General features: G+C 71.1%; 116 protein-coding genes and 3 pseudogenes (2 of these 119 running past the window's edge). 45 read left to right on the forward strand and 74 right to left on the reverse strand.

What is annotated here, in order from left to right; all coding sequences use genetic code 11:
- On the reverse strand, positions 1-1,001 hold the 5' portion of the coding sequence (locus BM362_RS31675; protein ID WP_093575631.1) for a helix-turn-helix domain-containing protein. It extends 256 nt beyond the left edge of the window; the window shows 1,001 of its 1,257 coding nt (coding positions 1-1,001); its start codon is at positions 999-1,001; the stop codon falls past the left edge of the window.
- Positions 1,002-1,248: 247 nt separating this feature from the next.
- Between BM362_RS31675 and BM362_RS49455 the strand changes: the two genes are divergently transcribed.
- Positions 1,249-1,461 (forward strand): GNAT family N-acetyltransferase, encoded by a 213-nt coding sequence (locus BM362_RS49455; RefSeq protein WP_342029826.1) that lies wholly within the window; start codon positions 1,249-1,251, stop codon positions 1,459-1,461.
- A gap of 181 nt (positions 1,462-1,642) precedes the next feature.
- Here the strand turns inward: BM362_RS49455 and BM362_RS31685 are convergent, their stop codons facing one another.
- Together BM362_RS31685 and BM362_RS50085 are read right to left on the reverse strand one after the other, a co-directional pair.
- Positions 1,643-2,485, reverse strand: a complete 843-nt coding sequence (locus BM362_RS31685; protein WP_143132534.1) for a hypothetical protein — start codon at positions 2,483-2,485, stop codon at positions 1,643-1,645.
- Positions 2,482-2,613, reverse strand: coding sequence for a hypothetical protein (locus BM362_RS50085; RefSeq protein ID WP_280142757.1), 132 nt, complete (start codon positions 2,611-2,613; stop codon positions 2,482-2,484). Before BM362_RS50085 ends, BM362_RS31685 begins: the two co-directional genes overlap by 4 nt.
- Positions 2,614-3,331: 718 nt before the next feature.
- On the opposite strand from BM362_RS50085, the gene BM362_RS31690 reads away from it, so the two are divergent.
- The 3 genes from BM362_RS31690 to BM362_RS31700 all read left to right on the forward strand — a co-directional run bounded on the left by BM362_RS31690 (position 3,332) and on the right by BM362_RS31700 (position 5,368).
- Entirely contained in the window at positions 3,332-3,793 is a 462-nt protein-coding gene (locus BM362_RS31690) for a hypothetical protein (protein ID WP_143132535.1), read from the forward strand.
- Positions 3,794-4,004: 211 nt separating this feature from the next.
- Positions 4,005-4,451 carry a hypothetical protein gene (locus tag BM362_RS31695; protein WP_093575635.1) on the forward strand — a complete coding sequence of 149 codons (447 nt, stop codon included), beginning with the start codon at positions 4,005-4,007 and terminating at the stop codon, positions 4,449-4,451.
- Positions 4,451-5,368, forward strand: a complete 918-nt coding sequence (locus tag BM362_RS31700; RefSeq protein ID WP_093575636.1) for a hypothetical protein — start codon at positions 4,451-4,453, stop codon at positions 5,366-5,368. The genes BM362_RS31695 and BM362_RS31700 overlap by 1 nt, the downstream gene beginning before the upstream one ends.
- A gap of 11 nt (positions 5,369-5,379) precedes the next feature.
- On the opposite strand, the gene BM362_RS31705 is transcribed toward BM362_RS31700, so the two are convergent.
- Positions 5,380-5,961 (reverse strand): AAA family ATPase, encoded by a 582-nt coding sequence (locus tag BM362_RS31705; RefSeq protein WP_167545522.1) that lies wholly within the window; start codon positions 5,959-5,961, stop codon positions 5,380-5,382.
- A gap of 79 nt (positions 5,962-6,040) precedes the next feature.
- Between BM362_RS31705 and BM362_RS47785 the strand changes: the two genes are divergently transcribed.
- Positions 6,041-6,298, forward strand: a complete 258-nt coding sequence (locus tag BM362_RS47785; protein ID WP_167545523.1) for a hypothetical protein — start codon at positions 6,041-6,043, stop codon at positions 6,296-6,298.
- Between the two features lie 127 nt (positions 6,299-6,425).
- Here the strand turns inward: BM362_RS47785 and BM362_RS31710 are convergent, their stop codons facing one another.
- Positions 6,426-7,646 carry a methyltransferase domain-containing protein gene (locus BM362_RS31710; protein ID WP_093575638.1) on the reverse strand — a complete coding sequence of 407 codons (1,221 nt, stop codon included), beginning with the start codon at positions 7,644-7,646 and terminating at the stop codon, positions 6,426-6,428.
- A gap of 315 nt (positions 7,647-7,961) precedes the next feature.
- Positions 7,962-8,105: a hypothetical protein gene (locus tag BM362_RS47790; RefSeq protein ID WP_167545524.1), complete on the reverse strand. Its 144-nt coding sequence runs from the start codon at positions 8,103-8,105 to the stop codon at positions 7,962-7,964.
- Between the two features lie 6 nt (positions 8,106-8,111).
- On the opposite strand from BM362_RS47790, the gene BM362_RS31715 reads away from it, so the two are divergent.
- Positions 8,112-8,492 (forward strand): cupin domain-containing protein, encoded by a 381-nt coding sequence (locus BM362_RS31715; protein ID WP_093575639.1) that lies wholly within the window; start codon positions 8,112-8,114, stop codon positions 8,490-8,492.
- A gap of 1,098 nt (positions 8,493-9,590) precedes the next feature.
- Here the strand turns inward: BM362_RS31715 and BM362_RS31720 are convergent.
- Positions 9,591-10,754: a methyltransferase domain-containing protein gene (locus BM362_RS31720; protein ID WP_093575640.1), complete on the reverse strand. Its 1,164-nt coding sequence runs from the start codon at positions 10,752-10,754 to the stop codon at positions 9,591-9,593.
- 4 nt (positions 10,755-10,758) lie between these two features.
- Complete coding sequence (locus tag BM362_RS31725; protein ID WP_244287353.1) at positions 10,759-11,400, reverse strand: MvdC/MvdD family ATP grasp protein; 642 nt, start codon at positions 11,398-11,400, stop codon at positions 10,759-10,761.
- Here BM362_RS31725 and BM362_RS47025 point away from each other — a divergent pair.
- Positions 11,345-11,758 carry a hypothetical protein gene (locus tag BM362_RS47025; RefSeq protein WP_143132536.1) on the forward strand — a complete coding sequence of 138 codons (414 nt, stop codon included), beginning with the start codon at positions 11,345-11,347 and terminating at the stop codon, positions 11,756-11,758. The two genes, BM362_RS31725 and BM362_RS47025, sit on opposite strands and share 56 nt — an antisense overlap.
- A gap of 15 nt (positions 11,759-11,773) precedes the next feature.
- Positions 11,774-12,124 carry a hypothetical protein gene (locus BM362_RS31735; protein ID WP_093575642.1) on the forward strand — a complete coding sequence of 117 codons (351 nt, stop codon included), beginning with the start codon at positions 11,774-11,776 and terminating at the stop codon, positions 12,122-12,124.
- An 85-nt stretch (positions 12,125-12,209) separates the two neighbouring features.
- On the opposite strand, the gene BM362_RS31740 is transcribed toward BM362_RS31735, so the two are convergent.
- From BM362_RS31740 to BM362_RS47030, 4 genes are all read right to left on the reverse strand, one after another.
- Positions 12,210-12,554, reverse strand: coding sequence for a hypothetical protein (locus BM362_RS31740; RefSeq protein ID WP_093575643.1), 345 nt, complete (start codon positions 12,552-12,554; stop codon positions 12,210-12,212).
- A gap of 68 nt (positions 12,555-12,622) precedes the next feature.
- On the reverse strand, positions 12,623-12,862 hold the full coding sequence (locus BM362_RS31745) for a hypothetical protein (RefSeq protein WP_093575644.1): 240 nt from the start codon (positions 12,860-12,862) through the stop codon (positions 12,623-12,625).
- Complete coding sequence (locus BM362_RS31750) at positions 12,855-13,424, reverse strand: bifunctional DNA primase/polymerase (protein WP_167545525.1); 570 nt, start codon at positions 13,422-13,424, stop codon at positions 12,855-12,857. The genes BM362_RS31745 and BM362_RS31750 overlap by 8 nt, the downstream gene beginning before the upstream one ends.
- Complete coding sequence (locus BM362_RS47030; protein WP_143132537.1) at positions 13,403-13,696, reverse strand: hypothetical protein; 294 nt, start codon at positions 13,694-13,696, stop codon at positions 13,403-13,405. Before BM362_RS47030 ends, BM362_RS31750 begins: the two co-directional genes overlap by 22 nt.
- Before the next feature lie 291 nt (positions 13,697-13,987).
- Here BM362_RS47030 and BM362_RS31755 point away from each other — a divergent pair, with 291 nt between their 5' ends.
- Complete coding sequence (locus BM362_RS31755) at positions 13,988-15,430, forward strand: hypothetical protein (RefSeq protein WP_143132538.1); 1,443 nt, start codon at positions 13,988-13,990, stop codon at positions 15,428-15,430.
- Positions 15,431-15,496: 66 nt separating this feature from the next.
- On the opposite strand, the gene BM362_RS50375 is transcribed toward BM362_RS31755, so the two are convergent.
- From BM362_RS50375 to BM362_RS31780, 5 genes are all read right to left on the reverse strand, one after another.
- Positions 15,497-16,729, reverse strand: a complete 1,233-nt coding sequence (locus BM362_RS50375; RefSeq protein ID WP_093575647.1) for a helix-turn-helix domain-containing protein — start codon at positions 16,727-16,729, stop codon at positions 15,497-15,499.
- A gap of 394 nt (positions 16,730-17,123) precedes the next feature.
- Positions 17,124-17,594 (reverse strand): NUDIX domain-containing protein, encoded by a 471-nt coding sequence (locus tag BM362_RS31765; protein ID WP_093575648.1) that lies wholly within the window; start codon positions 17,592-17,594, stop codon positions 17,124-17,126.
- Positions 17,595-17,602: 8 nt separating this feature from the next.
- Positions 17,603-17,974: a hypothetical protein gene (locus BM362_RS31770; RefSeq protein WP_093575649.1), complete on the reverse strand. Its 372-nt coding sequence runs from the start codon at positions 17,972-17,974 to the stop codon at positions 17,603-17,605.
- 59 nt (positions 17,975-18,033) lie between these two features.
- Positions 18,034-18,585 (reverse strand): hypothetical protein, encoded by a 552-nt coding sequence (locus BM362_RS31775; protein WP_093575650.1) that lies wholly within the window; start codon positions 18,583-18,585, stop codon positions 18,034-18,036.
- Positions 18,586-18,623: 38 nt separating this feature from the next.
- Positions 18,624-19,280, reverse strand: coding sequence for a hypothetical protein (locus BM362_RS31780; RefSeq protein WP_143132539.1), 657 nt, complete (start codon positions 19,278-19,280; stop codon positions 18,624-18,626).
- Between the two features lie 117 nt (positions 19,281-19,397).
- Here BM362_RS31780 and BM362_RS31785 point away from each other — a divergent pair, with 117 nt between their 5' ends.
- Positions 19,398-20,711 (forward strand): helix-turn-helix transcriptional regulator, encoded by a 1,314-nt coding sequence (locus BM362_RS31785; protein WP_093575652.1) that lies wholly within the window; start codon positions 19,398-19,400, stop codon positions 20,709-20,711.
- A 739-nt stretch (positions 20,712-21,450) separates the two neighbouring features.
- A complete protein-coding gene (locus BM362_RS31790) occupies positions 21,451-22,218 on the forward strand; it encodes a hypothetical protein (RefSeq protein ID WP_093575653.1) in 768 nt (255 codons plus the stop codon).
- A 249-nt stretch (positions 22,219-22,467) separates the two neighbouring features.
- On the opposite strand, the gene BM362_RS31795 is transcribed toward BM362_RS31790, so the two are convergent.
- Positions 22,468-23,151 carry a hypothetical protein gene (locus tag BM362_RS31795; RefSeq protein WP_093575654.1) on the reverse strand — a complete coding sequence of 228 codons (684 nt, stop codon included), beginning with the start codon at positions 23,149-23,151 and terminating at the stop codon, positions 22,468-22,470.
- A 131-nt stretch (positions 23,152-23,282) separates the two neighbouring features.
- On the opposite strand from BM362_RS31795, the gene BM362_RS31800 reads away from it, so the two are divergent.
- Entirely contained in the window at positions 23,283-24,392 is a 1,110-nt protein-coding gene (locus BM362_RS31800) for a hypothetical protein (RefSeq protein ID WP_143132540.1), read from the forward strand.
- 245 nt (positions 24,393-24,637) lie between these two features.
- On the opposite strand, the gene BM362_RS31805 is transcribed toward BM362_RS31800, so the two are convergent.
- The 6 genes from BM362_RS31805 to BM362_RS31830 all read right to left on the reverse strand — a co-directional run bounded on the left by BM362_RS31805 (position 24,638) and on the right by BM362_RS31830 (position 30,472).
- Positions 24,638-25,066 carry a hypothetical protein gene (locus tag BM362_RS31805; RefSeq protein WP_093575656.1) on the reverse strand — a complete coding sequence of 143 codons (429 nt, stop codon included), beginning with the start codon at positions 25,064-25,066 and terminating at the stop codon, positions 24,638-24,640.
- A 112-nt stretch (positions 25,067-25,178) separates the two neighbouring features.
- Entirely contained in the window at positions 25,179-26,207 is a 1,029-nt protein-coding gene (locus BM362_RS31810) for a hypothetical protein (RefSeq protein ID WP_093575657.1), read from the reverse strand.
- Positions 26,208-26,511: 304 nt separating this feature from the next.
- Positions 26,512-27,339 (reverse strand): DUF6551 family protein, encoded by an 828-nt coding sequence (locus BM362_RS31815; RefSeq protein WP_093575658.1) that lies wholly within the window; start codon positions 27,337-27,339, stop codon positions 26,512-26,514.
- Between the two features lie 4 nt (positions 27,340-27,343).
- Complete coding sequence (locus BM362_RS31820; RefSeq protein ID WP_093575659.1) at positions 27,344-27,865, reverse strand: hypothetical protein; 522 nt, start codon at positions 27,863-27,865, stop codon at positions 27,344-27,346.
- Between the two features lie 494 nt (positions 27,866-28,359).
- Positions 28,360-29,532 (reverse strand): hypothetical protein, encoded by a 1,173-nt coding sequence (locus tag BM362_RS31825; RefSeq protein ID WP_093575660.1) that lies wholly within the window; start codon positions 29,530-29,532, stop codon positions 28,360-28,362.
- Between the two features lie 235 nt (positions 29,533-29,767).
- Entirely contained in the window at positions 29,768-30,472 is a 705-nt protein-coding gene (locus BM362_RS31830; protein WP_093575661.1) for a hypothetical protein, read from the reverse strand.
- A 251-nt stretch (positions 30,473-30,723) separates the two neighbouring features.
- Between BM362_RS31830 and BM362_RS31835 the strand changes: the two genes are divergently transcribed.
- Positions 30,724-31,284, forward strand: a complete 561-nt coding sequence (locus tag BM362_RS31835; protein WP_143132541.1) for a hypothetical protein — start codon at positions 30,724-30,726, stop codon at positions 31,282-31,284.
- An 82-nt stretch (positions 31,285-31,366) separates the two neighbouring features.
- Here the strand turns inward: BM362_RS31835 and BM362_RS31840 are convergent, their stop codons facing one another.
- Together BM362_RS31840 and BM362_RS31845 are read right to left on the reverse strand one after the other, a co-directional pair.
- Positions 31,367-31,723, reverse strand: a complete 357-nt coding sequence (locus BM362_RS31840) for a hypothetical protein (RefSeq protein WP_093575663.1) — start codon at positions 31,721-31,723, stop codon at positions 31,367-31,369.
- Positions 31,720-32,112 (reverse strand): hypothetical protein, encoded by a 393-nt coding sequence (locus BM362_RS31845; RefSeq protein WP_093575664.1) that lies wholly within the window; start codon positions 32,110-32,112, stop codon positions 31,720-31,722. Before BM362_RS31845 ends, BM362_RS31840 begins: the two co-directional genes overlap by 4 nt.
- 369 nt (positions 32,113-32,481) lie before the next feature.
- Between BM362_RS31845 and BM362_RS31850 the strand changes: the two genes are divergently transcribed.
- Together BM362_RS31850 and BM362_RS31855 are read left to right on the forward strand one after the other, a co-directional pair.
- Complete coding sequence (locus tag BM362_RS31850; protein ID WP_244287354.1) at positions 32,482-33,195, forward strand: hypothetical protein; 714 nt, start codon at positions 32,482-32,484, stop codon at positions 33,193-33,195.
- Between the two features lie 54 nt (positions 33,196-33,249).
- Positions 33,250-34,851, forward strand: coding sequence for a DNA polymerase Y family protein (locus BM362_RS31855; protein WP_093575810.1), 1,602 nt, complete (start codon positions 33,250-33,252; stop codon positions 34,849-34,851).
- A 256-nt stretch (positions 34,852-35,107) separates the two neighbouring features.
- Here the strand turns inward: BM362_RS31855 and BM362_RS31860 are convergent, their stop codons facing one another.
- Both BM362_RS31860 and BM362_RS31865 read right to left on the reverse strand, forming a co-directional pair.
- Positions 35,108-36,361 carry a helix-turn-helix domain-containing protein gene (locus tag BM362_RS31860; protein WP_208865401.1) on the reverse strand — a complete coding sequence of 418 codons (1,254 nt, stop codon included), beginning with the start codon at positions 36,359-36,361 and terminating at the stop codon, positions 35,108-35,110.
- A gap of 7 nt (positions 36,362-36,368) precedes the next feature.
- Positions 36,369-36,785 carry an NUDIX hydrolase gene (locus tag BM362_RS31865; protein WP_093575665.1) on the reverse strand — a complete coding sequence of 139 codons (417 nt, stop codon included), beginning with the start codon at positions 36,783-36,785 and terminating at the stop codon, positions 36,369-36,371.
- Between the two features lie 169 nt (positions 36,786-36,954).
- Here BM362_RS31865 and BM362_RS31870 point away from each other — a divergent pair, with 169 nt between their 5' ends.
- Together BM362_RS31870 and BM362_RS31875 are read left to right on the forward strand one after the other, a co-directional pair.
- On the forward strand, positions 36,955-37,725 hold the full coding sequence (locus BM362_RS31870; RefSeq protein WP_093575666.1) for a TauD/TfdA family dioxygenase: 771 nt from the start codon (positions 36,955-36,957) through the stop codon (positions 37,723-37,725).
- A 193-nt stretch (positions 37,726-37,918) separates the two neighbouring features.
- Positions 37,919-38,533: a hypothetical protein gene (locus tag BM362_RS31875; protein ID WP_093575667.1), complete on the forward strand. Its 615-nt coding sequence runs from the start codon at positions 37,919-37,921 to the stop codon at positions 38,531-38,533.
- A 317-nt stretch (positions 38,534-38,850) separates the two neighbouring features.
- Here BM362_RS31875 and BM362_RS47795 read toward each other — a convergent pair whose 3' ends face one another.
- Positions 38,851-39,318 carry an NUDIX domain-containing protein gene (locus tag BM362_RS47795; protein WP_167545526.1) on the reverse strand — a complete coding sequence of 156 codons (468 nt, stop codon included), beginning with the start codon at positions 39,316-39,318 and terminating at the stop codon, positions 38,851-38,853.
- 1,776 nt (positions 39,319-41,094) lie between these two features.
- On the opposite strand from BM362_RS47795, the gene BM362_RS31885 reads away from it, so the two are divergent.
- The 6 genes from BM362_RS31885 to BM362_RS31905 all read left to right on the forward strand — a co-directional run bounded on the left by BM362_RS31885 (position 41,095) and on the right by BM362_RS31905 (position 46,549).
- The gene (locus BM362_RS31885; protein ID WP_093575669.1) at positions 41,095-41,940 is read left to right on the forward strand and encodes an SAM-dependent methyltransferase; all 846 of its coding nucleotides are present in this window, start codon (positions 41,095-41,097) and stop codon (positions 41,938-41,940) included.
- A 420-nt stretch (positions 41,941-42,360) separates the two neighbouring features.
- Positions 42,361-42,561: a hypothetical protein gene (locus tag BM362_RS31890; RefSeq protein WP_143132542.1), complete on the forward strand. Its 201-nt coding sequence runs from the start codon at positions 42,361-42,363 to the stop codon at positions 42,559-42,561.
- Positions 42,558-43,754, forward strand: a complete 1,197-nt coding sequence (locus BM362_RS31895; RefSeq protein ID WP_143132543.1) for a helix-turn-helix domain-containing protein — start codon at positions 42,558-42,560, stop codon at positions 43,752-43,754. Before BM362_RS31890 ends, BM362_RS31895 begins: the two co-directional genes overlap by 4 nt.
- Positions 43,755-44,206: 452 nt before the next feature.
- Complete coding sequence (locus tag BM362_RS47800; RefSeq protein WP_167545527.1) at positions 44,207-44,821, forward strand: hypothetical protein; 615 nt, start codon at positions 44,207-44,209, stop codon at positions 44,819-44,821.
- Positions 44,818-45,453, forward strand: coding sequence for a GPP34 family phosphoprotein (locus tag BM362_RS47805; RefSeq protein WP_093575672.1), 636 nt, complete (start codon positions 44,818-44,820; stop codon positions 45,451-45,453). The genes BM362_RS47800 and BM362_RS47805 overlap by 4 nt, the downstream gene beginning before the upstream one ends.
- A 256-nt stretch (positions 45,454-45,709) precedes the next feature.
- Entirely contained in the window at positions 45,710-46,549 is an 840-nt protein-coding gene (locus tag BM362_RS31905) for an ABC transporter substrate-binding protein (protein WP_167545528.1), read from the forward strand.
- A gap of 71 nt (positions 46,550-46,620) precedes the next feature.
- Here the strand turns inward: BM362_RS31905 and BM362_RS31910 are convergent, their stop codons facing one another.
- Positions 46,621-47,721: a neutral zinc metallopeptidase gene (locus BM362_RS31910; RefSeq protein WP_244287355.1), complete on the reverse strand. Its 1,101-nt coding sequence runs from the start codon at positions 47,719-47,721 to the stop codon at positions 46,621-46,623.
- Between the two features lie 263 nt (positions 47,722-47,984).
- On the opposite strand from BM362_RS31910, the gene BM362_RS31915 reads away from it, so the two are divergent.
- The gene (locus tag BM362_RS31915) at positions 47,985-49,637 is read left to right on the forward strand and encodes a DUF2207 domain-containing protein (RefSeq protein ID WP_093575674.1); all 1,653 of its coding nucleotides are present in this window, start codon (positions 47,985-47,987) and stop codon (positions 49,635-49,637) included.
- A 195-nt stretch (positions 49,638-49,832) separates the two neighbouring features.
- Here BM362_RS31915 and BM362_RS47810 read toward each other — a convergent pair whose 3' ends face one another.
- The 19 genes from BM362_RS47810 to BM362_RS31995 all read right to left on the reverse strand — a co-directional run bounded on the left by BM362_RS47810 (position 49,833) and on the right by BM362_RS31995 (position 67,692).
- Positions 49,833-49,994 carry a hypothetical protein gene (locus BM362_RS47810; protein ID WP_167545529.1) on the reverse strand — a complete coding sequence of 54 codons (162 nt, stop codon included), beginning with the start codon at positions 49,992-49,994 and terminating at the stop codon, positions 49,833-49,835.
- 60 nt (positions 49,995-50,054) lie between these two features.
- Positions 50,055-50,366, reverse strand: coding sequence for a hypothetical protein (locus BM362_RS31920; RefSeq protein ID WP_093575675.1), 312 nt, complete (start codon positions 50,364-50,366; stop codon positions 50,055-50,057).
- A gap of 78 nt (positions 50,367-50,444) precedes the next feature.
- Positions 50,445-51,173, reverse strand: coding sequence for an HAD family hydrolase (locus BM362_RS31925; protein WP_093575676.1), 729 nt, complete (start codon positions 51,171-51,173; stop codon positions 50,445-50,447).
- A complete protein-coding gene (locus BM362_RS31930) occupies positions 51,170-51,628 on the reverse strand; it encodes a hypothetical protein (RefSeq protein ID WP_093575677.1) in 459 nt (152 codons plus the stop codon). Before BM362_RS31930 ends, BM362_RS31925 begins: the two co-directional genes overlap by 4 nt.
- 388 nt (positions 51,629-52,016) lie before the next feature.
- Positions 52,017-53,777 (reverse strand): hypothetical protein, encoded by a 1,761-nt coding sequence (locus BM362_RS31935; protein WP_093575678.1) that lies wholly within the window; start codon positions 53,775-53,777, stop codon positions 52,017-52,019.
- Positions 53,774-54,397, reverse strand: coding sequence for a hypothetical protein (locus BM362_RS31940; protein WP_093575679.1), 624 nt, complete (start codon positions 54,395-54,397; stop codon positions 53,774-53,776). The genes BM362_RS31935 and BM362_RS31940 overlap by 4 nt, the downstream gene beginning before the upstream one ends.
- Positions 54,398-54,458: 61 nt before the next feature.
- Entirely contained in the window at positions 54,459-55,103 is a 645-nt protein-coding gene (locus tag BM362_RS31945) for a DUF3558 domain-containing protein (protein ID WP_093575680.1), read from the reverse strand.
- Between the two features lie 390 nt (positions 55,104-55,493).
- The gene (locus tag BM362_RS31950; RefSeq protein WP_208865402.1) at positions 55,494-56,369 is read right to left on the reverse strand and encodes a trypsin-like serine protease; all 876 of its coding nucleotides are present in this window, start codon (positions 56,367-56,369) and stop codon (positions 55,494-55,496) included.
- Positions 56,370-56,958: 589 nt separating this feature from the next.
- The gene (locus BM362_RS50090; protein WP_280142758.1) at positions 56,959-57,084 is read right to left on the reverse strand and encodes a hypothetical protein; all 126 of its coding nucleotides are present in this window, start codon (positions 57,082-57,084) and stop codon (positions 56,959-56,961) included.
- Positions 57,085-57,465: 381 nt separating this feature from the next.
- Entirely contained in the window at positions 57,466-57,984 is a 519-nt protein-coding gene (locus BM362_RS31955) for a hypothetical protein (protein WP_143132545.1), read from the reverse strand.
- A 226-nt stretch (positions 57,985-58,210) separates the two neighbouring features.
- On the reverse strand, positions 58,211-59,473 hold the full coding sequence (locus tag BM362_RS49465; protein WP_244287356.1) for a helix-turn-helix domain-containing protein: 1,263 nt from the start codon (positions 59,471-59,473) through the stop codon (positions 58,211-58,213).
- Positions 59,474-59,554: 81 nt separating this feature from the next.
- The gene (locus BM362_RS31965) at positions 59,555-60,607 is read right to left on the reverse strand and encodes a trypsin-like serine protease (protein ID WP_143132546.1); all 1,053 of its coding nucleotides are present in this window, start codon (positions 60,605-60,607) and stop codon (positions 59,555-59,557) included.
- Positions 60,608-60,698: 91 nt separating this feature from the next.
- Complete coding sequence (locus BM362_RS31970) at positions 60,699-61,226, reverse strand: hypothetical protein (protein WP_093575684.1); 528 nt, start codon at positions 61,224-61,226, stop codon at positions 60,699-60,701.
- Complete coding sequence (locus BM362_RS31975) at positions 61,223-61,516, reverse strand: hypothetical protein (RefSeq protein ID WP_143132547.1); 294 nt, start codon at positions 61,514-61,516, stop codon at positions 61,223-61,225. The genes BM362_RS31970 and BM362_RS31975 overlap by 4 nt, the downstream gene beginning before the upstream one ends.
- Positions 61,517-61,717: 201 nt before the next feature.
- Positions 61,718-62,035 (reverse strand): hypothetical protein, encoded by a 318-nt coding sequence (locus BM362_RS47035; RefSeq protein ID WP_143132548.1) that lies wholly within the window; start codon positions 62,033-62,035, stop codon positions 61,718-61,720.
- A 505-nt stretch (positions 62,036-62,540) separates the two neighbouring features.
- The gene (locus BM362_RS31980) at positions 62,541-63,443 is read right to left on the reverse strand and encodes a phosphotransferase (RefSeq protein WP_167545530.1); all 903 of its coding nucleotides are present in this window, start codon (positions 63,441-63,443) and stop codon (positions 62,541-62,543) included.
- Between the two features lie 85 nt (positions 63,444-63,528).
- A complete protein-coding gene (locus BM362_RS31985) occupies positions 63,529-63,906 on the reverse strand; it encodes a hypothetical protein (RefSeq protein WP_093575687.1) in 378 nt (125 codons plus the stop codon).
- An 85-nt stretch (positions 63,907-63,991) separates the two neighbouring features.
- The gene (locus BM362_RS31990) at positions 63,992-65,188 is read right to left on the reverse strand and encodes a helix-turn-helix transcriptional regulator (RefSeq protein ID WP_093575688.1); all 1,197 of its coding nucleotides are present in this window, start codon (positions 65,186-65,188) and stop codon (positions 63,992-63,994) included.
- Positions 65,189-66,216: 1,028 nt separating this feature from the next.
- Complete coding sequence (locus BM362_RS31995) at positions 66,217-67,692, reverse strand: helix-turn-helix domain-containing protein (protein ID WP_208865405.1); 1,476 nt, start codon at positions 67,690-67,692, stop codon at positions 66,217-66,219.
- 608 nt (positions 67,693-68,300) lie between these two features.
- On the opposite strand from BM362_RS31995, the gene BM362_RS32000 reads away from it, so the two are divergent.
- From BM362_RS32000 to BM362_RS32025, 8 genes are all read left to right on the forward strand, one after another.
- Positions 68,301-68,621, forward strand: coding sequence for a hypothetical protein (locus tag BM362_RS32000; protein WP_093575690.1), 321 nt, complete (start codon positions 68,301-68,303; stop codon positions 68,619-68,621).
- On the forward strand, positions 68,614-68,940 hold the full coding sequence (locus BM362_RS32005) for a hypothetical protein (protein WP_093575691.1): 327 nt from the start codon (positions 68,614-68,616) through the stop codon (positions 68,938-68,940). Before BM362_RS32000 ends, BM362_RS32005 begins: the two co-directional genes overlap by 8 nt.
- Positions 68,941-69,060: 120 nt before the next feature.
- Positions 69,061-69,213: an albusnodin family lasso peptide gene (locus tag BM362_RS46535; protein ID WP_107309583.1), complete on the forward strand. Its 153-nt coding sequence runs from the start codon at positions 69,061-69,063 to the stop codon at positions 69,211-69,213.
- A gap of 284 nt (positions 69,214-69,497) precedes the next feature.
- A complete protein-coding gene (locus BM362_RS32010; protein WP_244287357.1) occupies positions 69,498-70,244 on the forward strand; it encodes an asparagine synthase-related protein in 747 nt (248 codons plus the stop codon).
- Positions 70,244-70,438: a hypothetical protein gene (locus tag BM362_RS32015; protein ID WP_093575692.1), complete on the forward strand. Its 195-nt coding sequence runs from the start codon at positions 70,244-70,246 to the stop codon at positions 70,436-70,438. The genes BM362_RS32010 and BM362_RS32015 overlap by 1 nt, the downstream gene beginning before the upstream one ends.
- Before the next feature lie 150 nt (positions 70,439-70,588).
- Complete coding sequence (locus tag BM362_RS47815; RefSeq protein ID WP_167545531.1) at positions 70,589-70,747, forward strand: hypothetical protein; 159 nt, start codon at positions 70,589-70,591, stop codon at positions 70,745-70,747.
- Between the two features lie 14 nt (positions 70,748-70,761).
- A complete protein-coding gene (locus BM362_RS32020) occupies positions 70,762-71,973 on the forward strand; it encodes a JmjC domain-containing protein (RefSeq protein WP_093575693.1) in 1,212 nt (403 codons plus the stop codon).
- Entirely contained in the window at positions 71,910-72,764 is an 855-nt protein-coding gene (locus tag BM362_RS32025) for an aldo/keto reductase (protein ID WP_093575694.1), read from the forward strand. The genes BM362_RS32020 and BM362_RS32025 overlap by 64 nt, the downstream gene beginning before the upstream one ends.
- Before the next feature lie 4 nt (positions 72,765-72,768).
- On the opposite strand, the gene BM362_RS32030 is transcribed toward BM362_RS32025, so the two are convergent.
- Together BM362_RS32030 and BM362_RS32035 are read right to left on the reverse strand one after the other, a co-directional pair.
- Positions 72,769-73,638, reverse strand: a complete 870-nt coding sequence (locus tag BM362_RS32030) for a protein kinase family protein (protein ID WP_093575695.1) — start codon at positions 73,636-73,638, stop codon at positions 72,769-72,771.
- A gap of 290 nt (positions 73,639-73,928) precedes the next feature.
- On the reverse strand, positions 73,929-74,756 hold the full coding sequence (locus tag BM362_RS32035) for a sugar phosphate isomerase/epimerase family protein (protein ID WP_093575696.1): 828 nt from the start codon (positions 74,754-74,756) through the stop codon (positions 73,929-73,931).
- A gap of 517 nt (positions 74,757-75,273) precedes the next feature.
- On the opposite strand from BM362_RS32035, the gene BM362_RS32040 reads away from it, so the two are divergent.
- Positions 75,274-77,601 carry a helix-turn-helix transcriptional regulator gene (locus tag BM362_RS32040; RefSeq protein WP_093575697.1) on the forward strand — a complete coding sequence of 776 codons (2,328 nt, stop codon included), beginning with the start codon at positions 75,274-75,276 and terminating at the stop codon, positions 77,599-77,601.
- Positions 77,602-77,663: 62 nt separating this feature from the next.
- Here the strand turns inward: BM362_RS32040 and BM362_RS32045 are convergent, their stop codons facing one another.
- From BM362_RS32045 to BM362_RS32090, 13 genes and pseudogenes are all read right to left on the reverse strand, one after another.
- The gene (locus BM362_RS32045; protein ID WP_093575698.1) at positions 77,664-78,881 is read right to left on the reverse strand and encodes a cytochrome P450; all 1,218 of its coding nucleotides are present in this window, start codon (positions 78,879-78,881) and stop codon (positions 77,664-77,666) included.
- A gap of 308 nt (positions 78,882-79,189) precedes the next feature.
- Entirely contained in the window at positions 79,190-79,612 is a 423-nt protein-coding gene (locus BM362_RS32050) for a hypothetical protein (RefSeq protein ID WP_093575699.1), read from the reverse strand.
- A gap of 330 nt (positions 79,613-79,942) precedes the next feature.
- On the reverse strand, positions 79,943-80,539 hold the full coding sequence (locus tag BM362_RS50760) for a DNA cytosine methyltransferase (RefSeq protein WP_425285739.1): 597 nt from the start codon (positions 80,537-80,539) through the stop codon (positions 79,943-79,945).
- Positions 80,461-80,781, reverse strand: a pseudogene (locus tag BM362_RS50765) (DNA cytosine methyltransferase); the annotation flags it as partial. The pseudogene BM362_RS50765 and the gene BM362_RS50760, both read right to left, overlap by 79 nt.
- 40 nt (positions 80,782-80,821) lie before the next feature.
- Positions 80,822-81,004, reverse strand: a pseudogene (locus tag BM362_RS50770) (DNA cytosine methyltransferase); the annotation flags it as partial.
- A gap of 18 nt (positions 81,005-81,022) precedes the next feature.
- Entirely contained in the window at positions 81,023-82,117 is a 1,095-nt protein-coding gene (locus BM362_RS32060) for a hypothetical protein (RefSeq protein ID WP_093575700.1), read from the reverse strand.
- A gap of 141 nt (positions 82,118-82,258) precedes the next feature.
- On the reverse strand, positions 82,259-83,341 hold the full coding sequence (locus tag BM362_RS32065; protein ID WP_093575701.1) for an alpha/beta hydrolase: 1,083 nt from the start codon (positions 83,339-83,341) through the stop codon (positions 82,259-82,261).
- Positions 83,342-83,585: 244 nt separating this feature from the next.
- Positions 83,586-84,140, reverse strand: a complete 555-nt coding sequence (locus BM362_RS46540; RefSeq protein ID WP_107309584.1) for a hypothetical protein — start codon at positions 84,138-84,140, stop codon at positions 83,586-83,588.
- Positions 84,137-85,234 carry an alpha/beta hydrolase gene (locus tag BM362_RS46545; RefSeq protein ID WP_107309585.1) on the reverse strand — a complete coding sequence of 366 codons (1,098 nt, stop codon included), beginning with the start codon at positions 85,232-85,234 and terminating at the stop codon, positions 84,137-84,139. Before BM362_RS46545 ends, BM362_RS46540 begins: the two co-directional genes overlap by 4 nt.
- Before the next feature lie 53 nt (positions 85,235-85,287).
- A complete protein-coding gene (locus BM362_RS46550; RefSeq protein ID WP_107309586.1) occupies positions 85,288-86,028 on the reverse strand; it encodes a YczE/YyaS/YitT family protein in 741 nt (246 codons plus the stop codon).
- Positions 86,025-87,101 carry an aminotransferase class I/II-fold pyridoxal phosphate-dependent enzyme gene (locus BM362_RS32080; protein WP_093575703.1) on the reverse strand — a complete coding sequence of 359 codons (1,077 nt, stop codon included), beginning with the start codon at positions 87,099-87,101 and terminating at the stop codon, positions 86,025-86,027. Before BM362_RS32080 ends, BM362_RS46550 begins: the two co-directional genes overlap by 4 nt.
- A complete protein-coding gene (locus BM362_RS32085) occupies positions 87,098-87,646 on the reverse strand; it encodes a cupin domain-containing protein (protein ID WP_093575704.1) in 549 nt (182 codons plus the stop codon). Before BM362_RS32085 ends, BM362_RS32080 begins: the two co-directional genes overlap by 4 nt.
- Entirely contained in the window at positions 87,643-87,930 is a 288-nt protein-coding gene (locus tag BM362_RS32090) for a hypothetical protein (protein ID WP_093575705.1), read from the reverse strand. Before BM362_RS32090 ends, BM362_RS32085 begins: the two co-directional genes overlap by 4 nt.
- A gap of 634 nt (positions 87,931-88,564) precedes the next feature.
- Here BM362_RS32090 and BM362_RS32095 point away from each other — a divergent pair.
- Positions 88,565-89,227, forward strand: a complete 663-nt coding sequence (locus BM362_RS32095; RefSeq protein WP_093575706.1) for a hypothetical protein — start codon at positions 88,565-88,567, stop codon at positions 89,225-89,227.
- Between the two features lie 92 nt (positions 89,228-89,319).
- Positions 89,320-89,790 carry a hypothetical protein gene (locus BM362_RS32100; protein ID WP_093575707.1) on the forward strand — a complete coding sequence of 157 codons (471 nt, stop codon included), beginning with the start codon at positions 89,320-89,322 and terminating at the stop codon, positions 89,788-89,790.
- A 159-nt stretch (positions 89,791-89,949) separates the two neighbouring features.
- On the opposite strand, the gene BM362_RS32105 is transcribed toward BM362_RS32100, so the two are convergent.
- From BM362_RS32105 to BM362_RS32120, 4 genes are read right to left on the reverse strand one after another with little or no spacing between them, the layout of a single operon-like run.
- Entirely contained in the window at positions 89,950-90,576 is a 627-nt protein-coding gene (locus tag BM362_RS32105) for a phosphatase PAP2 family protein (protein WP_093575708.1), read from the reverse strand.
- Complete coding sequence (locus tag BM362_RS32110) at positions 90,573-91,760, reverse strand: MAB_1171c family putative transporter (RefSeq protein ID WP_093575709.1); 1,188 nt, start codon at positions 91,758-91,760, stop codon at positions 90,573-90,575. The genes BM362_RS32105 and BM362_RS32110 overlap by 4 nt, the downstream gene beginning before the upstream one ends.
- Positions 91,750-92,406, reverse strand: coding sequence for a hypothetical protein (locus BM362_RS32115; protein WP_093575710.1), 657 nt, complete (start codon positions 92,404-92,406; stop codon positions 91,750-91,752). The genes BM362_RS32110 and BM362_RS32115 overlap by 11 nt, the downstream gene beginning before the upstream one ends.
- Complete coding sequence (locus BM362_RS32120) at positions 92,403-92,867, reverse strand: hypothetical protein (RefSeq protein WP_093575711.1); 465 nt, start codon at positions 92,865-92,867, stop codon at positions 92,403-92,405. Before BM362_RS32120 ends, BM362_RS32115 begins: the two co-directional genes overlap by 4 nt.
- A 913-nt stretch (positions 92,868-93,780) precedes the next feature.
- Here BM362_RS32120 and BM362_RS47825 point away from each other — a divergent pair.
- Complete coding sequence (locus tag BM362_RS47825; RefSeq protein ID WP_167545533.1) at positions 93,781-93,936, forward strand: hypothetical protein; 156 nt, start codon at positions 93,781-93,783, stop codon at positions 93,934-93,936.
- Between the two features lie 420 nt (positions 93,937-94,356).
- On the forward strand, positions 94,357-95,931 hold the full coding sequence (locus BM362_RS47045; protein WP_143132550.1) for a hypothetical protein: 1,575 nt from the start codon (positions 94,357-94,359) through the stop codon (positions 95,929-95,931).
- A gap of 124 nt (positions 95,932-96,055) precedes the next feature.
- Here the strand turns inward: BM362_RS47045 and BM362_RS32135 are convergent, their stop codons facing one another.
- Together BM362_RS32135 and BM362_RS32140 are read right to left on the reverse strand one after the other, a co-directional pair.
- The gene (locus BM362_RS32135) at positions 96,056-96,805 is read right to left on the reverse strand and encodes a hypothetical protein (RefSeq protein WP_143132551.1); all 750 of its coding nucleotides are present in this window, start codon (positions 96,803-96,805) and stop codon (positions 96,056-96,058) included.
- Positions 96,802-97,839 carry a ParA family protein gene (locus BM362_RS32140; RefSeq protein ID WP_167545534.1) on the reverse strand — a complete coding sequence of 346 codons (1,038 nt, stop codon included), beginning with the start codon at positions 97,837-97,839 and terminating at the stop codon, positions 96,802-96,804. Before BM362_RS32140 ends, BM362_RS32135 begins: the two co-directional genes overlap by 4 nt.
- 1,972 nt (positions 97,840-99,811) lie before the next feature.
- Between BM362_RS32140 and BM362_RS32145 the strand changes: the two genes are divergently transcribed.
- From BM362_RS32145 to BM362_RS32160, 4 genes are all read left to right on the forward strand, one after another.
- The gene (locus BM362_RS32145) at positions 99,812-100,750 is read left to right on the forward strand and encodes a ParA family protein (RefSeq protein ID WP_093575716.1); all 939 of its coding nucleotides are present in this window, start codon (positions 99,812-99,814) and stop codon (positions 100,748-100,750) included.
- 16 nt (positions 100,751-100,766) lie between these two features.
- Positions 100,767-101,042, forward strand: coding sequence for a hypothetical protein (locus BM362_RS32150; protein ID WP_093575717.1), 276 nt, complete (start codon positions 100,767-100,769; stop codon positions 101,040-101,042).
- 169 nt (positions 101,043-101,211) lie between these two features.
- Positions 101,212-101,721 carry a hypothetical protein gene (locus tag BM362_RS32155; RefSeq protein WP_093575718.1) on the forward strand — a complete coding sequence of 170 codons (510 nt, stop codon included), beginning with the start codon at positions 101,212-101,214 and terminating at the stop codon, positions 101,719-101,721.
- 227 nt (positions 101,722-101,948) lie between these two features.
- Positions 101,949-102,188, forward strand: a complete 240-nt coding sequence (locus BM362_RS32160; protein ID WP_093575719.1) for a hypothetical protein — start codon at positions 101,949-101,951, stop codon at positions 102,186-102,188.
- Between the two features lie 823 nt (positions 102,189-103,011).
- Here BM362_RS32160 and BM362_RS47830 read toward each other — a convergent pair.
- The 4 genes and pseudogenes from BM362_RS47830 to BM362_RS32175 form a co-directional block, all read right to left on the reverse strand.
- Positions 103,012-103,161 (reverse strand): hypothetical protein, encoded by a 150-nt coding sequence (locus BM362_RS47830; RefSeq protein ID WP_167545535.1) that lies wholly within the window; start codon positions 103,159-103,161, stop codon positions 103,012-103,014.
- Between the two features lie 320 nt (positions 103,162-103,481).
- A pseudogene (locus BM362_RS50775) lies at positions 103,482-103,673 on the reverse strand (Tn3 family transposase); the annotation flags it as partial.
- Positions 103,674-103,960: 287 nt separating this feature from the next.
- Entirely contained in the window at positions 103,961-105,889 is a 1,929-nt protein-coding gene (locus BM362_RS32170) for a hypothetical protein (protein ID WP_093575720.1), read from the reverse strand.
- A 530-nt stretch (positions 105,890-106,419) separates the two neighbouring features.
- Entirely contained in the window at positions 106,420-107,247 is an 828-nt protein-coding gene (locus BM362_RS32175; RefSeq protein ID WP_093575721.1) for a hypothetical protein, read from the reverse strand.
- 531 nt (positions 107,248-107,778) lie between these two features.
- Between BM362_RS32175 and BM362_RS32180 the strand changes: the two genes are divergently transcribed.
- From BM362_RS32180 to BM362_RS32195, 4 genes are all read left to right on the forward strand, one after another.
- Positions 107,779-108,462, forward strand: a complete 684-nt coding sequence (locus tag BM362_RS32180) for a hypothetical protein (protein WP_093575722.1) — start codon at positions 107,779-107,781, stop codon at positions 108,460-108,462.
- A 479-nt stretch (positions 108,463-108,941) separates the two neighbouring features.
- Positions 108,942-109,358 carry a hypothetical protein gene (locus BM362_RS32185; RefSeq protein WP_143132553.1) on the forward strand — a complete coding sequence of 139 codons (417 nt, stop codon included), beginning with the start codon at positions 108,942-108,944 and terminating at the stop codon, positions 109,356-109,358.
- 369 nt (positions 109,359-109,727) lie between these two features.
- Positions 109,728-111,614, forward strand: coding sequence for a S53 family peptidase (locus BM362_RS32190; protein WP_244287358.1), 1,887 nt, complete (start codon positions 109,728-109,730; stop codon positions 111,612-111,614).
- Positions 111,615-111,703: 89 nt separating this feature from the next.
- A protein-coding gene (locus tag BM362_RS32195; protein WP_244287359.1) for a L,D-transpeptidase crosses the window boundary here: on the forward strand, positions 111,704-111,975 show its beginning. It continues 691 nt past the right edge of the window; 272 of the gene's 963 nt are visible here — the first part of the coding sequence; its start codon is at positions 111,704-111,706; its stop codon lies off the right edge, out of view.

Consider the following 111,975-nt stretch of genomic DNA (forward strand, 5'->3'; position numbering starts at 1 on the left):
GCCCAGAATTCCGCTCTGCGGCTCGGCGAGGGGATCAAGTCTGCACGGACCGTGCGCGCGATCTCGGCGACTTTCGGGCCGTCGCCGAATTCGGCGCCGAGGCTCGCCCGCCAGATGCCCACGTTGGGACGGCCGAACCAGAGGTGCGCGAAGCGTCCCACCTCGACGTCCAGCCGGTCGGCCGCAGCCTGTGCTTCGTCGAGATGAGTCTCGGCATCGGTTCGCGACTCCTGCGCCGCTTTGGCCAACGCGGCCGACAGGTGGAGCATCCCGTAGATCTGGAGCGCGTCCTGGTCGTCGAGGTGGCCGACAAGGGCATCGGCGGCCTCGACGCTTTTGTCGTACTGCTTCGGTCGGCTCAACTGCCCGGTAGCGTCCCCCCGCAGCCACGCCGCGAATCCGGTCCATGCCGGTTCGCCGAGCTTCTCGGCCACGTCCTGGGCGTGCCCGGCCGCGATGGCCGGCAGGCCCCGGCCGTTGAGGCGTTTCGTCGTCCAGGTCGCCGACGTGTAGGCGCGGATCAGCGCGCGCAGGATCTCGGCTCGGTGACCGGAATCGCGGCAGTGCGCGGCGTGCAGTTCGGCCAGCAGATCCGGCAGCATCGTCGCCTGGCCGAGGTAGTCGGACTGGACGTGCATCAGATCGAGCAGCTTCCGCACGTCCTCGGCTATCTCCGGCCACGGCCGAACGGCGACGCCGGGATCGTGGCCGAGTTCGTGCTCTTCAAGCGCTATCTCGACCTTGAGCAGCGCCGTGCGCGCCTCGTTGCTGATGGGGTCCGCGGGTTCCCACGGCTGGTCCGTCAAATCCGCTGGCGAGACCCACAGCGCTCTTGCGAACCGTTCGAGCAGATGCCGCGAGTTGACTGGCTTGTCGCCGCGTTCGATCTGCCCGAGGTAGCCGAAGGAAATCCCGGCAAGATCCGCAGTGGTGCGAAGGTCCAGTTCACGCCACTCGCGCAGTTTCCGGAGCCGTTCGCCGAGAAGGTTGGACTCAGGCATGCGGCATCCCTCCGAAAACCAAGCCCCATGGATCCCCTCTGCTTCGCGGAGGCGTTCTGGCGGGCTCCCTGCGATTGTACCGACATCCCGGTCCACGAGCCGCGAGGCAACCCGGTGCCGCCAGGGGACGGCGGGATCGGTGCGCTGCCCGCGTTCGCGCCCGGCGCACGCTCGGAAGTCCTTTGCGCCGCACAGGGCAGCCGCGCTTCCGCTACCGAACCGCCGTCCTGCGACAGAAGCCGTGCCAATGATCGGCAGCTGGGGCAAGGGCTACGCGACCGACGCGGTGCGGACCGCACTCGCGTTCGGGCCGTTGGGCCTCCACCGGGTCACCGCGGCCATCGACCGGGTCACCGCGGCCATCGACCCCGACATCTCGGCGTCGCAGAAGATCGTCGAGCGCCTGGGGTTCGCCCGGGAAGGCGTTCTGCGGGATCACGTGTTCACGAACGGCGATTGACGCGATTCCGTCCCGGACTCGGCGCTTTCCGACGGGTGGTCTCGACCATCGCATCGCTGAGCCTGTCCGTTCGGCCGGTGACGAGGCTCCGGCCGCCGCCGACCGCATCGCCGGCACCGTCGGCGGGGACGACCCCGGTCGCGAGATCATCAGCCGGGCCGGATCGCTGGTGCGGTTGGAGTCAGAAGGTGTCGTTGGGGTCTGGGCGGGGGGCGGTCAGGTCGCAGTAGGGGTAGAGGGTGGTGCGGGGGTCCGCTGTTTCCGGCGGGATGTGTTGCAGCGGGACTATCCAGGTGGTGCGGGTTCCGGGGGAGCAGGAGGCGCTGCCCGGGGGTTGTTGCGGGGTGCCGGGCGGGTTGCCTTTTCCGTCTGGGGGGACCAGGTCGCCGCCGGTGATGGCACCGGTTGCGTCGCGGAAGATTACTGCGGTGCGGCGATTGGCCAGGGCTCGGCAGTTGGGTGAGGTTTCCTTGTAGCGGACGGCGTCTGCTGGCGGTGAGACGGAGGCTCGGTCGGTGGACTCGTAGGTTGCTGCTGGCGGGGCGAAGGAACCCAGGGCTCCGGGCGGCAGCCAGGTCGTGGTTTGGATGTCGACGTCGGCTGAGGCGATCTTGTCGTTGGCGTTAAGAGCCATGAGCGGTCTGCCTAGGCCTACCTGCTGGCCGGGCAGGATCGCGGGAATTTCCATCGTCAGCTGGGGGCCGTCGAATCCCTGCTCGACGCCGTCCAGGACCAGGGAGACGTCGAGTCTCGCCTTTGTCCGGTAGGCGATCTGGTTGCTGGTGTTGCGCAAGATCGCGCCCATGCTGGCCAAACCTGTCGACGAGATGCCTTTTTCCGCTACCTCGATTCCGCCGCCACCTGGTGCGGTCTTCGCGGATACCGGGTGCTCCTGCACAGAATTGGGGATGTCGCAGGGTTTCGCTGGCTGGGTGTCCGGAGAGGACAACGCCGCCGCGGTGATTCCCGCGGCGGCGGCTATGGCTACTACGGCGGCCAGCACCAGCAACTTGGGCTTTGTCATTCGTAGTACCGCTTCTTCACTTCGTCCACCTTGCTTTGGGAATGCCGGACCGACGCCTCGCCGATGCCGGAAGTGGCGGTCACGGCCAGGAGCGTACCGGCCCCGGACAGATTCACGGACGCAACCACGCCACCCCACGTGATGCGCGGGAACTGCGCAAATGCGACGCGAACAACGGACTGGCAACCGCGCAGGAGTGCGTCGCGGCCACGACGCGTTTTCGCCGTGCGAGCCGAGCAGCGGACTGACGATGCCGGCACACGCTGTCCAACCGCTGTGCCGAGAGGTGCCGAGCAGAACCGGCGGCCGGAACGGCCCCCGCAGGCGAAGACCGTGTAGGACGACCACAGCCACCGAGAGTCGCCGAGGCGCTCAGGCGGAAGCCCGCCGGGCTGCGGCCGCCTCGCCGCCAGCCGCAGCGGTTCTCAGCGCAGCACGCAGCTGTTCCTCAAGGACCGAGGCCTCATGATCCGGTTGCCGGGGCACTCCGCTCCGCACTCGCGAGTTTCTCCCGATCGCAAGCTGACGGGCTCTCCTGACCATCGTGCCGGCCCGGGAGCGACATCCGCGAGGCAGGCCCGGACAGGCCGCTAGGGCAACGGCCGCGCCTGCTTTTCGCGACCCAGGCGAGGGCCTGCAGGGTGCCCGTCTGCGGCTGGCTCGCCGACTGCGGCGGGCTGCGCGCGGCATGGGGCGTCGCGGGCTGAGCCGCTAGCCGGAGGACGGCGGCGTCGCGTGAACACCCGCAGCCCCCGGGCCCGGATCGCCGCCGACGGTGCCTGACCGGGCTTTCCGGCTGGCCGGGGGCGGTAACGGGCCGTTACCGGCACCGGGCAGAATGCCGGGGTGTCTGTCGTAGACGATATGCGGGCGTTGACGGCGGGGTTGGCCGAGGCGGACCCCGCCGACACCGAGCAAGCGCTGGCCCTGCTCGCGGACGGCCTGGTCGCCGCACGGGTCTGCGGACTCGCTGCGGCGGCCGACCGGCGGTGGAAACCCCGCCAGGTCAACGCGTCCGCCGTGGAGCACAACCTCGCCTGGCACCTCGCGGCCGCGGCCGACCGGACGCAGCGGATCGCGCTGCCCGGACGAGACGAGAACACCCCCGCGTTCTCCGGGACGGCCGCCGACGCCGCGGTCGAGACGATCGCCGCGCACTGCCGCGCCGCAGCCCCGTTCGCCCTCGCCGCGGGGCAGTCCTGCCCGCACTGGCCGGCCCGCGGCAACCTGCTGCACAGCAGCAAGCTCTGGCGCGTTCTCGCCGAAGCCTGGGCCGGACGGCGTCCTACCTTCGGCAAGCGCCCCTGACCCGGCGGGCGCGCGCCGTGGCGCGCACGCCTGGCGAGCACTCTTCTTGATTACAGTGAGTCACCAGCTTGATGAACTCGGGCAGTTGAATATGCGATCTGCCCGGCTGAAACGCCGGATGGGGCTGCTGGCTGAGTGACGAGATCGTCGGGCGTCGCACGTAGCCGATCGCCCCGCGCTGCTGTTGCGCGGCCTGGAAGAATCCGGGGTCATGAACGTGCTTTCGCCGGAAAAGACCGCCGCGGCCGCGAAGCAGCGGGTTCAGCGTGCGCGGGCCGACTACGACCGCGCGCAGCGGGAGTTCGCCCAGCTTGGCGATTCGGCCGACCTCACCGACGTCGGCTGGCTCGACGGCCGGCGGCAGGCCTGGGTCGAGGCGGTCGAGGCCTGGCATGCCTGCGCGCCTGGCGAACCCGCCGGCTGGTGGCCGGGCGGGTGGCGGGTCCGGCGGCGGTACGACGGGCGGATCGAAACCGGCGTCCCCCGGCGGCCCTGGGCCAGCCGGGACGAGGCCGCCGCAAGGATCGCCGCCGCCACGGCCGACGAGCCGCTGCTGCGCGACGCGGCGCCGGTGTGGATCGCGATCGACCAGGCCGATTACGCGCCGGTCGCCCTCGACGCCGACTACTGGGCATCGCAGCAGGCCAGTACGCGCTGATGGGCACGGACGCGGCGGCGGAGCGGGGCGAGGCGGCGATCCGCCGGCTGCGCGAGCTGATGGCGGTCAGCCGGCAGTGGCGGGCCGAGCATCCGGAGCAGGTGCCGGCGCGGCCGGGCGGGTTCCCGAGCAGGGAGAAGCGGCGGGCCGAACGGGAACGGCTGGAGCGGCACGAGACCGCGATGCTGGTGTACGGGGCGGCAGGCCCGGACTTCCCGGTCCCGCCGGAGTCGACCGCGCGGTACGTGGTGACGGGCGAGCTGCGCGAGGATCTGCTGGACTGGCTGCCGCTGGTCACGTCGTTCTGGTCGGCGGACGGCGAGCTGGCCGAGTTGGGCGACGTGACCTCGGGTCGAGCGGCGCGGCTGGCCGAGGTGCTCGCGGCCGAGGGGTTCGGGCTCGTCCAGGATGCGCCGCTGGACGAACGGCACCGCATGCAGCTGTGGGTGCACCCTGAGGACGGCCTGCTGGCCGAGGTCAACGCGACGACGCTGTGGCAGCCGGGCGGGTCGTGGGTCGCCGAGAGCGTCCGCGTGCACGGCTGCGTCGAAGCGCTCGACTACGAGCTGCTGGTCACCGGGGCGGGCTCGGCGCATCTCGTGCACATTCCCGGCATGGCCGAGACGACCCGGTTCGCCCAGGTCTGCATCCGTTCGTACCTGTCCCGTCCGGAGCGGAGCCTGCGCGTGTCCCTGGCCGTGCTGCGGGCCGCCGCCCGGCCCGCGCTGCCGTGGCCGGCCCCGGGGATCTCCGGCTGGCTCGGCCCCGCGTTCCTGACCTACGACGACGCCGGCGAATGCGCCGGGAGGTTCCGCTCGCCGGCGTCGGAGGTCGCGAGCTTCGCGGCCCTGGCCGAGCTGCCCGCGGTCGTCCACGACTTGTTCGGCCCGAACCTGATGTCCCGGTCGCGCGGCTAGGGTTCGCGCGGCTATCCGCGCGTGGTGGCGGTCGGGGCGAGGACGAGCACGCGGAACCCCTCGTCCGCGAGGCCGGGCACAGCATCCTGGAGCTCGGCGTGCACGTGCCGGACCTCCTGGTCCGGGACCCGGAGGCCGTGCTGGCGCCCTGGCGGGGGCGGGGGCCGGTCGAGCTGGCGGTCGAGGCAGGTCAGCAGGGGGGTGGACAGCACGACGGCGACCGCGGGCAGCCCGGCGGCGGCGGCGATGTCGAGCACCCGGCGGCGGGTGCGGCCGATGTGGTGGGTGCCGTCCAGGATGGTCGTCCGCCCGGCGGCGCACCGGTCGGCCAGCCGCGCCCGCAACAGCGCCCCGGCCGGCGGGTTCGCGGCCGGGTCGGCGGGATCGCCCGACACCTCCTCGCGGTGGGCGGCGTAGGACAGCACCGCGGCGTCATCGAGCCGGTGCGCGAGCGCGGCCGCGAGCGTCGACTTCCCGGAGCCGGGGGCCCCGACCGTCATCACCACGCACGGGCCGTGCGCGATGATGTCGCGGACCAGCGTTTCCGGAACCTCTCCGCGCGGACCGGAACGGGGCGCGGATCGATCAACCATGGCGTGGACCGTACTGCCCGGGCCCGGCACGGCACGAACATGCCCGGCGAACCGGGCGACGAACAGGGGAGAGGGCGCAGTGGGACACGGAACCGCGGCGATCGACTGCGGCCCGCGGCGCGAGACCGCGGACCGGCGGACGACGCTGGCGGAGCGCGGGCTCCGGGCGCGGGACTGGCGGCCGGAGACGATCGACCGCGACATCGCCTGGGATCTGGGCTACCGAGACTGGCGTCGTGCACGCCTCCTCCCGCCCGCGGTGGCCGGACCCTGCGCGGCCTGCTCGGCGATCGTCTGCGCCGCACGACGCTCTTCCCGCTGCGTCCCAGCGACGTAGTCCGCGAACGAGCTCCGACAGCCGGACGAGGTTCGGGACGCCGCCGCGTCGGCTGCGGCGACGCACCGAGTACGCGTGCGGCATGACGTCCTCGCCCGCCTGCCACCCGCGTCAACGATAGAAACCCTTACCTGTGAAGGAAAGTCGTGCCTGCGCTCGAAGTCATTCCTGGTCTCCGTGCACGGCCGCCAACTCGCGGCCACGTCCCGATCCTTCGCCTCACGCCGCAACCCGTCCAGCACCGGACCGGGTGGCCCGAGCAGTGATCCGGGGCAATGGCCAGGCCGAGCCGGTCGGGGCCGGGCTGGCCGTGCTCGTACCACCAGTCGTAGGCGGCTTCGGCCTCGTCCCACAGCCGACGGGGTCCGAGCTGGGAGACGGTGAACGGCTCGGCACTGCCGGTCGGCCAGTCGAGGCGGGCGAAGGACTTCGTGGCGAGGTCGTCCAGCTCGACCAGATGGTGGCCGGGGCCGCGGGCATCGCGGTCGAACACCAGGGACACCTCGCGCAGCCGGGCGCCGATCACGAGGTTGCCGCGAGCGGGGCCGAGCATCCGGTCCAGGTCGACGTCGCGGCACTCGGTGGTGGTGACCGCGGCGTCGGCGAGCGCGTCCTGGTCGGGTTCCCAGCCGAACAGCCCGCGCCGGTGCGAGCGCAGCCGCATGAACGACAGGCAGGTGGAGAACCGGCCGGTCGCGACACCGTTCTCGCCGAGGTCGAGGGTGAGCAGGGCGCCCTTGGCGTAGTCGGTGCTCCACGGGGTCGCCAGCCGCCCGCCGGGGCGCAGCTGGGCCAGCCAGGCGGGCGGCACGGTCTCCCGCACCGAGGCAGTCGACATCATCCCGTCGTACGGCGCGGCGGCCGGCCACCCGGCTTCGCTGTCTCCGGTGACCACGTGGGCGGCGAACCCGGCCGCGGCCAGCGCCGCGCGTGCGGTGTCGGCGATCCCGGGGTCGACCTCGATCGTGGTGACCCGCCCGGCCGGGCCGACCCGATGTTCCAGCAGGGCAGCGTTCCAGCCGGTGCCGGTGCCGACCTCCAGCACCGCGTCGCCGGGTCGCGGGCCCAGCGCGGTGAGCATGTCCGCGACGATGCTGGGCTGGCGGGAGGAGGACGTGGGAAAGTTGTCCCCGCCGGGGCGGTGCGGCTCGCCGAGGTTGATCTGCGTGACGACGGGCGCGTTCGCCGCGACCGCCGCGTCCCACGCCGCGCGGTCGCGCCGCCTGGACACCTCGCGGTAGCCGGGATCGTCCGGGATGTCGACCCAGATGGCGTCCGGGATGAACGCGGCCAGGTCGACCTCGGCGAACAGCGCCCGCCGCGCCGGCGTCGCGGCCTCAACCGTCATTTAGTCGTCGCCCTTGTCGTCCTTGTCGTGCTTACCGCCGCCGGACTCCTCCGCGCCGACTTCGTCGACGTCGGGTCGTAGGTGCCCTGCCCATCATCCTGCGACTTGTTCTCGTGCTTGCCCGCGCCGCCGCCCCTCCTGGTCTGCTTTCGCGTTGCCATCCCCTCCGCCCTGCGCACCGCGGGCCGCAGAGCACAAGATCCAACCGAGCTATCCTGCCCCGGTGCTTGCACTACACCTGTAGCCGCGAGCGGCGGCTGTGCCGTCGGCATGCGACGGCGTGTCGGGCACGCTTGAGGCGGTATGCCAGCGGCATCATGGACACGCCTTGCGCGCGTCGTGCAGCACCCGGGCGAAAACCGGGCCGGGCACCCACGCGCTCCCGGCCCGGGCTTTCGACAGGGAACCGCCGACCAGGCCGTTCCGGAGCACTCTCGCGGCGACGCCGAAGGAGACCATCGACGAATGAGCAATTCCGATTCCGCTGCCGGCACCGGGCCCGCCGTGTGGTCCGCGGTGCCCGGCGAAATGGAGTGGACGGCCTACGAGGACCCGCATCTGCCCAGCGGCGAGAACGCGGCGCAGGTCAAGATTCTCGCCGCGAACGTGTTCCTTGCCCGGTTTCCCCCGGGATTCAGCGCACCGGCCCACGCCCACCCGCACGACACCGTCTACCACGTCACGAAGGGCAGGATCCGGTTCGGCGACGAGGGCTGGTTCGCGGCCGGCAGCGTCCGCGGCGTCTCCGCAGGACACGAGTACGGGCCCGAGGAAGCCGACGCCGACGTCGGCGCCGAGTTCCTGCTGGTGTCCTCCGGGCCGATCGACATCCTCTGGGCCGAATAGCCGGGCCCGGCGCCGCCGACCTTGCTCGCCGCCTCGCCCGGCCCGGGGCGGGCGCGCATGCCGCTCTCCGCTGCGCACACAGCCGGTTCCGCGTGGTTGCCCTCGCAGGACCACGGTGCTCGCCCTCCGCGCGCTGCCCCGCCCCGAGCCGGAGAACCAGTCGCCCCGGACCGGGAGGTCCGCAGGTCCGGTGCCGCGGTCACCCTCGTCGTGCACGAGCGTCGGCCAGCGCGCGGGCGGGATCCGGTACTCGTTTGCGGACGAGGCCGCCGACATTTCCGCGCGTCGCCGTCCTCCGCGCCGGAACCGCCTGCCCGGGGCCCGAACGCGGCCGGGCCAGGGATGTGTTGATCTGCTTCGACTGCGAGTGCGCGGAGGAGTCCCGGATGCTGCGCGACCGCAGGCTGCCGCCGCCGGCCGAGTGGCCGGTCCCGCGAGGGCGCTGACCCGAGCCGGGGAACGGCGGCTGACTGCTGGCCCGGCGGGGTGCTCGCTCCACGGTTGCGGTCGTGCGCCGTGAGCGGTCGTCGGAAGATCTGGTCGGGGGCAAATGGTCATTCCCCGAGGCAGGAAGAAAGGCGAACACCCCTCCACCGTGCTGCGCATGCGACCACGACCAACCCACGGCGACCGTTGGGCAACACGCCCTCGCCGACGAACGGAGTCCCGCGACGTGAACGAGCAGAACTTGCCGACCTGGAACGACATCCTGGCCCGCACCCGCGCGAGTCTGACCACGGCCCGAACGTCGCTGGGCGACGCGCGGGATCACCTCAACTCCGACTGGCGCCCGGTCGGCACCGAACTCTCTCGGCACGAAGTCGATGCGGCTGACCGGGCTATCCGCGCGGGCGGCCGGTCAGTACTGGTGCGGGTTGAGCTGGCGGAGCTTGGCCTTGAAGTCCGGGTCCGGCGAGGTCGGCGTGTGCAGGCCGGTCAAGGTATTTATGCGGGCAAACGCCGTGTCCGGTTCCAAGATGTCGCTGATCGCTGTGATCGGACACGGGCAAGCTCGCACCGTCGCGTGTCTCGCATCCGATAGAGCGCTGTGTGTGGCATAGGTCACCTTTGGGCGGTGGTGGCCCGCAGGCCGCAGCTTTAACAAACGGCGGTGAGCGGCCAGCAGTGGTCACTGTCGGGATCGTCGAGCCAGACGTACTGCTTGCCGACGACGTTCAGCGCTGAGACGCCCAGGCGGGATGCGCCCGGCCGGTCGAGCGCGTTGAACGCGGTGACGGCGTGCTCGATGGTGTCCCACAGGCGATAGGGGCCGTGCTGCCGTACGGCCCAGGTGCCGTCGGCTAGCGGCGTGAGGTCGGCTTCGGCGCGGGCTGCGCCCCGCTCGGCGACAACGACACCGTGCTTGGCGCCGCCGCCGAGTTGCAGGCCGGGGGCGTGCAGCCAGAGGAACAGTTCCAGCTCGGGCCGGGCCAGCAGCCCTGCGGGGTCCAGGGCGGTGGTGCCGTAGTGCGGCATCCCGACGGCCGCGGCCCCCGGTTCCTGCCCGGGACCGTAGGGGCTGTCGACGGTGGCGCGCATCGGCATGAACAGCACCGGGAAGGGGTCGATGATGCCGGTGACCTCGTCGGGCGCGGTCTTGTCGAGCACGAGCAGCGGCCCGGCGCTGCCGGCGTCCAGCGGGGCGACGATCCGCCCGCCCTCGGCGAGCTGGTCGATCCAGGCCGGCGGGATGGCGGTGACGGCACAGGTGGCGATGATCCGATCGAAGGGGCCACCTGCGGGCCAGCCCGCCGCGCCATCCCCGGCCGCCAGCTGCGGGTGCAGGCCGATCTCGGCCAGGTGCTCACGGGCGGCGCCGACCAGCGCGGGGTCGAGGTCGATCGAGCAGACGGCCGTCTCGCCGAGCCGGTGCGCGAGCAGCGCGGCGTTGTAGCCGGTGCCGGTGCCGATCTCCAGCGCCCGATGCCCCGGCTGGACCGCGAGCCGCTCCAGCATCCTCGCCATGACCGTCGGCTTGCTCGACGACGAAGTGGGAACAGGACGCCCGGAGGCGTCCGAGATCCGGGTCTGGGTGGCCAGCGACTCGTTGGCGTAGACCGCGTCCAGCCAGCCCGGGTCCCCCTGCCCGAGCACCGTGCCACCGTCGAGGATCTGCGGGACGAACTGGTGGCGCGGCGTCGCGGCGAACGCGTCTCGCCACGCCGGATCCAGGACCACACCGCCGGCGGCCAGCTCGGTGTCGAGTTCGGTCGCGAGCGCGGACGCCCTGACTTCCCAGGGGGCGGTGTCCAGGACGTCCACGCTGCTACTCCTTGGTCAGTTCTTCCGCGATCGCCGCGGCGATCGGCAGTCCGCATTCTTCTGCGATCCAGCCCCACGCCCCGATGGCGTTCGCCTCAAGGCAGGCCCACGCCCCATCATCCGGGCTGATGACGAAGTCGAACGCGCTGAACGCCAGCCCGGCCAGCTCCAGGTACCGGGCGATCCCGGCCCGGACCCGGTCGGGGATGTCGATGACCTCGTACCGGAGGGAATCGTAGTCGGTGCGCCAGTCTACCTGCGCTTTTTCACTGCCGGCGTGGATCGCGACCGGGAACAGCCGGTCCCCGACCGCGGTGACGCGGGCCTCGAACTGCTTGGGCCAGACAAATTGCTGGAACAGGTGTGCGGTCAGCTCGACACCGTCGAGGGATTCCAGCTCGTTCGGGGCGACTCGGCGGGTGTAGACCAGGGCTTCGCCGCCGGACTCGTACACGACCGACTCGGCCAGCGGCTTCACGATCAAGTCCCCGAACGTGGCAGCGAAGCCACGCACGGCGTCCGGGTCGTTGGTGACCAGGGTCGGCGGCACCGCCAGGCCAGCCCGCTTGAGCAGGGTGAGCTGCCACGGCTTGTACGCGGCGTCCGCCAGCGCCGACGGATGCGAGACCCAGCGGACCACAACCACCGATGCCGCCGCACTGTCCACTGAGGAACTGGAGACCGCGCTGCGCCGCTACGCGCTCCGTGCCGACCGCTCCGAGTCGGCCGCGATCAACCTCCTCATCGACGACAAGGGATGGTTGCGCCGCAAGGACTTCCTCGGCCACGCCGTCGGCTACGAGCCCGAGAGCAAAGCCGCGACCGTGCTCTGGCAGCGGGCCGCCGATTTCCTGGACCACGTCGACGCCACCCCCGCCGCACGGGCGATCCTGCGGGTTGCGGTCGCGCTCGGCCGCGATGACCTCGGAATCCTCAGCCTCGGGCCGCAGACGGGTTCCCCGGTCATCAGGGCGGTATCGCGGGCCATCGGCCACAACGCCTGAAAGCGGGCTGCTGGCATGGACAACACGGCCCCGCCGAACCACCCGCTCGGGCACGTCGACCACGTCATGTCGCCCGCCGGCCTCAGCACGGTGTGCGACTTCTGCGAACGCGACCGCAAGATCGCGCCGGCCCGCTGGTACTACCCGCTCGGCGACACCGCCACGGTCGAGATCGGCGGCATCCCGGTCGCGATGGACGTCTCGCTCCTCAACGGCGGGGGCGGGTACGTCACCTGCGACACCTGCCACGGCTTCATCGAGAGCGGCGACTACGAGCGCCTGGCCAAGGTCGCGGGCTACGCCGAGCTGCCGGAGCCGTTCGTCTGGTTCCGCAAACGCCGAGTCGGGCCAGCGCAACCGCTGTAGGCCCAAGGACTCCCGAAGCCGGCGCGAGGCCGCGAAGGCAGGGGCTTGTCCGCCCTGACCGCCCCCGGGAACGGGTCGCGCCGGGTCAGGAGACAGAAGCCTCGGCAGCCGGGAAGATCCCGAGCCGCACCATCTCAGTCTCGACCCACCGGCGCAGCCGGCTGGCGGGGCCGTCCCCGTCCGGGCCTTCCCTGTCGAGCCGCTGGAGGATCGGGTGCCGGTCCTCCCAGGTCGCTTTCGCCATCGGGTCTTTGATCATGACGATGACGTCGGCGTACCGCAGCGGCGGCTGGCGGTGTTCTTTTCCGGGGACGATGCGGCGCGTGCTGCATCCGGCCACCACCGATCGCAACACGTCCTCGCGCGGCACCTCGATCGTCATCCGCAGGACTTCGCCGTACGGGGTGTCGCGGAGCGTCAGCTTTCCCATGACGGCGATCCCACACGGAATCTCTCCGGTTGTCTGTGCACAGCTGTGCACAGACAGCCGGAGGGATTTCAGGTCCGCGGCGGCCGCGGCCGGTCGGGTCCGTCGTCTCCGAAGGACGTCGTCCGGTCGAGGTCTTCGAGCGAGGGCACCTGCAGTTCGGCGTAGGCGCGGACGCCGTTGCCGTAGCGGGTGGGCCGCACGCCCTCGTCCCAGGACACGTTCACGACCCAGCCGATGCGCTCCAAAGCCGTGCGGATCTCGGCTTCGTCGCCTATCAGGCGGCATTCGATCAGCTTCAGCTCAGCCACGGTTCTCCTTCGCGGTAGCACGGTTTGCGGTGATGACGTCCGCCAGCCACCGGGGGAGTACGGCGATCGGTCGGGGGTCGACGATCTCGTAGCGACCGCCCGCACGCAGGGAACCGGGGCCGACGAGATACCCGCCCCTGCCTCCTCGGCCGGGGCCGCGCACGTCGATACCGGGGCCGAGCGGGGAATGCCGGCCTGAACTGGACAGCACGATGCGGCCCGGCGGGCACCGGTAGTAGAGGTGCCGGTGCTGGCCTCCGGAAGGGGTGGCGACGGCGAGGGTTTTGGGCCAGGGCTGGCCATGCGTCGCGCACAGTGCGGCCAGGGAGTCCACGCCGTTGTCGTCGAGGTCCAGGCCGACGACGCCGGAGCGCCAGCAGCCGACGCCGATGTTGTCGCCCGGCCGCCAGATCCGCCGCAGCACTGCGGGATCGGACGTGGCGCGCTGCTGCCAACCGGGCTCGGCCGGACGGTTGCCGCCAGGCGGGATCGCGAACACCGCCAGGCCGCGAGCCGCGGCGTCGAACGGATCGGGAATGCTCATCGTCGAGGATTCGGGCATTCGCACTCGTCGTACGGGGCCGCCCCCGCGCCGCATTCCCGGCACCAGATGAGGCGATCAGGATCGGGGTCGTCCCAGTCGGGCTCGTCGGCCCCCGTCGACAGAGGCCCGGGCGTGTCGTAGAAGTACTCGGCGTCGCTCCAGGAAAGGCCTTCGCTTTCCATCAGCCCGTGGATCTGGATCGCGTCGTCTCGGGCGTCTTGGTACGGGATCTTCTTCTCCGCGGAGCGCTTGCGCGCGGCTCGCGTGAGGGCCCTGGCGTCACGTGGCATGACTGTCGCTTCCCCGGTGAGGCACGCCCACGCCGTCCCCACCGCAGACAGAACTCAAGCCACGGCAAAGGAAAAATGCACCGCGCCGAGTCTGAGACTTCTTCGTCCGCGGAACACCCACCCCAGCGTGGGCGGGGTGGCGCGGAGGGGCTGGCGCACAGCCGTCACCGACCATACCGCTTGACGGCGACAGTTTCCACGAGACACGGCCGTGCGGCTGCACGCCGGATTCAACGTCAGAGGGACCGGCGGACGGACCGGAGCGCAAGGGGCCTCGGACTTGCCGCAGGGGTGGCCTCGATCAGCCGGACCGCCCGCGCCGGCATGACGGAGGCGGGGCTGTGCCCAGTGCGCGAGGGCGGCCTCCGTCATGAGGCGAAGGCCGCCCTCCCGAGCGGTCGCGTCGGTTGCCGCGGAAGTGGTTGGCTAGTCGTTCGAGGGTGTTCTGAAGACCGTGAGCCGGTTGCAGGGGAGGGCGCGCTAGGCAAGCAACGGCGTGTCGGCGGGCGAGGACTCGCTGGGGAAGGTTGCTGGCTGGTGAGCGATGGCGTCCGGTCGTCGTCGGGCCGAGATCCCGACGACGACCTTTTGCTGAGCGCTTTCGTCGTGTGCGGGGTGGAGCAATTGCCTCACGATGTGCTCGCCGCGGCGAGCGGGGAGCACGGTACGACTTTGCGGGCACGCCTTCAGCGTCTGATTGAGCACGGCCTCGTCGCTGAGCTGGAACCGGCTGCGGCAGGCGGTGAAAGCCTGGTGGCCAGCGTCGGGCGGACTCCGGCCGATCTTCCGCTCGCGCGGGAGAAGGCGCTCGCTTCACGGATCGGGCGTCGTCTTCGCGCTGTTGCCCAAGAGACTGCGGCTGCGGCTGATCACACTGTGGACGTGGCTCGGTTGCGGTCGCTGTGCTGGTCTGTCGTGGGTTTGATGCGGTGGGAGCTCGAACACGGGTTGGGGGAGGACGCGGTGCGCCTGGCGCGCGCGTGGTGGCCAGTGGCCGCATTGGCGACTGATTCGGCGTGGGTGAACGAGTTCGCTGAGACAGGCGAGCGCGCGGCGATCGAGATTCGCGACCCGGCGGCGCTGATCGACCTGCTGAGGATTGCGGCGGAGTGCGCGGACGAGGCCGGCGACTGGCTGATGGCTGAGGCCCGATGGGTTCGGGTGCTCAGTCTCGCCCGGGCACGGAAGAACTACGACGTCGTGTGCTCGACCTTGACCACGTTAGGCGGGTTCTACCGTCGCGGGGGTCGCTTGCACCGCGCCATGGACGTCCTTTCTGACCTGATCGCGACGTGCGATCGGGTCCACGACAACCGCGGTGCGTTGCGGGCGCTGCGGGACTTGGCTTCGGTGCTCCTTGCCGCTGGGCGCGCTGCCGCGGCCGTGCCGCACCTTGTTCGTGCCGTCACGCTCGCCGCCGAGGACGACGCGGTCGATGCTGGTACGCACGCTGAATTGCTGATCATGCTTGGTCGTGCGCAATGGATGAGCGAGAAGATCCGCGCTGGCAGGGAGGCTTTCAGCGGCGCGCTGGCGCTTCTGGTGGACGTGGATGCCGAAGGCGCCGACTATGTGCGGTCGCTGCTGGCTACCCCGGATGACGGATCGCTGCCGGCGAAGCCTTCCGATGCCGGGGCGGCGTGGGGTTCGCCGTGCTGCTGCCCGGGGTCGACGGCCGCGGGCTCGGCGCGATCGCCGAGCGGATCCGCCGCCGCGTCCCGACGGTGGTCGTGACCGTCGCCGGGCGCCCGCCCCGGCCGCTGCCCGCGCCGGCTCCGCCGGACCGGTGGGCTCGTTCAGTCAGGTTTCGGGCGGGCCGGCGGGCTTGCGACGCCTGCGTGTCGCGCGCGGCTGATCCTCGTATTGGTCCAGCGCAGGGTGTCGGGCATCGCGCCACGCCACGAGTTTCGCCAGCTGCTCGTCGATACGGGCAGTCACCTCGTCGTCGGTCGCGTAGTCGGGCGGCACGCCGAAGAACGTCGTCAGGGCGTTCGCGACCTCCGGGGAGGGACAGCGTTCGCCGGCGGCGAGCTGGCGGAGATCCGTCGCGGAGACCGTGACGCCGGTGCGTGCGGCGACGCCGGCCGAGATCTCGCGGGGCGAGTAGGGGGCGCGGTCGGGGGGATGGACGGTGGCGATCAGGTGCGCGAGTTTCGCCGCGAACGACCGGCCCGCACGCGCCTGCGGGTCGGGACGGGTCGCGACGGCCCATTCGTCTTCGGTTTCCTCCTCCCGGACGCACCGGCGGAACGGGCTCGCCGTTTCTCGGCAGACGGCCGCCGCGTCGGGGGTGAGCCGGCGGCCGGTCAGGAGGCACGCCCCCCGGAGAGAGCCGCGGTCCGCGGCGGCGACGCGGTCGGTGCCCTCGCGCAGGGCAGCGGGGTTCTGCAGCAGTCCGGTCGCCTCGCTGCACAACTGCCGGAGGACGGCACCGACATCGCGGTCGCCGGGCGCGGTGGCGGCGACCGCCCACAGCAGGCGGTGGGCGGCGTCGGCGGTTTCGGTGTCGGCGGGGTCGCAGGTGCTCAGCAGCCGCACCAGTTCCCAGGTCTCGCCGTCCAGTTCGGTGTGAACGCGGAGACGCCGGTCGAGGTGTCGGCGTCGCCGGCGGACCGCGATCCAGGACGTGTTGACGGCGGTGCACGCGGCAAGCCACCCGGTGGCGAGCGCGATCAGCGTTCTCGCGTCGGGGCTGAACCGGTGCACGGCGTCCAGAAGCCAGGCGAGCACGCACACCCCGTTCAGGCACACGAGGGCGAGGCTGACCCGCGACCAGTCCGGACTGCGTTCGAGGGTGCGGTGCACGCGGGCTGAGCGGCGGAGCAGCGCGCCTGTATCGGCGCGGGCCGCGTCCGGGTCGATCACGACCATCGTCCACGACGGCCGGGCTCCGGCGGCCAGGGGGCGGCGGGCGGCACGACCGCGGCGGGGCACGGCGCCGCAGAAGACGCCGCCCCACCAGGCCCGGATCCCCGGCGGGCTCGACTCCGGCGGGTTCCGGTCCGGCCGGGTCGGCTCGCTCGCGTGCTCCATGACTCCCCCCTGTTCCCTTTCTTCGCATGGTAGGTCGAAGATCAGGCGGCCTGCTGCTGTTCGATGAGTCCGGCGGTGGCCGGTCCGTGGTGCATGTCCAGGGCCGGGCGGGGACCGCGCTCTCGGCCCGAGACCGTGCGGGTCGTTGTGCATTGTGATGGCCGTCGCCGCGATGCCGGGTCGGGAGCCGGGCGCGGTCGTCGCCGCGCCGGGCGGACGGCCGCGTCGATCACCGCGGCCGGCTCCCCGAAGTTCCGGGAATGACAGAGCGTCCGGCAGTGACGCGTGCACCGCCGGGGGAACGAACCGGGCCCCGGGACCGGTCGGTCCCGGGGCCCGGAGGCGGCCAGCCGTCGTGTGCCCGCGCGTGTCGCGACACGCTCCGGCGGATCCTCTACGCGGAGACGGACGCGAAACCGAACTCCCGCAACGGGATCCCGTGCTGTGCGTCGTGCCATGCCTGCCCGATGAAGTCGAGCGCGTCGTCGGGCAGCCGCTGCGGGTCGGCCCAGACGAGCTGGGTGCATTTGCGCGGCTCGCGGATCTCCGGGGTGCCGTCCCACGAACGGGCGGTGAAGAAGACGTCGACGCGCGGTTCCTGGGAGTTGCGGAGCATCGTGCCGCCCGGCCGCAGCCGCGCCGGGTCGAGGGCGATGCCGAGTTCCTCGGCGATTTCGCGGACCGCGCATTCGGTCGGGGTTTCGCCGAGGTCGACGTGCCCGGCGGGAAGGCCGAGCAGCCCGTCCCCGTAGCCGCTCCCGGCCCGCCTCATCAGAAGGCACTCCTTTTCCTTCACCAGAAAAACGTGCGCGGCCACGGGAAATCGGTGGTGTTTGGTGTCGAACCGGTACTGCGGGGCGGGCATGGGTCTCCTCAGCTGGCGGCGGTCGCGGTGGCGAGGGCTTGGGGCTGGACGTCGCGTGATCCGTCGACGTAGACGGTAATGCCCTTGCAGCCCAGCTCGAACGCGGCGGCGTAGGTGTCGTACACGTCGGCCGCCCGCGCCGAGGCGGGCAGGTTGACGGTCTTGGACACCGCCTCGTCGACGCAGGCCTGCACCGCGGCCGCCATCGCCAGGTGCCCGGCCGGGCTGATCTGCGTCGCGGTCGCCAGCACGGCCCGCAGCCGCTCGGGCAGCGCCGGGTCGTGCGGGAGCCGGCCGTGCGCGGCCGCGAAGCCGAGCACGTCGCCCCGCCCGGCGGTCTCGAGCGCCGCGACGACCGCGGCCCATTGGCGGGGCCGCAAGGCCGGAGAACCGGCAGTGCCGCCTCACGACTGCGGCACCGGGGGGCGGGGGCGTTGGGCTACGGCCGGTCGAGCCATTCGCCGACGGTGGCCTCGCTGACCCGGAAGAGCTCGGCGGCGTAGGGGGCGGGCACGGGGTCTGTTTCGGCGACTGCCCGCAGCGTCGCGGCGGCGTGTTCTCGGGCCAGCCGCACGCGCTGGCGTGCCCGCGCCAGGTTTTCGGCGGCGGTGTCGAGTTGGGCGGACAGCGCGTGCGCTGTCCGCTTCTCGGGAGCGGAGAAATCGAGGTCGCCGGCGTCGAGCCAGTTGTCGCGCCATGCCCGGTACCAGGCTTGCAGTGCCTGCGTCGCGGGGCTCGGCCGGACGGGCTCGGCGGACAGGACGTCTCCCTCGGGGTCGTGCTCGGCCCGCAGCGCCAGTCGGATCGCGAAGTGCAGGCCGCGGGCGGCGGGGAAGCGGTCGAGCAGTTCGGTTTCGGGCGTCCGCTCGTCCTCGTCGCCATGCCAGGGCGAGTTCCAGCCGTACTCGCGGACGACTCGCCGCAGCTGCTCGTCGGTCAGGGCGGTCAGGTCGTCGCCGGGCGAAGCGGGGTTGTCGGAGGTCTCGGTCACGGCTCTTCCCTTCGGCGGCAGGCGCGCTGGGCTGGGGTTCAGCCGCGTTCGGCGCGTTCGGCGGCCAGCAGCGCTGATTCCTGGTTGTGGAAGCCAAGGAAGAACAGCCTCTGCTGTTCCAGCGTGGGGCGGCCGCTCAGGTGCTCTACCTTTGGCAGCAGTTCGTCGATCACCTGCCGGGCGAGCCGGTCCAATGCTGGGCGCGACGGCGGGGCCTTGGACGTCGTCGCCAGGTCGTGCGCGATGTCCTGCAGGGAGATCAGCGTGAGCTGTCCGCCGGTCTCCTGGATCTTGTCGGCGGCGGTTTTCCCGCGATAGCGAGCAGGGTCGCAGGCCGGGTGGTGGCGGCAGATCAGGTCGAGTGCCCCGACCGCGCGCCCCAGCAGGTAGTGGGGGCGGGTTTCGCGGGCGAGGTTGTTGTCCCGGATGTCGGTGCGGGAGCCCTGTCCCGTCAGGGAGCCTCGCGCCGCGACAACGTCCTCGGCACGGTAGGTCGCCTGCCCGGTCTCGTCGTCGCGGCCGATGCGCTTGACGCCGTAGCGGGTGGCGATCGAGGGCACCGACGCGGGCGAGCACGGCCAGAACGCTGCGAAGTCGTCCCGTTTCCACATCGCCCCGGCGATCCGGTCGGGGCTCGGTCGGGGCGGGCGTGCCCCCCGTGCGAGGTCGTCGGGCCGAACAGTGGGGTCGTCCATGAGCACAACCTTGCCACAGTCTCTAACGAAGTTGAACGACTTCGTTAGAGACTGTCGACCGCGCACCGCGAGGTCGTCGCGGCCCTGACGCGCCGGCGCCGCGAGCCCGGCGAGGTCGTGCGGATCGCGCGGACCGCCCTCGGCTGGAAACAGGCCGAGCTCGCGCAGCGGTGCGGGTACTCCCGCAGCCAGGTCTCCCGCTGGGAAACGGGCAGCTGCCCGCTGCGGGACGTCGACACGCTGCGCGCCCTGGCCCGGGTGCTGCTCCTGCCGGTGCAGGCGTTCGGGCTGGGGCCCGGGGACTCCGCCGGGGTGTCCGCCCTGCCCGCGGCCGGGTCAGACCATAGGGTGAGCGGCGATCCGATGCCGGTGGGGGAGGAGCAGGACCCGATGCGCCGTCGCACGATGCTCGCGGGGATGGGAGCCCTCGCCGGCAGCGCGGTCCTCGGCGCCGCCGGCCCGGCCGCCGCCGCGGCCGATCCGATCTCCGCGCTGGAGAAGGCGCTGCTCGCCCCGTCGCTGACCGCGCGCCCCCCGGCGGAGGCGGCGCGGCTGCGGCAGTACGTGGCCGCCGCCCGGTCCGTGTTCGCCCAGGGCCATTACGCCGAGGTCGCCGCGCGGATCCCCGGCCTGATCGCCGTCGCGACCGCCACCCGCGCCGATCCGCTCCCCGGCGACACCGCGGCCGCGGCGCACGCCCAGCTCGCCGAGCTCTACACCCTGACCGCCGACCTCGCCGTCAAAGCCGGCCGCGACCGGCTCGCCTGGACCGCCGCCGACCGCGCCTGGCAGGCCGCCGACGCCAGCGGCGACCTGCTCACCCAGGCGACCGCCCGCCGGGTCTGGGCCATCGTGCTGCGCCGCGCCGGCCACGGCGACACCGCCCAGCAGCTGGTGACCGACGCCGCGCTCGCCCTGCAACCCGACCTGTGGCGGGGCCCCGAGCAGCTGTCGGTGTTCGGGTCGCTGATGGAGACCGCCGCCTACACCGCCGCCGCGGACGGCGACCGCGACACCGCCCGCACCTACATCGCCGAGGCCGTCGACGCCGCGACGCGGCTCGGCGCCGACGGCAACTACCGCTACACGAGCTTCGGCCCCACCGGGGTCGGGCTGTACCAGCTCAGCATGGCCCGCGTCATGGGCGACTGCGGCACCGCGATCGAGCACGCCCGCCGCATCGACCCGACCGGCATCCCCAGCACCGAGCGCCGGGCCCGGTACTGGGTCGACGTCGCCCGCGTCTTCCATCTGTGGGGCAAGCCCGAGCACTGCTACCGCGCGCTGCTCGCCGCCGAACACGCGTCCCCGGACGAGGTCCGCTACCGGAAACCGACCGCCGAGATGACTGCCGGGCTGCTGCAGCATCCCGCCGCGACCCGGCTGCCGGGCCTGAGCAAGTTCGCCCGGCGCACCGGCTCGCCCGTCTGAGGGCGGCACGGGAGGAAGCCGATGTCCGGCTGGACATTCCGGACCTGGCCGCGGGAGCCGACGTTCCCCCTGGCCGTCGCCGGGCACGGCCGGGTCCGCACCCGCAGCCTGCCCGAGCAGGCCCGCGAGCACGTCGACGCCCTGCGTCCCGGCCGCCCGGAATGGGGCGTGCTGTTCGTCCTCGACAGCGACGAGAGGCCCTGGACGATCTGCTCTCCGGACCCTGGCTTACACCGCGATGTTCGCGCCCGCCGCCCGCGAGGTCACGCTGTCCTTCGAGCTGTTCGCCGAGAAGTTCCCCAGCTGGAACAAGCACTGGCGCCTAGGCCGTCCCGCGCGGGCGACCGGTGCGGCAGGAGTGCCGTCCCGGCTCGCGCCTGCGGCTGCCGGTCCACGTCCTCGCCGTGCCAGGGGGTGCCGAACCGGGCAGTGCGCCAGGACCTGCGGCACGGCCGGCCCCCGGGCGCGATCAGATTGCCGGAACGCCGCGACCGCGAGGACACACCGTTCATTGTGGACAGTACGAACTGGACAACCTCGTTGCCGCACCGAGGAAACCCGGCAATCTCCGAACAGTCGCGAGGCTGATCAGATCGGCCGAACGCCGAGGCCCCGCCGGGCGCCGTCGCGCCGGGGGGAGCCCGGGCCGCAGGGGCTCCGCACGAGTGCCGTCGCAGTGTTTCCGCCGCGGCGGCAGGCCATACTGGGCGCCGTGGCCCCCTGGACCGAAGGAGCGCTCGTGCCGATCAGGATCGACACCGGATGCGTCACCGACATCGGCGGCCGGACGGCGAACGCGGACAGCGTGGCCGTGGAAACCACCCCGCTCGGCACCGGAGCGGCGGTCGTGGACGGCATCGGCTCGTCGGAGGCAGTCTGCCGGGCCGCCCGGCGGGCTGCCGACACCGCCGCCGCGGTCGCGTCCCACCGCGACGCGCAGGCCGGGCTGCTGGCCGCAGCCGACACCATGCCGGGCTACCCGGGCTCGCCGAACGCCGTGGCAGCGGTGGTCAGCGTCGATCCGGACGGCCGGATCGAGATCGCGCACTGCGGCGACGCCACCGTCCACACCTGGTCTCCCGAGCACGGACTGGTGCGCTGGACTGCCGACCAGACCCTCGCCGCCTGGATCTCCCACGCGCTGCGCCGCACGTCGCCGGCGACGCCCGCAGGACGGGCGGCCATCGAGGCGTTCGCCGCAGCCGAGCCCCCTCTGGACTCGTTCGTGCTGTCCGGCCTGAACTACGTCACGGTGTCCACGATCGGCTGGACTCCGCTGCGCGCCCCGCACCACCGCCCGTCCGTGGTTCTCCTCAGCAGCGACGGCGTCCACAAGCGCCTCGGCGACCACGAGATCGGCCGGCTGCTCGGCGAGCACCAGGACGCCAAGGCCCAGGTGCTCGCCGAGGTTTTGCTGGCCGCGGCTGTCGCGACCCCCGGCGCCGATCCGGACGAGCAGACGGACAACGCCAGCGCGGCGGTCCTGTCGATCGCGTGGGCAGAGTGACGTCCGGACCAGACGAGCGGTTGCCCGCCTAGCGGAGCTCGCTGCATCCCGCACACCACCAGGACGGCAACCAGGGTTGCGCCGCACCGGAAATCCGACCGGATGAGCCGGACCCCGCCGACTGGTTCGGTCCGGAGGCACCGGGGGAGAGGGCGTCGCCTGACGCCGGGGCAACCGACGCCGGCCGGGCCGGCGAGATGCGCGCTCGCGTCCGTGGCTCGGCAGGCTCACGACCGCCGCCGGGCGCGGTCAGCCGCCAGTTGTGCTGCCGCGGCCTTCTGTGATGCCGGCGAGCAGGTAGGCGTACTGCGGGGTCATCGCGGACGCGCGGGCGAAGCCGGGCCGGTCGTGCCGGTACCGCCCGTACACGGTCAGTCCCGGCGGCGCGCCGTCGAGGCGTTCGGCGGAGCCGTCGTCGAGGATCCGCCGGGCGGGTTCGGCGGATTCGGGGTCGAGGATCGAGCAGAGGCCGCCCTCGCGGTCGTCGGCGGCGTCGCGGTACCAGGTGATCTGGCGGCCGTCGAGGATCGTAGTCTGGAAGCCGACGGGGTTGGCGGCGCGTTGCCGCGCTCTGCGGGTCTCGGCCGCGGCGTCCTCCGCTTCCGCCTGCTCCGCGAAGTCCGGGCCGGGCACGGTCGCGACCCGGTCGGCGTCCGGGGCGAGCAGGAGCACCTCGTCGGGCCACTGCCGGTTGCGGCGGGCGACGGCGGGCTCGGCGGGGTTCTCGTGCCACAGCCACAGCTGGGAGTGTTCCGCCACGAAGTCGAGCCGGTAGCGCGGCGGTGTGCGGGGATCGCGGTCCAGGACGGTGATCCCCACGAGAGTCCGCGACGTCCATCGCCGGCGGGCGCGGAGCAGCACGGCGAAGTTCCCGCGCGCCGCGGCCTCCGCGACGGCGCGGTTCCGGAAAAGCCAGAGCTGCCAGCGAAGCACGTTCAGGCTAGGGCGCCATCGCGTTGCGGGGCAACCGCACTCCACGCGCGCGCGGCCGGGTCCGCCGCGCGCCGTCCGCTCGCAGCGGAGGCCGCCGCGGGCGGTGCGCGGCTGGGGGGAGAATGCTGGTCGTGTCCCTGACCACGCAGCTGCACCGCGGCGATCTCGGCCGCTGGTGCGACGCCAACCTGCCGGGGACCGCCGTCCTGATCCGCGACGTCCGCCGCGGGCTCGCCGCGGCCGGGAATCCCGCTCCGCACGTGCCCGGCGGGCGGGTCCCGGAGGAGCACTGGGGGACGGTGGCCGCCGCGTTCCGGCACCGGCTCGGATTCCTCGTCGAGGGCAGCGCCCCTGCTGCGGCCCTGCTGGGCGCGGTCCGCGCCGGGCTGGCCGGCCGCGAATGGGCCGTCCGGACGCAGCGGGCGTTCCCTGCGTCCGCAGGCACCGCCGACAACCAGTGGTCCCCGTTTCGCGCGGGCAGCCGGGGCTGGCTCGACGCCGCCCGGTCAGATCCCGTCCCCGCCGCGACGCACGAGCCGGTGCTGGAGGAGTTCGTGCGCCGCACCGGGCAGTATCTGCGGGAGCACGCCCCGGCCGGGACGCTGGGCGTCCCCGGCGCCGAGGCCGGGATCGCCCGCTCCTGCTGGGTGTTCGCGGTGTGGGAGACCGGCTCGCGCGACCGGTTCCCCGCCGACGTCGCCGCGGCGCTGGAGGGCCCGGGCCGCGCCCCGGAAGACCTCCGCCGCTGCGTCCCCGACGCCGCGATCGCCGACCTGGTCGGCCTGGCACGGCTGCTGCACACCGGCACGGCGCTGCGGGACTGGCGCGGCGGCATGCCCGGCGGACCCGCGCGCGAGCCTGGACCTTTCGGGACCGCCCGGCCGGTGATCGTCCCGCACTGGGCGGAGGCGGACCTCCTCGTCGACGGCGCCCTGATCGAGGCGAAAGCCGCCGTCCGGCTCGACGACGCCGCCCTGGCCCGCTGGCTGTGGGAACTGCTGGCCTGTACGTGGCTGGACACGCAGGACCGGCACGGCATCCGGTCGGTCGGGCTGTACCTCGCACGACACGGCGTCGCCTCGAACTGGGACGCGGCGGCCTTCGCCGACACGCTGCTCGGCGGCGCCGGCCTGGCCGACCGCGGCGCTCGCGAGGAGTTCCTGCGGCTGGCCCGCCGCGCGATCGCCGCCGAGGGCGCCCAGCCGCCGGCCGAACGGACGCCTCGCGCACGCACGTCGTGAGTCCTGCCCGCCGTGCTGCGGACCCGGCATCGTCTGACCGGGCCGAGCTGGACGTTCGGGCCCACGAAGCCCCGAACGAGACGGCAGGCGGAGGAGAGGCATCCCGAGCGCCGACGCGTTCACGAACCGGTGTTCGGTTCCGGGGTCGACCGCGAATTCGACGCGGTCGACCGCGTGTTCTCGTCTGGAAGGAGGACCGGCGTCGTACCGACGGGAGACGGCCCGACCGGTCGGCTGGCGCGAATTCAGGAGCCTGACGTTCGCTTGTTGTTCTTCGCCTTGTTCTTCAGCCTGATTCGCCGTTCCAGGCGGGTCAGCGAGGCTTTCGACAGCACCACTTCGAGGGGCCGGTGTGCCGGCAGGTGCGCGAGCTTGTCAGGGTAGGTCGACAGCACCATCTCGATGCGCTCGCCGTTCTCGTCGTCCCAGATTTCGGCCGACTCGATGTCGCCGGAGACCACACCCGAGTGGCCGACGAGATTGAACCCTATCGAACCTTTTTCCTTTTCCAGCGCCGCGAGCAGGTCGTCCGGCCAGCCCTCTGCACTGTGCATCACCACCTCGACCCTGGCGCTGCGGCGGCTGGCGTCCTGGGCGCGGATCGCGGCGACGGCCACACTCCGACATTCCCCCGTGGCCTCCATTCGATCGAGCACGCGCTTGTCCCGCGCCATGAACGCTCCTCTCGGCAGTCGGTGTCAGAACCGTAGGCGATGCGGTGCTGCTTTGACGTCGACGATGGACCGCCGTACGTGATCGAACCTCGGTTCGAGGCCGTCCCGGCAGTTACGCCTGTCCCGGATGCCTCTCGGTCAGTCCGGCCTCGGCGTCCATGTCGTCGGCCTGGGCGCGCAGGTCTGCGGCGATGGCGGCTAACTGTTCGGCGAGCAGCCGCTCGCCGGCGCTGCCGATCTCGTGCGGCTGGGTGCCCAAGCGGCTGAGCGGGCGCGCGGTTTCCTCGATGCGCAGGACGGCGGCGCGGGCCTCGAGGATGCGCCGTTGCAGCGGTTCGGCGAGATCCGGGGGCGGCGGGTGCCCGTCGGCGGCGAGGCGTGCGAGGGCTGCCTGGGTGTCGCTCAGCTCGTGTTGTTTGCGGTCGATCTCCCTGCGGGCGTCCGCGCTCGGCACGGCCCAGCCTGTCACGAGGTCCTCGATCCGATCGGCCTCGGCGCGGACCTCACGGGTGGCGGCCGCCCAGGCGTTTCGCCCGACCCGGCGCGCTCCCTTGACGTGCTGCGCGTGATGGGCAGAGCTGACCAGGCGGTGCTCGGCCGCAGCCACCAGGGTTCCGAGGTCTCCGATCCGGTGGAACGTTTCCCTGTCCCGCTCACTGTGCCACTGCTTGTACGCGCTCTCGACCGCGCAGCGGAGGTCGCGGAGGGCGGGCAGCGCGCGCCGGCTCACGAGCCGGGCCCGTGCGCGCGCGGTCGCCAGTCCGGGACCGTCGAACACGTCCTCTCCCACGTTTGACGACGGTTCCTTCGGCGGCACACGCACTTCCGGCCGGGAGTCGCCGCCCTCCGGCGGGATGGTTCCCAGAGCGAGGTACAGCGCCTCGGCGATCGGGCCGTAGAGCGGGTGCGCGGCGTTGGCGGCCACCATGCGGGACCGGCCGACCCGGGTCTCGGTCAGAATCCCGGAGTCCTGCAGCCGGTTCGCCTCGCGCAGGACTTTCGCCTCTGACTGCCCGGTCGCGCGGGCCAGCCCCGCCAGCGACTGCGGCACGCCTCCGCAGATCAATTCGTGCAGAAGCCGCCCGGCGCCCGCGTCGCCCCCGCGGCCGAGCCCCGCGATCCACCCCGCAACATTCTCCATATTCCGAATCTTATCATGCACAAAGTGAAGCTTTACGTGGTCGGCGGGACCAGGGCATCAGGCGACGAGCCAGCCGGGCCGACGGCGTCCGCGACGGGGGAGAGCCCGCCGAGTGCGGCGAGGCGGTACTCGGCGCGACGCCATGCGGGACGGGTGAAGCGAGCCGGCGGCCTCCCCGAGTACGGGGCGCTGGCGGTCTTTCCTGCTCTCCTCCAGGCCGGCACCCTCGTCGACGGGAACGGCCGGGGACAGGCCGACCGGCCGGTAGCGCCTGTCCGCGAGCAGAGTCCCGAGAGCCAGCGGGTTACAGGGGCCGGAGAATTTTGGGCAGCTTGCGTCCGCCTTTGCCTTTGTTGTACATGTCGAAAAGCTCGCCCATGAGGACTTTCCGGAGGGTCTTGGACGTGCCGTCGGCGATACCGCGGCATCCCGCCAGCCATCCGCCGGGGCCGTTTTTCGTGTACGACGCCAGGTTTTTCGCCAGCCGGTCCACGTCGAACTGGAGATCGACGTTGTTCTTGGCTTCGTACTTGTCGAGATCCGCGAAGAACTGGCCGACCGCGCTGAGGATGTTCTTGTCCACGGTCTTCGGTTCGTCGTGGCCCCATGCTTTCGTGACGAGGTAGATGGTGTTGTGGAGAAGCGCGGGGCCGTACTCGGGTTCGGCTCCCGCTCCGTGTTTGAGGATCGTCTCCAGCGCGTCGACGGCGGCGATCTCACCTTTGGCCGTTCCGATCGTCCACCCGTTCTCGTTCGCGATGGTCATGACGGCCAGCGCGACGGGGTCCTGCTGGGTGACGCGGACGTAGAACAGGTCGATCTTGTTGGCGGGCTTTTGCTTGTTGAGCTGCCGGAACAGCGCCGCTTCCTGGGCGAGGCTGAGGCCGGTGTGAACTTGGCAGTCGAGCGGATAGTCTTCCGCCTCTTTCTCCGTCACGACCTTCCAGCGGTGCCATCCGTCCAGGATCGCCAGCGTGCCGTCGGGGCGTTCGGAGACCTGGAGCGTCTGCAGCGCTCCGCGGTTGTAGTTCTCGCGGATCTCGGCCAGGGTGCTCTCGTTGAGCTGGTGCCGTTGGACCCGGTTGTCGACCGTGAGCTGGTCGGCCGGGATGCGCTTGCGACGGACTGCCATCGAACTACGTGCCTCCTTGCGAGCGGGAAAGCCGATCGGCCAATTCCTTCATGTTTCTGCCCGCAGCGCGCAACTGGACGATGCAGTCGGCCACGTCGTCGGGCTCCATTCCGGACGTGTTGACCGGGACATCCAGTCGCACTGCCCTGGCCGTGGTCTCTGCGAATCCATTGCTGCGCAGAGCGACGTCGTACACGGCGCGCAGCCGGACCGTCTTCGGCAGGTTCTGCCGATCGGTCTCGGCTTGGAGATTGCGGTGGAGCTGGCCGTAGGCTGCCGACACCGTGGTCTGCTTGGCGTCGATTTCCCTGACGAATTCCGCCGCGTCCTCGTCGCCTGCTTGTGCGGCCTCGTACACGACCTTGAGGCGGGTCCATTCCCACGGTTCGATCCCGAACCGCTTCTTCAACAATTCGCCGACGGATGTTCCGCCGCGGCGTCGAGCCGCCTTGGCCTGCATGATCGCCAGGTATTCGTTGTAAATTTCGCTGGCGGATGCTGTGAATGCGTGCAGACCGTCCTCCAACCCCCGTTAGGTCTCGGCAGGACAGCGAGCCTAGCGGACACGCTGGCGAGCGCAGTTGCGGACACAGTCACCGGCGGAGAGGACCCGCGGAACGGCGACACGGCGGGCCGGCCGGTCGTGCGATTCGCCGCGACCGGCGAGCCCGTCCGCCGTGCCGAGGTCTGCACGCTGACGCGCGACGGCAGGCACCACGCCACCGAGCGCACGAAGTACGTGTTCATACCCCCGGATCACCTCTGGCGTGCGGACTGGCTGCCCGAAGCGGCCGGAACCGTGAAGCTCGTGCGCGACGACGAAACCGGCATGGCGTGGCATCCGGCGTGGTCGACCACGGCGGGACTGCCGGAGGTGTGCACGTGCCCCGTCCACGGCGAGCGGCGCTTCGTCGGGACGCACGGCGTGGTACTCGGCGGGCGGCGGCCATGGCTGGTCGGTCATGTGCGGCGACGCTACCTCGACGCGTCCGCCGCCGGCTGTCGCAGGTTCTCGGCCGTTCAGACCGGCGCGTGGACGCGGGCGGCGAGGTCGTGGATGTCGGGCAGGGTGGCTCGGTTCTGGGCGAGCAGGTCGGTGACGATGGTGCGGGCGGCGGCGCGGGTGCGGACTTCGCCGGGCGCCCGGCGCTCCGCTTCGAGCAGGGCGTTGTAGGCGGCGCCGTGGCGGCCGAGCTTCAGGTGCGCGGCGGAGAGGTCGACCAGCAGGCGGCCCTCCCGTTCGACGCTGGGGAACGCGATCTGCCCGGCGGTGCGGGCGTGGTGCAGCGCGGCGCCGGGTTCGTCCAGCAGGTGCTCGACCGAGACGCGGTGGCTGAGCAGGTCCGCGCGGGCGAAGGTCGCGTCGGCTCCGGTCAGCCTGGCGGTGGTGACGGCGGCGTCGGCGAGGAGGTCGCGGGCGCGGGCGCCGTCGCCGGCGCGGGCGGCGGAGTACCCGCCGGTGCACAGCAGGCGGGCGTGCAGCCTCAGGTGCCGCGGATCGGCTCCGCCGAGCGCGAGCCGGTCGGCGGCGCCGAGGACGAGGTCTTTCGCGCGCTCGTGGTCTCCGGCTCGCCGGAACACGCTCGACATCATCCGCTCGGCTTCGGCCAGCAGCAGCATGTGGTCGGCGGAGCGGGCGTTGCGCACCGCCCGCTCGGCGCCGAGCCATTCCAGGCCGCCGGGCCGGAGCTTCACCAGCGCGCGGGTGGCGAGGATGTAGACCCGCGCCAGGGTCGCGGGGTCGCCGAGGGCTGCGGCCCCGCGGACCAGGCGCGGGAGGGCGTCGGCGAGCGCCAGGTAGTCGCAACGGTCGAATGCCGCCCGGGCCGCGGCGATGCCGCGGGCCAAGCGGGCAGGTGGTGTCGCGGGGCCGGGCGCGGAGGCGACCAGCACGTCGGCCAGGCGTGCGGCCAGGACCGCCGCGGGATCCGGGAGGCGGGCAGGCGCGGCCGCCGCGGCAGGCGACGCCGCGCTCCCGGCGACCGCGGCCCCCACGACCATGCCTCCGGCCTTCAGGAAATCGCGTCGGCGCACTTTGTCCTGGCCGCGCTCGGCGAGGACCTTCTTGCGTTCGAACTCGTGCTGGCGCTCCTGGCTCTTGCGTGACTGCCGTCCGCCGAGCCAGCCGCCGAAGCCGGCGGTGATGCTCGCGCCGAGGACCGTCCCCACCGGGGCAACCCATTCCCAGACCATCTTCGCTCCTGATCCTTCATGCCGACCGATGTCGGAGCCGAGGCGAGGTGAGGCGGGAGTTCGTGCTGAGCGCGAACTCGCCGTGCCGACGAGCCTCGGGCTTGTCGTCCTCAACGGACGGAAGAGCGCGGCGCGGGCAGGACCCGTTCACCGCTTTCGCCCGCCGCACCGGGAAAGCGCCGCTGCCGACGTCTGCGGACATCGGTTGGTCAGGTCCCGCCGGCGCGGAAATGGCTCAGCGGCGCCCTCCGGAGCCGGGTGCGCCGCCGCGGACGATCGTGACCGGGGGCAGCGGGCGCGGCGGGCCGCCGTCGTCCTGGGCGTAGCCCTTGGTGGGAACGAAATGGCGGGCGCCGTCGCGGCGTTTGAGGTAGCCCCGGACCGCGGCGCGGGCGGTGTCGATCGTGGCGAACCCGGTCAGGTCCAGGACGGTGTCGCGCAGCGTGTCGACCCGGCGCTGCTGGCCCGCGGTGAGCTTCCGGCGGCTGCGGTGCCAGGAGTCGAACTCGGCGAGCAGCTCCTCGGCCCGGGACGCGGTCTCGTCGTCCAGCCGCGGCACGACCCCCGACGGCTCGGGCTGCCGTCGCCGCCCCGAGATCGTCGGATGGTCGTCCTCGCGCGGCTCCGGAGCGCGCCGGTGCCGTCCGGGAGAGCGGGACTGCCTCGGCGGGCTCTCCCCGCGCTGCGCAGGAACGACCGGGAGCCGACAGCCCGGCGGCGGAGGCAGCTGGACCGGGGCGATGAACGACACCTGGTGCCGGGTGAGGCGCCGCGCGGCGTCCGCCGCGGCGCTGAGGCTGTTCATGCCCGTCACCCGGCACAGCCACCGCTGCACCTGCGCCAGGTCCTCGTCCCGCTCGGCCGATTCCGGCTGCCCGGCCAGAACGTCGTAGGTGGCCACCAGCCACATCACGTCGTCACGGCGGCTGTCGTCCAGCATTGGCCCCCCACGCGTTTCGAGGAATCCGGCGCAGTCCGCTCCGTCACGGAACCGCACACCCACCATAGCCCCGGCCGCGGGCCGCGACCGGCAAGCGCAGACGAGGCCGGCGATCTCGGCGGGGCAACGCCGCCCGGGTCGAACGCCGCCCGCGATCCTCGCGACGGGCGGCACGGCGGCCGCGCAGATCCGCGCACGGACACGTGCCCGCGTCCTAGACTCGGGGAGAGGCAACCCCGGGGGGAGTACTGGTGGAAAAGCGCATGTGGCGGGCCGTCGTGAGCGGCATCAAGGCCGGGCACGTCGAGACGATGCGACAGGGATTCGTGCTCAAGCCGCAACTACACGCGTTCGTCGGCGGCAGGCTGCTCGGCTACATCCAGCTGCGTCCCGTCCGCCGGGGCGAGGACGCCCGCACCGGCATCGTGGAGATGTCGGGCTTCGCCGCGGCCGCTGGCGCGGACGAGGTCGTCGTCGCCTGGGAAACCCAGGACATCGCCGTGGCGTGCGAACTCCCGGCCCGGCACGAGAGCGCGGGGCTCAACATCGTCCGGGCAACCGCAGACGAGAGCACGCTCTACCCGTTCGCCTACCGGGAGCAGCAGATCGGGCTGACCGACGCCGGACTCGCCTCGATCGCGCCGCAATGGACCTCCACGGGTGCCGCACAACCGGCGACGAACCTCGAACCCGCGATCAGCGCGCTGCTCGAGTTCAGCTTCCGCCCCTACGAGAACGGCTCCCACGACCTGTTCCAGCAGTCGGCGGCGCTGCTGGAATCGCAGGGGCACCGGATCAGGCTGACCGCGTAGGACACGACGTGTGCCGTCGGCGTAGAAGCCGAGCCGCCTCAGCTCGGCGGGGTCCACTTCGGACACGGCCGGGCCGGTCGTGCTAGCGGAGGTCGACCGGTCGCCATGCGGCGGGGTCGTCGCCGGTGATGTTCTGCAGGGCCCGGTACGCCTCGGCGGCGGTGACATGGTCGCGGGGGAGGGGCATGGGGTTGCCGTCGGCGTAGAACTCGAGCAAAGCGGCGGCGGAGAGCACGCCGTCGAAGAACGCCGGCGCCATGTTGATGCCGCGGCCGTTGGTCGCCATGGAGCCGTAGCGGCTGTGCTCGGCCTGCTGGTCGGGGTGGGTCGCGACAGCCCATTCGTCTTCGGTCTCCTCCTCCCGGACGCACCAGCGGAACAGGTTCGCCGCTTCTCGGAAGACGGCCGCCTCAGCGGGAGTGAGCCGGCGGTCGGTCACGAGGCACGCACCTGGAGAGAGCCGCTGCCCGCGGCGGCGACGCGGTCGGCGCCCGCGCGCAGGGCGTCAGGGTTCTGCGCTCCGGCCGCCTCGATCTCGCTGCGCAACCGCCGGGCGACAGCGGCGACGTCGCGGGCGCCGGGTGCGGTGGCGGCGACCGCCCAGAGCAGGCGGTGGGCGGCGTCGGCGGTTTCGATGCCGGCGCGGGCCGCGTCAGGATCGGTCACGGCCAACGCCCCGGACCGCCGGGGTCCGGCGGTCCTGGGTGCGGCGCGGCCGAGCCGGGGCACGGCACCGCAGAAGACGCTCCCCCACCAGGCCCGGATCTCCGACAGGCTCGACTCCGGCGGATCCCAGTCCGGCCGGCGCGGCTGGCTCGCGTGCTCCATGACTCCTCCTTGTGCGTCCCTCTCAGCATGGCAAACCGAAGATCAGCCGGCCCGCTTTTTTCGATGAGCCCGGCCCGTGGCCGGTCCGTTTCGGCTTGCGATGAGGACGACGCTCGCGGCGATTCCCGCGCCGCCGTATAGGTCGTTATACACTTAAGGATCCGCGCCCTCGCCGATGACATATCGAACAGGTGTTCGACAAGCCGCTGGTGATGTTTTACATTCCTGTCGTGCGCCGGGCCGGAAACGGCAGTGGCGGAGCCGTCCGGCTGCGGGATCCGCGCCCGGACGGCGCACGAGGGATCTGCCGGGCCTTCCCCGCCCGACAGATCGCGCAACGGCACGTCGAGGAACAGCGGGAGGCGAGGCGTGGTGGCAGCAGCCGCGGCGGACGCGCTGGCCCGTCTGGCGTCGATTCCCGGCGTCCGCACCGCGAGCGCGCTGGCGGGGGAGCGCGCGTCGGGGGCGGCCGACGGGAGCGAGCTGCCCGTCGCCGGGCCGCTCGCCGCACTGGGCGGACTCCGGCGCGGCACGACGGTGTCCGTGGCCGGGTCGACGTCGCTGCTGCTGAGCTTGCTGGCCGCACCCACGACAAACGGGGCGTGGGCGGCGCTCGTCGGGATGCCGTCGGCGGGGATCGCGGCGGCGGCGGAGCTGGGGGTGGCGCTGCGGCGGCTGGTGCTGGTGCCGCGACCGGGCGCCGACGCGGCCGCCGTAGCGGGCGCGCTGCTCGACGGGCTCGACATCGTCGTGCTCGGGGGGCCGTTGTGCCGCACCGTGTCCGCTGCCGCCGCGGCGCGGTTCTCCCGCCGCGCCCGCAACCGGGGCGCGGTCCTGATCGCGGCCGGTCCCTGGCCTGGCGCGGACGTCGCCCTGCGCTGCGAACCGGGCCGGTGGCACGGCGCCGCGACCGACGGGCACGGACGGCTGGTGCACCGCGACGCGGTGGTCCGCCGGGACGGCCGCCGCGCGGCCGAGGCGGCGGTGGCCGTCCGCCTTCCCGGCCCGGACGGGACGGTCGCGGCCGCGGCGCCGTCACCGGCGGAAACCGCCCGCCCGGCCATGACGGTGGTCGCGCCGTGAACCCTGCGGCCGCTGGACCCGGTACGCGCCGCAGCGAAACCGGTGTTGCATCTGATGAATAGTCCACCCTCGCCGCGCCTTCTGGCTTTGTGGTGCCCGGACTGGCCGGTGGTGGCCGCGATCGCGGCCGCGGGGCTTCCGGTCGCCGCCGCGGCGGCGGTGGTCCACGGCAGCCGGGTCGTCGCCTGCTCGGCTGCCGCCCGGGCCGCGGGCGTGCGGCGCGGGATGCGCAAGCGCGAAGCCCAGTCGATCTGCCCGGAACTGACGATGTTCGCGCACGACCCGGATCGCGACGGGCGCATGTTCGAGCCGGTCGCGGCCGCGGTCGAGACCGTGGCCGCGGGCCTGGAAATCGTCCGGCCCGGGCTGATCGCGCTCCCGGTCGCGGGCCCCGCCCGGCACGCGGGCTCGGAAGCGGCGCTGGCCGAGCAGCTCGTCGACCAGGTCGCCGCGCTCGCCGGGGTCGAGTCCCAGGTCGGGATCTGCGAAGGGGTGTTCGCCGCGGGCCTCGCCGCGAAACTCGGCCGCATCGTCGAGCCCGGCGGCGCCCGCGAGTTCCTCGCGCCCGTGCCGCTGACGGAGCTGAGCCAGCCCGGAGCGGACCGCTCCGACCTGGTCGGCCGGCTGCACCGGCTCGGTCTGCACACGCTGGGCGATTTCGCCGCGCTGGCCGAACGCGACGTGGTCGGCCGGTTCGACCGGGACGTCGTGGTCGCGCACCGGCTCGCGCGCGGCCTGTCGGAACGCCCGCCGTCGCGGCGGACCCCGCCCAAGGACCTGACGGTCCGGCAGACGTTCGAGGACGACCCGCTGGACCGGATCGATTCCGTCGCGTTCGCAGCGCGGACGCTCGGCAGCCGGCTGCACGTGCGCCTGGCCGACGGCGGCCTGGCCGTCACCCAGCTCGCCATCCACGCCGTGACCGAGAGCGGCGAGGAGCACAGCCGCACCTGGCGCGCGGCCGAGCCCCTCAGCGCTTCGGGGATCACGGACCGGGTGAGGTGGCAGTGCGAGGGCTGGCTCCGAAGACGCGAGGAGCACCGGCCCTCCTCCGGCATCGTCCGGCTGACGCTCGAGCCGGCCGAGACCGTGTCCGGGGGCGCGCTGCAGCTGAGCCTGCCCGCCGCGGGCGCGGTGCCGGACGCCGACGACCGCGCCGCGCGCGCGGTCGGCCGCGTGCAGGGCCTGCTCGGCCCGGACGCGGTGTTCACCGCGGTGCTGGGCGGCGGCCGCGGTCCGGCCGAGCAGGTCCGGCTGGTTCCCTGGGGCGATCTCCCCGACGACGACGGGGACGGCGACGCGCCGTGGCCGGGACGGCTGCCCGCGCCCTCGCCCGCGACCGTGCCGCCCGAGCCCTGGCCCGCGCAGGTCCTGGGCCCCAGCGGCGCCGCCGTGGCCTGGACCGCGCGCCACCGGCTCACCGAGCACCCGGACGCCGTCGTCGTCGGCACCGGCCCACCGCGCCAGGTGCTGAGCTGGGCCGGACCGTGGCCTGCCGTCGTCACGCGGATCGGCCCCGGCGGCTCCCGGCGCGTCGTCCGGATCCAGGCGGTCCTCGCCCGGCAGCGCGCCGACGACGACGGCGACGCGGTCCTCCTGACGGGAAACATCGGCCGCGACGGCGTGTCGTGGACGGTGGAAGGGATCTACGACTGACGGGTCCGCAGGACCAGGCGGAGGTCGAGGTCGATCCGGGACGTCGACCGTCCCGCCGACCGCCCGTTTCGCCGCGTACGGCGTCCGCCGGGCCTGCCCGGTGCGGTCGTTCGCCGGCGGCTGTTGCAGCCCGCGGACCCGTTGCACCACAGGACTTCCGGGTTCAGGAACGGGCACTCGCCTCCGGTTGGCGCAGGGGAACAGGTCCCCTGACATCCGGCACGAACAACCGGGTGTCGGCGGAGGCGGCGCCGGTTCAGGCGGCGGGGGCGAGCAGGCCGCGCAGTCGCCGCAGCGCGGCGAAGCCGTCGTCGGCGACGGATGCCAGGCCGCCCCGGCGGGCGGCACGGATCGCCCGCTGCAACTGGTGGGGCAGCCGCCGCTGCTCGGCGGTGGCGATGGCCGCGCGGAGCGCTTCGGCGGAGCCGTCGCGATCGCCGGTGGCGGCGAGGACCTCGCCGGTGGTGACCGCTTCGATGACCCGCCATTGCGGCGCGGCCGGCTCTCCGGCACTGCCGGTGTGCAAGGCGCGGAGCGCGTCGACCGGACGGCCGAGGGCGAGCAGGCCGCGGGCGTGGATCTCGCGCAGGCTGTACGGGTTGAGCAGCATCCCGTGCTCGGCCCCGGAATCGAGTGCTCGCCGGCAGCCGTCGACGGCGGCGCCGAACGTGTCGGCCATCCCGGCGTCGCCGGAGGTGCGGGCCAGCAGCGCGAGCGCGGAGCCGCGCCCGGCCGGGTCGGAGGAGACGGCGGCGGCGTGTTCGAGGCGCGCCACGGCGGCCGGGAGCCGCCCTGCTTTGCGCAGTTCGTTGCCGTGCATCCTCAACGCGTGCGCCAGGAACGGGGAATCGTCGAGCCGGCGGGCGAGGAGGAGAGCCTTGCCGGTCCAGACCGCGGCGCCGGTCAGCCGTTCCTCGGGCAGCACGGTGCCCAGGGACACCCCGAGCGCCAATCGCGCCGAGGCGAGCAGCAGCAGGGTGTCGCGTTCGAGTCGGCCCTCGGCGGCGCGGGCCTCCAGCCGGGCGGCCACCGGCCAGAGCTCGTTGACCGCCTCCACGGCCCGGCCTGACTGGCGGGCGATCTCGGCGAGCCGGATGACGCTGTCCCCGAAGTGAACGAGCGCGGCGAAGTCGGCGTCGTCGGGGTCGGTGACGCCGAGCAAATGGAAGGGGAGGCCGAGGGCGCGGGCGATGTGGCGGCGCCCGGAGACGTCGGCGGGGGTGCGGCGGCGGCTTTCGATGAGCGCCACGTAGGACTTGCTGTAACCCAGCAGCGCGGCGAGCGCTTCTTGGGACAGGCCGTTCGCGGCGCGGTAGGCGCGCAGGATGACCGCGAGGTCCCGGCTCGACAGAGCGGCGGCCGCAGCCGGGTCGGACCACAGCCACACCGCGGGCGCCAGCCTCGGCCCGGGCGCGGCCGGCACCGTGCCGCCGGCGCGGCAGGCCGGGCACGCCCCGGGCGGGACGTAGCGGCCCAGGGCGGTTCCGCAGCGTTCGCACCGATCGGCCACGGGCGTGCTACCCGGTCGCCTGGAGGGTGCGGAGGCGGTCGAACCACGCGGCGATCGACCGTTTGTAGCCCTCGGGCATCGTCAGGCCGGCCACCTCGTCTTCGGCGAACTCGGCGAGCCGGTTGTGCTCGCCGGAGAGCACCGGGGCCTCGGCCGCGGCGCTGGTGCAGCCGTAGGTCACGATGAACACGGTCTTGTCCGCGACCTCGATGCGGTAGACCCACGAGTCCAGGATCTCCGCGACGTCGGCCCGCAGGCCGGTCTCCTCCGCGATCTCCCGGGCCACGCACTCCTCGGGGGTCTCTCCGGGCTCGATCCGGCCGCCGGGCAGCTCCCACTCGGCGCGTTCGTTGCGCAGCAGCAGCACCCGCCCGTCCCGGACGAGCACGCCCTTGATCGACACCGGGTACACAGGTTCGGCCATCGGACGGGTCTCCCACCGTGAACGGATGCGGGGCGTGGCTGCACCGTAGCAGCGCAACAGGATTCTGCCAGGCACGCGGGGTTGACAGATTGTAAGTGGACGACGGCCGGTCGCGTCGGGTCTGCTGAATGCACCGATTCGCCCCGACGACGGCTCAGGAGGTTCCGCGATGCTTGCCGCGCCCACGGACGACCCGCTTTCCGCGTGCCGCGTCGACGTCGCCGCCGCGGGCGGCGTCGACGAGCTGGCCGGGGTGCTGGCGCGCGGCGGCGTCGCGCTGTTCGACGGCGTGCGCGGTCCCCGGGCGCTGCTGGAGCTCGCGGACCGGCTGGGCGCCGTCGCGCCGCACCGCGACAGCGGCCCGACCGGCCTCACCGTCCTCACAGACCGAGAGGAGCAACCCGGTGCGGGCCGCACCGGGTTCACCAACCAGGCCCTCGCCCCGCACACCGACTGCTCCGACAAGCCCCGCCCGCCGCAGCTGGTCGTGATGGCCTGCGCGGTCCCCGCCGCGAGCGGCGGGGCCTGCGTTCTCGTCGACGGCCAGGCCGTGCACGCCGATCTCGCGACCACCGCGCCCGAGGCGCTGGCCGACCTGAGCGGACCCAGCGGCATGTTTTTCGGCGGAGGCGCCGGGATCGTCGGCAACCTCTTCGAACCGCAGCCCGGCGGGATTGTCGGCGTGCGGCTGCGGCTGGACGACCAGGCCAGATTCTCCCCGAAGACCTCTGAATGGGAGCGCGTTTTGCGCGCCGCCATCGACCGGCACACGATCACGTTCAACCTCGCGGCCGGGGCCGGATACGCGGTGAACAACCGCCGGTGGCTGCACGGCCGCCACGGGTTCTCCGGGCTGCGCTTGATGTACCGGGTGCTGGTCGAACCCCGCCCCGAATGGCGCATCCCCGCCGGTTTCGCTCCCGCCGGGACGCTGCGGTGACCGCGTCGTCCGGGCATGTGCCCGCGAGGCAGGCGGGGAATCCGCCGTCGACTCGTCGTGCCTGCCGAATCTCGTGCGTCCGTGCCGTTGTCCGCGAACGGTCTTCGGCGGCCGCCCGCTGCGCGCACGGGGTGGTCCACGGCGGCCGCGGCACGTCGCGGCGGCCGCCGCCCGACCTCGTCGGGGTCGGTTCATGAGCACCGGCGAGGTCGCCGTGCTCATGGCGGCCGCCGCTGTCGCCGGTGCGGCGGCGGTCGCTGTCCTGGTTCCGTACTTGCGCCGCGTCCGCCCAGGCCGTGCGCACTGCGCGGGTGCGCAGCAGCCGGAAACGCCGCGCAACGGACGGAAGCCGGACGGCGTCGCCGGCATCCGCCTCGAATTCGCGGCGGATGCGGGGAGCGGGCCCTTCGGCCCCTCGCATCCGCCGCGTTCCAGCGCCGCGGCCGCTCGCCGAAAGACTGCCGTGACCGGCGAGTTCTACGCTCGCACGGCGTCGAGGATTCCTGAACGGGTCCGGGTGGCCGTGTGGCGCGAACTCGCCGCTGGGGAGCGGGCCGTTTCGGGTCGCCTACCGGTGGGCGACGCGTTCGGAACGCTCTTCGTACTCGGCGTCCTGTTCTTCGCGGCTTCGGTTGTCGCGCTGCTCGGCGACTATTCGCGGATTTTCTTGGCGGCAACTCTGCTGTTCAGCGCGGGCCTCGTCGGACTTCCCGCTCTGAAGCTGCATCGCATTGCCTGGCAGGCGCCCAATCTGTCGGCCGGTTTTTACGTGGCCGCGCTCGAGGGAGAAACCCGTGTGGACGAGTGAAGACGCGCTGAAAGAGCTCACCGCCCGCGACTACCGCGCCGTTCCGGTTGCGGTTCCGCCTGGGCAGCCCGCATTCATGCTGTTCGCGCGAGTGTGGAAAGAGCCAGGAAACCCAACCCCCCTGGCCCCGCGCCCGGCCGTGCACCGATCCGTCCCGAGGAGTCCGCAGCGCTTCCTCACCGGACCCCGGAAGCTGGAGCACGACGCCGCCGCGACTGCGCACTGCCGACGGCGGTGCTGGAGCGCGGCGCGAGGGCCCCGGGGTATTGATTCGACACGCCTCGCCTGGCCGGATTTCGGATCGCGGCGCGCGGCGGTCACTCGACAGTCAGGCCCAGCGCCCGGAACGCCTCGCGGAGGATGGCCGCGTGGTCCCACGGCATCGGCCGGGCCAGTGCCTCGGCGACCGGCACGAACGCGACCTCCCGGACGGCGTCGCCGACCTCCACCGGCAGAGGCGCGTCCACCAGCACCGCGTAGGACACGGTGCAGAAGCGGCGGGACGCGTCGCGGCCCTCGTCGCGTGACGACACGGGCACGAGCGGCGTCCCGGTCATGTCGACGCCGGTTTTCTCCCGGCACCGGCCGACCGCGACGCGGTCGGTGGCCTCGCCCATGTCGCACGTCCCGCCCGGCAGGCCCCAGAGCCCGACGAACGGCGCACGGTCGCGCACCGCCAGAAGCACCCGCCGGTCGCGAGTCACCACGACCAGATTCGCCGCGTGGTCAACGGGATCGCCCGTCGGCTGCTCGACGAGCGAACTGTCCACAGTGGTGTCATTCATGACGAATCTCCTTGTTCTGCAACGGTTACCGGTGAATCCGGGCTGACTCCAAGCGTCGCCGCCGGGCGGCGTCGCGCCTAGATGTTTCCCGTTTCTTCTGAAACGGGCGACAGAGGGAAACCATGCCTGAACTGGTCTTTTCCGGACGTCCGCGAATCGGAGCACGTACGTCGCGCCGGTGCTGCGGGCCCGGATGCCCTCGCCCTCGATGACACGCCGAGCCGCCGTGGCCGCCGGGAAGGTGTTCGTCCCGGAAGGCTCCGGGCGGGTGGGCGCAACGCTGAACCTCCCGGGGCTGGCCCGGTGCGGCGCGGGATGCCGCGCGCCCTGCCCGAAGCAGAGCCGCGGGCGTTCGGCGCGTGCCGGAAAGGACGGGAGATCTTCTCGATGTTCGGGGCCGAAGCCGTGTGCCCGCGAGCTCCCGGGCGCGATCGGAATGCCGCCGTGCACCGATGCGAGAACAAGGGCCGAGCCCGGCAATAGCGCTTCGCGTCCGCCAGAAGACGACAGCTGAAATGCGCATCGTCGACAGAACCCACGCGCATTGCACTGCCGCCTAGTGAAACAGTTCGACAACCTGGATCCAGGGCGGAATTCCCGCATTTCCCGTTTTCCTGCCGCGGTCGTGCACCGCGGACGGACGGATCCGCGTGCAGCACAGGACCCCCGTGGCGCGAACCCGCATGGGAATGCGCGGACTCGACACGATCTCGAAGAACGGCGCCCGTTCCCCGGCCGCTGGAGAACGAACACGGCCGCCGAGGACTGCCGATGAGCTCTTCGCCCCGGCGGCTCCGGAACGTCCTCCGCCCCGCTCATGCCCGGAGCCCGGATAGGGCTGCGTCCGGCTGAACTCCGGCAGAGGCACGGCCTGCCGCCCGCGACCATCACGGAATTCAGCGAATTGCGCGACCACGGGGTTCGGGATCCGTACGACGGCGGCGAACTCCCGGGCAACCGGGCGGTCTCCGACCTGCACGCGTTCGAGGACGCGGGGGACGAGCTGCTGGGCAGCGACGACATGAAACAGGGCCCAGGCCCGCCGGGGAGCGGGAGGCGGCGCGCCTCGACGGCCGCGCGGCGACCGTCGGGCGGGGCGTCAGGGCCCGGGCGGGCTCGCGCGGTTCGCGGTCCTGACGTCCCGCGCGGTCGCGCGCGCCGCCGTGGCACGGTCCTCCAGGTCCGCGATCAAGCGGTTCAGCCGCTCGACCGCTGCGGGGTCCGGGAACTCGACCGGGGGTCGGCGCCGGGGAGTTCCGGTCCGCCGGCCCCGGCTCGCGCGCGGAATACAGCGGGTTTCAGGGCAGCCGCTCGGGCATCGAGGCCCCGGTGCGAGCGCTGGAGCGCGAGGGCGGCGGACCGGACTCGCCTACCGGCCGGCTGCCCGGTGCCGGTCGGTCGGCGTCGCAGGTCGTCGATCCGCAGGCGTGGACGAAGGCGAGCATCGCGGGCCAGCTGGGCGTCCCGGGCGGGGTTTCAGACCGTGTCCGGTCTTCCGCAACTGCCGGAAGGTCTGGGAGGACCGAGATCCTGCCCGCGCTGTCCAGGCTCGAGACGAGGCCGGACACGGCGGTTTTCTGCCGCGCCGGCGACGCGGGCGCGGGAACGAATGTCGGCCGCAGCCAGATTCGCTGCCCCCGCGCTCGCCGTCCGCAACGGCGCACCGCGCTGCCCGGGGCGGATTCTTGTTGGCGGGCTGTTTCGCGTCGGTGCCGCCGGAGCGCTACTCTCGGTACGGTTTGGATCACAGTGTCAGAGCGCGGGGAGGTCAGCGTCGTGTCCGACGCGAAATACGCGCCGCCGGGGGTCGACCCGAACAAGTCGAGCATCGCGCGGGTCTACGACTACTTCCTCGGCGGAAACTGCTGGTACCAGGAAGACCTGGACACCGCCAACAGAATCCTGCAAGCGCTGCCGGACGCGAAGGATCTCGCGCTCGTGAACCGGCGCCTGCTCACCCGAGTCTGCCGGTTCCTCAGCCACGCCGGCATCCGGCAGTTCCTCGACATCGGCTCGGGCCTGCCGACCGCGGAGAACGTGCACCAGATCGTGCAGCGCGCGGATCCGACCGCGAGGGTGCTCTACGTCGACTACGACCCTGTGGTGGCCGCCCACGGGCGCGCCATCCTCGCCGACAACGAGAACACCGAACTCATCCAGGCCGACGCCTTCGATCCGCAGAGCATCCTGCAAGACGTCAAGGTGCAGGACCACCTCAACTGGGACGAGCCGATCGCGCTGCTGTACATGGCGGTCCTGCACCACCACTACAGCGACGACCGCTCGATCGCGGCCGCGGCGACGCAGCCGCTCATCGAGCAGCTCCCGCCCGGGTCCTACGTCGCCATCTCCCATCTGCTCGATCCCCACGACGGGAGCGAGGACGACGAGACGGTGAAGGACGTGCTCGACGTCGTCCACAGCAGCACCATGAAGGACGTCACGGCACGGACCATCGACGAGATCACGGAACTGTTCCACGGCACGGAGCTCATCCCGCCGGGGCCGGACACGCCCGCAGAGGTCGTGCTGGCGGCGCGCTGGTGGCCGGACGGCCCGCCAGGAGACCTCTCGGTCGCGCAACGGATCCTGGCGGCCGGCGTGGCGAAGAAACCCTCTTAGGGCTCGCCACGGTCCTCGCCGTCGGTGAACGGTGCCGCTGACGCACCTCAAGAAACGAACTCGCCGAATTCGGGTCGGGACAGCCCCGCGGGTCAACGCCGAGCGCATAGGCCTCGGCGGTGGAGCGCTGTGCTGCACCGTCGGAACAGAGCCCTGGCGCCGCAACGCCCGGCTGGGGGAGACGAACGGCTCGCGGGGGCCGGAAAGACCGTTCGCCGGCGACGGCCTGCGGGTTCTGCACGTCCCTCGAACGTGGCGGTCGGAGCGAATCCTCCGGCCGCACCCGGGACGACGGAGGATCATCGCCCCGGTGATTGTCGAACCGCCACGACGGCGCGATCCCGGAGGGCCGTCGCTGCTGTCGAGTCGGAGTTCGACCAGCAGCCAGTGCCCGGCCGCCCGAATCCGTACGGGGAGGAGGTGCGGAGGCTGCCGCTGGACCGCTGCGCCGAGGCCTACGCGGGCACGGAGCACGCGATCCCGGTGAAAGTCGGCGAACGCGTCTGGAAGCGGCTGCAGCCGTTCGTCCAGCGCCATTGCCGGTGCGCCGGCTTGGTCGCTCGGCTGTCGCACCCGGGCGGTGGCGTCCTGGTCGGCAGGGCTTCTACGCTGGCGGGGTGAGCGAAACCGCGGAGATCGGGGCCCGGGTACGGGAAGCCCGGGAAGAACGCGGGATGTCCCAGCAAGAGCTCGCGGACGAGGCCGGGATCAGCCAGAGTTTTGTGTCCAGGCTCGAGTCCGGCGCCCGTTTCCTTTCCGAACGCGGCCTGCTGGAGACGCTCGCGTCCGCGCTGGGGCGCTCGGCCGCCGAGCTGACCGGCCGTCCGGATCCGATCCCCGGCGCCCTGGTGCTGTCCCCGCTCTCGGCCGCGCTGTCGGCCGCGACGTGGGACGAGGTGCCCGACGTCCCGGCCCGCCCGGTCGACGAGCTGGCCCGCCTGGCCGCGGAGGCGAACCGCGCGTCGGCGGACGCCCGCTACGTCGTCGCGGGCGGCTCCCTGGGAGCGCTGCTGGTCGAGTTGCACGTGCAGGCGGTCGCGGGCCCGGCGCGGGACCGCCGCGCGGCGCTGGCCGCGTTGTGCGAGGCGTGCATCGTGGCGGTGGGCATCGCCCGCAGCCTGGGCGACTATCCCGTCGCGCTCGTGGCGGGGGAGCGCGCGCGGGCTGCCGCCGCCCGGTTGGAGGACCCCGTCCGCGCCGGGTTCGCGTCGATGTCGACGGCGATCGTGCAGGCCCGCATCGTCGACCGCCCCGCCGCCCTGGCCACCGCCACCACCGCGCTCGCGGCGCTCGACCGCGCCGACCCCGACGCGGACAACCCCGCCGAAGCCGAGGCCGCGGGCATGCTGCACCTGGCTCTCGCGCAAGTGCACGCGAAGGCGCGCGACCGGGACACCGCGTTCGCCCACCTCGCCGAGGCCGCGGCCCTGGCGTCCCGGACCGGCGAGCGCCGCACGCTGTGCTACGACTTCGGCCCGGCCAACACCGTGGCCTGGGATCTGTCCGCCCACGCCGAACTCGGCCTCGGACCGCAGCGGGCCGAGCAGGTCGTGCGCCGCCGCGGCTACCGGGCGGGCCTGGTCAGCCTGGACCGCTGCGGCGCGCTGGAATTCGACCTGTGCAGATGCTTCGCCCAGGACCCGGAAGGCTCCCGCGACGATCGCGCCCTCGATCATCTGAACCGCGCCTACCTGGCCGCTCCGGAACGGGTCGGCGCCGACCCGCTGTTCGGTCCCCTGGTCGAGGGGCTGGAGCGACGCGGCCGCCACCAGGACGACGAACTGCTGGATGCGCTCAAAACCCGGGTCCCCTGACGCGACCCGGCCGGCCGCGCCGTGCACCGGGCGCGGTCTGCGGCGCGTTCCCGGCGCAGACCGCGCAGGACTGCAGCCTTGCCTCGGGAATCGTCCTGCGGCAGCGCACCCCCGATCCCCGAGCATGGCCGTGGTTCTGCGCGGGGATGTCCGCCTCGTCCCGGACTGCGGCCGCACGCCGTGACGACCGTGGGCAGGGAATGGACCCGGGCGCGCGGGCGGCATTTGTCGACCGGAGCAAGAATCGTTATCCCGCAGTTATTCGCGCGAGCCGTGCCGCATTCATGTTCTGGCCGGCCGTGCGCCAGGTATTCGCGGCGCCGACCACGATCCGGGACGGGTTCAGCGTGATGCCGGCCAGAGGCATGCGGAATCCGCACGCGGCAGTTTTTTCGTCGCGTTATGCCAGTTTGGCATAGGTTTTCGCGGGACTGCGGTTTTATCGTCGTCCCATGATCGGCGAGGGGGCGGCGGGCCGCAGGCGGGTGGTGATCCGCCGTTACCGCGGTGACGGCCGGCGGCACGTCTACCCGGCCCGGGCCGTGCTCGTCCGGAGGCCGCCGCCGCAGGTGCAGGCGATGTGCCACGAGCAGCTCGGATCGGGATGGACGCATCCGACGGACATGCTCGCCCGCGAGCCGTTGCCCTCTCTGGGCAGCCCGTTCGAGCGCTGCGAGAATTGCTGGGAATGGATGCAGCGGCATCCCGGCGCGCGGGTGGTCGCGGGCGGCGCGGCGCGCGATCCCCGCGCGCCGGGCGCGTTCCCGTCGCCGCCTTCCCGCGCGCCGGGCCCCGGCGCGGCCCGAACAGAGACTGCTTCCCTCGCCTCACCCCCGGGCAAGGGAGGGCAGGTGCGGCGCGACCTGGGGCGGGCGTGCCGCATCGTCCCGGCGCTGGAGCGGACCCCCCCTGTCCGCCAGGGCCCGGAAGGAGGCAGCTCCGGCGGCGACACACGCCGGGGCTGCCCTCCTGCCCGCCGTCTGCGGCAGTCCCGGGCGGTCCGCCCCGTCCGCGTCGCGCCGCGTGGCGCCCCGGCCTCCCGCTGGAGTCCGGAGGCGCCGCGATGACACGCGCCCACGCCGCGGGCCCGGCCTACCGCGGGTCGCGGCAGCTGGCCGATCTCGTGCTCGCCGCCGTCCATCTCGACGATCCGGACCCGCCCGCGATCCGCGACCGCGATGCCCTCGCGGCCGTTCTGGCGGTGAGCCTGCTGGCCGAGCAGGTCCTCGACGGGACGATCGCCGCGACCCGCGACAAGCTCGTGTGGCTGCAGGAACCGGTGGCCGGCCCGCCTCGCGACGCCGTGCTGCGCGCCCTGCTCCGGCACGGGCTGCCCGCTCCGATCGCCGCCGTCGTCGACGAACTGGCACGGGATTCGGCCGAGACGGTGTGGCAACGGCTGGTCGCGCAGGGCGTCGCACAGCGAGCACGGTCGCGGCTGCGACACGGTCCCGGGTACGCGTTCACCGTCCTCGCAGCCCGCCAGTGGCCGCGTGCACTGCTCAGCAGCGCTCCCCACCGGCCCGGTATTCCCGCCCACAGCGCGGCCCCGCTCGCCGTCGCGCTCTGGCGCGTCCTGCGTGCCCTCGGCCTCGCCACGTTCAGCCTCCCGGCCGGGAGCCGGGCGTGGCTGGAGGCCGCTGATCCGCCCCCCGGGATCGAGCCGCTCCTGCGGTCCCTCCCCGCACCACGAGCCTGACCGGCCCGCGCCCGCACTTCGCTTCCACCCTCTCGAAGGGCACGTCGCCGTGTCCCTGTGTTTGCCCTGTTTCCGTTCGATCGCAGGAGGTTTCACGCATGCGCAGGTCTTCGTTTCCGCGTCGCCGCCGCCGCACGGCGGCGATCGCGGTGGTCGGCACCGCGATGCTGGCCGGCACCGGGGGGGGTGCGGCCTGCTCGGCGGCTCCGAACCGACCCGCGGGCCGGACGGGCGCGACCCCGTCGTCGTGGCAGAAATGCCGTTGCTGGACGTCGCGCCCCTGCACCTGGGCATCGAGCGCGGCATTTTCGCCGACGCCGGAGCGAGCGTGTCGAGCACGACCGCGTCCAGCGGACAGGCCGCGATCGCGAAGCTCGCGTCCAAAGAAGTCGCCATCGCCTACGCCAGCGACGTCGCCGCGGTGCTCGCGGCCACCCGCGGGGTCGGTGATCTCGCGATCATCGCCGAGGCATCCTCGGCGGCGCCCAAAACCATCGAGCTCGTGGTGCCGAAAAACGGGTCGGTCAAGACAGTGAACGACCTGCCCGGCAAGCGGATCGCGATCAACGCGTCGAAAGGGCTCAGCGACACCCTGGTCATGGCCGCCCTCAACGTGCGCAACGTTGCTTACCAAGACATTCGTTGGGTCGAGATGCCGTTTCCCAACATGGCGGGCGCGCTGCGCCGCGGCGATGTCGACGCCGCGTCGACGGTCGAGCCGTTCGTCACCGAAGCCGCCAAGGACGGCGACGAGGAGTTGCTCGACCTCGCCTCCGGAGACACCAGAAATCTCCCGGTCGCCTGCTACCTCACGACGAAAACGTGGGCCCGCAGCCATCCGTCCGACGTCGCGGCGTTCAGGAACGGTCTGCGCCGCGCCGCCGACCTCGCCAACAGCGACCGCGCGACTGTCGAGAAGTCCGTCGCCCGCTACGCGCAGATCAAAGAGGGCGACGCCAAACTGGTGACGTTCCCGTATTTCCGGGCCGACGTCGCACCGGTTCCGCTGCAGCGCGTCCCCGATCTGCTCGCGCGCTACGGCGTGATCGGTTCCCGGTTCGACATCAACAGCCTGCTCTTGCCCGCGAAGCCGTGACCGAAGGGGCGAATACGCTGCGGTGAAGTCCTCCCCGCCGCGGTGCGGGGAGGGCTTCACCGCGGCGGCGGTCAGGACACGTCCGACGAGTTCGACGCCCAGGTGTTGCATTGCTTGACCCGGTTTTTGGTCGCGCCCTGCTGCCACCAGGCGATGGCGTGCCGGTCGCTGCCGTGGTCGCGGGGGCCGCCGTTGTGGTCGCCGCGGTCCTCGCTGTTCCAGGCTTCGGTGTAGATGTTGCGGTCGACGTCCCCGCCTCCCGCGGCGTGGGCGGAGCCCAGGAACATCCCGCTGAAGCACTGCGCCTGCAGCTCCAGCCGCCGCGACAGTTCCAGCCCGGCGGCGGAATCGGCGCCCGCGTCGTATCGGGCGTCGTCCATCGCATCGGACACCCCGGACAGTTGCTGCACGTGGTGCCCGTACTCGTGGGCCAGCACCGGGAGATAAATGCCGGGATGCGCGCCGTACTGCTCGATTTGGAGTTTGTCGAGCGGCATGTAGATGGTGCGGTTGGTCGGGCAGTAGTAGGCGGCGAAACTGTCGCCGGCCGATCCGCACGGGCTCTGCATCTGCCCGGACGAGGCGACCACGAGGTGCGGGCTCTCGAACGGCAGTCCGGCGGCGGCCAGCACCTGGGACCACACGGCGTCCAGGCACCGGACTCCGGATTCGAAGAACTGTGCGGCCCGGTCGCGGTCGGGTCCCCAGCGGCTGAGCGTGCATTGCCGGTTCGGCAATCCGATGTCCGCGCGCTCGAACAACGGGTTGTCCGCCAATGCTTTGACCGGACGCGGCCCCGCGGGTGTCGGCTCCGCGCGGGTCGTGGCGGCGGGTTCGCTGCTGGTGGCGCGGGTGCCGGGGGCGTCCGAGGCGCTCGGCGCGCTGCCGGCGGTGTAGCGGGTGGGCGCGGGCGGGCTGTATGCGGTGGGGTAGGTCGGCGCGGGCGTGCTCGCCGCGGTGGTGCGCTCGCGCGGGCGGACCGCATCGCCGATCGCTCCGATGGCGACGAACAGCAGCAGGACTCCGAAGACCCCGCCCAGTCCGATGAGGACCGCGCGCCGCTTCTTGCGCGGCGGCCCGGCGGGAACCGCACGGGTCCCGTATCCGCGCGCGCCGGGATACGGCGGCCTGACCGGGGCGGCGGGCGCCGGGACGGAATACCCTGTGGGCACAGGGTAACAAGTCGGTCCGTTGTGGACTGTCGGCGTCGGGGCAGGAGGCTGCCAGGCGGGAAGGTGTTGCCCTGGATGCATTCCCGGCCCGGGCGGCAGCGGGTACGGCGGCGGGAGCGGCGGCGCTGCGGGCGGAACCGGGTACGGCGCGCCCTGCGGTGGCCAGGTCATCGGCATTCCCCCTGCGATTGCTTTTTCCGCGCGGTCGGCTTTGTTCGTTGCCGCCCCGCCCAGCCTAGCGGTATTGCTCTAAGGTTTCGGCCGTGGCGAGGAAATGGGTTTCCGCGGCGGCTGTCGCCGTCTTGACCGTGCTGACCGGAATAGCGCCGGCAGCGGCGTATCCCGGTCAGGGAACGCATTCCGCCGGCGGCGCTTCCCCGGTTTCCGACGCCGTCGCCGACATCGGGCTGAAATTGCTGCGCGACGGCGGCCTGCAGGTGACGGAGAAGATCACCGTCCCCGACGGAGGACGGCTGGCGGCCGATCTGCCGCTGCGCGTCCCCGGCGACGGCGGGCCGGACCGCGTCTACACGGTGCGGTCGGCCGTCCTCACCCGGGCGTCCGCGTCGGCCTGGACCGACGACCGGCTCGGCCTGACGTTCCCCTCCGGCGAGTCCACCGTGGTGTTCACCGCGGACGGCGCGCTGTCGGATGTCGGCGGCGGCCAGCTGTTGCGGTGGCCGGCGCTGGGCGGGTTCGATCAGCCGGTTCGGGAGGTGCGGGTGTCGCTGCTCGCGCCGGAACGCCCGGGCGAGCCGGTGGCGTGCGTGGTCGGCGGCCGGCAGGCGTGCACGCACGCCGAGATCGACGGAACCGGCGTGCTGCGCGCGCAGCAGCGCGGTCTGCGCGCCGGGGACCTGATGGAGGTGTCGGCGACCCTGCCGCCGGGCACCGCACCGGCGAACGCGCAGGCCGCGCCGAGGCTCGCGGCGGAGGAGGCGACGGCCGGCCCGTTCTCCTTCGGGCCCGCGGAGGACGCCGCGCTCGTCGCCCTCGTGACGCTGGTGACCACGGCCAATGTCGTCGTGTGGCTGCGGAGACGGGCCGCGGCGGCCGCCGGCGCCGATGTCGCCGTGCACGTTCTGGCGCACCGCGACGGGCGGACGGTGTTCGCCTCGCCCGACGGGGTGCTGCCCGGGCAGGTCGGCACCGTGGCGGACGGGTCGGCCGATCCGGAGGACATCGCCGCGACCGTGCTCGACCTCGCGGTGCGGAACTACCTCTGGCTTGCCGAGCTGCCGGGTCCGGACTGGCAGATCTCCCGCGGCAGCCCGCCCGGCGGCGACTTGCGCGAGTACGAGCGTCTGGTGCTCGAGGCACTGCTGCCGGAAGGCACAGACACGGTCCTGCTGTCGCGGGCGCACGGTGCCGGCACCGCCGCGATCCGGGACGCGATGTACCGGGATGTCGTGGCCAGCGGCTGGTTCTCCCGCCGCCCGGACCTGCCTGCGGGCAGGCTCGCGCTGCCCGGCATGCTGCTGTGCGCGCTGGGTGCGGCGGCGACTGCGGTGCTGGCGGTCACGGTCGGCCACGCGCTGCTGGGCGTCGCGGTCGCGATCGCCGGGTTGGGCCTGGGCGCGGCCCGCGCGCTGCTGCCTGCCCGCACCGCCCGCGGCGACGCGGTCGCCGCGCGGATCACCGGCCTGCACCGTTACCTGAGCGCAGTGCGCGCCGAGGACATCGAGTCCCCGGCGGACCGGGAGACGGTGTTCTCGCGGTCGCTGCCCTACGCGGTGGCGCTGGGCGAGACCGAGCGGTGGCTGGCGGCATTCGCCGGCCTGGACCCGGCAGATGACCGCACGCCGGGGCTGTCGTGGTTCGGCGGCCTCGAGGCAGACCGCGACCTGGCGCGGTTGCGGCGGCAGGTGCCGAAGTTCCTGTCCGCGCTGAACGAGGTGCTGGCTCGCAACGATTAGTGATGCCCGTAGATCCCCGGTCGCGGCCAGGCTGCGAGGCGAGATGAATCCCGCAGTGCGTCCGCCGAGCCGGACCGTCGCCGCGGCACCCCGTCCCGGATGCCGCGATGGGCACGGCGAGGGCCGGGCTCGCGGGTGCGGCGCGACGATTCCGGCGGGCAGCGACAGGCGCGGATCGGCGCGGCGAATCAGGGTTCAGCCCGGGTTTGGCGGAATCCGGGGTATCTCCACCGTGGCGTCGGGATCCCAGTCCGGCGGCGGGCGGTTGTCCCGCCGCGTGTAGAGCCACAGCACCAGGGCCAGCGTCCCGAGCGTGATCGCGATCCCGGTCACGACCCCGGCCAGGTACACGATCATCCGGACCTCCGAGGCCGCAGCGCGCCGTCGGCGATGACCCGCTCGTGCCGCTTGATGTGCTCATTGCTCGTGACCTGGTTTGCGCTTCCATTCGGCGTGCAGCGCCGTGAGTTTCGGGTTCCTGTGCACTTCCGGCGTGTACCGGGTCCGTTCCACGAGGACGCCCTTCACGCGCCTGTGGGACCAGCCGGTCGGCCGCGCGGTCAGTTTGACGCTCCGGTTCTGCCGGTACAGGTCGATCATGCGCGCGATCTCGTCGGCGCTCGGCTCCGGGAACCACGGTTCGTAAAGATTCCGCTCCACAAGGATGTTCAGCACGGTGTTGCAGGACCGGCCGGTCGTCTGTGCGGTCTGCCGGACGTGTCGGGTCATGGCGTAGACGGCGATGATCTCGTCGATCCGCGCGTCGGCGATGAGACGGTGGAAGGGCCCGGCGGGGGGTGTTGCCGGTCATGCCGTTGGGCCGCCGCGCGTCATCTCCCGCACACAGGCCCGCGCTTCGTGGAGGGTGTCTGCGACGAACACCCGCGCTCGGGGGTTGAGCCGAGCGCGGTCCTCGGGGGGGTTGGGCTCGGGCCGGGTCCCGGCGAGGAAGACCGCGTGCGCGCCCGCGCGGGTCGCTCCGAGCACGTCGCATTTCCACAGGTCGCCGAAGTGCATCAGCTGGTGGGTTTCCACGCCGTAGTCGGCGGCGATCCGTTCCCACAGCCTCCGGTCCGGTTTGCGCTTCCCCAGGTCGTAGCTGGCATAGACCGCGTCGAGCATCGGGAATTGCCGGTGCAGGGCGGCCAGTTGCATCGGGCCGGTGGTGGAGGGGATGTTGGAGAGCACGACGGCGGGCGCGCCGCCGGTCATCTCGATCATGTCTGCGACCGCGGACGGCGCGTAGTCGTAGCCAGCGAATCCGGACCAGTGCGGGTGGTCCTGCGGCAGGTCGGGGACGGTGCCGGTGAACCAGTGCGGCGGAAGGTCGGCCGGGTCGACGCACGCCTCCTCGCAGAAGCTCTCCATGGCCTCGCCGTCGGGCATCGGGGTGCGGTGGGCGAACGTGCGGCACGCTTCGTCGACGTCGGCGGCCGGCAGCGGGCTGAGCCGCTGCACGAACTCGTGCATCCGCACGCCGGTCGTCACGCCGAGCGTGCGGACCGCGTCGAACACCAGCAACTTGATCGCGCTCATGCCCGCCCGCTTCCGTGGGAGCGGGGCTTCGGGGACACGAGAGCCGGCGGTCCGGCGGCGAACCGGATGGTGTTGTCGGGACGCAGGCGTGCGCCGGACGCGCGGTCGCTGTTGGCGAGGTCGGCGGCGTTGTCGGGCAAGGGGTTCATCCTTCGGTTGTGGACGGGCCCTGTGGTGCTGGGCGCGGCGGCGTTGTCGGGCAAGGGGTTCACGGTCGTCCGCGCGCTGCGGGTGTCGTGCTCGCCGGGGCTGGCCAGGGCGGGGCTGCACGCCCGGATCGCCCGTGGCGGTGCGGTGGCCGCGCGGATCATCGGCCTGCGCCGCTGCCTGCGCGACGTGCGCGCCGAAGACCCCCGGGTCCCCGGGACCGGGAGACGGTGTTGTCGCTGTCGTGTGCGGTGGTGCTGGGCGAGACCGATCCGTGGGTCGCGGCGTTCGTCGGCGTCGTCGCTCATCGGCGAGGATTTTCCTTTGCTGTCAGGGGTTCTGTGCGGGTTCCGTTTGTGCCCGTATCGCGGAAACGCCCGCCCGCGGGCGGTTCCGGCAGAGGTCGCCGCCGCCTGCGACGCGCGCGGCGAGGAACAGCCGGGGCAGCCTGTCGTCAAGAAGGCTGCCGCGGCGGCTACGCCGCGTGCTCCGCGCAAGAGCCGGGCACGGCAGCCGGTCGCGGCGTGCGTCCGCGGCAGGACAGGGCGCATGGTCGCCGAGGGCTCGCCTGGAGCAGGGACGGGCCCTGCGCGTGACCTGCGGAAGGCCTCCTCGCATTCGATGCGGCGCGTGTCGAGTCGCGCCAGAGCGGGTGGGGCGCGCACCGCCGGGGCGAGATGGCCGTCGCGCTGACGGTCACCTGAAGTGCGCTTCGACTGTCTGGGCCATGATCGATTCCGCCTTCGCGAAACCGTCTTGCGGCAGCGGGGGGTACGGGTCGGGCGCGTACTTGCCGCGGCCGCTTCCTGCTTTTGCCTGGACGTGCAGGTTGCCGGGTGCTTGCAGGTCGTTCGTCGGCGAGAGGTAGATGTCGCAGGTCGTCTTCTTGTCGTCGGTGTAGACGACTGCCGCCTTTCCCGCGATGACCGTTTCCCGCCTGTCCGGCGCATCCTGGCCGTAGCCGCCGGGGGCGTCCTCCGGGGTGACGTTCACGCGGATCGCGAGCTCGTGGGCGGAGTCGACGAAAAAACAGTGCCGGCCCCACGTCACGGGCACGAATTTGCTGCCGTACACGGCGGTGACAGCGTCGTGGAACGCCGCGCAGGCCACGTTCCGGTTGCGCGCCGCGTCGGTCATGATCTGCTGCGGCGAGGGGGCGAGCGCGACCGGCTGGTACGGCTCGCAGTCCGGCATCGCGAAGGGCACGCCGAGGTCGACGCACGCGCCTCGGGCGTTGGTGTCGTGGTCGTCCGGCGCGTACAGCAGCTCGGTCGCCGGGGGAGCCTGCCCCGAGGGTTTCGCTGCCGCGAGGCCGATCACGCGCTCGGCGAGCGCCGCGGCGGCGTCGCAGGTCCGTGCGGAGACTTTCACGGTCACGTCGGCGACCCATCGGTTCTGGGCGCCGGACGGGCCGTCGTCCCAGACGGCGTGGCACTGGTCGCCGAGCTGCTTGAGGCCGAGGGTTTTGCCCGCGATCGACCGCGGCTGGCCGGACAGTTCGGTCGGGGTGTCGTAGAACAGCTCGAGCGCCGGTCCGGGGTCGGGGGCGCCGGCAGGGTGGGTGGCGCATCCCGCGAGCGGGTCGGCACCCAGGGGCTGGTACTCGTACTTCGTCGCGTCGCCCCGGAGCGCCGCGGCCAGCAGTGTGCAGCCGTCCCAGGCGGCGTAGGGCCGGTTCGCCGGCGGGATCGAGGCCGGGTGCCGCAGCTGCGCCACGGCCGCCTCCGCGTAGGGGCGGAGGACAGCGCAGGCCTCGCCGGCGCCGGCGGGCCCGGTGTAGGACACCTCGACCGCCAGCTCGAAGCTGACCGGGAGCACCAGCCGGCACGTCGGGCGGTCGCCGGGGGCGGAGTACTGGTACGCCTTGGCGCCCGCGAGCACCGTCGGTGTGCCGGCGTAGCGCTGGAGTTGGTCGGAGAGCGCGCCGACCCTCACCGTCACTCCGGCGTCGGCCGAGACGTAGCGGGGCGACGCGGCGAGAACGCACGCGTGCGGTCCGATCGCGAAGGCGGTCGCGTCGGGCGTGCCGCGTTTCCGCGCTCCCGCCGTATCGGCGAGCGCGCAGGGGTCGATGGCGCGCAGCGCGGCGGTGACCGCGGCGGTGTCGCGGCCCGCCGGCGCGGGGGTGTGTTGCTCGGGCTGCGTGCCGCCGTTCGGCGCGTCGCCGCTGCCGAGCAGCGATGGCACGGCGATCGCTGCCGCCAGGACGATCACGAGCGTCGGAACCAGCCACAGCCACCGTTTCTTCCGCGGCGGGGTAGGCGGCGGCGCGGCCCGTCCGCCGGGGTGCTGGCGGAACTGTTGCGGTCCGAACTGTTGCGGTCCGAACTGTTGCGGTCCGAACTGTTGCGGTCCGAACTGTTGCGGTCCGAAGTGCTGCGGTCCGAAGTGCTGCGGTCCGAACTGGTGGTGCGGCTGGTGCCCGTACTGGGGCACGCCGCCGTAGGGCGCGGTCATGCGGGTCCTCCTGGCATGCGCACGGACTCGTGGTGGGCGGGTGTTCCGTGTTTGTTCCCGAGCTGCGTCCGCAGGTGGTGCGCGCGCACGAGGTTCGCGATTGACGGTGTTGCGCGGGGCGTGAGCGCGGTCGCCCTCGACGTCGTCGGGCTTGCGCCGGTCGAGAGTGTTCTGTCCGCCGGCCGGGAGACGCCGTGTCCGTCGTGCGTCGAGGTGTCGCCGGCGGCCGTGTCCGCCGCGCCGGGCTCGAGGGCGGCGAGGAGTTCGTTGTCGGTCTCCGGCGGCGGGATGCGTTGCGCGCGCACGCCGCCGGGGTTCGGGACTGCGGTCCTGATCCCGTGCGACCGCAGCAGCTTGTGCAGGCAGCGCAGGGCGGGCAGGCCGTGGCAGAGCCCGTCGCGGACCGGCGCGGGGTCGCACCCGGCCGCGAGCGCTCCCGTCGCCGCCGCGGCCGTCAGCGCGAGCGCGGCGCGGGTCGCGCGGGTCTCGCCCGACCTGCCGGATCGCCGGCGGGGCCGGGAGCGGGTGTCGCCGAGCTGTTTCACGGCCGGGGGCCAAGGCTCGGCCGACGGCACCGGGTCCGTGCCGGGATCCTGTGCAGGGCTGGTGTCGTCGGTCATCGGAGTTTCCTTCGCTGTCAAGGTTGTGCGCGGCTGATCTGTGCGGGTTCCGGTGGCCGGATCAGCCGCGGCGCAGGTTGTCCAGCACCTGTGCCGCCACGTCGCGGGCGGACTGGCACGGGTCCTTGTCGCCTTTGCGCGCTGGTGATTGAGTGATCGAGACGTCAACGGTTTCCCGGTCGCTGGTTCCCAGCGCGACAGTGCATTCGCCGAAACGTGCCCGGGGGTCGTCCGTGCCGTAGGCGACGACGGGGTACCCGGCGACCGGGTCGAGGGGCAGGAAGAAAGGGTAGACGCCGCCCTTGGCGCGGTAGATCGACGTGAGGCCCAGCTTGTCCACGGTAGGGAATACGATCACGACCTGTGCCTGGGAGAACCATCCGCAAGCCGGCCCGCCAGGGCCGTGCGGGTCCGGCTCGGCCCGGACGTTGCCGCCGAGGAGGTCGGATACCTGCCCTGAAGCCAAGGCGTCGCACGGATTCTGCCTGAACCGGGAGACGTCGAGGGGGTTTTCCACCTTCGGCACGCCGGGGCCGGGGACGTCCTCGGCCGGTGTGCTGCGCGCCGCGTGGTCCGGCCGGGACGCGGCCTGGTCGGCGCCGGAGCAGCCGGCGACGACGACGCAGGCGAGCGCGAGGACGGCGGCCGTCGAGAGGAAGCGGGATGCGGCCGCAGCGCGCTCGGTGCCGGGCGGGGTCGGGTGCATCAGGGTTGCCTTCCGTCGTGCGGTCCGGTGGTGCGGTTCGCGGCGCTGGCAGGCCGCGGGACGGGGCGGCCCTCCGCGCGATCGCATCTGCGCGCCGGCTTCGGCGGCACTCGATGCACGTTGATGTGCCTCATCCGCTCCACTGCGGGTGCTATCAGTGCGGTCACCAGGTCGAAGCCGACGAGCGGCCCGAAGGAGAGGAGAATCGCTATCGCTGCCGGTGGATCCGGTGACCGAAAGGAAGCGAGTCCAGCAGCTGCCCCTTCGTTGCAGTCCTGCGGATCACAAGAAGGAGGGGCACCAGGAGTACAACGCCGAGCGCCACTGCGTCGCCAGGCCTGCGCCGCAGAGCACGGATATGGTCTTTGGCCGGCTCGCAGAGGCAGCGCGTCACGACAGCTCCTGCGTCTGCTGTCGGTGAGCTTCGATAGTGCCGGTGATGAAGTCGGCGTGCCGAGTCAGGTCGGTCGCGACGACCGGTGCTCCATGTTTTTTCGCCGAGAACAGTCCGACGCATCCTCGGCTGACCAGACCGATCACCAGCGGTTCACGGTCCGCATCGCCTTGTGGGCACACCCATACCGGTCCGCCCGAGAATCCTTGGTCCATGTCGTTACCACCGGTATTGGCGATGCACATCTCGCCTAGCCCGAGACCGCCAGACAAGCCGATCTTCAGCGGCAGCACCGCCGTATCCACATTCGAGAGCCGCCCGGTTCCTTCCGGGCCACGAGTCCAGCCCATCACGCTTACCGGGTCGAATTCATCGAGCATCGGTTCGGTGGCCACCGTCGCAACCGGATGCGCGACAGGCTCCCGCAGTCGTAACAACGCGACATCGTGAGCCCCGTCGCCCCGCTTGGGCCGTCCTTTGAGACGGTTCGGTGACGCGAACGCGGGGTGCGGCACGATCGAATCCACTGGTGAAATCGCACCGCCCTGGCCGAGCACGCGGGAGCCGACTCGGACATGGAACTCCTTGTCCGCGGTCGGAATGTCCCCGAGCCGCATCACCTCTCGATCGATAGTTGCTGTGACGGCGTGCGCGCAGGCGAGCACCCAATCCGGCGCAATCAGCGTGCCGACGGCAGTGAAGAAGTTCTCCCTGTCGTGTTCGGGAGCGTTGTACTCGATGGCGACGACAGTTTGCGCCGCTGTCTCATCTGCCTCACCTGCGCTTGGACAAAAAGGCAGGCTGCGAAGCGTTTTCACGTGCCGGCGTGATGCCGCCGCATAATAGGGGGACAGGACGATCTTCTTCAGCAACATGTACTGCCTTTCAGCTCTGCTTCTGGTTTCGTCTCGGCAGTCGTGCCGATCTCTCCGTGTGGTCCAGCGGGGGCACAGTCGAGAACGACTGAATCGCCGTGGTCGACCAGGTGGAATCCGCTCGGCACCGAGTTCTGGCGGAGCCAGGCCAAGGCCTTTTGCCCTGCGACTGCCAACTGGCACAGGTCAGTCTCAGCAGAATCGGCCGGGCGTTCCGCTGCGCCCCGAATCTGGCAGGACGCGAAGTAGTCGTTTCGCCAACCGCGGCGTGTTGCGAGGTCGATGAGGCCTAGATGCACCTTCTCTCGGCGACTCCCGCGTACCTGGACACCCGGCGAGAGCATCCGATCGACGCGAGGCCAGGTCGGTGCTACTACCGTTTTCTCCGTCTCGGTCGGCGCATCGTGGGGCCGACGTGTGATCTGGTCGGACATGATCGAAACTCCATAGCCTGTTCTTCGTGGCGACGCGGCCCGGCCCGGCCGGCGGAGGAGGGGGATAGGCCAAACCGGGCCGCGCCCGGCTGTCCTTCCAGGTGGCGCCGAGGAAGGACAGCCCGTTGGTGGGTGGGGTGATGCAGCCTGCATCACCCCGGCAGGGGCTCACCGCCGTGTTGGGAAGCTCCGAACGTCAGACTGAGGAGCGCCTGGCCGAGGTTCGGCAACGTGGTGACGTCGGCCAGCGCGTCCGTCCACGAAGTTGGGTTAGGCATGTGTCGGTTCCTTGTTGTCCGGTGCGCGCGGCAGGCGCCGGCGCGCGTCTGGATCGCCTTGAGGGGCCCGGTGCGGGGCCGGTGGAGCACGCGGCGGCGCGCGCGACGGATCCGACGACGAGCGCGGTGCGCGGGGCAACGGCTGGCTCCTCTCTTCTGTGTCCTGCCGCACTCGGCGGCCTTCCGGGCTGTCTCCGCGGCCACTGCGAATCGGGACGGCGGCCTGGTGTGCGGCTGGCGCGCGGGCGAGCGGCGTGCGAGCCCGGGTTCTCCAGAGCCGGGCGACCGATGCCGTCCCCCCCGTGGCGGGGCGCGTCACCGGCCGACCTTCCGAACAGGTCGCCGTCCGCGCCGGGCGCCAGGTCCCGTTTTTCGCCGTTGTCACGGAGCTCGTTCCGGCAGAAGGTCTCCGCAGGGCTTTTCCGGCGGACCGAACTCCCGATGCCAGCCGATCCGGGAGAACTGGCCGAGCAACATGGGGTTCCAGTCCAGGAATTTCCTGGCCTTGTGGTATTTGCACACGCATTCGGCCCAGTCCTCGTAGGTGGCCGGATCGAGGACGACCTCCGGCGAGGGGCCGATGTTGCGGGCCACGTATTCGTCGTAGGACAGCGTTCCGAACCAGGCTGAGCGGGCGAACCCGTACAGGGCTTGGTCCCAGCGGAAACGCCCGCCGATGCGCGCTTCGCTGCAGAGCCACGCCAACTGGCCCTGGTCCCCGATCCCGGTGCCCCGCTCCAGGATCATCGCCCAGGTCTCGCAGACGATTCCGCGGTCGAACTCCTTGCGGTCGAACTCCTTGCGGTCGACCAGGCGCCTGTGCAGGCGGATCGCGTTCTCCTTCAGGAACCGGTCCGCCGCGGGCTCCAGGACCAGGGGATCTTTCGCTGTCGCAGTCATCTCCGACACAGTCATCTCCGAACGGTCAGGACGGCGTGGAGCCGCGCGCCTGCGGCTCCACGCGGGTCGTCGATCAGAAGCGGTCGTCGCCCGGGCGGGAAAGACGAGTTCCCGGACAGTTGCGTGCGCGTCTGCCTCGCGGACTCGCGCACGCCGGCGCAAGGAGCCGGGCTCCGAGCTGGCTGCCCTTTCCGGGGCGGCGTCGCATGCTGATGCGCCGGGGCCCTCACGAATCGGCCCTCCGGCGACGGTTCTCGCGCAGCACGCTCGCGAGTGCTTTCGCGCGTGCTGCGCCGAGACCGGGGACCCCGTTCCAGCGCGTCTCGCCCACCGACGAGAGTTCTGCGAGGGTCGTGAACCCTGCTTCCGCCAGGGCGTTGCGGGTCGCTGTCGGGAGCGGCGGGGCCAGGCCGTCCAACGGGGTCGCGGGGCCGGACAGCGGCGTGAGGCGCAGGCGCGCCGGGCAGTCGGGCCTGGCGAGGTCGCTGCGCAGCTGCGCAGCGAAGGAGGTGCTTCCCAGGATCAGCACCTCCGCGCTGCGTACGGCGACGACGGTGGCTTTCTCCTCGGATCCGGAATTGGCGTCGCTGCGGACGAGGGCGATGAAGTGCAGTCCGCCGCGGATGTGGACGGCGACCTGTTCGAGCGCGCTGTCGGCGTCGTCGGTCCGCCACAGCGCTGCCCGGCTGCCGAGGCGACGGGCGGTGATCGACACCGTGTCGTGGTCGGGGAGCGCGCGCGGGCGGGCAGCGACGTCGGGGGCGGTTGCTTTCTCCCGGGCGGGGCGGGGGTCGAGGGCGCTCAGCCGCGCGACGAGGTCGGCCGGGCCCAGCCCGCACAGCTCGGCCATGGGCTCGATCGCGACCGGCTCCAGGTCGACCTCGAGCGGATGCCCGGGATGGCGGAGCATCGCCGCCGCCCAGCGGGCCATCGGGGCCAAGCCCGGGTCGTCGCTGGCCGCGAGAACGGGCAGCCGTACCCGCAGGCGCCCGGGTTCGCGGCCGAGGATCCGCAGCTGCACGGAGGCGAGCAGGTCCTGCGGAAGGACGTCCATCGCGGCGCACAGCTCGACCAGCCGGTGCACCGTGGCCTGCCGCGTGCCCTGTTCGTAGCTGGTCAGGGTCTGCAGGGCCACCTCGACGCCGGGCTGATCGAGCATATTCTTGCGCGTCCACTTGCGGCCCGTGCGGCGCTTGCGCAGCTCGTCCCCGAGAACCAGGTTGTACAGCTCGGCGTCTTCGGCCAGGACGGCCAGGGTCCCGGGCCGGTGCCCGAGCAGCGATACGGCATCGTCCTCGCCGCCCGCCGACGCGCAGCGCGTGTTCGTCGCTGCGTCCGCTCCGATCGGAGCGAGACGAGGCGGCGCGGGATCGGCGGCCTCGCCCGCGCCGGGAGAAGGGGGATCGTGCAGCGCGAGGGTGCCCGGCGCGCTGAAACCGTGCTGGGGCAACGTGGCTCTCGGCAGCCGAGAACGCTCGCCTGCGGTCATGGGAGAGGTCCTTGCGGAGTCGTCGGGAACAGGACGGGATGGGAAAAGCCGGCGGGCCGGGGCGCGCCCGGCCCGCCGGTGTCATCCGGCCAAGGCGAAATCGGGCTGCGCCGGGACGGCCGCGTGGTGCTGGGCGGCTGCGCGGCGCAGGTCGGACTGCGAGACGGCCGCGACGCGCGCCTGCGGCTCCAGAGCACGGACCTGTTCGGCGATCCACCGTCCGTGCGCCCAGATCGAGCTGTACACGTTGACGGTGCCGCAATAGGGTTGCGGGCCGCGCGAGACGAGCATGGTCAGCACGTCGGTGCCGAACAGCTCCTGGGAGCCGCCGCCGCCGGAATCGCCCTGGCAGGCAGCCCCGGCGTTGCGGCCCGGCGCGACGCACACTTCGTCCGCGCCGATGCCCGCGCCCGCGCAGTCCGCGTGCGCGGTGACGCGCCCGTCGGTCTGCCGGAGCCACGGGCCGAGCGGTCCTTTCCACGTGCCCGGGTCCGCGGTGTCACGGCCCCAGCCCTGGGTCGTGACGGTTTTCCAGTCCAGCACCGGCGCGACGATCGCGCCCTTGACGCGGATCGGGTGCTCCAGCTGCACCAGCGACAGATCCCAGACGTAGCCGCGCTTGTCTTTTTCGCCCCAGTCCCACTCTTTCGGGACCAGGAAGCGCTTGACGCCGACCCTCTCACCCTGAAACCGATTGGCGGAGTTGAACACGAACCGGAACGTCGCCGGGTCTTCCGGGGTGGACTGCAGACCCGGCGCGGGACGGTCGGCCCGTTCGGGCGACGCGGCCGTCCTGCCCGCCTTCTCGGCGGCGGCACGGAATTGGGCGTAGCGCGCTTTGCCCTCGTCGGTCATCGACCGGACCTGCTGCGACTGCGGGCCTGGCATGACCGTCACGCACTGCGAGCCGGTCACCAGCAGGTCGGTCAGGCCGTCTTCGTCGGTCCTGAGAGCGTGCGCGCTGCACGTCCCCCAATCCGGGTGGCCGTCCCTGAAGTACTGCCACGACCCGATTCCCGCGCGGGGCGCGTCCGCGCGGACGCCGCCGACGATCGCGCCTGCGGGCGCCGCCGCGGCCAGAAGCGCGACCACGAACGCCAGCACGGCCAGCACCGTCCCGGCCGTTCTTCGCATGACCAAGGGACTCCTCGTTTCTCCCGAAGGGTTGGTTTTCCTTTTTCCCGGAAGGGAAAGGTGATTCCCGGGCAGGGGCGGGACGGCTGCCTCACGGACTCGCGCCGGCCAGCGCGGGTTCCCGGGGCTCCGCGTCCGCCGCCCGTGCCGGGGGCGTGGCGCGGGGACCGGGATCGGCTGGCTCCGACGGAGACGTCCGCGTCGGCAGCGCGAGCTGAGCGGTGTCCGGGACCGATTCGAGCGTGCCGGGCTCGCTTCCGGACGGGACGTCGTCGACGGGCAGGCGTCCGGCGGTCCGCACGACGTCGCCCTCGGCCAGCGCGAGCGCGATGAGGACCCCGACTATCACCTCGTGGAAGCCCGTCGCGAGCACCGCCGCGCACCGCGAGCACCCCCGGTAGTCGAGGTTTTCCTGGGGCACCGCGTTGATCCGGTCGAAGTAGTGCAGCACGGGGCCGCCGCCGCGGAGGTGGCAGAGCGGGCGGATCGTGAGGTCGATCTTGATCCAGGCGAGCCGCGCCGCGTCGTAGGCGTGCCGAGTTCCGTCGCCGTACGCGCGGATCGCCACCCGCCTCGGAACCAGTTCCGTGGGCGGGGGCTGTCGCGAGAGCGAGGTCATGCGGGTTCCTCGGACCGGTAGGGCTGTGTGCTGTTGGGCATCGCGCGGACGGACTTGCCGGTGCACGGCATCGGGACGGCTCTCGGCACCTCTTCCTGGGAAATCTCTTCCGCGAGTCGTGCTCGAAGCGCTTGGACGGTCAGCCGTCCGGCCGTCGGCGGGATCGCGCGCCGTCCCCGGGCCAGCACCCACGCCGCTAGCGGGACGCCGACCAGGAGCAGGACGCACAGCACGACTGCTGCCGGGTGGGCTCCTCCGGCTGACGCGGCGATCCCGGTGACTCCGGTCAACGGGCCGGCCTCGTCCGCTGGCGGGCAGAGACGCCGAGCCCAAATCGGGGCCGGTCACGTCCGGGGCCGCGGGCGGGCCGCAGAGGACCAGGTCGTCTTCAGCAGGGAGGGCTTTCGGCGGAGCGGGCGGGAGGAGGTCGAGCGCGGCGGGCCTGGATCCGGCATGGTGCGCGGGGCGGATTGCCGCGCACGGCACCGTCGTCACAGAACCGCCGGGCAGCAGCGTGAGCCCGCGCGGGCGCGGGGAGTTCTCGCCGCGAGGCCCCGGCAAGTCGAGCCCTCTCGCCGGACCGCCAGGAGTTCCGCGAGCGTCGTCTGGATTTTGCCGCTGTCGCCCAAAGAGTCGAGGTCGTCCGGCGGGATACGCCACGAAAGGGCACCCCAGATCGCTCGGCTCGGCGGCAACGCGACGAGAGTGTCCGGCGGCACGAGTTCGACGCCGGCGGCTTCGTCCAATTCGTGGTGCAGGGGGGTTCCGGCCTCGACAAGGAACCATGCTCCTCGGGGTGACAGTGCCACCGGGCCCAGTGGATGGCGCCCGCCGAACGCGCCCGTTACCCGCCGCCGCTTCGCCGGGACGGAGCGGCTCGGATGTGTCGGGGTGCCACGTCGTGATCCCGTCGCAAACCGGGCCGGGAAGCACCGGGCAGCCCCGCGCGGCGTAGCGCTCGGCGGCCCCCCGGAGCGCGTGCGGCCCTGCGCCACTGACCATCGGCGAACAGGTCGTCGGGTTGACGTGCACCGGAGCGCTTGCTGCATGCCCCGAACTCGGTGCGGGGAGTTCTTCTTGCGCGTGCGGGAGCGGATTGTTCATTTCCCAGTTGTCCTTGGTCGCAACGGTTTCAGGCCGGTCATGCGCGAGAATTCGTCATCACGTCCCGTCTAGTCCCGCTGGCAACGTGGTTCGTCCGACGACGCAGCACGTGATCCGTGTTGCTCCGCCGACGAAAACAGCGGTGGCAAGAATGGGCAGCGGCAGCATCACCGCGGTCGGAGCGAGCACGTGGCGGTCGACATCGTTGGGTCATGACGGCCTCGACCCGGTTGTCGGAGCGGGCTTATCAATGAACCTGTGCTGTGCATATCGTCGAGCGGCGCAGGTGAGAACCGAACCAGGACTGTCGGCTACCCGGAGCCCCAGCAACGCGACGGAAAACGCGTCCAAGGTCGCGGCGTCGGCGTTCTTCCACTCCGGTATCCCCGAGACGATGCTCTCGGCTTCTGCAGGCGTGTGGCCGGCTTCCACCAACCGCACTGCCAGGACCGCGGCGTCAACCCACGCCGGGGCGCGCAACGCCCACGTCCAGCCCACGATGCGGGGAACGCCGCCGTCGCCGATGAGAATGCTGGACTCCGAAAGCTCTCCGTGCGCGATGCTCGTCCCTGAGGACAACACGTCGAACACGTGAAGCTCCATGTCCGTGAATTCCGCAATCCGCTGACGGTCCCAGTCGGTCAGCGTGTGCGGCTTCCTCGTTGCGAGAGTGCGCCACGGCGATTCGGCCGACCACCGCGCGCCCATTGACTCGAAATACGAGCTGCCGGCCACCTCGCGCACGGCCAGTTCGGCGAGCAGCCGCACCAGCGTGCGCAGGTCGCGCGAGCCGGGGCGCAGGTCCACGGGCCGTCCGGGAACGTACTCGTAGCCAGTGACAACCCAGTCCAGGTTCTGATTGCGCCAGAGAATTCTCGGGGCAGTTGACGGCAAGAGCCGGTTCCGCCGCTCCTCCTCGGCCCGCGGCCGAGTCAGACTCTGCGCACATTGACTGGCCGCTTTCACGAACACGACATTGTGCTCGGTGTGCACGATTCCAGAGAAGTCCGCGTTTCCGTCGCAGTCGAGCACCCGGACTATTTTCTCTCCGAGCTGCTTCTCGACGCTCCGACGAACATCGGGAGGGAGGTCCTCCCATCGTTTCTTCCCCACGCTTCTGCCCCTCCCCATGGCGATGTAGATGCATGAGAGCGGCCAGGAACCTGGGCAGTACGCAGGAACCCCGGCCGCAATCCGGTCAGGAGGATGACCACTCGGCGAGTTGCAGAATGGTTTCGAAGAACAGGTCTTCGATCCCCATTTGCGGCGACGGCCAGATCTCTCGCTCCCACGGGAACCCTTCGCGCGGATAGGGTTCCGCACGGCAGGGCTCCCCCGGTCCGGTTCGCAGCAACGCAAGATCCGCGAACTGAACGGTGAAGCGTCGGAAGTACATTTCTCGGGCGTCGCCGCTGATGCCGCTGAGGCGGAAACCGAGCTTGGCCATCTTGGACAAGGCCAAGGCGTCTCGGTTCGTCTCTGGGTCCGGCGGAATGCCGATGACCACGCCGTCAGCAGCGACTGGCTCCGGCCGGAAATTCCGGGGAAGCCAGCGTTCGCTGCTCAGCGTGGTCATCGGGGTCGCCTCCTCCTGCGCTGGAGAAGGCTATGGTCGGACTACGGCGATGGAGTCGTACCCACAATACGACTACACGAACGGACTAAACTGCTACACCGATTCGCTTGGCGAAGGTCCGCAGCCGTGATGCTTTGTTGTCTCGGTCCAGAAGTTCTTCGGTTGTCCGCTTGGGAAGGCTTTGGTGCTGAATCCAGTCCTGTCCTTGCGCCTCGGCTGTGAGCAGCGTGTCCAACGCTGCGCTGTAGTGGCCCGTCCGTGTGAGCGCGAGAGCCTTGTCCGCCAAGTGGCGGCACCGGGATGCCAGCGGCAATCCGTTGTCCCGGGGCATGTCCTTCGCCAACTCCAGGGCTGTTTCGTAGTCTTCGGTGACGACGGCGACGTCGACGGACTGCATGACCACCTGAGAGGGGCCGAAATAGGTTTCGTAGTCGTGGCGGTCGACGCCTATCCGGGCGGCGATCTCTCGTGCGTGGCTGATCAGGTCCCGGGCCTCCTCCACGCGCTGGTCACGCCCGGCGGCGGTCGCGGCCGTGATCACCAGGGATCCGTACGCCGAGAGCGCAGGAAGAGCCGGGGAACTGCCCGGCTCGATCGTCATTGCGGCGCGAATGGCGATCTGGTGGGCATCGGTGTATCGGCCCTGAACCAGCAGCTGCCATGCGATCGAACCGCGGATCGTGGCGTCCAGCAGTTCGTCCTTCCCGTGTTCAGCCGACTCCCTCGCGAGGCGGATGGCAAGCCATGCGGGATCGGTGTGGCCTAGGTGGACCAGTGTGCATCCGGTGCACCAGTAGAGGCGGGACAGGAGCTCGTCGGCGCGTGCCCGCTCATGAGCTGGCACGACAGCCGCGGTGGCTCGCACGTGGGCGATCGTGGCAGGCAGGAGAGCGGTCAGCTTCTCGTATTTGCCGGACCAATACTCACCCCAGGCTGCGCCGGCTTCGCGCTCGGCTTCTGCGATGGTCAGCCTGGATTCGTCCACGTCCGCGTAAGGATCCATGCCGGTCAGGTCGTCCACGGGCGAGAGAACCCGCCTCAATGCCATGACGCCCTCCTCAGGGTTGCCCGAAGGCACTCCCGCGGGAACCTTCACCAGTTGCGACAGGGGGATGTCCAACGCGGTCGCCAGCTTCACCAGCAGATTCAGCGTGGGGTTGTACTCTGCGGCCTGCTCGATCTTGCGAATCGTCTCGACCGACACGCCGGACCGCTCGGACAGTTCTGGCTGCGTCATGCGTCCCCGGTAGCGGCGCAGGTTCGCCGCAAGATCTTCGCGCATGTGAATACACCCTTCGACTCGCCGAATGCCTGATCGGTCTCGACTCACGGTACCCCCGAAAACCATCCTGGCGACGACAGGCCGAAGGCCGCAAGAAGTTCGAAAGACCACGCGATGCGAAGGGAGCGCAGCGGGAGCCGGTCGTGCGCGTTCCTCGCACCGATACTTCGGGGGCGCGCCAACGGCGCTCCGAAATCGCGGCCTTGACCCCCGCTCGTACGTCCACAAAGGACTTTCGGGCGAGCACTGACCGCTCACCATGAGCACCCGACTGCCGGTTCCGGCCCCGCCGCGGCACCTCTCCTGACCGTACCGATCGGAGACCCGCTCGGTCGATGACGGAGCCTCGCGGCTCGTCTGGCCCTCCGCGGCGTCGAGCGCCACGGTGCGCCCTCGGCACTGAAGCGCGATGACCAACAGGCCTCCGGGGCTGTCCATGGCTCTTGACCGACCTGCTGCCCTGACCACCTTCGACTTCGATGGCGAAACTGCCCGCCAGCAGCCAACGCCTCGCCGGCTGTGGGCCCGACAGCGGAGTGCGCGACACGCAAGAAGGCCCGCGCGGATCGAGGGGGAGGTGCAGGGCTCGCCTTCTCCGACCGTAGGGCTCGGGCAACCGCAGGTGTGCCGCCGGACGGAATTCGCTCGTCCGGACGTAATGTGATGCGGTCAGGCAGAGCTCCACGGGTAGGCTGCGCCGAACCTGTCGAACGCCTTGTTCATCTCCTCGTCGCGGCCTGCACCACCGCCGCGTAACGCGCCGATGGCGCGTCGAGCGGAAGCCGTACCAGTATCTCGCGGGATCTCATGTGCTCGACGCTGCCTGTAAGTACATGGCAACACCAACCCCGGACGGACGGGTTGGCGGCAGAACGTTGCGGCCCGGCCGGGATTCGCTGGCCGCGGCCCTGCACTGTCGGGTGGCCGGATGGAGCGATCGCTGCGCGCTTTCCGGGGTCCGGAAGTGGCAAAGCAGCCGACGTATGCGTCGGCGTCCGCAGGGACAGGGCGGCAGCTTGCTTCCGGAGTCACCGTTTGGGCAGCAACTGGTCGCGGAAGCGCCAGGCGCGCTCCAGGATGCATGCTCCTGGTGAGGCCATCGGCTCGTCGGACAGGAGGCGTTTGACGGTGATGTCGTCGAAGGGCAGTCCGTCTGTCACCTTCGACGCTCCGGCCGCGGCCGTCAGGACGCCTTCGGGGTTGACGTCGACTGCGCCGCTGAACAGGGAATCGAACGTGTCGCTGTCGAAGACGACGACGGTGAGGATCGTCGCGGTCAGCGTCAGGGCGTCCATTCCCATTCCGAGGCAGTATGCGGCGACGGTGCCGTCGTGTATTCCGGCGGTGACGTGCGCGTAGAACGGCCAGGCTTGGTAGTCGAGGGGTTCGGCTTGCGACCCGTCTCGTTCGGGCTCGCCGAGCACTTCTTCGGCGTACTCGCGCACGATGTTCTTCCACAGGTCGAAATCGTTTTCGCGGTCTGCTGTGGCGATGGTCGACGGCTGGAACTCGCCTGCTGGGATCAGTCCGTATATTCCGCCTGCCGTAGCGACTTTTTGCGGATCGCGCCAGTGGAGCAGAAAGGTGGGCTCGCCGGAACTGGAGCGGCGGATCGTCAGTGTCTCGATCGCGGGCATGAGCGCTCGTCGGGAGAGGTCGAACGGGTTGCCGATCAGGCCGCGCAGCGGGAGTTCGGCCCAGTTCGCTTTTGGCGGTTCGGCTTGGCACGACGGGGACGCGGACAGTTCGTGGGCCACGGCCTCTGAGATGTCGAGTTTGTCGAAGTAGCTTCCGAGGGTGAAGCGCATCGAGGGGTGCGCGTCGCGCAGGTTGCAGTCCAGCAGGCGGTAGCTTGAGCGGTTTTCGAAGAGCGCGGGCGGGCTGAGGTATTTGATCGCCGTGGTGTATCGGGTGAACCTGCGTCCGGGTGCTCGCAGCGGGAGCACGCCGTGGGCTTCGGGTTCGGTTCCCGTCACGGGGATCTGTTCGACGCTGTCCGACCATTCCAGCGAAATGTCGAACAGCGGGAGAGGCGAGGCCGGCATCCATTGTTTCATGGCAAGGAACGGAGTGTTTCCGATGCGCGCTTCGCTGTCGTACAGCGTCGCGGATGCGCGCGCCAGCTCTCCTCGATGCCTGTTCAGCCGCCGCCGCGCGTTTGTCCACGCTGTCTGGCTTTCGTGCACCCCGTCGACTCGCCCGACCAGTGCTGCGTCGCTCGGCGGTGCCGTGGGTTCAAGGATGCTGCGGGCGATTCCCAGCTCTTCGGGATCGATGTCGAGCTGTGTCGCGACACGCAAGATCAGTTCGATGTCGAATACCTTCCGGCTCCCGCTCTCGATCTTGGAAAGGTAGGACTGGTCTATTCCGAGGATGTTCGCCAGGTCTGCTTGCGTCAGACCTCGCGAACTCCGGTAGGCCTTCAGCACCTCGGGCAGCAACGATGTGTTCAGCTTGAACTCCGCCGGGACTCGTGAGGACAGCCAGCCGTCGTCATTGTGCATCACGATCGTTCCCTCCGGTGCGGCTCATGGCCGCTTCCCGGGCGCGGCCGCGGATCCTGACCCGCCTGCCAGCGATTATGCCTGGCTGTCCTATTCCCTGCCTTCGTGTGCCTGCTGGTCATTGGATCTCGGGCGAGCGGCGCGCGACGCTCGGGAGGAGCGGAGAGGGGAACGACGATGTCGGCACGGAGGCAGCGGCGCTGGTGCTGGGTGATGTCCGCCGCGACCGGAGTTGAGCACGCGGTGTCCGAGACCGCGTTCGCCGCCAGCGTCCGCGCGGGCCGCGGTCGCTACCGGGCGATGTGCGGAGCCGAGTTTCCCGCCGCCTCGATGTGCGATGCCGGGAGCGGCTGCGGCGCGTGCCGCGCGCTGGTCCGCGCATTTCACGCTCCGGGCGCGCATGAGATTTCGGCCAGGCGACGCGGGTGCGGTCGCCTGCGCAGCTGGCGGACGGCCCTGCAACGGCACCGGAGCGACCGGGGAAGACCTCCGCTGGGGCGGCACTGTGCACGGCGCGGACGACGACCCAGTCACCGACGAGCGGGTGCGGCGGTGCTGCTTTCCCGCGCCGCACACGCGGGCCTTCCCGGCGTAGACGGTGCGGCCTGATGGGCACCGCACCCGTCCGGCCGTGGACGTGCCTCGTGGTCGCGGCGGACAGCCCTCTCGGCCTCGTCGGCGCGGCCGTCGACGACATCACCCGGCACCTGCCCGACCCCGGCGTCCCGGACAAGTGCCTCACCTGCGGGGCGGACGCGTACTGGCCGTGCCGGTTCTTCGACGACGCCGGGCACGTCGTGCGCACCGCCAAACTGCCTGTCCGCGCACTCGTCCCGGCCGACTTGCACTCGCGCCTGCCGCCGCCCGACTCGTGCGATGCGCCGGAGTGGCCGTCCCGCGCGCCTGACGAGGAGAAGGATCATGGATGAAGTCCTGAACTCGGAGCTGCAGACAGCGGTGCACCGCCGCCTCGACTACCTCGACGACATGGCGAAGAACGCCGACGACCCGTCGAAGTCGAAGCTGGCCGATACCGCGATTCCCCAGTTGACCGAGGGGTTCCGGGACCTGCTCGCGGCCCACGACACCGACGAGCTCGGCCGCTGCCTCAGCTGCTCCCCGCGGCGGTTCTTCGGCCGTGTGGAGTGCAAGGTCTGGCGAAGCGCCCACCAGCATCTGATCACCGACGCCGACGAACGAGCCACCGGCGGACGCCACCGTCTTCGGCACGGTCAGACCACGTCCTGATCCACCGCCGCGGGCCGGTCGCGCACGGTCTGCGGATCCGCCGGGCTCCGGCCGGCTGCCGCCTGCAAAGAACGTAGAAAACGGCGAAAGCCGTGCAAGACAAGGAAAAGGGAGGACGACATGGAGAACGTGCCGGAGAACGGGGCCGATCAGGCAGAGCGCGGCCGAGCGGTCGAGGAGCCGGTGTTGCTGGTCCGCCTCGGCGAGGTGTCCGCGGCGACCCAGGGCATAGGCATTGGCCACTCGGAGGACAAGCGGCGGGCCTACAACTGATCCGTCACGCTGGTGCCCGGCCTCCGGACCGGGCACCAGCGTCGTGGCAGCAGACAGGAAGGGGAGGACATGCGCTGGTTCGGAGGTTTCGCTGCGGCAGCCGCCCCGCCGCGCAGCCCGGTGGGGCACGCGAGGATCTGGCCCACGGTGCCGGGATGCTGGACGTGCGGCCAGTGGGCAGGGCACGAGGTGCGTGCGACGTGGTCTGGACCCCGGTTCGTCGCGGTCGTCGGCGCCTGCGGGATCGCCGCGGCCGAATTGGCTCGGCTCGCCGAGCGCGCGGCGTGCCGGACGACGTGGCGTGGCGCTGGCCGGGCAGTTACACGACGGTCGAGGTCACCCGCACCGCGACCCGGGTCTGGACCGATGTCGGCGGCGCGTGGCCGATCTACACCGCGACGGCGGACAGCGGAATTTACTGGGCGTCCAGTTCCCGCGCCCTGGCAGGGCTCGGCGGGGCGCGGCCGGACGTGGACCGGCTCGCCGCTTGCCTGCTCGCGCCATTCGTGCCGGTGCTGCTGGCCGAGCGGTCCGCGTTCGAAGGCGTCGCGCTGGTCCCGCCGGGACACCGGCTCACCGCGGACGGCGACGGGGCGCGCGTGGAGCGGGTGTGGCAGCCGCTGCCGCGGGCGGGTTCGCCTGCCGGGCGACTGCGCAGGGAGCTGGCCGCTGCGGCGAAGGTGCGTCTGGATACCGCGGCGTCGCTGACGTCGGACTTGTCCGGCGGGTTCGACTCCACCGCGCTGGCGCTGCTGGCCGCGAGCCAGGCCAGGCCGGGGCAGGACGTGACCGGGGTGACGGTGCATCCCGCCGGACGCGCCAGCGGCGGCGACCTGGACTACGCACGCCTCGCCGCGCAGCACGCGGGTCTCGCGCGCCGCCTGCTGCCGTTGACCGGCAAGCACGCCCCCTACAGCGGGCTGGGCGAGGTTCCGGCGCGGCGACGGGGCCTTCCGCCGCACGGCGCACCCGGCGCACCGACGATCACCCGCCGCGCATCCAGCTCGCTCTGGCTGCCCGGTGACTTCTGATGCCCGCCTTGGCAATCATGGGCAAGCACTGGGCGGAGCAGGAACCGGACGGCTACGGCTGGTTCAGCGGCGACCTCGCCGACGACATGCCCACCCAGCTCATCCCGCAGGTGCAGGAGTCGCTCCCGACGCAGTGGGCGGAGCCGACGCCGGAGGTTCTGGCGCACCTGCTCGAAGCCCTGGAAAACCTGTAGCCCCCTGCGACGGCCCCAACCGGAAAGGAGGTGGAAGCCGCGCCGCGGAGCGCGGAAAGAGCTTCGCGCCGGTAGGTAGCCCGAGAAGTGGTACCCGGCACGACGGCAATCGGCTTTGCTGGATATTTCGTTCTATAGCAGGAGGATCTGATGGAACCCACAGACGACGGCCTCGTTCTGGCGGTCGAGCAGTTGACCGCTGTGCGCGGCCGGATGGACGCGGTGCACTCCGACGGCGCGCAGGATGCCGGTGGCGACGGGCACGGCAGCGGCGGCGGCGACGGGCTGAACATCCCCGAGTCGTCCTGATCCGGATGCCGGGGATGGATCACGCGCTCGTCCGATCGATCGAGAAGGCGCTGGGGTGGACCGGCGCGAGCGGGCTTGGTGTCGAGTTCGCGCGGGGCAGCATGGCCGATCCTGAACTGTGTTCCCGGCTGCTGACGCCGCAAAGACTGCTGGATGTGGTCATGCGGCGTAGCCTCTCGCCCCCTCAGTTCCGGTGTTTCGAGCACGGCACCGAACTGCACCCCGATGCCTACATCACTCGCCAGGTAACCCGACGCGGGCAGTCGCTGCCCGTAGCCGACATGGACCGGATCGGACGGTTCCTGCGCTCCGGCTGCACGCTCGTGCTGGATGCGCTGGACGCTTTCGACCCGACGATGGAGGTCGCCTGCCGGGCGTTGCAGTGGTGGTCGCGGGAGGTGACGCAGGTCAACACCTACCTGACCACCGCGGACGCCGCCGGGTTCTCGCTGCATTGGGACGATCACGACGTAGTGATCGTGCAACTCGCGGGCGAGAAGTACTGGGAGGTGCGCGGCACTTCACGGCCGGTGCCGATGTACCTGGACGTCGAGCCCAACACCGAGCCCAGCGAGGACATCGTGTGGTCCGGAACCATGAAGGCGGGGGATGTCATGCACATCCCCCGCGGCTACTGGCACCAGGCCACCCGCGCCGACCGAGGCGAGGAGGGCTACAGCCTGCACGTCACGTTCGGGTTCGTGAAGCGCACCGGGGTCGATTGGCTGACCTGGGTCGCCGACCGGAGCCGTGAGCGCGAGCTGTTCCGGCATGACCTCGATCGCTGGGGCGGAGCGGATGCTCTGGTTGGGCAGCAGGAGCGGTTGGCCGACGAGGTCCAACGGCTATTGGACGACTATCCGGTGGCCCGCTACCTGGTCGCGCGCGAACAGGAGCGGACTCCGCCCCGGCAAGTCGCGACGGCCGGCGTGTTCGGCCCGCCCACGGCGGTGCTGTGCGTCGCCGGCTTCCCGCCGCACGTCGTCCATCTCGGGGACACCGTCGAGGTGTTGGCGGGCGGGAAGAAGCTGACGTTCGCGGGCAAAGCGGAACCAGCCTTGGCGATGCTGCTGTCCGGGCATCCGGTCGATTTGGCGACCGTGAGCAAGGAGACGGGCGTCAACGCAGCGGTGCTGGCCGAGGCACTGATCAAGGAGGGCGTGTGTGCCGAGCTGACCGAGGCGTTGTCCTCGGGCTGCACCGGTCTGGTCCCGACCGGGACCTGATCGAGCGCGCGCTCAGTCTCGGGGTATGCGGCATCGACACCGCGTACAACTACCGGGGCTTCACCTCGCACCGGGCGCTCGCGCGGGTCGCCGCTGACCTGCTCGGGGAGTTCACCATCTCCACGAAGGTCGGGTACTTCCCCGGCGATTCCGGCGGGCGTTCGGTGCACTCGCTCGACCCGGCCCGGCTGCGCGAAGCGGTCGAGCGGTCGGCCGACGACCTTGGCCGGAGTCCGGACGTGGTGTTCTTGCACAACCCGGAACTCGGGCTGTCCGGGCGATCCGGCAAGGAGGCTCACGACCGGTTGGCCGACGCTTCCGCGGTGCTGGCCAGCGCGGTCGCGGCGGGTTCCTGCGGCACGTGGGGCATCGCCACCTGGGACGCCCGGCCCGTCGCAGAAGCGATCGAGCGGAGCGCGTCCGGCATCCAGCCGGGCGCGCTCCTGCTTCGCGCCGGGCTGTCGGTCGCCGAGCCGATCCTGGCTGCCGGGGAGACCCTGTGCCGCGTTCTGGGCGTGCCCTCAGAGTGCCGTTGGGGCATGAGCCCGTTCAGCGGCAGCACGGCCGATCCAGTCTGGTCCGCACTCGATCTCGGGGCGTTCCTTGCCGCCGAAGCGGAAGTCTCGACGCCGCAAGCGGCGTTCCGGCTGGCCTATGAGCTGCCACCGGTCACGAGGGTCGCCGTAGGCACCAGCAATGCAGAGCACCTGCGCGACCTCGTCCACGCGGCCGAGTTGGCCGTCAGTGAAGGCGCGATCCGCCGCTATCGGGAACTGATCAAGGCTGCGTGATCGCTCAGCGCCGGAGGTCAGCGGCCAGCTTGTCCGCCTCGCGTGTGGTCAGCTCGCGCAGCTCCTCGGGGAGGGACGAGTCGTTGAGGATCTTCGCCACGGAAAACAGCGCCATGAGCTTGCCGGGTCGAGACTCCAGGTCAGCGCGGCGCTCGCGGCGGACGCGCTCGGCAAGCTCCGGCACGGTCAACGAGCTGGCCCAGAGGTTCGCGGCATCCAGCCCGCGCGGGGCCATCCCGTGGTCCTCCCAATCCAAGATCCAGAATTCCGGGCCGGTCAGGTTCGACCAGTTCAGGTCCGCGTGCGCGGGCACCCACTCCTCGGTGATGGTCGTGTCCACCACGCCGGGGAACGCTCGCTCAATCTCACGTGTGACCAGCGCCTGCGTCATGGCCTCCGTGTCCGGTGTCGCGATGCGGGTGGTGCGCTGTCCCGCCAGGGCATCCAGTGACGCGCTCAGAGCCGCCCACCATCCGTCCGGCAGGCCCACACCGCGCAGGGCTCCGCGTTGAACCGGTGCAGCGGTGACCAGCTCGATCTCGTCGGCGCGCCAGACTGCATCCTCGCTCAGGTCGAGCCAGCTCACCCCTCGATACCACGCGGGCTTCGCGATGTCTCGCAGGAGGTCGGCGGCCTCCAGGCCGTTGCCCGACTGACTCTGCGCTGCGGTCTTCGCCAACGGCCGGGCCTCGATACGAACCCAGGTTCCGCGGTCGCTGCGCGCCCCCACGGACCGGCGCTTCCGAACCATGGTTTCCGGATCGAGGCAGACTCCGAGTGCCCGTTCGACACGGGCAACTGGGGCCTCGACGGACTGCCTGCGCAGATCCCTCGTCGCGGAGCGCGTTGACGCTGGGCGGCTGGTTTCGGCCATGCCCACATCTTCCCATCGAGGACCTTGCCTCGTATCACCTGCCGCTTTCGTCGTTCGAGGCGCGCCCCTGCACCCAACGAGATTCCGAAGACGACGACCGGCGTCTCCGGATCGGCGCCCGCGGCGAGCGTGCGGACCTTGCCGGCCATGCGGTCGAAACTGTCGCCGCTCAGGTCCGGTGCCAGCACGCGCCATCCGGCGAGCGCATCACCCGACGGCGGGTCCGTAACCTGGCGGTGGCCGCGCCGAGCCCCGTGCAGCCGGATCAGCGAGGGCGCGGCCGGGGCGGGTCATGCCGCTGCGCGGTGGGAGAGCACGAAAGCTCGTGCCTCGGGGACGTCGTCGGGTTCGGCGTCGTGGATGACGACCGGCACCCGGCGCGGGAGCCGGGACCACCGGCGGAAGAGATGGTCGAAATCGACGAGTCCGCTGCCGAGCGTGCCGGCCGGGTGGGAGTCTCTGGCGTGGACGGCCACGATGTGCGGGCCGAGGAGGTCGAAGGCTTCGTCGATGATCTCGGCTTGGCGGTCGGCGTTGTCGGGGGTGATGAGGCTGCCGGGGTCGAGGATGACGCCGACTCCGTCGCCGACGTCGCGCAGGAGGCGATGGGCCGCCGCGGCGGTGCCAATGACGGTGCCGGGGTCGAGCTCGATCCCGAGCACGATCCGGGCTTCGCGCGCGGCGGGGAGCAGCTGCCGCAGTTCGTCCACCAGGTCGGCGTAGGCGTCGGGTTCGGCGTTGCCGGGATGCCAGGCCCATTTGTCGTCGGGGTTGCGGCTTCCTGTGCAGAGGCTGACCATCTCCGCCCCGAGTGCCGGAGCCCGGCGGATGAGGACCGTGGCCTCGGCGGCGGCGCGGCGGCGGCGGGCGCGGTCGGGGTCGACCATGTTGTAGGTCGCGGACATGCTGGGGATCAGCACCCGGGCGCGGTCGAAGGCGGCGCGGACGGCGGCCGAGCTCGGCGCGTCGAGCCGGGCGAGGCCTACGCTGGCGAGGTTGAGATGGGTCTGGACCACGCCGTGAGCGGCGATCTCCGCTGCGAGGAGGGCCGGGTCGGTCGCCGGCGGCCAGGTCCGGCTGACCACGGCGAGGTCGCGCTCGGCGAGAACGTGCGGCATTGCGGTGTCTCCTCCCAACGAAAAGACCGGACGTAAGGCGTGGTCAGGCCGCGGCTGTGCCGGTGGCGGCGCGGACGGCCGGCCGGGTCAGGGCGGCCATGGCGTCGTCGACGCTTCCTCTATGACAAGCCCGACGTCGCTGACCGCGCGGGCGAGCGGGATAGGCACTCCGACCTGCGAGGAGCCCCGGCTCCCGGTTTTCCGTCGGCTCCACAGCAACCTCCCCCGGTTTGCTGAGCCCACAGTGGACGCTTTTCTCCACTCTGGCGGAATCCGCAAGGCTGTGCGGCCCTCATGCCTCCTCAGATTTCCGCAGGGTCCTCACCTCGCCGGGAAAACGCCTGGTCACCCTCCTCACTGTCGGGTGAGGAGGTCGTGAGGACCCGGTTAGGATGCGGCGAGATCGGGTGTCAGCACGCGGACTGGTGTCGCCGGTAAAGGAGATGCCTCTGCGTCAGCGCATGCGGTAACCCCTGGGGAGGGGCAGGCTGGCACGTGGCCGAGAACGGGGGGAGACATGGGGGATGGCTTCATCCCGGGGCTGACCGCGCTGGTCGGCCGGGACCAGGCGCTCGACGATCTGCGGCGGAAGCTCGGCGGGGGAGAGCGGCTGATCGAGCTGCTCGGATACGGGGGAATCGGCAAAACCCGGCTTGCGCAGGAACTGTACCGAGATCTTCTCCGACGCAAAGTGTACCAGGATACGGCTTTCGTCAGCCTGGAGAAGTATATCCGGTTTGTGAAATCCGGCGCTTCCGCTGGCCCCCCGGTTGATCTCGCTCAGCGGATTCTCGGTGACGTCGCGGCCGCGCTGACGGACAGCCATCAGCCGGCCGCGCGGGATTTCGGCTCGCTGATCTCCCTGCTTTCGGCTCGGCTTCGCAATCGCCGAGCGCTCCTGGTGATCGACAACGCCGAACCGGTTGCCGACGACGTGGCGCTTGTCCTGGAGGAGCTCCTGGACCAGGACGACGCGAGCGGGCTGCAGGTGCTGGTGACCAGCCGCGAGAACCTCGGCATCGGGGGCGAGAGCATCGTCTCTGTCCAGCCGCTGACCTGCCCCGCTGAGGACGCCGACCCCGCCGATGGGCTCACGGACGCGACGACCCTGTTCTTGGATCGGGCGACGAAAGCCGCGGGGCGGCCGGTCACCGAGACCAACGAGTGGCGCGATCTCGTCGCGTTGGTCCGCTATTCACAAGGCTCGCCGCTGATTCTGCAGCTGCTGGCCGCTCAACTGGGCCTAGGCACCACGGCTGTCGCCCTGCTGGCGAAGCTCAAAGAGCGAGGCCTCTTGTGGCTGGGCTTTTCGCCGCGAGCCCGAGGGATCCGAGAGCACCATCGGCGGCTCGACATCACCATGTCGGGGTCGTGGGACTTGTGCGGCGAAGAGGAGCGAGTGCTCTGGGCAAGGCTCAGCGTGTTCAGCGAGAGCTTCAACGTCGACGCCGTCCAGGAAGTATGCAGCGACGAAAAGCTTCCGCGGAACAAAGTGGAGCAGCTGCTGGGCCTCCTCAAAGAGCGTTCGATCGTCGACCCCGATTCTTCCGGCCGCTTCACCCAGCACGCCGCCCTGCAAGAGTACGGGTTGAAGATGCTGGGCGAAGACGAATCCGCCTTCCGGAACCGTCACCGCGACTGGGTGGCGAAGCTGGCGTTCGACGGTGCCAGGAAGTGGTTCTCCCCGCAGGAGAAACACTGGCTCGACGCGCTGGCGGCCGACGCGCCGAATCTCGACGTTGCGATCGACTGGTGCGTCGAGCGCCGCGAGGTCGAGCAGGGCCTCGCGATCGCAACGAACGTTCATCGCGTGAGGATGCCGTACCACCACGCGAAGGAGCCCCTGGCGGCGAGGTGGTTCGACGTCCTTCTGCCGATGGGGGGTGTGCCGCCGACGCTGACCAGGGTCGGCGCGCTGTCCAGCGTCGCGTTCATGCGCACGGTTTTGGGCGATGCTCGCGGGTTGGAGCATCTGCGGGAGATCAGGCAGATCGCCGCGATGCTTCCCGAGGCTCGGGACTTCCCGCCGGCGCTGGCGGCGGAAGGCACCTACCAGGCCCTGGTGATGCTTGATCCGGCGGGGATGGACATGCTCAGGGCCGCGGCGGACGGCTTCGCGGCCATGGGGCCCGACTTCGGCGGAGACGAGCAGATGGCCAGGCTGCTGCTGGGGATGAGTGCCGGGCTTATCGGCCCCGCGCACCTGGCAGACCGCACGGCGGACGAATGCCTGGCGCACGCCGAACGCGCCGGTGCGCCGTGGGCCATCACGTGGGCGCAATGGCTGTACATGCTGCCCATGCGCACGAAACGCCTGGATGTCGGCGGCAAGGTGATCTCCGCGGCGCTCGCCCTCGGTGATCGGTGGGCTCCGGGCTGGGCTGCGGAAGTCAAGATGTGGGGCCTGGACGACCCCGAGCGCGCGGCCGTCTTGTCGGGCGCATCGAGTGCCTGGCAGGAGCAGCACCACGTCGCGATCTCCGGCCTGCCGAGCTTCGGCCGGCACCGGGATGCCAAGATCGACTGGATCACGAGCCAGATAGGCCGGGACCGCCACGCCAAGCTCGAACGAGAGGGGCGGGGCCTCGGGGAAGACGGGATCATCAAGCTGATGCACATCCCGGCTCCGGCTCCGCCGGTCCTGTTGGATGCGACTCAGTACCGCATCGTGTCGATGGTCGCTGACGGCTGGCAGAACCGCGACATCGCGATCGATCTTCATGTCTCGGAAGCGACCGTCAGCCGTCGGCTCACGGATGTGTACAAGAAGCTCGGCATCGAGGGCGACCGGAGGAAGCTGGCGGCGTGGTTCAGGCACCACGGAGCGGCCAGCGCGAAGCGGTAAGAACCGGTCGCTTCTCCCGCCTTTGGTGGGTGATGCACCCTGCATCGCCCACCAGGCGCGTCTTACGGCAACGACCAGATGGTCGGCAGCTCGGGAACGCCGCGGATCACGCCGAATGTCCGGCGCGTCCGCGCCCCGGGCAGCAGGCGGACGTCCGGGATCGCTGCCAGCAGCTCTTCGATCATCACCCTGATCTCCATCCGCGCTATGTGCTTGCCGACGCACTGATGGGGTCCTGTGCCCCAGGCAAGCTGCTGCGCGCTGGGCTCTTCCCGGTCCACCCGGAACTCCGACCCGTCCGGAAAAACGGATTCGTCACGGTTCGCACTTGGCCACAGCAGCACTACGCGGTCTCCGGGGACCAGCCGCACACCGCCGAGTTCGGTTTCTTTGACCACCGCCCGGCCCGTAACGGTGACAGCCGGTTCCTGGCGCACGGACTCGTTGATGACCGCCGTCAGCAAGCCCGGCTCGGCGGCGACAACACGGGCACGCAGACGATCGCGTTCAAACAGATTGAGCAGTACGCCGGCGCAGGCGTCCGAGGCCGTCAGGTGCCCAGCGGCGAGCATGAGTGCGGAGAACTTCGTCAGTTGCAGCGGGTTGGGCACTACGCCGCCTATCGAGGTGCGTGCCACGGTGCCGATCATCGATTCCTCCTCGACGTCGTCGAGGAGAGCAGAGAGGAATGCCGTGTAGGCCTCGCTGCAGCGCGCGGTCTCGTCCGGGGTGGCGGCTGTCATGAACTCGCGCAAGTACTCAGCCAGCGCGGGCCGATGCTGCTCGGGAATGCCGAGCACCATAGCCGCCACGAGGGGCGGGATGACGCGGACGTACGAGGCTACGAGGTCGGTCTGACCGTCGCCGACGAACCGCGCGATTGCGTCCCGGCAGAGCCGGCGGACGTGGTCTTCGTGCGTCGCCGCTGCCTCCTGGCTGAAATGGTGGGCCAGCAGCTTCCGCCATTGGCGGTGCTCGGCGCCGTCCACCTCGAACATCGGCGCGATGCACGCCAGTGGCGGCGCCACTCGGGGAGCGGCGCCGATGTTCACGTTCGCGCTGAACGCCCCTGAGGCGTTGCGAGCGGCCTCGGCTATCGCGGGGTAGCGGAAGGCCAGGAAATAACCTCCGTCGGCCTGGGTGTGTGCGACGGGGCATCTCCCGCGCAGCACCTTCAAACGTTCGTGGACGTCGTCGACGATGGCGAAGGCCGGGTCGAGGTGGTCGAAATCGGTCTCGACAGGACCTGTGCGCTGCGATCCCGCCCGTTCCTCGCTCACACTCACGTCGCTCCTAGGACAAGACCAGTGGTACTTCGTGCCTAGCGAAGGCCCGGGCTCGCGCGCAACAGAACGGGGACGAATCACGTCGTTCAGTCTTGCTTGCAGACACAAACGCGTCCCGGTCAGCGGTACGCCGGATCGCTGGGCCCCGGTCCCGGACAGTCCCGCCCCCTGACCGAAACCGCGCCGCGTGCAACGAGATCTCCGCAGCCTCGTTCGCGGCCGACGGATGTGCGCAGCGGAATGCCGCCGACGTCCGGCCGGGAAGCCGGGGCCGGGCGGACGTCGGCTTGTCCCCGGCGGGATCAGCGGCGTTTGTCGATCGCGCGCTGCAGTCGTTCGGCCGGGTAGGACTTCACTTTTTTGGTGCCGACCGTCACCGGCGCGCCGATGACGCGCGCCGACGCGAGCGCCGTGGAGAGGCGTTGGTATCCCTTCGGTCCGGCCGGCCACTTGTGCTGCTCGCACATGAGCCCCAGCAGCGCCGCCGCGCTCACGTGAGTTTCCCCGTTGAGCAGATCCGAGTCGGCGACAGCGGTCAGGACCAGTGCGGTGTCGTCCAGGTCCCGCTCGTCGGATCCCTCGGCCTGCTTCGCGTTCTCGGCCGCGCCGAGGGCGTGTTCGCTGCCGCTGTGGTCCTCGGATTCGGCCGCTGCGGCGCTTTCGATGAGCAGCGGGCCCCGCGGCGGCGGCGCGGTGTCGACCTGGCGGCGGACGAGTGCGGCCACCCACTCCTCCGGCGTTTCCCCGGCGATGGCGGCGGAGAGACGGACCAGCCGCAGTACGTCGCCGGGAGCTCTAACTGGGGAAGCTCGGGCTGCATTCGTGGGCTCCTTCTGAGTCGAACAGCGGTGCGGCTCGCAGGGATTGCGAGCGCGGGTCACCTTGGTACCAGGGGTGTCGAATCCACGCGGACCGGGCCTGTGCCAGGCGGGCACGAGGCGGTTGTCGGCCGGGCCGCAGGTCGGCGCTGTCCTGCGCGCCGGGGCGGCGCGGCCGGGCCGGCCGCGCCGCCCCGACCGCGTGCTCCGGCGGTTCTGCCTTGCAGGACAGCGTGATCACCGTTCCTCGGCTCTGTTGCCGAACAGCGTGGCCATCACCGCGCGGCTCAGGTCCGGGGGGGGAACGGAGTTGCCGATCTGGGACTGGACGGAATTGCGGCTTCCGGTGAACTCGAATTCGTCGGGGAAGCCGAACAGTCTTTGAGCTCGGGTATGCGCAGGTGCCGGTTCTCCCAGTGGAACGGGCCCGTGTACGGGCCGGGCTGCGCCTGAATGGTGGGGGAGGGCCGGTCCGGGTCGAGTTTGAGCAGGAACGACCAGTAGCGCGAGCGCCAGCGGAACAGCGGCGCCGGGTGTCCTCGTTCGGCCGTGTAGTGCAGATAGTTCCCGCCGGGAGGGATGCCGGGCAGCAGGCGGCCGTACCGTCCGGCGACCTCGTCCGCGGGTTCCGGGCCGGCGGTCAGGCCTTCCAGCGCTTGCCCCGCCGTGACCTGCGACTTCTCGGGATCGCCTGCGGCGCGGCGGTTGCGCGTGCCGCCGAACCCGGGCGCGGGAAGCTCGGGCGTCGTTTTCTCGCTCTTGAGCACTCCGGCCACGAACAGCCGCTGTCGCGATTGCGCGACGCCGAAGTCCGCGGCGTTCAGCACTTTCCAGGCGTGCTTGTACCCGGCGGCGTCGGCTTCGGCGAGCAGGCGCCGGAACGCGGGACGGCTGGCCCGGTTGTCGAAGGTCAGCGCGGCGACGTTCTCGAGGACGAAGCCGCGGGGCCGCGCCTCCCGCAGGACGCGGGTGAACTCCTGCAGGAGGCTCGCGGCGGGGTCGAGCCCTGCGCGTTTCCAGTCGAGCCAGAAGCCGGACTTCGAGAACGGGGTGCACGGCGGGCCGCCGATGAGCAGGTCGGGCCGCTCCCGCCGTCGCCATGATCTCTGCGGTGGGGACGTCGCGGATGTCGGCGCAGAGGACCGAACCGGCCAGGTGCGGGAAGTTCTTCCTCATCGTGTCGGCGGCGTCGGCGTCGCGTTCGACCGCGGCGCGCACCTCGAAACCCGCCGTCTCCGCGCCGAGGTCCAGCCCGCCCACGCCGGAGAACACCGAGATCGCGACGCCGCGCGTCGTCATGGTCGGGCCGCCGGCCCGTCACGCGGTCCGGCGGGCGGACAGCGGACTCCGCTCGTGGGCGAGCCGGGTGGCCAGGGCCATGTTCGCCGCCGCCGCGGCGAGGGTGCGCCGCCCGAGCCCGCATCCGGCGGCGATGCCCTCCACCGGTCCGCCCAGGGCGTCCTCGATCAGGGCGAGCGCGTGCCGGCTCTCGACGGGGTGGTCCTCGGCGACCACTCCCGCGATGACGTCGATTCCGCGTCGCAGCCGCAGCAGCGCCCGGAAGAACGCGGGATCCGTGGACGGCGGCGCGCTGCCGTGCGCGACGGGCAGGTGGACCGTCGGCATCGGGATGCCCAGCGCGGCCAGCGCGTCGGCCAGGGCGTTGAGGAACATGACCGCGGCGTCGAGGTCGACCGGCGTGAACAGGGGCTCGTGTTCGAGGTCGCCGTAGCAGAGGTGCAGGATCCACCGGGCGTCCGGCGCGGCGGCGATGACTCCCGAGACCTGCTGGACGAGTTCCGCCGTCAGCAGCGGCCGGTCCTCGCGGGCGGCGCGCTGGTAGGCGGCCAGGACGGCCGGGGTTTCCAGCTGCAGCTGGACCCGGTCGCCCCACCGGGCGGCGAGGGCGGCGACTTCGTCCACGACGGAGGCCTGCAGCGCGGGCATCCACTCGTCGGCGGATTCGGGGGAGCCGGCGGCGAACAGCGCGCGATCGAACGCGTTGGGGATGCCGACGTGCAGGCGGCGCGGGACCGCACCGGTGTCGAGGGTGTCCAGCACGGCGAACGCGGCCTCGGTCTGGGCGACGCGGCCCATCGCGAGGTCGGCGGGGTCGAGCTCGTGCCCGGGGCGGATCCGGTAGCAGGGGACGTCGTCGTAGCCCCGGCTCGCTCCGGAGCGGACTTGTTCGAGCGCGGGAAGCCGCGCCAGGCTGTCGAGCCAGTCGATGATCCACCGCGGATCGGGCTCGTAGTACATCGCGGTCAACGGCGCGTACCCGCAGTGGGCCAGGGGCCAGGCGAGCGCGGCGCGGATGTCGCGGTGCAGCGGCGGGGGCAGCGAGCCGACCAGGTGGACGGGAATCGGGTCAGTGGCGCGGCGGGCGAACGCCGCCGTCGTGGTGGTCGGCATGACGGGAAGTCCTTCTCTGGGAACGATCGCAGTGGCGCGGCGGCCGGGAGAACAGATCGGCGCGCAGGTGCGGATCGCGAACGGAAAGGGAGAGGGCCGTCGTCGCGGCACGGGCAGATGCCGTGCCGCGGCGACGGTCGGCTACTGGGCGGGCAGGGCGGTGTCGAGCCAGCGGGTCACGTCGCGGGCGGCGTCGGCGCCGTTGCGGGCCAGCTGCAGGTCGTGCCCGGCGCCGGGAAGCACGGAGGTGTGCAGGCGCGCGGCCGGGCCGAACGCGGTGGCCTGGGCGCGGGCCAGGGCTTGCGGGGACGCGCAGTCGGCGGCGTTGCCCGGGGCGCAGAACAGGCGGTCGCGGCTGCCGACCTGCAGCATGGTCGGCACGGTGATCTTGCGGGTGGTGTCGGGCGAGAAGCCCTTCAGCACGACTCCGGACAGCTCGACGGGCGAGGCGACGTCCTTGGTGGACTCGTCGTACTGGACGACCTCCGGGTCGACGTCGCCGGCGTCGTGGAACGCGGCGGCGCGTAGGCCGGGCCGCGTCGTCAGGTACAGCGGGTCGATCAGCGGTCCGAACGCGGGGTCCAGGGCCGCGGGCCACACCTGCGAGGTGAGGGTCTTGAGCAGCGCGCCGGTGTCGAGCTGCGAGGTGCCGCCGGTGAGCACCACGGCGTCGACGTCGTGGTAGGCGGTGGTCTCGACCGACGCGACCCCGGTGCCCATCGAGTGCCCGACCAGCGCGACGCGATCGGCCGGGGCACCGGTGACCTCGCCCGCTTTGAGCCGCCCGACGATCTGGTGCACGACGTTCGCCTGGCTGTCCACCGTCACCAGCGCACTGAGCGGCCGGGAGCTTGTCCCCGACCCGAGCCGGTCGATCGCCAGGGTGGTGTAGCCGCCGGAATTCGCTTGCCGCGCATAGGAATACCGGCCTCCGGCGACGGGATAGTCCCAGTAGGACGCGTTGTACGTGCCCCCGTGCAGGAGCAGTTGGACGGTGTTTTTCGCCGGGCCATCCGGTGTGCACAGGACGCCGTGGACGGACACGTCGAGCGGCCCGACTTTCGCCGGGATCGTGACGTCGCGGCAGGTTCGCGCCCCGGCGGCGGTGTCGGCCGACGCATCGGCCGGGATCGCGGCCGCCGCCAGCACCGTTCCCGCCGCGGCGGCCACCGCGGCGAGCCGCCGGAACCTGGTGTTCCGGCCGTGTTTGCGTGCAGGTCCCATTGTTCGATTTCCCCCCTGGAAACAGCGCCGCCCTGCCCCCTTGCAGTGACGGCGTGCTGCTGGTCAACACGTTGTGGCGGAACAGGATCGGCGTCGCGAGGGCGTGCCGCGATCCGCCCGGGGGCTGTCGGCCATTGCCAAGCCCTGCCGCTGCGCGGACCGGGCGGACGCGGAGGCGTACGCGCTCGTCCTGCCGGACGGGTGCTCCCGTGCGGAGCGTGCACGGGAGCACCCGGCGGGATCGTCAGGCTCCGGTGATGCGCGTGCCGTTCAGACGCACCGCGCCCTCGCGGGTCAGCGGCTCGTCGTTGCCCGCTGGCGACACGGTGATCCGCGTGCCGTCCGGGCTCACCGCGCCCTCGCGAGTCAGCGGCTCGTCGTTGCCGTTCGGACGCACCGCGCCTTCCCGGGTCAGTGGCTCGTCGTTGCCCGCGGGGGCGGCGTGGACGGTCGCGGCGGGGGCGACGGCCGCGTTCGCGGCGGCCGAGGTGGCCAGGGCGAGGGTGCCGGAAGCGGCCGCGACGAGCAGGCCGGTGGCGAGCAGCTTCTTCGTGCTGGACATTCGTTTCTCCTTGGGGTGTCGTGGCTTGCGCCACGGTCGGGGTTGTGTGTGGACGGTGGGGGGAGCTGTGCTGCGCGGCGGTGGCGGCGGGCCGCGCGGGCGGGTGCCGTCGCGGCGGGCGCCCGGGTGCCGGTGCGCGGCGACGTTCGCCTCGAAGGCCGGGTCGTCCTCGGCGGCGACGTTCGCCTCGAAGGCCGGGTCGTCCTCGGCGGCGAGGCGGGCCCGGGCTGGGTTCACGGTTCGCCGGCGATCCGTCCGGTCGCGCCGGCGGCGTGGGGTGCGCACTGGTGCAGTGCGGTGTCGAGCCAGCCGGTGATCGCGTCCAGCGCCGCCCGGCGGTCGGCGGCCAGCGTCAGGGCGTGGCCTGCTCGCGGCTGGATGTAGGCCGACAGGGGCCGGGAGAAGTTGTGCTGCTCGGCGGCTTTGAACGACTCGGAGCTGCTGCAGTCGACCGCGGCGCAGGACCAGGAATCCTGCTGGCCGTTGGCTTCGAGCACCGGCGCGGTGATCGCCCTGGTCGCGGCCTCGGCGGTGCCGACGGTCGCGGCGTCGGCCAGTTCGGTGGCCGACCCGACGTCCTTGCGCGCTTCCTCGGCGCCGGTGATGACCGGGTCGGCGTCGGCGGGGGCGTGGAACAGTGCGGGCCGCGCCCCGGGGCGGGTGGTCAGCCAGCCCGGGTCCAGCGGCCGCCCTTCCTCGGCCGCCGGGTGCATGTTCGCGAGGGACTGCTGCACCTGGGCGGGGTCGATCGTGTGGGAGTAGGCGGTGAGCACGACGGCGTCGGCGTCGCGCGGGTGGCGGCTGGCGGTCATAACGGCGACCAGGCTGCCCAGGCTGTGCCCGACGAGCGCTGCCTGCCAGTAGCGGCGCCCGTCGAGCCGTCCGGCCCGGGCCCGGGCGATGGCCTGGTGCACGGCCTCGGCTTGCGCTGCGCCGGTGACCAGGGTGCTGGCCGGGCGGCTGCTGGCGCCGCTGCCGATCGCGTCGAGCGCCAGCGTCGCGTACCCGGCGGCGACGGCGCGGCCGACGTAGGACTCCCCTCCGGTGTCCAAATTGGACCAGTACGACGCCGCGTACGTGCCTCCGTGCAACAGCAACTGGACGGCGCCGTTCCCGGGGCCGGGCGGCGCGCACAGGACGCCGTGGACCGACGCGTCGAGCTGTCCCGCGGACACGGGGATCGTGAGGTCGCGGCAGGTCCGCGGCGCGGCGGTGTCGGCGGACGCGGCGGCCGGGATCGCGGCCGCCGTCAGCGCCGTCGCGGCCGCGGCGGCGACGGCGGCGAGCCGCCGGAACCGTCTGGTGCGGACAGGTGTGCGTGCAGGTGCCATGGTTCGGTTTCCCCCTGAAACAGCGCCGCCCTGCCCCCTGCGAGGGCGGCGAATTACCGGTCGAACCGGTGCGGTGATGCGTCGAAACGTTGCGGCGGCAGCGGAATCACGTTGTCGGGCGGCGGTTGTCCGGGATCTCGCCGTGCTCGGGCCGGGTCCCGCCGGGCGCGGCGCATCAGCCACGCGATCGCGGGTCCGCAGCCGAGCGCCAGGACGAGCGTTCCCGGGCCGATCCCGCCGCCGCGCAGGGCGGCGTCGGGGCCGAGCAGGACAGCGCCGACGACCAGGAACGCGATGTCGAGTCCGATGCGGACTCCCGCGATCCGGCGCGGACGGCCTTTGCCGAACGCGAGCATGAGCCCGTCGCGGGGCATCGGCCCGAGCTCGGCGGTGAGATAGGTGGCGACCCCGAGGCAGAAGCAGGCGCCGCCGGCGGCGAGCAGCCCGATCCGCGCGGGCACCGCGTTCACGACCGGGAGCCAGGCGAGCAGCAGGTCCGCGACGACCGCGGGGATCACGAACCCGGCCACGGTGCCGACGCCGGGCCGGATCCGCAGCGGCAGGAACGCCATGAGCATCACCGCTTGCGCGGCGATGATCCCGCCGCCGAGGCTGAACCCGCATCGCTGCGCCAGGCCCAGGTGCAGCACGTCCATCGGGGACATGCCGAACCGGGCCCGCTGCAGCAGCGCGATCCCCGCGCCGATGCCGACGGCGCCGACGACGAGCCGCGCCAGCCGTCCCGGCAGCGCCGGGGCCTGCCCGGCCGGGGCGGTCCGGCGGTGCGCGGTCACGGGTTCCGCTCGCCGCCGCTCGCCCAGGCGCGGGCGGCGGCGAGCATCAGGTCGTTGTCGGCGCGGGACCCGAGGGTGATCCGGACCCCGAGACCGGGGTAGGCCAGCACGGCGATCCCGAAGTCGCGGCAGTGCCGCTCGAACCGGTCCGCGTCCTCGCCCACCGGCAGCCACACGTGGTTGGCGTGCGAGGGCGGAGGAACGAATCCCTGCTCCCGCAACGCGTCCAGCACGCGCGCGCGTTCGGCGGCGGTCAGGTCGCACCGCGCCCGCATCCGCTCGTGCGACAGCAGCGACGCCAGCGCGGCGGCCTGGCCGACGCCGGAGACCTCGAACGGCAGCGCCGACGCAGCCAGCGCCATGGCCAGCATCGGCGGCGCGATCCCGTAGCCGACGCGCAGTCCCGCGAGCCCGTAGGCCTTGGAGAAGGTGCGCGTCACCGCCACGTTGTCGTGCCCGGCGGCCCAGTGCTCCTTCGCCAGCGCGACGCCGTCGGCGGCGCCCTCGGTCGCATATTCGACGTAGGCCTCGTCGAGCACGACCAGCACGTCCTCGGGCGCGGCGGCCAGGAACCGGCGCAGCTCCTGCCGGCCGAGGAGCGTGCCGGTCGGGTTGTGGGGGTTGCTGATCACCACGACGCGGGTCGAGGGCCCGATCGCCGCCGCGACCGCGTCCAGGTCCACCGCCCAGTCCGGGCTCAGCGCCACGGTGCGCACCGGCGCGTCGGCGTGCGCGGCGAACAGCGTGTAGGCCTGGAAGGCCGGGTCGGGCACCAGCAGCTCGTCGTCGGCGCGCGTGCACACCGCGGCCAGCAGGCGTTGCAGCAGCGCCGAGGACCCGGGTCCGACCGTCACCGTCTCGGGCGGCACCCGCAGGTGCTCGGCGAGCGCGTGGACCAGGTCGGCGCTGGCGGTGTCGGGGTAGCGGTGCACGTGGCGGACCGCGTCCATCATCACCCGCAGCGCGGCGGGCAGCGGGCCGGACGGCGACTCGTTGCCCGACATCCGCACCATCCCGGCAGTCGTGCGCCCCGGGGCGTGCTCCGGCGCGGCGCGGACGCCGCCGGCGGTCACGCCCCCTCCCGCAGCACCGTCGCCGCGGCCGGGCGCAGCCGCGCGTCGAGGAGGCCGCGCGCGTAGTCGCGGCGCAGCCGTTCGACGCGCTGGTCGACGAGCGCGTCGAGATCGGGGCGCAGGACGGTGTCCTCGCCGAAGGTGCGGTCCGTGCGAGCCTCGAACCCGAGCACCCTCGCGCGGGGATGGAGGTTCACCGCGGCGTGGGCCACGCCGGGCGGGATCCAGATCACCGAGCCCGGGCGGTGCAGCACGGGAGTCATGTCCTCGCCGCACAGCGACGCGGCGATCCCCTCGACGACGATGACGACGATCTCGGACTCGGGGTGCTCGTGGGCGTAGGTGCTGTGCCCGCCCGGCATCTCCACCGCCCCGACCGCCAGGCGGCGCACGGGCGCAACGCCCGCGTGCACCGCCGGGGTCAGCACCTGCTGCTGCTTTCCCCGCACGGAGGGCAGCTCGTACACGTTGGTGTGGAAGGGTTCTTCCCGCGCCCGCCGGGGCTGCGGGATCCTCGGCGCGGCCGGGTCCCGGTCGGCGCTCATCGCGCGCCCGCCGTCAGCCCGACCCGGAATTCGGTCAGCTGCTCGTCGACGTCGTACTCGGTGAGCACGGTCAGCCCGCTGGCCGCCAGCGTCGCGCGCACGTCCGCCGCGGTCGCCCCGGGCAGGCGGGCGATGCCGACGAAGGCAGGCAACTCAGTGTCGCCCGCCCGGTGGCGGGCCAGGTGCGCCCATCCGCTCCACCGGTCCCAGGTCAACACCACGTCGCCATCGGCCGTCGCCGGTTCGGGCGACGTTCGCGGCGCCGGGATCGTCTCGGTACTCATCTGTTTCCCCCTTGGCTGAAGCGCCCCGGGGCACGCGCGATCGCGGCGCCCGGGGAACGTGAACCGGCCGGGGACGACGTGCGAGCAGGTGCGCAGAGCCGCGGCCGGACTGATTCGCCCGGGGCACCGCGGCACTGCCGTCGTCACGGCCGGCGCGGTCTCACGACCGGAGTCGGCTGCTTCCCAGCCGGGATCGGGGGAGAACGCGCCCGCAGCCGATCAACGGGCCGGACGGCGTCCGGCTGCGACGCCTCGCAGAACGGCGACCATTGCGGCAGGACACGGAAACAGCGATCACGAGGTCCCCCAACCTCCGGTGTGGCCGATTCCCCCCGAACCGGCCGGCGGACCCTCCCGGCCGTGTCTCAGCACGTCCCGGAAGCCCCGCTAAGATCCACTCTTTCCCGGAAAACTACGCTGAGTCAAGTCCGACTTCACCGCGTCTGCCAGCCATAACGCTCCGCTGTCGGCCTCGATTCCCATCATCGGCACCCTCGGTCCGATACGCACAGCGACCACGACAGGGGCAATTCGGGCCACTCGCAGGCGATCCGCCTGCCGGAAACGATCTCGACACGCTATCGTGTAGAACACATATCGAGGTCTTGACAGATCGAGGAGAAGGGAGGATGCCATGCGCGTCAAGGGCACCGGAGGGTGGACCGCCGCAGCAGGGCTGGACCGCGATCTCGCGGCCGGGATCGAGCGCGAGGCGATCGTGCCTCCGCCCACCATGCCTCCCCACCGCGCCCCCGGCGAGCGCGTGCTCGCCGAGTTCTCCCGCGCGCGCCGGGTCGCCCTGCGCTACGAGCGCTTCCACGGCCGCGACGTCGAGTACCTTCCCGGCGGTCCGTCCTTTGTCTTCGGCAGCCCGGAGCTCGTCGGCGCCGTCGTCGCCGGCACCGCCGCGATGCGGATGCGGGGGCGCCGCAAGGCCCGGACGATGTCCGCGGCGCAGTGGCACGAGTACGACCTCGCCACCGTCGTGGTGACCACCCACCGGCTGTGGTGCCAGAGCGACGGCGACTGGAAGAACTTCAACTACGACCAGATCGCCCTGGTGGAACTGGACGCCTCGGCACCGGCTCCGGCACTGACGCTCGGCTTCTACGCGGCGAACAGCCTGCGGCTCAGCGGGGAATGGGCCGCGTGGATCGCCGTCGCGGTCGCCTACGGCGCCTACGGCCGCAACGCCTGCACGCTCCCCGCGCTCGCGCCCCTGCGGTCGGCGAACCCGTCCGCCGCGACGCCCGCCGCCGCAACCGCCGTCAACGCGCGCGGCCGCAGCTGGCGGTAAGCCCGGCCCCGGCCCGGCCTGCCGCCGGTCCGGTCCGCCGACGCCGCGATGAGAAGGCTCGGCCAGGCTTCCGCTGGGAGTACCGTGTCGTCATGGAGGACCAGGAGGAACAAGAGCCGCGGTTCCGCATGCTGCTGCGACCGGACTCGAGCGGGCCGGGGCAGCGCCAAGCCCAGCACCTGGCGATAGGTTTCCTCAGGCCGCTGCCCAGGGAAACCGCCGACGACGACCAAGACCAGGCGCACGCGTCCCGCCCCGAGCCGCCGCGGCTCTTCACCCGCCGCGTGGCCCCGATCTGGGTACACGGCCAGAACCCCTGGGCAGGTCTGGACCGCAACGGCGGGCCGCCGCCCGGGGAAACCGCCAGCGGCGACCAAGACCAGGCACTCGTGATCCGCCCCGAACCGGACACCGCTCCCCACGCCGGCCAGCCTGCCGACACTCCTGCCGCTCACGACCCCGCCGCCCGCAGCTCCGCTCGCAGCCGGATGTCGCCGCCGATAACTCCCGGCAGCCGCCACAGCCAACTCAACCAGGCCCGGCACACACCGCGGACGTGGTGAGACCGCCCCTACGACAGGTCGCTCAGGGACACGGCAATGTCTTCGCCGACATGCGACGCCGAGGGCCAAGGGCCGGAACATCGACCCTGGCGAGGCGGCGGGCAGACAGCTGCCGCGCGGACCGGATCCGACCTGCGCGGTGAATCGTCGTCGGTCCGTTTACAGCAGCCAGAGGAACAGCGCGCCGCAGACGACGAATCCCGCGACGCCCCCGGCGGCGACCTGGCCGGGGGTGTGGTCGCGCAGCACGACCCGCGACCAGCTGACCAGCGCGACCAGCAGGAGCAGCAGCAGCGCCCACGGGCCGTAGAGGAACGCGAGCATCGCGACGCCGCCGGCGGACACGACCGCGTGCATGGAGATCTTCCACCCGGCCACCGTGATCGCGCCGGTGACGACGAGAACGGCGAGCATCGCCCAGGTCATGATCACCATGGCCGGGGGAGCGGACCCGGCCAGCAGGATCGTCAGCCCGATCGCGGTCGAGACGAGGCACACCAGCAGCACCGGACCGCGGCCCTCGCGGTTGTTGACGTGGTGGGTGTCGTACCTTCCGGCTTTGGCTCCGCGGGTGATGAACTTCATCGGCACGCCGGCGGAGAACACCGCCACGACTGCGGCCCAGAGCAGGGCAAGCCAAGGGGAGGCAGTCGACTTGAGCGCCATCGCGAGCGAGAGCGCCACGATCACGACCCAGGGGGCGAGGATCTCGGTGATCGCCCGCGCGGCCTTCTTCTGGGGTGTCGAGGCGGGCGAGTCGCGGGTGGCGGGGTTTTGAGCGGTCACGGTGTCACGGAATCCTGAACTGTGGGGGCGGGTTGGGCGAGGGCGGTGGCGACCTGTTCGAGAAACCTCACGTTCTCGGCCAGGTCGTCCCCGATGCGGGGCGGGTCTATGCCGCTGGCGAGCGGCGGCGGGCCGCCGGCGCGCTTGAGACGCAGCGCCGCGCGCAGGCACTCGGCCTCCACGAACACCGCAAGATCAGCCTCCGAAAGACGGCGCTCGCGACCGATCGCCAGCATCCGCTGCTCGACCTCGCGGTCCAGGTAGTCGCGCAGCCGCTTGCGACCGTCCCAGATCTCCATGACCCGCCGGTGCAAGGCGAAAGCCGTGGCCCACCACGGCGAGGACCGCTCCAGCACCACTCCGGGAGTCACCCCGCGCTCCGGGTCCGCGAACTCGCGCCACAACGGCTCCAGGCGCCGGTAGGCGGCCGCGTGCCGAAGCCATGTCCGCGCGGCCGACACCCGGGGCCCGACGGCCGGAAGGACGAGACCGACCAGGGCGAACGTGACGCCCAGCGACGCGAGGACGGCCTCGACCTGCAGCTGAGACCACGGCGGAGGGCTGCCCGCCGCGGCCAGCAGGCTGTAGGCGATCTTGTGGACGGCGTAGACGAGGCTGATCCAGCAGCCGACCGCCAGGCTGCGCAGGCCCCGCCGCATCCACGCCTTGTCGGTGATGCCCGCCCAACGCCACGCCAGCCGGGAGACCGCGAGCATCGCCGCGGCCAACCCGGCGATGTAGGCCAGCAGCATCGCGGTGAGCCAGGGGCCGAAATAGCGTTCGAGATGCAGGAAGTCCGGCCGCTCGGTGTCCAGCGCGACGGCGAACGCGACGGTCATCGCGACCGCCGCGACCAGCAGGACGGCGCCGTGCGGGGCGAACGCCCGCCACGCCCGGCGCTGCTGGGAAACGACCGAGAGGAAGAAGAACGCCTCGAGCCCGGCGAACGCGATGAAGATCAGCCAGTGCTGGACGATCCAGATCAGCTCGGCGTCGGCTTGCGACACCGGCGTCCACCGCACCCCGGCGATGATCGCCAGGGTCAGGGTGAGAAACGCCGACCACAACGACCACATCGCCGGCCTGCGGGGAGACCGGATCAGATCGACGAGCCTGTAGACGACGACCAGGACGCCGACCACGACGATGAACAAGTGGAACAGGGCTCCGACGCTACCGTCCACGCGGCACACGCCCCAGCACGTTCGCCAGCCGGTCCACCGCGACCGCCTGGGCTCCCTGCAGCTTCCGGGGCTTGGGCTTCACCAATGGCACCTCGGCTATGATCAACACGATCGTTGCGGCGATTTCCGCTTCGCGTTCCTGCTTGTCGTCGTACCCGCCCTGGCGGCGCAGGATCTCTGGCGTGCCGCCGTCTCCCGGCGGACCCTCCATCCCCAGCGTCCGCAGCAGGTTGGGGTCGACAGGCAGACTCTGCGAGCCCCGATGGCACAGAAGGATGTGGCACAGCTCGTGCAAGATCATCTGCTCCCGGTGCAGGCCGACGATGGTCTCGTCATAGCCGACGAGGTCCACGGTCGGGCCGGCCAGCCACATGGCGTCCGGTCCATCCGTCGGCAAGGACATGGCGCTCAGAACGATCGGGCGCCCGCGGTGTTCCCCGAGGCGACGGGCGAATTCCTCCAGGCTCCACGGCTTCGGGACGATCTCGCCCGCAACGCGCTCGATCTCGCTGCGAAGCACACGATGCTCGCGGAACCGAACCCACGGATCCACGAGCTTGTCCAGGACCCGGCTGAGCGCATCACGGAACCGTCCGAACGGGCCGCGCCCGTGCCGCTCTCCAGCACCGCGCGACGTCTCGGTCATTCGGTCGAGGTCCCCTTCCCCTCGCTCGCGTCCCCGGCCCCCGTCCGACCGTGCTTTCGCTCGGCCTCCGACAGGGCGCCGATCATGTTGTTCACGGTTTGGAAATTGCTGTTGGACAACCCGCCCATCCGCATCATCGCGTCCAGGAGCTCCCCATCCCTGTGGGCGAGCAGGTAGCGTATCTCGGCCACCGACTCTGACGGATCGTCATCGGTGAAATAGCCGGTATTGACACCGAAGAACCGCGCCACGATGGACAACGTGCCGACTTTCGGATCGTCGGCCCTGCCCGTCCTGAGCCGCCAGACGGTCTGCGCGCTGATCTTCCCGAGTCCCTGTGCCTCGATGCCCTCGGCGATCTCGAGGTCGCTCCACGGGCCGCCCTCGCTCTCCGGACGCAGATTGATCAGGTAGTTAAGCCGCTCGGCGATCGTGCTTCCTCTGCCAGGCTGCTCCATCACCGGCCCTCTTCCCCAGCTAACATAAATTTTAGCTTCTCGCCCCAGTTCATAACATCCATGTTGACTCGTGAACGACATTCACCTTAGGGTGCTCACGGGTTGATCCACAACAACGGGTCGCCACACAGCGTCGGCCGTATCAGTGGGTGGCACGGCCAACGCAGATCCGATGCAGGTGCCGCGGGACACTCGCAAGACCCCATCCGGCCTGCACAAAGAGGGGGAATGTGTTCCTGCCGCCGACAGCAGGGGGGAATAGCGCTGTCGGCGGCAGGAGCATGCGGTACACGCCAAGGGGGGATTTGACGTCCGCTACCTGCATTGTAGTCGGCCGAACTCTTCGCCGGGCGGCTTCACATTCAGTCGACTCGTGCCTCTCTGGTATCGCCCGCTCGCCGCGAGCCGGGTTGGTGCCGGGGCCAGTGGCCCATTCAGGGTCGCTTTCCGCGCAACTTCCGTAACTCATCGACGTACCAGCGCGGCCCTTCAAAGGGCCGACGGACGGTCCCCGTCAGACCGAGCTTGCCAGTTCCATGCTGCTCAACAGGGACGCGCCCTCCTCCGGGAAACGCCGGATGCGTCGCTTCCCTGACACAACGACAATGTGACCGGCGGTCAACCACCCGGTCACATCGTGGAACAGGTCCATCTGCGCGGTCGACCCGCGCACGTAGATCCGTAGCGGCTCAGTCAGTGCGGTCGGCGGTTCCGGCGACGCGCAGGCGCTCGGCGGAGGCCGCAGTCGCTTCCTCGTTGCCCTCCTTCAGGGCCGGGGTGGTGATCCACTTGGTGGCCGGAGCGACTGCAGCGACCTGGACGAGAACCACGGCCGCGTCGGCGATGCGGCGGGCCTGCTCCCCCGGTTGATCCGGCGGAGAACCTAAGTCACGGAGCGTCCGCCGCCGGGTGTGCCGTGGCCGAGCACGCGCGCCACGTCGTGCTGACTCAGGCCGCCGTGCACGTACAGGCCCCAGGCAAGGGCGTCGATCCGTTCGGCCAGCGTCCGCACGGTGCGAGCAGCCCCCCGGCGACGTCGACCCAGGTGCCCGGTTCGACGGCGGCCGCCTGACACTGAACCTGGCCAGGTCCACCGGAATCACGGGGCATTCGCCGCGGGTGCTTGCGCCGCTTTGATGGCCTGCAGATCGACCGGTTCGGTGACGACGCTGAACTCTTCGGCGACGGATCACAAGGTTCGGATGCCGCTGAAGATTTCAGTACCCGAGCCTCTGACCTGCGGATTGAATTCTTCGGCATCCACCAGACGGCCTGGATCGTGCCACCGAAGATTTCAGTACGCAGGCTCGACGCCTGCTCGACCGCCCGAGACTCAGCGATCTGACCTGAGGGTTGAAAGATCCACAGGCACCGCTGCAACCTCCACTGAAATTTTGGGGTGCCGTACTGAAATCTTCGATGGCACCCGACACAAGGGATAAAAACCCGTCGAACGACCTAGTCGGCTACATGACAGTGAAATACTGGGTGGATGCTGCCCCCGGTCAGAATCACCCGCACGGAACTGATCGGGTGTATCGGGCGTATTACCCAAAGGCACCGAATCACCGACCGTTCCGAGGTGGCAGATCTGCCGATCGCGGCCCGGTCAGATCCACGCGAAATACTCCTCTACCTGCGGAAACAGTCTATCGCAGATCAGCCCTCGTGGGCCAGCCGAGCCGATGCGCTCGATGCTCAGTTGCTCGTCATCGCCAGCGGGTGGGACCGATGGAGGGCCGAACGCCACCACCTCCGCGGTGGCCTCGGCGATGGCCTGTTCTACGACCAGCTCGGGGACGCCCTGGGCCTCGGCCCGAACAGCCACCTTCGTGGTGAGAGGGACCCCAGACCGGAGAGACGCCGCCGCAGCGGCAGGGGCGATCCCCACCAGCCTGCCCGCAACAGGCTGAACGCCCTCACCGATCTTCTCCGCTATGACATGCCTGAGCAGGATCTGACGCGGCCGGGACGTCGCGATGCGATCCGCGACCCGAAGCATCCCGCGTGGGGCTGGCTCGCGGAGAACCACGTTGCCTTGACCACTGTCGCGCGAGACCTCGCGGCTGCGGCTACCAGGTACAAGGTTGCCTCTCGCTGGGTCGACGAGCTGGTCGCGGACGTCGTCGACGGAGTTCTCAACCCGGGCACGCCGGCCGTTCTCGGCCTCGCCGTGGCCGAGATCCGAACCTCGCGACCGGTCATCGAGCTGACCACCACGCACGCAGTTCATCGCGTCCTGCTCGCCGCTGATGCCCTCCGGTGCCAGTTCTCCGGTGCCCTCGCCCGCAACCCGGACAACGGCAAGATTCAAGCGCACTGGCAATCCGCTCCCCCACCGACCGACGTCGCCGCGTTGGCAGCTGAGATCGCACGTCGGCGGGAGCGTCACGGGGACGCGAGACGAGACAGGATCCCCTCCCCCGACGCAGCCGAGCCAGCCGACCTCCTGCGGTTCCTCCGCTCCTCCCCTGCCGCCAGCCGCGTGGTTCGAGCGCACGACCATCTCGCAGGACTACGGCTTTGCAATGCCCTCTGGTGGCAGGACCGCGCCGCAGAGCTTCATGCGATTCGCTTCGGCCTGGGAATCGGCGAGCCCAGGGACGTTCTTCGACGCCAGATCGGCTCGAGCTATGCAATCACACGAGGGCAGGGGGTTCAGGACCGCCTGGACCGGTTGGATCAATTGGTCAGTCGAGGCAAACCGGACGAGAAAGGCGCCCGCGCCCGCCGGGGAACCGGACCGGCACCGCTGGCCCGCGAGGAGGAGTGGGTCGCGTCCCACCAGCAGGAACTACGCTGCGTCGCCAAGCGACTGATCGATTCGGTGGCCAAGATCGCGATCCACGATGACGACCGATACTGGCTCGACATCCTCGCAGCCGCAGAGAAGTACACGCCGGCAGACCTTGCGTCGTTTGCCTTCGCCGCTGAGGAAGCCGAGACTGCCCTGCTCGCCGCCGAGACGGTGCCGAGCGTGATCGATGACCTGCTCGCGGAGGTCGATCAGCTCCCGACGGTGCGTCGTTTGCGGTCCGCTTCACGTCCCATCCAGGATGCAGAGTGAAAGTGCTCAGCCCGGGGACCGTCATGCCCGCCTACAACCGGCAAATCGATACGCATGAGCCTCCGTGCGAACACGGTCGCCGTGGCGACCCCTGTTCGCACGGAGGCCATGTCCGCCCCGGCTGTTAGCCCTCGTCCTGGCTTTCGGTCGATGGCTCGGCTCCCTTGGCTCCCTTGGCCCTACTCTTGCGGGTTTTCCCCTTGTCCTCGGACAAGGGGGGCAGGAAGTTGTCGAGGATCGGAGCCAGCCACGTGCTGCGCTCGGAGAACCCGAGCATCTCGGTCAGCTTTTGAAGCTGCTCGAACTGCGCCGGCGTTGGCTTGTACCCGCTCGGAGTGCTGCCTCCCCCCTGGTACCTGACCGTGTTGGGGTTCTCAGCGAAGAAGTCGAAGGCACCCTTGATTCGGGCTTTGTCCAGCACCTCCTTCAGGCCGCCCAGGTCTCCCTTGCTGAGTCTCTCGCCTCCCCCAGCGGCGTGCTCGATCGCTTTCAGGATGATCTTGAGGATGGACACCCGGTGCGAGTACCGGTAGTTCGTCAGCCGCGTCTTGACCTCGTAGGAGGTATAGAGCGTCTTGTTATTGCTGCTGTTGCTTGTCGCCTTGCCCCGCACCGCGCGGCGTGTGCCGGTGTTCGGGGCGGCTTTCTCCGAACTGCCATCGCCTCCGCTGCTCCGGGGTTCCGGCGTCGGCGGGGCTGCTGTTTGCCGGGGCTTTTCTGCAGTCCGCGGGTGGGACGGAGCGCTTGTTCGTGACGCGGGAGGGGCTGGGTAGTCATCGTCGTCATCGTCGTCCATCAGCCCTTTGAGCCCGATGCCTCGCCTCACCGCCGGGTTACCCAGGTGGGAGAGGTCGTTGTCAGTCGTGTCGCTCATACCCACAGTCCTTCTTGCTTCAACTGCTTCCGCTTCTGTTTTGCTTCGCTGAACATCTCCTGCAGCACAGCCTCGATGTCTCCCGCAACTCGTTTCGCTGTTCCGGGAACGACCGGGACCTTCTTCAAAGCCTGTTCGGGATTCTCCTCCTTCATCCTTTCGGCCTCTTCGGCCTTGTATTGCCAGTCGAGCTTGTAGCCACCTGCGGCGACGGGCTTCGTTCCTTCGATGAGCATTGCCTCGAGTTCGTGCGCCAGTGCTCCGTACTTCCGCGCCGCGGCGCCTACTGCCTCGGCGTACCTGACGAAGCTCTCGAAGAAGGGGACAGCGCTGCCCTTGAGGTCGTCTTCAACTCCGTCGCGGAGGCTCGCCCGCAAGTTCGTTGCGTTCGTGGAGCTCGCGAACACCACGACACCGAGGAGTACAAGGCACGGGTTTACATGCCTCATCCGCTCTAGCACGCGAGCCAAGGCGCGCAGACCGATCCGAGATGCTTCGTCAGTCTTCATCGGCACCACGACGAAGCGGGCTGCGCACAGGACCAACTGGAGCAGGAGTTCGTTTTCCGGAGGGCTGTCCAAGATGATCAGGTCGTAGTTCTCAGCGATCCCCGACAGTGCACGAGCAAGCGAGGTCACCGCCTCCCGAATGCCTTCGTCGTCGACCATCATCGGCTGAAGATGCGCCTGGATGCGCCTGACGTACCGGCCACCTGGGATGAAGTCGAGGTTCTCGCGAACACCACGAACCGGATTGAGGGGTACGTCCAGAGTCAAGGCATGCAGCAGGCCCTTGCCGTTGTCATTCACCTCGGGGTTGCGTGACACGCCAAAGTCCAAGGCCATGTTGCCCTGTGCGTTCAAGTCGACGGCCAACGTCCTTAGGCCCGATTGCGCAGCTTGGCCAGCCGCATTCGCGGCGATCGTCGACTTCCCAACCCCGCCTTTGTCGTTGCCGAACAGGTAGACACGACCGAGCAGATCCCATCGGACACCAAGCGAGTCAGGTTCGAAGGAAGGTACAATAGCAACCACTACACAGTCCCCTACCAGGCAAGATGCGGAGTCCGGACACATGACGATGAGCGCGGCTCTTGGCACCACGCGGTGCCTCCCACCGCGCTCGCTGACATCTTGCCACGAGAACGGGGATTCACGCACTCGACCCGCCGTGCACCAGAGTGGATCACAGAACGCGGCAGCACGCAGTGACCAACGTGGAGTTACACGCTCCGACTCAAAGTCGACAGGCCGCCGGACAGCGTACTGTGCGTCTCATTGCATCCAAAGCCATGGCATGAGCAAGCATCAAGACCACCACGACGACGTAGGCAAAAACGCGGTCCGACCTGCAGGAGTCAGTTTAGAGGTCAGTTTAGCAGTCAGTTTAGAGGTAAACAGACTAGTCAGTTTGGGCAGCAGCGCAGGAGCACGGGTGGGTGTCAGCCGCGCAGGCCACTTCTCTAACACCATGCATAGATGTGGTGACATACAGGGGGCTCATAGCCGTGATAACGGCAGCGACCGGGACCTGCCATCGCACCCAGGGGGTTATACGTCGACAAACGGGTGTATAAGGTTTAACCCAACGGCCACATCAGGGGTGCTCCGATATATTGACCATAGCGTAATAATTCACCTTTATCTAAGTTTCTCTTTCAACTTGACGCAGGACGTATTTGCAAGTGTGCCCGCAGACATAGAAGTCAGCACTGTCAATAATTCAGTAAACGATATAATCGACTACATGCCAGAGGACTCATACACACCCTTAAATATAACCTACGAACACCGCAACGTGCAGGACATCATGTAAAGCACCCAACCAGGCATCACGATTTACATTGCGCATGGCACTACACTCAGCTTTGTACGTAACTCAATATTAAGCCCTTGTAGCAGCCCGAGCATAGACTACTTAACCTGCATAGTAAGCGGTACTGTAAACGGTGTTTCATAAAACAATGGAAAACACGATGCAAAAAGCCCTACATTACACCTAGTGATTCGCTTTACCCAACGCAAACTGTCAGGCACACGCAGCAGCTATGGAAAGAAGTTTTCTAGCAATGCCGAGGCAAACTTCAGAGGAAGCATCTAAATACACCTAGTATTTAGGTTGCTAGCAAACTGTGCATTGGATTTGACATTCAGCTTCTATCGACACCGATGACCAAACTCGAATCAGCGTTGCTTTTTTAGCCTGTAGAACGGTGTGCACTATCACCGTCAAGCAAATTAAATAAGGGATTTCGAAGAAAGTATGCAAGCTGGCGCGCTAGATACCGTTGAGTCAAAGTTGAGTGAAAACTGCATACGGTACTTTTTAAGGTATCTTGCTTGCAATCTGACTAGAAGCCTTTTAGTACACCTGACGGCAAAAGGTCAATTCCAAAGGCACGCTTGCGACCTGCGACTATTTATGTCACGTGACGTTTGGACCTCTAAGTGATTCCATGCCGGCCTCTCTTGCTTCCGCTCACGAGCTTGTCAGATGCACCTAATAGGGGGCAGGGGCTGGGGGGATGCACCGAGCGTCGCATCCGGACTCAAGAAGCTCGATTGACCCCTGTTGACCTCGCCCGAGTTAGCTCGATAGTTCGCGAATTGCTCACGGTGGGTGGGTTCCATGAGCGTTCGCTGCCCAATGCGGGAGGACGTGACGGTATAGTGGGGAGCGCAGGCCGTCCGGCGGCCTTGCCGACGTGGCGTCCCCCGGCACTGGACGCCGCACTCGGGTCGCACGTGGCGGGGCTCGGCGGCGGTCCTCTGGTGCCGGACGCGGGGCAAGGTCCGGCTGTACCGACTCGACGGCGACGGCGGGGTCATCCTCAGCTCCGCCGCGAAGAGCTGGAGCGCGGCTATCCGGGACCGGACAACAGCGCTCCCGAAGGGGACAGCAGCGGTCTGGGGCCGCAGCGAGCGGGACGAGCACGAAAGGCACTCCGGGACGGACGCCCGGCCACTTGAACAGATCCTCCCGTGGAGCCGTGCTCTGCGTCGCATCATGTTGTGGCGCAACGAGGACGAGGTCGATTTCGTGACGCGTCCGCCGACGCCGGAACGCCTCGCGGGCCCGCATCCCGCGCTGATGGACGCCGGATTGTCTCGCCCGCGCGGGGTCACGGTCGCGTGCGTGTCGCGCAGGGGCGGGCTCGGCCGTTCCTCGATGCTGAGGGAATTCGGCGCGGCATGGGCTCGGCAGGGCAAGCGGGTGCTGCTCGCCGACCTCGACCCGGTGCAGTCGCTCAAACGCATGCTGGCAGGAAACGCCCGCGCCGCCGCTGTCGTACCGTGGTCGGGGGTGCACGGCGAGCTGGTGATACACCGCGCGGAGAACGGAGGCGAACTACGGCTGCTGACCGGGTTGCGCGGCGCGACTGCCACGGACCTGCGGTCCGCGCTCGACGCGGCACGAGCCCAGGCAGACGTGGTCCTGCTCGACACCGCTCCGGCAGACACGGGCCCGGAGACGTGGTTCGCGGAGGAGGTCGCTGACGCGGTGATCGCGTGCTTCGGCGACGGCGAACGGCTGTTCGGCCGTCACGAAACCGTGTATTCCGACCGATACCGCCCGATTTACGAACGCCAACAGCAACACACAGCGATGCTGAAGTGGCTCGACAAGGCCTTCGACGCGTACTTCGACGACAGCTGGGGGGAGGAGCAGACGGACGACGAACTGCTGACTCAACTGGAATGGATCGAGGAGCACCGCCGGACGTTCCTGGTCACCGTCGCCGACAAGGGCCGTCAGCTGTTCGGACCGGCATGGGACCCGGACCGGTGGATCGACTACCAGCGCGCCCAGGAGGACGATTGGCGCGACGACGAACCCGAGGAACAGGAAGTACCTGCCGAGAGCGGCGACGAACCCCAGCCGGGAGACATCACCGTCGTCTACCGCCCTTACGACGACCGCGAGGTGATCGCCCCGGATCAATGACCAACTCCGACGCGAGGTGCCCGATCTCGACGACAAGGCGGGACGAACCGTCGTCGCCGTCCCCCTGGGCCACTACAGCGGCTGGCCGGAACCGGAATTGCGGACGCAACAACGCGCACGCCTCGCCGGGTCCTGCACGTACCCGATGCTCGTGCAGGGAATTCCTCGGACCGCGGCGATCCACGCGGCGCAACTAGACCGTCGGCCGCTGGTGCTGGCCCAGCCCGATCATCCGACGGCGAAACTGCTTGCGGTCGCGGCCGCCGAGCTGTACCGGATGATCACTCGCTGACCACGCGACTCGGCTGACCTGAGGAGTAACAGCAAATCAAAAGAACACCTGGCTGATCGAGACCAGCGACGACGGCCGCGACTGGTCCTATGAGCTGCACCCGGTCCACGGGCCCCGCGACTCCGGCGGCATCGAACGGGCCGCCAGCGCCGAAGACCTCGCCCGCGCGGTGCTCGCCCGCCGGTTCGGTCTCCTCCGGACGGACCGGGATTACGAGTGGGACGACCTGTGGTTCCGGGCGATCGTGTGGAACCACCGCAACGCCTGCGACTACGCCGGAGTGCAGCCGCCGTTCCTGCCGGAGAAAGCCGGGCAGGACCCGGATCGCTACGGCAACTACCTGCTGCACCACCGGGCCGAGCCGTTCGCGGTGGAGGTCCGCACGCCGCGGCAGGTCCGCCACGCCGTCCTGAACGCCCCGGCGGCGAGGGAAGGCCTCGGCGGCGGCACCCGCGCGGGCGCGGTCTCCCGCACCGAACTCGACGAGGTCCAGCGGGAGATCGCCCGCCTGATAGCGGAGGCCCGCGAAGCGGGGTGGAGCAGCGAGGCCGCCGACGAGCACCGTGCGCTGCGCACCGCCCGCAGCAAGCTCGCCGACCTCGACCAGGAGCTCGCCGACCGCGTCGCGGACCTGGAACAGCAGCACAGCCACCGCCCCGGCTTCACCGTCGACGCCTGACCCGCCCGACCCGGTCAGAACAACGCGTCGCGCACCGGCGGGTGCCCAGCCGTGCGCACCCCTGCCAAGCGCAGCGGGCAAACCCGTTGCCCCGGCAGGGAAAACCGTCACATCGGCCGCGGCACCCGCACCGGTCGCTGGACCTCTCGCTCCCGCGCCGTCGAGGGAGAACCGGGGCCACGGCGCGGGACTCGCCGACGGCGGCGCGTGCGCGCAGGCTTGAGGCCGTGCCGACCGCGGACGGCAGGCTGACCGCGCAGGACCGCGCGCAGATCACCGGCGAACTCACCAGGATTCGCCATCTGATCACGGGCACGGTGCTCCCGGCGCTCGAACGCTTCCCCGACGATGCGCAGCACCGGCACATGCTGGCCGAAGCCGAGCGCCTCGCCGAGGCGCTGGAACAGCTCGTCCTCCGCGACGAGCAGCGCGTCGCGCGCGAAGGGCCGGTCGACGAGGACAGCTGAACCGGGGGCGCCGGGAGAGGCTGCGTCACCGGCGGCCGCAGAAGAAAACCGGGACGATCGACGCCGCTGCGCGACGACCCGTGAACACGGCGGCGATCCCCGTCGTTGAACACGGGCTGGTTCCGTTCCCCTTGCACTGTGGAGGAAAGCCATCACCGCTGAGCCGTACGTTCCGGACCTCACGACGCTGCGCGAGAAGATCGACCAGAACACGACGCTGCTGGGCTCCCTCGGCCCGGAATCCGACATATACCGCCGCCTGCAGGCCCGCATCGGGCAGCGACGTGCAGGAACTGCTGGACTACGAGGACACGCTCGAACGACGACGACGGCAGCTGGCCGCCGAGGAAGCCGCCAGGGCGATGCCGCGCCCGCCGTCCCCCGCAGCGGAGGCCGCCGGCGCGGGCCTGCTGTTCACCGTCCCCGGCCCTGCTCGTCGGCTACTTCGGCTGGGGAACGTGGTGGCTGGCCCTGGCCGCCGGCCTGCTCCTGTTCGGCGTGCCGAACCTGATCGAGGGCATCAAGCTCGCCGTCAAGAACACCTGACCCGCCCGCGTGCGGGGAGGGACCGGGCAGGACCGGTCCCTCCCCGCGTTTGCGTTGCGCCGCAACGCCAATCCGCACGCGCGACACGCGGAACGACGGCTTCCGCGCGCCACGCCGCGCGACGGTGGCGTGCCGGTCGCTGCGTGAGGCAGTCTCTCGGCTCCGCCGCCGCACGGAGAGGAACCGCAGACGCCATGACCGGACCCGGCATCATCCCCGTCGCCGTCCCCGCAGCCGAGTACTGGGCGTGGGCTCCGTCGCGGAAAGGGTTCGGCGGCTACGGCGGCACCTGCACAGTCGGCCCGATGGCCTTCGCCGGCACCGCGAACCAGCGCCACGACAACCGCCGGGAACTGCGCGCCTCCTGCACGCTCGCGGGCGTGAAGACGGCGAGCGAGAGCTGGGAGACCGACAGCCTGTCCTGCACCCCCGGACGGCATCGCCGCCGAGATCGCCGCCCGCGACGTCCTGCGGCAGCTGGCCGAGACCGCCCGCGCCCGGATCGCCGACGCGGCCCGGCTCCTCGAGGAATTCGACGTGCTCGCCCGCGCCGGTGCCGTCGCGCCGGCGGACGAGCGGCCCGGCCCCCGGACGGACGGGGACGGCGAATGACCGTGCCCTGGCACGGTTTCTACTCGAGATCCTCGTCTTCGTCGTCGGCGTCCAGGACGGTGTCGGGGTCGCTCAGCGGGCGCAGGCCGTCGGCGAGGTCGGCGGGCAGCAGGAACGAGTACTTGCCGAGCAGGTTCATGTGGCGGTGGCGGAACGGGGAGAGCCGGACCGGTTCCTCGTCGCGGACCTCCGCGCCGTCGGCGCGCGCTTCGCGAGCACGGCGTCGAGGTAGCGGGTGTTGAACAGCACGACCGCGTTGAGCACCAGGCCCAGCGCGCCGAGCTGGTCCTCCATGCCCTCGTAGTAGCGCTGGCGCAACTCGCCACGGCGGGCCGTGAAAGATGTCCCGCCCGAGGGTGTGGCGGCCTTCCTGGAGGTTGCCCTGGGCTTTCATGGTGCGCCGGTAGCCGGGTTCGTCGGCCCGCTGTTCCTGTCCGAATACCGGCCCCGACCCGCGTCGCTGCCGCGGCAGCGGTAGGCCGCCCGTGAAAGAACGGTGACCACCAGTTCAGAATCCGCCGCCTGCGACCGGGACCTCGGCCATCGGCACGGCTTGATAGCCACGTAAGGCACCCCCCACCCCACTTCCTGACCAGCTCAGCGTCCCCGGTGAATCACGCGTCCCGGCCTTCCTTCCGTGCTTGCGGTTCGATAACAACAGCACCCAGTTCGTCGATGAGAAGTTTCGCGACGATCTCGTCCGTCAAGCTCCTTGGCTCAGGGAGAAGGCCGTGTCGTTGCGCGGTCAGACGACGTGCTTCAGCGAAGTCAGCTCGATTTGCGGACCGCGGGAACGGTTCGCGACGAGAGGATCCCCATAGCTGCAGATGCCGCTCGCTCGGCGAGGGTCGTCGCGCACGTTTCGGCGCCCGCATCCATTGTTCTTCCTCCCGCCACCACGCATAAACCGCTCGGTCCACGAGTGTCCAGCGGGCTTGTTCCGCCCGATATCCGTGGGTTCCCAGACGTTTCGCGGCCCGGGTCAGCCTCGTTTCGTCCAGCCTCGCCCGTCCCCCCCGTCCACGTCGCAGGAGCCCGAGTGCCTTCAGCCCCTCGAAATGTCTGCGGCAGGTCCCAACCGTATAACCGCATATACGGCTCACTTCGGTTGCAGTCCTTGGCTCCAGACAGGCAGCGGCGATTCGTGCGCAGTGACGCCCCAAACCTCCGACCTTTCGAGGGGCGAAAGCATCCCCAGCCCGGACACCAAGCGTCGAACGCAGCCGGTGGCGGAGATCTTCCCGGACCCCACCCGGGGGGCGGGGTCCTTGTGTCCCACCCTGATGGTGCTGGTCGGCTGTGGTTGCGGGGGGGAGCAGTTTCCAGGTCGCGGCTCGCGGCCCGGAGGCTTGGACGGTGCGGGTGATGAATCCGTCTTTCGCGAGGCGGTCGAAGGCGCGGGCGGCGGCGGATTTGCTGATGCCTGACATCGCCGCGGCGCGGCGGATGTCGAGGTCGATTTCGGTGCTGCAGGCGTCCAGCGCGACGAGGCACAGCGCATCGAGGACGCCTCGGTCGGCGGGGCCGGAGGGCCGTGCCCATCGTTCGGGGTCGTCGTCGGCCGCCGTTTGGATCGCGGCCACGGAGCGGGCGGTCTCCTCGGCCCGATGGGTGTCGCCGTCGGCTGCTGTGGCCGGCATGCGGGCGGCGTACTCGACGCTGCGGCACCATTGGCGGCGGAGGACTTTCTCGGCCGCGTGGTCTCCGCGGGCGATGCGAGGCGCTCCGGGGTGCGGGTTCGACCGGCTGCGGGCGTGCTCGAGCCCCGGAGCGTGGCCGAGCAGGGCATACACGTCCGGCCAGGACCATCGGGCAAGTGCCAGTCCGACCAGGACGGAGCCGAGCAGGCTGCTGGCCTCGCCATCGCGGGGGACGGTGTCCAGGGCCGCGCGGGTGCTCGCGGACGGTTCTCGCCGGAGCCCGGCCAGTGCCGGAGCGCCGCCCCGTTCGACGATCTCCCGTGCGGCCGCGGGCGGGGCGGCCCGTTCGTCGGGTGTCGTGGTGGTCGCGGCCAGCTGTTCGGTGAGCCGCTCCACGACGCCGGTGTTCGGTGTCGTGAGCACCGCTGTCGCGGCAGCGGTCTCCGAGGGCTGGAGGAGGGCTGAGTGCCCGCCGTCGCGGTGCGGGGCGCCGGGCGGGCGGGCTGCTCCGGTGCGGGGGTTGCACAGCATGCCGTGGTCGAGTGTCGGCAGGTGCCGGGCCAGCAGTTTCGCCAACCGGCGCACCGCGAGCGGGGCAGCGCCGTCCGGGCCCAGCGACAGCCACACGTGGCGGCCGCCGTGCGGGCCGGACGCGGCGACGGCGTAGCGCGCTCCGGCGGTGTCGAGCAAGCCGGCCAGGCGGGCGAGGTCGGCGCCGACGTCGCCGCGCGCGGTGTCGAGGTCGAAGCACAGCAAGCGGAACTGGCCGGTGTCGTCGGCGAGGTAGAGCGCGAACGGGCCGGGCGGCGGTGTGTCCGGCCAGTGCTGGTGGTCGTACTGGTGCAGCCACGTCGAGGAGGTGTCGTCCCAGGTGTCGGTGCGCAGCCCGGGGCGCGGGGTCATCGCCTCCGCGAGCCGCCAGTATGCGCCCGCGTCGGTTCCTGGCGCTGGCGCCGGCCGGTCGGGTCGGCCGGGAGGTTCGGCGGGGGAGGCGGTCATCGGGCAACCGCCCGGGTCGCGGGCAGCCCGCCGGTGCGCGGACGCGAGCGAGCGCGCTCGGGGGACGCGGACGACGTCGACGCGCGGGGACGCCGAATGGCGTCACGGCCGGACGAAGACGGTGCGGCCGGCCCCGCGGTCGACATGCGGGACGCGGCAGTGACCTGTCCAACACAGGCCGGTTGACCTGCGGAAACAGGCAGCGTGAAGAGGGCGCGCGGAGACACGAGCGCAGCGGGATGCTGGAAAATGCCTCCGGCACCAGGTACCGTAGGCAGCACAAAGCCCTTCTTGACGGGTCGGGCGAAAAATTTGGGCCCCCGGGTGACAGCGGGGGTGTGAGGCGCAACTAGCTGCTGTGACCGGCAAAGTCAGTGGCTAGGTGCGACCAGGCTCAGAGGCGGCGTCCCGTTCGGGGGGCCGCCTCCGCTTGTTTACGACGCCATTCGCTGCTCCTCTTCCGCTTCCTCTCCGCCGAGGCCGAACCTGGCGAGTAGGGCGAGTTCGAGTTGTTCCATGTCCTCCTTGGTCACGATGCCGTCGCACGCGAGTGCGAGGTTGACGAGCTCCTCCTTGCCTATGGCTTGGAGGCCCGCGCGCAGGACGCGTTCGTAGGCGAGCGTTCCTGCCTCGCCGTATTCCCGGGCGGCGACCTTGATCGCCACGTGCAGACGCGCGTCGACGCTCGGGCGCTCCATCCGGTAGTTCAGCCCGTTCGCGCGCTGTTTCGCACCACGATGCTTCGGCATGGCGGAGACTTTTGTACAAAAGCTGCTCGCGATCAAGCACCACCCGTTTTCCCGGGCGTGTTGCTGCCTGTGCAGGGCAGCTCGCCCGTGTGGGGGATGATCGGGCGGGTGCCCTCGGGCGGGGCGCCCGGGTGCGGCTGCGGCCCATGCCGGTTCTCGCCCGAACACGCGGTGCACCCGGTAGAGCAGGTGCCAGACCTTTGCGCTGCCGCCCACGAGGAACGGGCGGACCGATCGCGAGCGCCGGACGAGATCTCCGTAGCGGGCGAGGGCCGAAGGCGGGACGGATCTGCCTTCCAGGCGAGCGGCGGCGAGGTCGTCGGCGGCGTCGAGCAGCTGCCGGTGCGTGCGGCCCGCGTAGTCCAGCAGCGTCGAGACCACGCGGGGGTGGTCGAGACGGGCCCAGCCTCGGCGCCGGAGGATGCGGGCTTCGCGTTCGACTGCGCGCAACGCCTTTCGGGTCGCCGCCCGCCAGGTGCGTTCCTCGTACGCGGCGCAAGCGGCGTCACTCATCCCGGTCGCCGCCGCTGGCGGTCCTGCGGGCCCGGAGCCGACGGCGGCGCAGTTGCAACAGGCCGTGGGTGACGCATCCGGCGCCAGCGGCGTACAGGGCCGCCGCGGCGGCCCACCCCCAGATCATGTGATCCCCCCTGTCCCCGGTCGTGACGCTACGCGATCACGTGCGTTTCGATCTAGCCCTTCCCGAGCGCGGTGGCCGCCCCCTGCGTCCGCCCGCAAAGCCGGTCGACCTGGACGCCGACGGTTGCTTGAATACCCGATTAACTATGGTTAATCGCTCTATGTAGCCATATTTCACCCTTTCAGCCTAAAGTTTGAGGCTTTTTTCCCATGATCGTGACGTTAGGTCATCATTGTGGTTAGCTGACGTCCAGCGAGGGGGCGGATCGGGGGATCCGCTCCGCGACGCGACAGGGGTCCCGAGGCTCGGTTCAGGGGGAACCGTACGATGTCACGGAACGTGACCATTGTCGTGTCCCGGCCGGTCGTCGGGATCGCCTCGCGGACCAAGGGAGGGGGAGTTCCTTGAGCACGAGTACGGGCCGAGCAGTGCGGCCGGGGGGCCTGGACGGGTCGCTGGTGTTCCTGCCGGAGCCGGGTGCCTGCGCGGGACGGCTGGATCCCGGACAGGCGTTGATTCCCGACGATCTCGCGCGGCAGCTGGACTGGCACGTGGAGCCGTCGGTGTCGCCCTGGTCGATCTCGCCGGTGGCGCGCACGGTCTGCGAGCACATCGACTACGAGTCGCTGCACCGCGAGCATCCCGCGCTGTTCGAGCGGCGCCAGCAGCACGGCGCCCCGGCCGTCTCGGAACTGTGGGAGGCGAAGCACCGGCTGGCCGAACTGGGCTACCGCCTCTGCCTGGACGTCCAGATCGAGGACTACGACGACGGGCTGGCCCTGGTCGTCTACGGTGCCGGGGTCGTGGGCCGCCTCACCGACCGGGCCTGGGCCGCAGTCGCGGGCATCCTGACCACGGACGCCTCTTCCATCGTGGAACCGCCCCCGGACGTCGCGGGGCTCGCCCGCGCAGTGCGCCCGGCCCGCCCCGCGACCTCCCGGGGCAAGCGGAAACTGCCGACCCGGGTCACGCCGCTGGGCTGGCAGGTCGGCGACTGGGAGCACACGTGGTGGGCGTACCCGCTGGTCGGCGCCGACGCGCATCAGGTGCCCGCCGAGTTCGGGCCCGGCGCCCGGTCTGTCGCCTGATCGTTCCACCGTCAATTCGCGGGGCGGTTCGCCCCGACGACCGCGGCTGCGTTGCTTGCCGGCATCGCGCCGACCGTACCGCCGCCGTCCGAACAGGACCCGGCCGGACGTCGGCTCGCGCAGCCGGGCCGCTCCGCGAATTGACGGTCTCCTGGGGAACCGAAACGGCTGCCGTCGCGACACCCTCGTGGCCCGCACCTCAGGGGCCGCCCTCCCCAGTCGCGGCATCCAGGCAGCCGACCCGGTCCCGCCGCGTTCCGCCGATGGGCATCCACGGGACGCGGCGGGACCGGCCAGCACGAGCAGCAGCCAGATTCGTCTCCCGGACTGGGGGTCCGGGAGAAGAAGACCGGCCGCGGGCGGCATCTGCGACCCCAGCGCGGAACCCCGCCCGCCCGGCCGTGCTGGTTCCGCCGCGTCGCCCACGCGGACCCGACGCGGCGGAACCAGCTGCCCTGTCCGTACCAGAAAGGCATGTGGTGAACGCGACCCCGATCCGACGCGGAGCGGCGCTGTGCGCGCTCGCCGCCGTGTCCGCCTCCGTCCTCGGCGGCTGCGGCTCGTCTTCTGATCCGCCCGGGCACCCGGACGCGAACCCGGTGTCCGTACCGCCGCCGGACGCGCGGGGCCCGGTTGTCGAGACCGTCGCCGACGTCCGCTGGGACCTCCCGCGCCCCGGCTGCGTCACGATGGAGGCACCCGCGCCCGGCGGCCGCACCCAGCTCTTCCGCATCACCGGCCCGCCCGAGCAGGAACTCCTCGCGCAGCACGACCGCGGCCAGCGCCCGGCCGAGCAGCGGCTGCGGGTGCGCGGGTACGTCGACACCGCGCAGGACACCACCGTGTGCGGGGCGTACCGCGCATTCGTGCTCGGGGAGGCATTTCCCGTGCGTTGAAGCAGCGGTCCGCAAACCGCGAATGCGCCGGTTCGAAAACGCTTCGAACCGGCAACAGGCATGCCCGGAAAAACATGCGAATACACAGAGAAATTGCGGCTTACATTTTCCCGGTGAAGTGTTGACTGCGCCTCTGCTGACTGGGAAGCTCTGCAACGAGCTGAGCCGTAAGGCCAGCTCAGACGGACCGGCAGGGGAGTTCGGTCCGCACCGGGGAGACAAGGGAAAGAGTTTCCAGGGGGACCGCGAAGCGGAAGAGAACGTTTTTCCTTCTCGCTTGTTCGCTTTCCTGAACCGCTGTCGCTGTCGCTCATTCGCGCCATCCGGTGTCGCCACGAATGCAAGATGAGAACACGGGGGGAAAAACGTATGGCAGTGCGATCAGTCCGCATCGCGGGCGTGATGGCGGGGGCCGCGGTGCTCGCCGGGCTGGCGGCCGCGCCGGTCTCGGCGCAGGGGCTCGCCGGGCACCCGGGGGAGTCCGACCGCACCGCGGTGTCGGGCAGCCACCCGGCCTGGGCGGCGCCGCAGGCGAAGGTCGCCGACGTCGACGGCGGCCAGCAGCGGGAGGTCCGGGTGGCGCTCGGCCTGCGCGATCCGGCCGGCGCGCAGGCGCTGGCGAAGGCGGTCACCACGCCGGGATCCGCGCAGTACCGCAAGTTCGTCAGCCCGCAGCAGTTCCTCGACCGGTTCGGGCCCGCTGCCGAGACCGTGCAGCGGGTCCAGGACTGGCTGCGCGGGCAAGGTTTGCAGGTCGGCGAGGTGTCGGCGAACCGGCATTTCGTGACCGCGCGCGGCTCGGTCGACCAGCTGCAGGACGCCTTCGGCACGAAGCTCGCGACCTACCGCAAGGGCGGCCAGCTGCTCGCCGCACCCGAGGGCGAGGTCACGCTGCCCCAGGCGGTGCGGCCCGCCGTCACGGCCGTGCTCGGGCTCGACGACGGCGACCGCGCCGTCACCGCCTCCTCGCACCGCAAGCCCGGCGCGGCCCCGACCGCCCCGGCGGCCGGGGCGTCCAGCCAGTACTGCTCGCGCTACTGGGGCGAGCAGAACAACGGCGACGTCCCGCAGAAATACCCGGCCGGTCGGCAAAGCAACCAGATCTGCGGCTACGGCGCCGGGCAGGTCCGCGCGATCTACGGGCTGACGGCCGCCAACACCGGCGCCGGGCAGACCATCGCCGCCACCGGCGTGTACGCGTCCAAGACGCTCGTCGACGACGTGACGCAGTGGGCGGCCGAAGCGGGCGGCACGCCGCCCGCGCCCGGGCAGTACACGACCAACAGCGCGGGCCTGCCGGCCAACTGCCAGGGCGGCGACGGCGAAGAAGGCTGGAACCACGAGGAGACCATGGACGCCGAAGCCGTCAAGGCGACGGCCCCGGCCGCGAAGTTCATCTGGTACGCCTCCCGCGACTGCAGCGCCTACGACGGCCTCAACCGGGCCGTCGCGGACAACAAGGCCGGCATCATCACCAACTCGTGGTCCTCGACCGCGCGGGACAACGAGATCTCCCAGGCCACCCGCGAGCAGTTCGAAGACATCGTCGTGGAGGCCGCCGTGCAGGGCCAGGCGGTGCTGTTCTCCTCCGGCGACGCGGGCGACGACTCGACCGGCGGCCGCGGAGCCGGGGTGTCCTTCCCGGTGTCCTCGCCCTGGGTGACCTCGGTCGGCGGCACCACCGTGGCGCTCGGCGCCGACAACAAGGTGGCGTTCACCAGCGGCTGGGAATCGGCCGCCAACACCCTCTCCGGCGGCAAGTGGGTCCCCAAGACCGGCGCGGGCGGCCGGTTCGCCGGCGGCGCGGGCGGCGGGGTCTCCGCGATCTACGACGCCCCGGACTGGCAGAAAGGCGTCGTGCCGTCCTCGGCGCAGGGCAAGCGCGCGATCCCCGACGTCTCCGCGCTGTCGGACCCCTACACCGGCATGACCGTCGTCATGCGCGGCAAGAAAGGCCCGATGGGCGGGACCTCGCTCGGCTCGCCGATCATGGCCGGGATCTTCGCCGATGCCCAGCAGGCCCGCGGCGTGACCCGCCTCGGCCACATGAACCCCGCGCTCTACAGGCTCAAGGCCGGGCTCACGGACGTGACCCCGCAGAGGGCCGGGATCTGGACCCGCGACGCCCAGGGCCGCGACGAGCTGATCGACGTCGACGACAAGCCCCAGTCGATCCAGTCCGCGCCCGGGTTCGACTACGTCGCCGGTCTCGGCACCCCGAACGGCGACTTCGTGGCGAACTTCGCCAAAAAGTAGCCCGCGCCGCAGGAGCGGGCGGTGCGGCGGCCCCAATCCGCCGCACCGCCCCTCCTGGCCCGAACCATCCGCACACTGGGGGAGCAATCGTGGGGAAGCACCGCATGCCCGATCCGGACGAGCACGAGAACCCGGGCGGCGACAGCACCGCCGATCGCGGCGACGCCGACAGCCGGGCCGCCGAGCAGCCGCCGCCCCGCCCGGCCGGGCGGGGACGCGTCCGGATCCTGGCGCTGCTCGTCCTCGCCGCGGCGGCCGCGCTGACCGCCGTCGCGGTCGCCTCCCGCGCCGACACCCCGGCCCCGAACGCACCGAACGCCGCTGCCGCAGCGGACACCGCCGCCGAAGCAGACCAGGTCGT

This window comes from Amycolatopsis rubida (assembly GCF_900115345.1).
Taxonomy (GTDB): Bacteria; Actinomycetota; Actinomycetes; order Mycobacteriales; family Pseudonocardiaceae; genus Amycolatopsis; species Amycolatopsis rubida.

Excerpts from the sequence above, each read along its gene's own strand:
- BM362_RS49455 (WP_342029826.1), top strand. The coding sequence starts at position 1,249 with ATGATCGGCAGCTGGGGCAAGGGCTACGCGACCGACGCGGTGCGGACC.
- BM362_RS31685 (WP_143132534.1), bottom strand. The coding sequence starts at position 2,485 with ATGACAAAGCCCAAGTTGCTGGTGCTGGCCGCCGTAGTAGCCATAGCC.
- BM362_RS31695 (WP_093575635.1), top strand. The coding sequence starts at position 4,005 with ATGAACGTGCTTTCGCCGGAAAAGACCGCCGCGGCCGCGAAGCAGCGG.
- BM362_RS31700 (WP_093575636.1), top strand. The coding sequence starts at position 4,451 with ATGGGCACGGACGCGGCGGCGGAGCGGGGCGAGGCGGCGATCCGCCGG.
- BM362_RS31705 (WP_167545522.1), bottom strand. The coding sequence starts at position 5,961 with ATGGTTGATCGATCCGCGCCCCGTTCCGGTCCGCGCGGAGAGGTTCCG.
- BM362_RS31710 (WP_093575638.1), bottom strand. The coding sequence starts at position 7,646 with ATGACGGTTGAGGCCGCGACGCCGGCGCGGCGGGCGCTGTTCGCCGAG.
- BM362_RS47790 (WP_167545524.1), bottom strand. The coding sequence starts at position 8,105 with ATGGTCTCCTTCGGCGTCGCCGCGAGAGTGCTCCGGAACGGCCTGGTC.
- BM362_RS31715 (WP_093575639.1), top strand. The coding sequence starts at position 8,112 with ATGAGCAATTCCGATTCCGCTGCCGGCACCGGGCCCGCCGTGTGGTCC.
- BM362_RS31735 (WP_093575642.1), top strand. The coding sequence starts at position 11,774 with ATGGACAACACGGCCCCGCCGAACCACCCGCTCGGGCACGTCGACCAC.
- BM362_RS31740 (WP_093575643.1), bottom strand. The coding sequence starts at position 12,554 with ATGGGAAAGCTGACGCTCCGCGACACCCCGTACGGCGAAGTCCTGCGG.
- BM362_RS31750 (WP_167545525.1), bottom strand. The coding sequence starts at position 13,424 with ATGCCCGAATCCTCGACGATGAGCATTCCCGATCCGTTCGACGCCGCG.
- BM362_RS47030 (WP_143132537.1), bottom strand. The coding sequence starts at position 13,696 with ATGCCACGTGACGCCAGGGCCCTCACGCGAGCCGCGCGCAAGCGCTCC.
- BM362_RS50375 (WP_093575647.1), bottom strand. The coding sequence starts at position 16,729 with ATGGAGCACGCGAGCGAGCCGACCCGGCCGGACCGGAACCCGCCGGAG.
- BM362_RS31765 (WP_093575648.1), bottom strand. The coding sequence starts at position 17,594 with ATGCCCGCCCCGCAGTACCGGTTCGACACCAAACACCACCGATTTCCC.
- BM362_RS31780 (WP_143132539.1), bottom strand. The coding sequence starts at position 19,280 with ATGGACGACCCCACTGTTCGGCCCGACGACCTCGCACGGGGGGCACGC.
- BM362_RS31805 (WP_093575656.1), bottom strand. The coding sequence starts at position 25,066 with ATGGCGCGGGACAAGCGCGTGCTCGATCGAATGGAGGCCACGGGGGAA.
- BM362_RS31810 (WP_093575657.1), bottom strand. The coding sequence starts at position 26,207 with ATGGAGAATGTTGCGGGGTGGATCGCGGGGCTCGGCCGCGGGGGCGAC.
- BM362_RS31815 (WP_093575658.1), bottom strand. The coding sequence starts at position 27,339 with ATGGCAGTCCGTCGCAAGCGCATCCCGGCCGACCAGCTCACGGTCGAC.
- BM362_RS31825 (WP_093575660.1), bottom strand. The coding sequence starts at position 29,532 with ATGGTCTGGGAATGGGTTGCCCCGGTGGGGACGGTCCTCGGCGCGAGC.
- BM362_RS31830 (WP_093575661.1), bottom strand. The coding sequence starts at position 30,472 with ATGCTGGACGACAGCCGCCGTGACGACGTGATGTGGCTGGTGGCCACC.
- BM362_RS31845 (WP_093575664.1), bottom strand. The coding sequence starts at position 32,112 with ATGGAGCACGCGAGCCAGCCGCGCCGGCCGGACTGGGATCCGCCGGAG.
- BM362_RS31855 (WP_093575810.1), top strand. The coding sequence starts at position 33,250 with ATGAATAGTCCACCCTCGCCGCGCCTTCTGGCTTTGTGGTGCCCGGAC.
- BM362_RS31865 (WP_093575665.1), bottom strand. The coding sequence starts at position 36,785 with ATGGCCGAACCTGTGTACCCGGTGTCGATCAAGGGCGTGCTCGTCCGG.
- BM362_RS31870 (WP_093575666.1), top strand. The coding sequence starts at position 36,955 with ATGCTTGCCGCGCCCACGGACGACCCGCTTTCCGCGTGCCGCGTCGAC.
- BM362_RS31875 (WP_093575667.1), top strand. The coding sequence starts at position 37,919 with ATGAGCACCGGCGAGGTCGCCGTGCTCATGGCGGCCGCCGCTGTCGCC.
- BM362_RS47795 (WP_167545526.1), bottom strand. The coding sequence starts at position 39,318 with ATGAATGACACCACTGTGGACAGTTCGCTCGTCGAGCAGCCGACGGGC.
- BM362_RS47800 (WP_167545527.1), top strand. The coding sequence starts at position 44,207 with ATGATCGGCGAGGGGGCGGCGGGCCGCAGGCGGGTGGTGATCCGCCGT.
- BM362_RS47805 (WP_093575672.1), top strand. The coding sequence starts at position 44,818 with ATGACACGCGCCCACGCCGCGGGCCCGGCCTACCGCGGGTCGCGGCAG.
- BM362_RS31905 (WP_167545528.1), top strand. The coding sequence starts at position 45,710 with ATGCCGTTGCTGGACGTCGCGCCCCTGCACCTGGGCATCGAGCGCGGC.
- BM362_RS47810 (WP_167545529.1), bottom strand. The coding sequence starts at position 49,994 with ATGATCGTGTACCTGGCCGGGGTCGTGACCGGGATCGCGATCACGCTC.
- BM362_RS31920 (WP_093575675.1), bottom strand. The coding sequence starts at position 50,366 with ATGACCCGACACGTCCGGCAGACCGCACAGACGACCGGCCGGTCCTGC.
- BM362_RS31925 (WP_093575676.1), bottom strand. The coding sequence starts at position 51,173 with ATGAGCGCGATCAAGTTGCTGGTGTTCGACGCGGTCCGCACGCTCGGC.
- BM362_RS31930 (WP_093575677.1), bottom strand. The coding sequence starts at position 51,628 with ATGAGCGACGACGCCGACGAACGCCGCGACCCACGGATCGGTCTCGCC.
- BM362_RS31935 (WP_093575678.1), bottom strand. The coding sequence starts at position 53,777 with ATGACCGCGCCCTACGGCGGCGTGCCCCAGTACGGGCACCAGCCGCAC.
- BM362_RS31940 (WP_093575679.1), bottom strand. The coding sequence starts at position 54,397 with ATGACCGACGACACCAGCCCTGCACAGGATCCCGGCACGGACCCGGTG.
- BM362_RS31945 (WP_093575680.1), bottom strand. The coding sequence starts at position 55,103 with ATGCACCCGACCCCGCCCGGCACCGAGCGCGCTGCGGCCGCATCCCGC.
- BM362_RS50090 (WP_280142758.1), bottom strand. The coding sequence starts at position 57,084 with ATGCCTAACCCAACTTCGTGGACGGACGCGCTGGCCGACGTCACCACG.
- BM362_RS31955 (WP_143132545.1), bottom strand. The coding sequence starts at position 57,984 with ATGACTGCGACAGCGAAAGATCCCCTGGTCCTGGAGCCCGCGGCGGAC.
- BM362_RS49465 (WP_244287356.1), bottom strand. The coding sequence starts at position 59,473 with ATGACCGCAGGCGAGCGTTCTCGGCTGCCGAGAGCCACGTTGCCCCAG.
- BM362_RS31965 (WP_143132546.1), bottom strand. The coding sequence starts at position 60,607 with ATGCGAAGAACGGCCGGGACGGTGCTGGCCGTGCTGGCGTTCGTGGTC.
- BM362_RS31970 (WP_093575684.1), bottom strand. The coding sequence starts at position 61,226 with ATGACCTCGCTCTCGCGACAGCCCCCGCCCACGGAACTGGTTCCGAGG.
- BM362_RS31985 (WP_093575687.1), bottom strand. The coding sequence starts at position 63,906 with ATGACCACGCTGAGCAGCGAACGCTGGCTTCCCCGGAATTTCCGGCCG.
- BM362_RS31990 (WP_093575688.1), bottom strand. The coding sequence starts at position 65,188 with ATGCGCGAAGATCTTGCGGCGAACCTGCGCCGCTACCGGGGACGCATG.
- BM362_RS31995 (WP_208865405.1), bottom strand. The coding sequence starts at position 67,692 with ATGCACAATGACGACGGCTGGCTGTCCTCACGAGTCCCGGCGGAGTTC.
- BM362_RS32000 (WP_093575690.1), top strand. The coding sequence starts at position 68,301 with ATGGGCACCGCACCCGTCCGGCCGTGGACGTGCCTCGTGGTCGCGGCG.
- BM362_RS32005 (WP_093575691.1), top strand. The coding sequence starts at position 68,614 with ATGGATGAAGTCCTGAACTCGGAGCTGCAGACAGCGGTGCACCGCCGC.
- BM362_RS46535 (WP_107309583.1), top strand. The coding sequence starts at position 69,061 with ATGGAGAACGTGCCGGAGAACGGGGCCGATCAGGCAGAGCGCGGCCGA.
- BM362_RS32015 (WP_093575692.1), top strand. The coding sequence starts at position 70,244 with ATGCCCGCCTTGGCAATCATGGGCAAGCACTGGGCGGAGCAGGAACCG.
- BM362_RS47815 (WP_167545531.1), top strand. The coding sequence starts at position 70,589 with ATGGAACCCACAGACGACGGCCTCGTTCTGGCGGTCGAGCAGTTGACC.
- BM362_RS32020 (WP_093575693.1), top strand. The coding sequence starts at position 70,762 with ATGGATCACGCGCTCGTCCGATCGATCGAGAAGGCGCTGGGGTGGACC.
- BM362_RS32030 (WP_093575695.1), bottom strand. The coding sequence starts at position 73,638 with ATGGCCGAAACCAGCCGCCCAGCGTCAACGCGCTCCGCGACGAGGGAT.
- BM362_RS32035 (WP_093575696.1), bottom strand. The coding sequence starts at position 74,756 with ATGCCGCACGTTCTCGCCGAGCGCGACCTCGCCGTGGTCAGCCGGACC.
- BM362_RS32040 (WP_093575697.1), top strand. The coding sequence starts at position 75,274 with ATGGGGGATGGCTTCATCCCGGGGCTGACCGCGCTGGTCGGCCGGGAC.
- BM362_RS32060 (WP_093575700.1), bottom strand. The coding sequence starts at position 82,117 with ATGCCGACCACCACGACGGCGGCGTTCGCCCGCCGCGCCACTGACCCG.
- BM362_RS32065 (WP_093575701.1), bottom strand. The coding sequence starts at position 83,341 with ATGGGACCTGCACGCAAACACGGCCGGAACACCAGGTTCCGGCGGCTC.
- BM362_RS46545 (WP_107309585.1), bottom strand. The coding sequence starts at position 85,234 with ATGGCACCTGCACGCACACCTGTCCGCACCAGACGGTTCCGGCGGCTC.
- BM362_RS32085 (WP_093575704.1), bottom strand. The coding sequence starts at position 87,646 with ATGAGCGCCGACCGGGACCCGGCCGCGCCGAGGATCCCGCAGCCCCGG.
- BM362_RS32090 (WP_093575705.1), bottom strand. The coding sequence starts at position 87,930 with ATGAGTACCGAGACGATCCCGGCGCCGCGAACGTCGCCCGAACCGGCG.
- BM362_RS32095 (WP_093575706.1), top strand. The coding sequence starts at position 88,565 with ATGCGCGTCAAGGGCACCGGAGGGTGGACCGCCGCAGCAGGGCTGGAC.
- BM362_RS32100 (WP_093575707.1), top strand. The coding sequence starts at position 89,320 with ATGGAGGACCAGGAGGAACAAGAGCCGCGGTTCCGCATGCTGCTGCGA.
- BM362_RS32115 (WP_093575710.1), bottom strand. The coding sequence starts at position 92,406 with ATGACCGAGACGTCGCGCGGTGCTGGAGAGCGGCACGGGCGCGGCCCG.
- BM362_RS47045 (WP_143132550.1), top strand. The coding sequence starts at position 94,357 with ATGCTGCCCCCGGTCAGAATCACCCGCACGGAACTGATCGGGTGTATC.
- BM362_RS32135 (WP_143132551.1), bottom strand. The coding sequence starts at position 96,805 with ATGAGCGACACGACTGACAACGACCTCTCCCACCTGGGTAACCCGGCG.
- BM362_RS32145 (WP_093575716.1), top strand. The coding sequence starts at position 99,812 with ATGTTGTGGCGCAACGAGGACGAGGTCGATTTCGTGACGCGTCCGCCG.
- BM362_RS32170 (WP_093575720.1), bottom strand. The coding sequence starts at position 105,889 with ATGACCCCGCGCCCCGGGCTGCGCACCGACACCTGGGACGACACCTCC.
- BM362_RS32175 (WP_093575721.1), bottom strand. The coding sequence starts at position 107,247 with ATGAGTGACGCCGCTTGCGCCGCGTACGAGGAACGCACCTGGCGGGCG.
- BM362_RS32190 (WP_244287358.1), top strand. The coding sequence starts at position 109,728 with ATGGCAGTGCGATCAGTCCGCATCGCGGGCGTGATGGCGGGGGCCGCG.